Origin of the sequence: Alkalibacterium subtropicum (assembly GCF_900112455.1) — a bacterium.
In the GTDB taxonomy this organism is placed as follows: domain Bacteria; phylum Bacillota; class Bacilli; order Lactobacillales; family Carnobacteriaceae_A; genus Alkalibacterium; species Alkalibacterium subtropicum.
On record NZ_FOLT01000001.1, the window covers coordinates 115,344 to 230,686 of the forward strand.

Annotated in this window: 108 protein-coding genes, 1 tRNA gene, 1 other RNA gene, 1 pseudogene, 1 riboswitch and 4 other annotated features (2 of these 116 cut by a window edge); of the genes and pseudogenes, 101 read left to right on the top strand and 10 right to left on the bottom strand. The window is 41.9% G+C overall.

Annotation, left to right across the window (positions count from 1 at the left end):
* The 21 genes from BM049_RS00590 to BM049_RS00690 form a co-directional block, all read left to right on the top strand.
* Positions 1-71, top strand: partial view of a septation ring formation regulator EzrA gene (locus BM049_RS00590; RefSeq protein WP_091527819.1) — the end only. Its footprint begins 1,651 nt before the window's first position; 71 of the gene's 1,722 nt are visible here — the last part of the coding sequence; its start codon lies beyond the left edge, outside the window; the stop codon is at positions 69-71.
* Between the two features lie 158 nt (positions 72-229).
* Entirely contained in the window at positions 230-1,366 is a 1,137-nt protein-coding gene (locus BM049_RS00595) for a cysteine desulfurase family protein (protein ID WP_091527821.1), read from the top strand.
* A gap of 12 nt (positions 1,367-1,378) precedes the next feature.
* Positions 1,379-2,596 carry a tRNA uracil 4-sulfurtransferase ThiI gene (gene thiI, locus BM049_RS00600; RefSeq protein WP_091527822.1) on the top strand — a complete coding sequence of 406 codons (1,218 nt, stop codon included), beginning with the start codon at positions 1,379-1,381 and terminating at the stop codon, positions 2,594-2,596.
* Between the two features lie 69 nt (positions 2,597-2,665).
* Complete coding sequence (gene tpx / locus BM049_RS00605) at positions 2,666-3,169, top strand: thiol peroxidase (RefSeq protein ID WP_091527824.1); 504 nt, start codon at positions 2,666-2,668, stop codon at positions 3,167-3,169.
* A gap of 13 nt (positions 3,170-3,182) precedes the next feature.
* Positions 3,183-3,405 (top strand) — a binding site (T-box leader).
* 44 nt (positions 3,406-3,449) lie between these two features.
* Positions 3,450-6,098, top strand: a complete 2,649-nt coding sequence (locus BM049_RS00610; RefSeq protein ID WP_177188552.1) for a valine--tRNA ligase — start codon at positions 3,450-3,452, stop codon at positions 6,096-6,098.
* A 2-nt stretch (positions 6,099-6,100) separates the two neighbouring features.
* Positions 6,101-6,757, top strand: a complete 657-nt coding sequence (locus tag BM049_RS00615) for an HAD family hydrolase (protein WP_091527827.1) — start codon at positions 6,101-6,103, stop codon at positions 6,755-6,757.
* A 62-nt stretch (positions 6,758-6,819) separates the two neighbouring features.
* Complete coding sequence (gene radC, locus BM049_RS00620; RefSeq protein WP_091527829.1) at positions 6,820-7,503, top strand: RadC family protein; 684 nt, start codon at positions 6,820-6,822, stop codon at positions 7,501-7,503.
* Positions 7,504-7,706: 203 nt separating this feature from the next.
* Positions 7,707-7,907 (top strand): cold-shock protein, encoded by a 201-nt coding sequence (locus BM049_RS00625; protein WP_034302391.1) that lies wholly within the window; start codon positions 7,707-7,709, stop codon positions 7,905-7,907.
* Positions 7,908-8,122: 215 nt separating this feature from the next.
* Positions 8,123-9,133: a rod shape-determining protein gene (locus BM049_RS00630; protein WP_091527830.1), complete on the top strand. Its 1,011-nt coding sequence runs from the start codon at positions 8,123-8,125 to the stop codon at positions 9,131-9,133.
* Between the two features lie 167 nt (positions 9,134-9,300).
* Complete coding sequence (gene mreC, locus BM049_RS00635) at positions 9,301-10,155, top strand: rod shape-determining protein MreC (protein ID WP_091527832.1); 855 nt, start codon at positions 9,301-9,303, stop codon at positions 10,153-10,155.
* A complete protein-coding gene (mreD, locus tag BM049_RS00640; RefSeq protein ID WP_091527834.1) occupies positions 10,155-10,721 on the top strand; it encodes a rod shape-determining protein MreD in 567 nt (188 codons plus the stop codon). The genes mreC and mreD overlap by 1 nt, the downstream gene beginning before the upstream one ends.
* Positions 10,722-10,739: 18 nt before the next feature.
* Complete coding sequence (locus BM049_RS00645) at positions 10,740-11,426, top strand: septum site-determining protein MinC (protein WP_091527836.1); 687 nt, start codon at positions 10,740-10,742, stop codon at positions 11,424-11,426.
* A complete protein-coding gene (minD, locus tag BM049_RS00650) occupies positions 11,419-12,213 on the top strand; it encodes a septum site-determining protein MinD (protein ID WP_091527837.1) in 795 nt (264 codons plus the stop codon). Before BM049_RS00645 ends, minD begins: the two co-directional genes overlap by 8 nt.
* Positions 12,214-12,236: 23 nt before the next feature.
* Positions 12,237-12,474, top strand: a binding site (T-box leader).
* Positions 12,475-12,589: 115 nt separating this feature from the next.
* Positions 12,590-13,378: an amino acid ABC transporter substrate-binding protein gene (locus tag BM049_RS00655; RefSeq protein ID WP_091527839.1), complete on the top strand. Its 789-nt coding sequence runs from the start codon at positions 12,590-12,592 to the stop codon at positions 13,376-13,378.
* A gap of 18 nt (positions 13,379-13,396) precedes the next feature.
* Positions 13,397-14,026: an amino acid ABC transporter permease gene (locus BM049_RS00660; protein ID WP_091527840.1), complete on the top strand. Its 630-nt coding sequence runs from the start codon at positions 13,397-13,399 to the stop codon at positions 14,024-14,026.
* A gap of 13 nt (positions 14,027-14,039) precedes the next feature.
* The gene (locus tag BM049_RS00665) at positions 14,040-14,690 is read left to right on the top strand and encodes an amino acid ABC transporter ATP-binding protein (RefSeq protein WP_091527842.1); all 651 of its coding nucleotides are present in this window, start codon (positions 14,040-14,042) and stop codon (positions 14,688-14,690) included.
* Positions 14,691-14,789: 99 nt separating this feature from the next.
* Positions 14,790-14,864, top strand: a sequence feature (ribosomal protein L21 leader region).
* Between the two features lie 48 nt (positions 14,865-14,912).
* Positions 14,913-15,224, top strand: a complete 312-nt coding sequence (gene rplU / locus BM049_RS00670) for a 50S ribosomal protein L21 (RefSeq protein WP_091486106.1) — start codon at positions 14,913-14,915, stop codon at positions 15,222-15,224.
* Positions 15,225-15,246: 22 nt separating this feature from the next.
* Positions 15,247-15,588: a ribosomal-processing cysteine protease Prp gene (locus tag BM049_RS00675; protein WP_091527844.1), complete on the top strand. Its 342-nt coding sequence runs from the start codon at positions 15,247-15,249 to the stop codon at positions 15,586-15,588.
* A 16-nt stretch (positions 15,589-15,604) separates the two neighbouring features.
* Positions 15,605-15,889: a 50S ribosomal protein L27 gene (gene rpmA, locus BM049_RS00680; protein WP_091527845.1), complete on the top strand. Its 285-nt coding sequence runs from the start codon at positions 15,605-15,607 to the stop codon at positions 15,887-15,889.
* Positions 15,890-16,108: 219 nt separating this feature from the next.
* Entirely contained in the window at positions 16,109-17,116 is a 1,008-nt protein-coding gene (locus BM049_RS00685) for a class I SAM-dependent methyltransferase (protein ID WP_177188539.1), read from the top strand.
* A 17-nt stretch (positions 17,117-17,133) separates the two neighbouring features.
* The gene (locus BM049_RS00690) at positions 17,134-18,324 is read left to right on the top strand and encodes an acetate/propionate family kinase (RefSeq protein ID WP_091528229.1); all 1,191 of its coding nucleotides are present in this window, start codon (positions 17,134-17,136) and stop codon (positions 18,322-18,324) included.
* 64 nt (positions 18,325-18,388) lie between these two features.
* Here the strand turns inward: BM049_RS00690 and BM049_RS00695 are convergent, their stop codons facing one another.
* From BM049_RS00695 to BM049_RS00705, 3 genes are all read right to left on the bottom strand, one after another.
* The gene (locus tag BM049_RS00695; protein WP_091527849.1) at positions 18,389-18,853 is read right to left on the bottom strand and encodes a universal stress protein; all 465 of its coding nucleotides are present in this window, start codon (positions 18,851-18,853) and stop codon (positions 18,389-18,391) included.
* A gap of 118 nt (positions 18,854-18,971) precedes the next feature.
* Positions 18,972-19,160: non-coding RNA, 6S RNA (ssrS, locus tag BM049_RS00700), on the bottom strand.
* 61 nt (positions 19,161-19,221) lie between these two features.
* Positions 19,222-20,487, bottom strand: a complete 1,266-nt coding sequence (locus BM049_RS00705) for a replication-associated recombination protein A (protein WP_091527850.1) — start codon at positions 20,485-20,487, stop codon at positions 19,222-19,224.
* Positions 20,488-20,670: 183 nt separating this feature from the next.
* On the opposite strand from BM049_RS00705, the gene gshAB reads away from it, so the two are divergent.
* The 6 genes from gshAB to recD2 all read left to right on the top strand — a co-directional run bounded on the left by gshAB (position 20,671) and on the right by recD2 (position 29,178).
* Positions 20,671-22,938 (top strand): bifunctional glutamate--cysteine ligase GshA/glutathione synthetase GshB, encoded by a 2,268-nt coding sequence (gene gshAB, locus BM049_RS00710; protein ID WP_091527852.1) that lies wholly within the window; start codon positions 20,671-20,673, stop codon positions 22,936-22,938.
* A 17-nt stretch (positions 22,939-22,955) separates the two neighbouring features.
* Positions 22,956-24,110 (top strand): cysteine desulfurase family protein, encoded by a 1,155-nt coding sequence (locus BM049_RS00715; protein WP_091527853.1) that lies wholly within the window; start codon positions 22,956-22,958, stop codon positions 24,108-24,110.
* 42 nt (positions 24,111-24,152) lie between these two features.
* Complete coding sequence (locus BM049_RS00720) at positions 24,153-24,494, top strand: hypothetical protein (RefSeq protein ID WP_091527855.1); 342 nt, start codon at positions 24,153-24,155, stop codon at positions 24,492-24,494.
* Between the two features lie 190 nt (positions 24,495-24,684).
* On the top strand, positions 24,685-25,806 hold the full coding sequence (gene mnmA / locus BM049_RS00725; RefSeq protein WP_091527857.1) for a tRNA 2-thiouridine(34) synthase MnmA: 1,122 nt from the start codon (positions 24,685-24,687) through the stop codon (positions 25,804-25,806).
* A 141-nt stretch (positions 25,807-25,947) separates the two neighbouring features.
* Positions 25,948-26,724, top strand: coding sequence for an AraC family transcriptional regulator (locus tag BM049_RS00730; protein WP_091527858.1), 777 nt, complete (start codon positions 25,948-25,950; stop codon positions 26,722-26,724).
* A 48-nt stretch (positions 26,725-26,772) separates the two neighbouring features.
* Positions 26,773-29,178 (top strand): SF1B family DNA helicase RecD2, encoded by a 2,406-nt coding sequence (gene recD2, locus BM049_RS00735; RefSeq protein WP_091527860.1) that lies wholly within the window; start codon positions 26,773-26,775, stop codon positions 29,176-29,178.
* A 37-nt stretch (positions 29,179-29,215) separates the two neighbouring features.
* Here recD2 and BM049_RS00740 read toward each other — a convergent pair whose 3' ends face one another.
* Positions 29,216-30,124, bottom strand: a complete 909-nt coding sequence (locus BM049_RS00740; RefSeq protein ID WP_177188540.1) for a diacylglycerol/lipid kinase family protein — start codon at positions 30,122-30,124, stop codon at positions 29,216-29,218.
* Between the two features lie 163 nt (positions 30,125-30,287).
* Here BM049_RS00740 and BM049_RS00745 point away from each other — a divergent pair, with 163 nt between their 5' ends.
* The 11 genes from BM049_RS00745 (at position 30,288) to BM049_RS00795 (ending at position 40,574) form a co-directional block, all read left to right on the top strand.
* Positions 30,288-31,181: a YitT family protein gene (locus tag BM049_RS00745; protein ID WP_091527863.1), complete on the top strand. Its 894-nt coding sequence runs from the start codon at positions 30,288-30,290 to the stop codon at positions 31,179-31,181.
* Between the two features lie 344 nt (positions 31,182-31,525).
* Positions 31,526-34,171, top strand: a complete 2,646-nt coding sequence (alaS, locus tag BM049_RS00750) for an alanine--tRNA ligase (RefSeq protein ID WP_091527865.1) — start codon at positions 31,526-31,528, stop codon at positions 34,169-34,171.
* Positions 34,172-34,332: 161 nt separating this feature from the next.
* Positions 34,333-34,590, top strand: a complete 258-nt coding sequence (locus tag BM049_RS00755; RefSeq protein ID WP_091527866.1) for an IreB family regulatory phosphoprotein — start codon at positions 34,333-34,335, stop codon at positions 34,588-34,590.
* Between the two features lies 1 nt (position 34,591).
* The gene (ruvX, locus tag BM049_RS00760) at positions 34,592-35,017 is read left to right on the top strand and encodes a Holliday junction resolvase RuvX (RefSeq protein WP_091527867.1); all 426 of its coding nucleotides are present in this window, start codon (positions 34,592-34,594) and stop codon (positions 35,015-35,017) included.
* A 14-nt stretch (positions 35,018-35,031) separates the two neighbouring features.
* Positions 35,032-35,334, top strand: a complete 303-nt coding sequence (locus BM049_RS00765) for a DUF1292 domain-containing protein (RefSeq protein ID WP_091527868.1) — start codon at positions 35,032-35,034, stop codon at positions 35,332-35,334.
* Between the two features lie 235 nt (positions 35,335-35,569).
* Positions 35,570-36,655, top strand: coding sequence for an endolytic transglycosylase MltG (gene mltG / locus BM049_RS00770; RefSeq protein ID WP_091527870.1), 1,086 nt, complete (start codon positions 35,570-35,572; stop codon positions 36,653-36,655).
* 81 nt (positions 36,656-36,736) lie between these two features.
* On the top strand, positions 36,737-37,381 hold the full coding sequence (gene udk, locus BM049_RS00775; RefSeq protein WP_091527871.1) for a uridine kinase: 645 nt from the start codon (positions 36,737-36,739) through the stop codon (positions 37,379-37,381).
* 143 nt (positions 37,382-37,524) lie between these two features.
* On the top strand, positions 37,525-37,998 hold the full coding sequence (gene greA, locus BM049_RS00780; protein ID WP_091528230.1) for a transcription elongation factor GreA: 474 nt from the start codon (positions 37,525-37,527) through the stop codon (positions 37,996-37,998).
* A 146-nt stretch (positions 37,999-38,144) separates the two neighbouring features.
* On the top strand, positions 38,145-38,882 hold the full coding sequence (gene liaF / locus BM049_RS00785; RefSeq protein ID WP_091527872.1) for a cell wall-active antibiotics response protein LiaF: 738 nt from the start codon (positions 38,145-38,147) through the stop codon (positions 38,880-38,882).
* Positions 38,879-39,931, top strand: coding sequence for a sensor histidine kinase (locus BM049_RS00790; protein WP_091527874.1), 1,053 nt, complete (start codon positions 38,879-38,881; stop codon positions 39,929-39,931). Before liaF ends, BM049_RS00790 begins: the two co-directional genes overlap by 4 nt.
* A gap of 4 nt (positions 39,932-39,935) precedes the next feature.
* Complete coding sequence (locus BM049_RS00795) at positions 39,936-40,574, top strand: response regulator transcription factor (RefSeq protein ID WP_091527875.1); 639 nt, start codon at positions 39,936-39,938, stop codon at positions 40,572-40,574.
* Between the two features lie 41 nt (positions 40,575-40,615).
* Here the strand turns inward: BM049_RS00795 and rnjA are convergent, their stop codons facing one another.
* Complete coding sequence (gene rnjA / locus BM049_RS00800; protein WP_091527877.1) at positions 40,616-42,286, bottom strand: ribonuclease J1; 1,671 nt, start codon at positions 42,284-42,286, stop codon at positions 40,616-40,618.
* A 275-nt stretch (positions 42,287-42,561) separates the two neighbouring features.
* On the opposite strand from rnjA, the gene BM049_RS00805 reads away from it, so the two are divergent.
* The 4 genes from BM049_RS00805 to BM049_RS00815 all read left to right on the top strand — a co-directional run bounded on the left by BM049_RS00805 (position 42,562) and on the right by BM049_RS00815 (position 45,710).
* Positions 42,562-43,341, top strand: coding sequence for a Cof-type HAD-IIB family hydrolase (locus BM049_RS00805; RefSeq protein ID WP_091527879.1), 780 nt, complete (start codon positions 42,562-42,564; stop codon positions 43,339-43,341).
* A gap of 113 nt (positions 43,342-43,454) precedes the next feature.
* A tRNA-Ala gene (locus tag BM049_RS00810) sits at positions 43,455-43,527 on the top strand.
* A gap of 257 nt (positions 43,528-43,784) precedes the next feature.
* Positions 43,785-43,931, top strand: coding sequence for a hypothetical protein (locus BM049_RS11770; protein WP_177188541.1), 147 nt, complete (start codon positions 43,785-43,787; stop codon positions 43,929-43,931).
* 444 nt (positions 43,932-44,375) lie between these two features.
* Entirely contained in the window at positions 44,376-45,710 is a 1,335-nt protein-coding gene (locus tag BM049_RS00815) for a DUF1576 domain-containing protein (RefSeq protein WP_091527881.1), read from the top strand.
* Positions 45,711-45,758: 48 nt separating this feature from the next.
* On the opposite strand, the gene def is transcribed toward BM049_RS00815, so the two are convergent.
* A complete protein-coding gene (gene def, locus BM049_RS00820) occupies positions 45,759-46,334 on the bottom strand; it encodes a peptide deformylase (protein ID WP_091527882.1) in 576 nt (191 codons plus the stop codon).
* A gap of 444 nt (positions 46,335-46,778) precedes the next feature.
* Between def and pdhA the strand changes: the two genes are divergently transcribed.
* The 19 genes from pdhA (at position 46,779) to BM049_RS00915 (ending at position 68,183) form a co-directional block, all read left to right on the top strand.
* Positions 46,779-47,885, top strand: a complete 1,107-nt coding sequence (gene pdhA / locus BM049_RS00825) for a pyruvate dehydrogenase (acetyl-transferring) E1 component subunit alpha (RefSeq protein ID WP_091527884.1) — start codon at positions 46,779-46,781, stop codon at positions 47,883-47,885.
* A gap of 2 nt (positions 47,886-47,887) precedes the next feature.
* The gene (locus BM049_RS00830; protein WP_091527885.1) at positions 47,888-48,865 is read left to right on the top strand and encodes an alpha-ketoacid dehydrogenase subunit beta; all 978 of its coding nucleotides are present in this window, start codon (positions 47,888-47,890) and stop codon (positions 48,863-48,865) included.
* A gap of 129 nt (positions 48,866-48,994) precedes the next feature.
* Positions 48,995-50,350, top strand: coding sequence for a dihydrolipoamide acetyltransferase family protein (locus tag BM049_RS00835; RefSeq protein WP_091527887.1), 1,356 nt, complete (start codon positions 48,995-48,997; stop codon positions 50,348-50,350).
* A gap of 12 nt (positions 50,351-50,362) precedes the next feature.
* Complete coding sequence (gene lpdA / locus BM049_RS00840; RefSeq protein ID WP_091527888.1) at positions 50,363-51,769, top strand: dihydrolipoyl dehydrogenase; 1,407 nt, start codon at positions 50,363-50,365, stop codon at positions 51,767-51,769.
* Between the two features lie 120 nt (positions 51,770-51,889).
* Entirely contained in the window at positions 51,890-52,669 is a 780-nt protein-coding gene (locus BM049_RS00845) for an inositol monophosphatase family protein (protein WP_091527890.1), read from the top strand.
* Between the two features lie 199 nt (positions 52,670-52,868).
* Complete coding sequence (typA, locus tag BM049_RS00850; RefSeq protein ID WP_091527891.1) at positions 52,869-54,698, top strand: translational GTPase TypA; 1,830 nt, start codon at positions 52,869-52,871, stop codon at positions 54,696-54,698.
* 114 nt (positions 54,699-54,812) lie between these two features.
* A complete protein-coding gene (locus tag BM049_RS00855) occupies positions 54,813-55,079 on the top strand; it encodes a DUF1507 family protein (RefSeq protein ID WP_091527893.1) in 267 nt (88 codons plus the stop codon).
* A gap of 82 nt (positions 55,080-55,161) precedes the next feature.
* Positions 55,162-55,470 (top strand): YlbG family protein, encoded by a 309-nt coding sequence (locus BM049_RS00860; protein WP_177188542.1) that lies wholly within the window; start codon positions 55,162-55,164, stop codon positions 55,468-55,470.
* 19 nt (positions 55,471-55,489) lie between these two features.
* Entirely contained in the window at positions 55,490-56,050 is a 561-nt protein-coding gene (gene rsmD / locus BM049_RS00865) for a 16S rRNA (guanine(966)-N(2))-methyltransferase RsmD (RefSeq protein WP_091527896.1), read from the top strand.
* Positions 56,047-56,547 (top strand): pantetheine-phosphate adenylyltransferase, encoded by a 501-nt coding sequence (gene coaD / locus BM049_RS00870; RefSeq protein WP_091527898.1) that lies wholly within the window; start codon positions 56,047-56,049, stop codon positions 56,545-56,547. Before rsmD ends, coaD begins: the two co-directional genes overlap by 4 nt.
* Complete coding sequence (locus BM049_RS00875; protein WP_091527899.1) at positions 56,544-57,578, top strand: SepM family pheromone-processing serine protease; 1,035 nt, start codon at positions 56,544-56,546, stop codon at positions 57,576-57,578. The genes coaD and BM049_RS00875 overlap by 4 nt, the downstream gene beginning before the upstream one ends.
* Before the next feature lie 441 nt (positions 57,579-58,019).
* Positions 58,020-58,682 carry a helix-hairpin-helix domain-containing protein gene (locus tag BM049_RS00880; RefSeq protein WP_091527901.1) on the top strand — a complete coding sequence of 221 codons (663 nt, stop codon included), beginning with the start codon at positions 58,020-58,022 and terminating at the stop codon, positions 58,680-58,682.
* 117 nt (positions 58,683-58,799) lie between these two features.
* Positions 58,800-61,148: a DNA internalization-related competence protein ComEC/Rec2 gene (locus BM049_RS00885; RefSeq protein WP_091527902.1), complete on the top strand. Its 2,349-nt coding sequence runs from the start codon at positions 58,800-58,802 to the stop codon at positions 61,146-61,148.
* Positions 61,149-61,158: 10 nt separating this feature from the next.
* On the top strand, positions 61,159-62,190 hold the full coding sequence (gene holA / locus BM049_RS00890) for a DNA polymerase III subunit delta (RefSeq protein WP_091527904.1): 1,032 nt from the start codon (positions 61,159-61,161) through the stop codon (positions 62,188-62,190).
* Between the two features lie 157 nt (positions 62,191-62,347).
* Positions 62,348-62,602 carry a 30S ribosomal protein S20 gene (gene rpsT, locus BM049_RS00895; RefSeq protein WP_091527905.1) on the top strand — a complete coding sequence of 85 codons (255 nt, stop codon included), beginning with the start codon at positions 62,348-62,350 and terminating at the stop codon, positions 62,600-62,602.
* 91 nt (positions 62,603-62,693) lie between these two features.
* Positions 62,694-64,682 (top strand): excinuclease ABC subunit UvrB, encoded by a 1,989-nt coding sequence (uvrB, locus tag BM049_RS00900; RefSeq protein WP_091527907.1) that lies wholly within the window; start codon positions 62,694-62,696, stop codon positions 64,680-64,682.
* A 160-nt stretch (positions 64,683-64,842) separates the two neighbouring features.
* On the top strand, positions 64,843-65,112 hold the full coding sequence (rpsO, locus tag BM049_RS00905; RefSeq protein ID WP_091527908.1) for a 30S ribosomal protein S15: 270 nt from the start codon (positions 64,843-64,845) through the stop codon (positions 65,110-65,112).
* A 216-nt stretch (positions 65,113-65,328) separates the two neighbouring features.
* The gene (gene pnp / locus BM049_RS00910; RefSeq protein WP_091527910.1) at positions 65,329-67,449 is read left to right on the top strand and encodes a polyribonucleotide nucleotidyltransferase; all 2,121 of its coding nucleotides are present in this window, start codon (positions 65,329-65,331) and stop codon (positions 67,447-67,449) included.
* Positions 67,450-67,562: 113 nt separating this feature from the next.
* Positions 67,563-68,183 carry a TraX family protein gene (locus tag BM049_RS00915; protein ID WP_091527911.1) on the top strand — a complete coding sequence of 207 codons (621 nt, stop codon included), beginning with the start codon at positions 67,563-67,565 and terminating at the stop codon, positions 68,181-68,183.
* A gap of 50 nt (positions 68,184-68,233) precedes the next feature.
* On the opposite strand, the gene BM049_RS00920 is transcribed toward BM049_RS00915, so the two are convergent.
* The gene (locus BM049_RS00920; protein WP_177188543.1) at positions 68,234-69,214 is read right to left on the bottom strand and encodes a biotin--[acetyl-CoA-carboxylase] ligase; all 981 of its coding nucleotides are present in this window, start codon (positions 69,212-69,214) and stop codon (positions 68,234-68,236) included.
* 308 nt (positions 69,215-69,522) lie between these two features.
* On the opposite strand from BM049_RS00920, the gene BM049_RS00925 reads away from it, so the two are divergent.
* From BM049_RS00925 to cls, 3 genes are all read left to right on the top strand, one after another.
* The gene (locus BM049_RS00925; protein WP_091527915.1) at positions 69,523-71,205 is read left to right on the top strand and encodes a ribonuclease J; all 1,683 of its coding nucleotides are present in this window, start codon (positions 69,523-69,525) and stop codon (positions 71,203-71,205) included.
* A gap of 17 nt (positions 71,206-71,222) precedes the next feature.
* A riboswitch (TPP riboswitch) is annotated at positions 71,223-71,329 on the top strand.
* An 80-nt stretch (positions 71,330-71,409) separates the two neighbouring features.
* Entirely contained in the window at positions 71,410-71,973 is a 564-nt protein-coding gene (gene thiT / locus BM049_RS00930) for an energy-coupled thiamine transporter ThiT (protein WP_091527916.1), read from the top strand.
* An 88-nt stretch (positions 71,974-72,061) separates the two neighbouring features.
* Positions 72,062-73,516, top strand: coding sequence for a cardiolipin synthase (cls, locus tag BM049_RS00935; RefSeq protein WP_091527918.1), 1,455 nt, complete (start codon positions 72,062-72,064; stop codon positions 73,514-73,516).
* 195 nt (positions 73,517-73,711) lie between these two features.
* Here the strand turns inward: cls and BM049_RS00940 are convergent, their stop codons facing one another.
* Positions 73,712-74,041 (bottom strand): hypothetical protein, encoded by a 330-nt coding sequence (locus BM049_RS00940; protein ID WP_091527919.1) that lies wholly within the window; start codon positions 74,039-74,041, stop codon positions 73,712-73,714.
* A 151-nt stretch (positions 74,042-74,192) separates the two neighbouring features.
* Between BM049_RS00940 and BM049_RS00945 the strand changes: the two genes are divergently transcribed.
* The 22 genes from BM049_RS00945 (at position 74,193) to BM049_RS01050 (ending at position 97,507) form a co-directional block, all read left to right on the top strand.
* Positions 74,193-75,065, top strand: a complete 873-nt coding sequence (locus tag BM049_RS00945) for a DegV family protein (RefSeq protein ID WP_091527921.1) — start codon at positions 74,193-74,195, stop codon at positions 75,063-75,065.
* A 119-nt stretch (positions 75,066-75,184) separates the two neighbouring features.
* Positions 75,185-75,231, top strand: a sequence feature (sodium ion sensor (DUF1646 type); this cis-regulatory element may regulate processes involved in with the transportation of sodium ions).
* A gap of 42 nt (positions 75,232-75,273) precedes the next feature.
* Complete coding sequence (locus BM049_RS00950; protein ID WP_091527922.1) at positions 75,274-75,600, top strand: hypothetical protein; 327 nt, start codon at positions 75,274-75,276, stop codon at positions 75,598-75,600.
* Positions 75,587-77,542: a V-type ATP synthase subunit I gene (locus BM049_RS00955; RefSeq protein ID WP_091527924.1), complete on the top strand. Its 1,956-nt coding sequence runs from the start codon at positions 75,587-75,589 to the stop codon at positions 77,540-77,542. The genes BM049_RS00950 and BM049_RS00955 overlap by 14 nt, the downstream gene beginning before the upstream one ends.
* A gap of 48 nt (positions 77,543-77,590) precedes the next feature.
* Positions 77,591-78,067, top strand: a complete 477-nt coding sequence (locus BM049_RS00960) for a V-type ATP synthase subunit K (RefSeq protein ID WP_091527925.1) — start codon at positions 77,591-77,593, stop codon at positions 78,065-78,067.
* A gap of 112 nt (positions 78,068-78,179) precedes the next feature.
* The gene (locus BM049_RS00965) at positions 78,180-78,758 is read left to right on the top strand and encodes a V-type ATP synthase subunit E (RefSeq protein ID WP_091527927.1); all 579 of its coding nucleotides are present in this window, start codon (positions 78,180-78,182) and stop codon (positions 78,756-78,758) included.
* A 14-nt stretch (positions 78,759-78,772) separates the two neighbouring features.
* Positions 78,773-79,774 carry a V-type ATPase subunit gene (locus tag BM049_RS00970; protein WP_091527928.1) on the top strand — a complete coding sequence of 334 codons (1,002 nt, stop codon included), beginning with the start codon at positions 78,773-78,775 and terminating at the stop codon, positions 79,772-79,774.
* The gene (locus BM049_RS00975; protein WP_091527930.1) at positions 79,767-80,078 is read left to right on the top strand and encodes a V-type ATP synthase subunit F; all 312 of its coding nucleotides are present in this window, start codon (positions 79,767-79,769) and stop codon (positions 80,076-80,078) included. The genes BM049_RS00970 and BM049_RS00975 overlap by 8 nt, the downstream gene beginning before the upstream one ends.
* Positions 80,079-80,090: 12 nt before the next feature.
* Entirely contained in the window at positions 80,091-81,875 is a 1,785-nt protein-coding gene (locus tag BM049_RS00980; protein WP_091527931.1) for a V-type ATP synthase subunit A, read from the top strand.
* The gene (locus BM049_RS00985; protein WP_091527933.1) at positions 81,868-83,244 is read left to right on the top strand and encodes a V-type ATP synthase subunit B; all 1,377 of its coding nucleotides are present in this window, start codon (positions 81,868-81,870) and stop codon (positions 83,242-83,244) included. The genes BM049_RS00980 and BM049_RS00985 overlap by 8 nt, the downstream gene beginning before the upstream one ends.
* Before the next feature lie 5 nt (positions 83,245-83,249).
* Complete coding sequence (locus tag BM049_RS00990) at positions 83,250-83,879, top strand: V-type ATP synthase subunit D (protein ID WP_091527935.1); 630 nt, start codon at positions 83,250-83,252, stop codon at positions 83,877-83,879.
* 189 nt (positions 83,880-84,068) lie between these two features.
* Positions 84,069-85,409 (top strand): patatin-like phospholipase family protein, encoded by a 1,341-nt coding sequence (locus BM049_RS00995; RefSeq protein ID WP_143079439.1) that lies wholly within the window; start codon positions 84,069-84,071, stop codon positions 85,407-85,409.
* A gap of 82 nt (positions 85,410-85,491) precedes the next feature.
* Positions 85,492-86,109, top strand: a complete 618-nt coding sequence (gmk, locus tag BM049_RS01000) for a guanylate kinase (protein WP_091527939.1) — start codon at positions 85,492-85,494, stop codon at positions 86,107-86,109.
* The gene (gene rpoZ / locus BM049_RS01005) at positions 86,110-86,322 is read left to right on the top strand and encodes a DNA-directed RNA polymerase subunit omega (RefSeq protein ID WP_091527941.1); all 213 of its coding nucleotides are present in this window, start codon (positions 86,110-86,112) and stop codon (positions 86,320-86,322) included. It abuts the gene before it with no gap.
* 156 nt (positions 86,323-86,478) lie between these two features.
* Positions 86,479-87,678 (top strand): bifunctional phosphopantothenoylcysteine decarboxylase/phosphopantothenate--cysteine ligase CoaBC, encoded by a 1,200-nt coding sequence (gene coaBC, locus BM049_RS01010; RefSeq protein ID WP_091527942.1) that lies wholly within the window; start codon positions 86,479-86,481, stop codon positions 87,676-87,678.
* 13 nt (positions 87,679-87,691) lie between these two features.
* Entirely contained in the window at positions 87,692-90,106 is a 2,415-nt protein-coding gene (gene priA / locus BM049_RS01015) for a primosomal protein N' (RefSeq protein ID WP_091527944.1), read from the top strand.
* A gap of 15 nt (positions 90,107-90,121) precedes the next feature.
* Positions 90,122-91,072 carry a methionyl-tRNA formyltransferase gene (fmt, locus tag BM049_RS01020; protein ID WP_091527946.1) on the top strand — a complete coding sequence of 317 codons (951 nt, stop codon included), beginning with the start codon at positions 90,122-90,124 and terminating at the stop codon, positions 91,070-91,072.
* Positions 91,059-92,408, top strand: coding sequence for a 16S rRNA (cytosine(967)-C(5))-methyltransferase RsmB (gene rsmB / locus BM049_RS01025; RefSeq protein ID WP_091527947.1), 1,350 nt, complete (start codon positions 91,059-91,061; stop codon positions 92,406-92,408). Before fmt ends, rsmB begins: the two co-directional genes overlap by 14 nt.
* A 116-nt stretch (positions 92,409-92,524) precedes the next feature.
* Positions 92,525-93,259: a Stp1/IreP family PP2C-type Ser/Thr phosphatase gene (locus BM049_RS01030; RefSeq protein ID WP_281242174.1), complete on the top strand. Its 735-nt coding sequence runs from the start codon at positions 92,525-92,527 to the stop codon at positions 93,257-93,259.
* Positions 93,260-95,278 carry a Stk1 family PASTA domain-containing Ser/Thr kinase gene (gene pknB, locus BM049_RS01035; protein ID WP_091527950.1) on the top strand — a complete coding sequence of 673 codons (2,019 nt, stop codon included), beginning with the start codon at positions 93,260-93,262 and terminating at the stop codon, positions 95,276-95,278.
* A gap of 15 nt (positions 95,279-95,293) precedes the next feature.
* Positions 95,294-96,208, top strand: coding sequence for a ribosome small subunit-dependent GTPase A (gene rsgA, locus BM049_RS01040; RefSeq protein ID WP_091527952.1), 915 nt, complete (start codon positions 95,294-95,296; stop codon positions 96,206-96,208).
* Positions 96,208-96,867 carry a ribulose-phosphate 3-epimerase gene (gene rpe, locus BM049_RS01045; RefSeq protein WP_091527954.1) on the top strand — a complete coding sequence of 220 codons (660 nt, stop codon included), beginning with the start codon at positions 96,208-96,210 and terminating at the stop codon, positions 96,865-96,867. The genes rsgA and rpe overlap by 1 nt, the downstream gene beginning before the upstream one ends.
* Positions 96,860-97,507, top strand: coding sequence for a thiamine diphosphokinase (locus tag BM049_RS01050; protein WP_091527956.1), 648 nt, complete (start codon positions 96,860-96,862; stop codon positions 97,505-97,507). The genes rpe and BM049_RS01050 overlap by 8 nt, the downstream gene beginning before the upstream one ends.
* Before the next feature lie 55 nt (positions 97,508-97,562).
* Here the strand turns inward: BM049_RS01050 and rpmB are convergent, their stop codons facing one another.
* The gene (gene rpmB / locus BM049_RS01055; RefSeq protein WP_091485920.1) at positions 97,563-97,751 is read right to left on the bottom strand and encodes a 50S ribosomal protein L28; all 189 of its coding nucleotides are present in this window, start codon (positions 97,749-97,751) and stop codon (positions 97,563-97,565) included.
* Positions 97,752-98,123: 372 nt separating this feature from the next.
* On the opposite strand from rpmB, the gene BM049_RS01060 reads away from it, so the two are divergent.
* The 13 genes and pseudogenes from BM049_RS01060 (at position 98,124) to BM049_RS01120 (ending at position 113,291) form a co-directional block, all read left to right on the top strand.
* Complete coding sequence (locus tag BM049_RS01060; RefSeq protein WP_091527958.1) at positions 98,124-98,489, top strand: Asp23/Gls24 family envelope stress response protein; 366 nt, start codon at positions 98,124-98,126, stop codon at positions 98,487-98,489.
* Positions 98,490-98,533: 44 nt separating this feature from the next.
* Positions 98,534-100,195, top strand: a complete 1,662-nt coding sequence (locus BM049_RS01065; RefSeq protein ID WP_091527959.1) for a DAK2 domain-containing protein — start codon at positions 98,534-98,536, stop codon at positions 100,193-100,195.
* A gap of 83 nt (positions 100,196-100,278) precedes the next feature.
* The gene (gene recG, locus BM049_RS01070; protein ID WP_091527961.1) at positions 100,279-102,318 is read left to right on the top strand and encodes an ATP-dependent DNA helicase RecG; all 2,040 of its coding nucleotides are present in this window, start codon (positions 100,279-100,281) and stop codon (positions 102,316-102,318) included.
* A 25-nt stretch (positions 102,319-102,343) separates the two neighbouring features.
* Complete coding sequence (plsX, locus tag BM049_RS01075; RefSeq protein WP_091527962.1) at positions 102,344-103,348, top strand: phosphate acyltransferase PlsX; 1,005 nt, start codon at positions 102,344-102,346, stop codon at positions 103,346-103,348.
* Between the two features lie 172 nt (positions 103,349-103,520).
* On the top strand, positions 103,521-103,760 hold the full coding sequence (acpP, locus tag BM049_RS01080) for an acyl carrier protein (protein ID WP_091527964.1): 240 nt from the start codon (positions 103,521-103,523) through the stop codon (positions 103,758-103,760).
* A 238-nt stretch (positions 103,761-103,998) separates the two neighbouring features.
* Positions 103,999-105,003 (top strand): ABC transporter ATP-binding protein, encoded by a 1,005-nt coding sequence (locus BM049_RS01085; protein WP_091527965.1) that lies wholly within the window; start codon positions 103,999-104,001, stop codon positions 105,001-105,003.
* A 1-nt stretch (position 105,004) separates the two neighbouring features.
* Positions 105,005-105,997 (top strand): ATP-binding cassette domain-containing protein, encoded by a 993-nt coding sequence (locus BM049_RS01090; protein ID WP_091527967.1) that lies wholly within the window; start codon positions 105,005-105,007, stop codon positions 105,995-105,997.
* Positions 105,998-105,999: 2 nt separating this feature from the next.
* A complete protein-coding gene (locus BM049_RS01095) occupies positions 106,000-106,959 on the top strand; it encodes an ABC transporter permease (protein ID WP_091527969.1) in 960 nt (319 codons plus the stop codon).
* 35 nt (positions 106,960-106,994) lie between these two features.
* Positions 106,995-107,941, top strand: a pseudogene (locus BM049_RS01100) (ABC transporter permease).
* A gap of 18 nt (positions 107,942-107,959) precedes the next feature.
* Positions 107,960-109,846, top strand: a complete 1,887-nt coding sequence (locus tag BM049_RS01105) for an oligopeptide ABC transporter substrate-binding protein (RefSeq protein WP_091527971.1) — start codon at positions 107,960-107,962, stop codon at positions 109,844-109,846.
* 166 nt (positions 109,847-110,012) lie between these two features.
* Positions 110,013-111,104, top strand: a complete 1,092-nt coding sequence (locus BM049_RS01110; RefSeq protein WP_091527973.1) for an ABC transporter permease — start codon at positions 110,013-110,015, stop codon at positions 111,102-111,104.
* Positions 111,105-111,113: 9 nt separating this feature from the next.
* Entirely contained in the window at positions 111,114-111,791 is a 678-nt protein-coding gene (locus BM049_RS01115; protein WP_091527974.1) for an ABC transporter ATP-binding protein, read from the top strand.
* Between the two features lie 9 nt (positions 111,792-111,800).
* Complete coding sequence (locus BM049_RS01120; RefSeq protein WP_091527976.1) at positions 111,801-113,291, top strand: phytoene desaturase family protein; 1,491 nt, start codon at positions 111,801-111,803, stop codon at positions 113,289-113,291.
* Positions 113,292-113,662: 371 nt separating this feature from the next.
* Here BM049_RS01120 and BM049_RS01125 read toward each other — a convergent pair whose 3' ends face one another.
* On the bottom strand, positions 113,663-114,475 hold the full coding sequence (locus tag BM049_RS01125; RefSeq protein WP_091527977.1) for a Cof-type HAD-IIB family hydrolase: 813 nt from the start codon (positions 114,473-114,475) through the stop codon (positions 113,663-113,665).
* Between the two features lie 182 nt (positions 114,476-114,657).
* On the opposite strand from BM049_RS01125, the gene BM049_RS01130 reads away from it, so the two are divergent.
* Both BM049_RS01130 and dnaE read left to right on the top strand, forming a co-directional pair.
* Positions 114,658-114,999: a metal-sulfur cluster assembly factor gene (locus BM049_RS01130; RefSeq protein WP_091527979.1), complete on the top strand. Its 342-nt coding sequence runs from the start codon at positions 114,658-114,660 to the stop codon at positions 114,997-114,999.
* A 123-nt stretch (positions 115,000-115,122) separates the two neighbouring features.
* On the top strand, positions 115,123-115,343 hold the start of the coding sequence (dnaE, locus tag BM049_RS01135; RefSeq protein ID WP_091527980.1) for a DNA polymerase III subunit alpha. Its footprint extends 3,088 nt past the window's final position; the window shows 221 of its 3,309 coding nt (coding positions 1-221); it begins with the start codon at positions 115,123-115,125; the stop codon falls past the right edge of the window.

Here is a 115,343-nt window from a genome sequence, read left to right on the forward strand (position 1 = left end):
AATCCATAGAACCAGGTGCCTTTGAAGAAGTAAAGGCGCTGTATAAGAAAGAAATGTCAAACGCTCAGTAGTGAAAGACAGAGACTCTCAGACCGCAGAATGTATACGGCTGAGAGTCTTTTTATGGTAAGGCATCTTTTGAGAAGCGTCGATTATGACTTGAAGCCTGGAAGAATTTTGTTATAATATATAGAGTTTGATGAAAACCAGAATTTAGAAGAGGTGCAAGATGATTTATTTTGATAATTCTGCAACGACTAAAATCGATGCATCTGTGTTAGAGACCTATCATTCTGTCAGCGATCACTACTACGGTAACCCGTCAAGTCTACATCAGATGGGGGAACAGTCAAGGCAGCTTTTAACTCAGTCAAGAAATCAGATTGCCGAGTTGCTAAAAGTCAGCAAAGAAGAAATTTATTTTACCAGCGGCGGAACTGAAGGAGATAATCTGGCTATTAAAGGTACTGCGCTTGCGAAGAAGGAATACGGGCGTCATATTATTACGTCAACCATTGAACATCCGGCAGTTATTGAGAGTATGGAGCAGCTGGAAACATTGGGGTGGGAAGTGACCTACCTCTCCGTTGACGAGAAAGGCCAAATAGATCTCGATGAATTTGAACGGTCATTAAGAAAAGATACGGTACTCGTTTCTTTGATGGCTGTCAATAATGAAACTGGGAGCCTTCAGCCTCTGAAAGAAGTGGGAGAACTGCTTGAACATTATCCTTCTGTCCATTTTCATGTGGATGCAGTTCAGGCTCTCGGAAAAATCGACCTTGACCTCAATCACTCAAGGATCGATATTGCCGTTTTTTCAGGCCACAAATTTCACGCACCAAAAGGGACTGGCTTTGTTTATGTGAAAAGCGGAAGGAAACTGGCCCCTCTACTGAGCGGTGGCGGACAGGAAACTGGGGTGAGAAATGGCACTGAGAATGTTCCCGGCAATGTTGCGCTGGCAAAAGCCTTAAGATTACTGATGGGAAACAAAAAAGAAGTTAACCAGCGATTCATAGATATGAAACGGTCTTTATTGAATTATTTTTCAAGGCTGGACAAAGTGACTGTTTTTACACCGGAAGAAAGTGCACCTCATATCATCTGTTTTGGGATTAAGAATATCAAAGGCGAAGTGTTAGTACATGCGCTTGAAAAACAGGGTATTTACATTTCAACGACCAGTGCCTGTTCCAGCAGAAAAAAAGATAAAACTTACTCTGTAAAAGAAATGGGTTATTCAATAAAAGAAGCAGAATCTGCTGTCCGCATAAGCTGGAGTCATATAAATACTCAGAAAGAGATCGATACATTCAAGAATGTATTTGATGCTATATATTTACAGTTGAAATCAATCGAGTAGAGGAGAACCAATTTGGAAATCACAGAATTAATGATACGTTACGGTGAATTATCCACCAAAGGAAAAAATAAGAAAGCATTTATTAAAATACTGAATAGAAACGTAAGAAAAAAACTGGCCGGCTACCAGAATTTGAAGATCACTTATAATCATGACCGCATGCACGTCAAGCTAAATGGAGAAGATTCTGAAGAGGTCATTAAAGAATTAAAGGAAGTTTCGGGCATACAGTCCTTTTCGCCTATCATAAGAGTCGAGAAATCGATTGAAAAGGCTAAAAAGGCGGTCGTTCAATTGATCAGAAATAATTATCGTCCAGGGATGACGTTCAAGATTAATACACGTCGAGCAGACCATTCTTTTGAATATGATACAAATGAGATGAATCGCCTCCTCGGCTCGGCTGTGGAAGAAGCCATCGAGGATATCCATGTTAAAATGAAAAATCCCACCGCGACATTGAGAGTTGAAGTCAGAACAAGAGGGATCTTTATTTCGGTCGATACGATTCAGGGGATGGGTGGACTGCCGATCGGTTCCTCAGGCAAAGGCATGCTGATGCTATCCGGAGGTATCGATTCTCCTGTAGCAGGGTACCTTTCGTTGCGAAGAGGTATGGAAATTGAAGCTGTTCATTTTCATAGCCCGCCGTACACGAGTCCACAGGCGTTAAAAAAAGCAAAAGATCTGACGGCTAAGTTATCTCGATTCGCTGGTGAGATCACATTTATAGATGTTCCATTCACTGAAATTCAGGAACAGATAAAAAAAGTGGTACCTGAATATTATTCTATGACAGTCACCAGAAGGATGATGCTTAGGTTAACTGACGAAATAAGAAGAAAACGTAATGGCGCAGCTATTGTTAACGGGGAATCACTCGGTCAGGTAGCTTCACAGACACTTGAGAGTATGCAGGCAATAAATGAGGTGACGAGCACGCCGGTCTTGCGCCCGTTGATTTCTATGGATAAAATGGATATAATCAGCATTGCTGAACAAATCGATACATTCGAACTGGCAGTTCAGCCCTTTGAGGATTGCTGTACGATTTTTGCACCCGCTAACCCGAAAACGAGACCGAAACTGAAAAAAGTACAGGCTTTTGAAAGTGCGCTGGATGTGTCGGGGTTGATCACTAGGGCACTTGAAGGTATAAAAATCGAGCAAATCAGTAAAAAGACGAACGAGAATAAAAAAATGGAAAAAGTCTTTGCTGAGCTATTATGATGTTTTAGTTGCCAAACCCCTGCCGAAACAGGTAAACTAGAGGTATACTATAGGAAAGAAGGGGAAACAATGGACGTAACAATGAAAGGTGAAAAATTTCAGACTAACGGACCCGTTCCAGAAGTAGGAGAGAATGCTCCTTCCTTCAACCTTAAGAACCTGCATAATGAAGACGTTAAACTTTCCGATTATGAAGGAGAAGTCGTTATTTTAAGTACTTTCCCAGATATAACGACGAGTACCTGTGCAAGACAGACGGATACCTTTAATACAGAAGGTAAAGAGTTGACCAATACCACAGTCCTCTCGATCTCAGCAAATACTGTTGAAGAGCAGGAAAAGTGGGCACAAGCAAAAGAAGTGGATACTGTCTTGCTGCATGACAGAGACCGGACCTTCGCCAAGGAATACGGTCTGTATATTGAAGATATGGATAAAATCGCACGTGCCGTATTCGTATTGAACAGACAAGGACAGATCGTTTATAGAGAGATCGTTAAAGAAATGTCCGGTGATCCGAATTACGAAGAGGCTTTATCAGCTGCCCGACATGAAGAGGCTGAGCTGAGTTAATATAAATGAATAAATAAAGGCAATGATCATGAGTAGTATCAATAAAGACGGTCTTAGAGAATGGGTGTCTGGTGGAAATCCCTGATCGATCTTATTGAGAAGTAGCATGTGAGCTATGCAGTGAACAGGGAAGTAGCTGTAAATGGACTGACAGCCCATTAAAACTGTTGTTAAGAGATCACTGTAGTGCATGACAGTGGTAATTTAGGTGGTACCGCGAAGCATTCGTCCTATGTCCATAGGATGAATGCTTTTTTTATGAAAAAGAGGAGTGATCATGTTGGAAAAACCGTTAGATATGTCAAAGAAATACGAACCATCAAAAGTAGAAGAAGGCCGCTATGAGAAATGGCTCAAGGAAGATTTGTTCAGACCGAATGATGAAGGAGCAGAACCTTATTCTGTCGTAATTCCCCCTCCCAATGTGACAGGAAAACTGCATTTGGGTCACGCCTGGGATACAACACTGCAGGATATCATTATCCGTCAGAAAAGAATGCAGGGATACGATGCCCTGTGGCTGCCCGGGATGGATCACGCCGGGATCGCTACCCAAGCAAAAGTAGAAGAAAAACTAGCTCAGGATTCCATTTCAAGGTACGATTTGGGAAGAGAAAAATTCCTGGAAAAAGTATGGGAATGGAAAGAAGAGTATGCTGAAAACATCCGCAGTCAGTGGTCGAAAGTAGGCATCTCCGTAGATTATTCGAGGGAACGCTTTACTTTAGATCAAGGTCTTAATGATGCAGTGAATAAAGTTTTTGTCGACTTATATAATAAAGGACTTATCTACCGCGGCGAATACATTATCAATTGGGATCCCAAGGCGCAGACAGCTTTGTCAGATATCGAAGTCGACCATAAAGATGTCAACGGTGCCTTCTACCACATCACGTATCCTATTGTGAATGGTGAAGGTGAAGTGGAAATCGCAACGACACGACCGGAAACGATGCTCGGCGATACAGCGGTGGCCGTACACCCTGAAGACGAAAGATACCAGCATCTCATAGGTAAAAAAGTCCTGCTTCCAGTGGTCGAAAGAGAACTGACTGTCGTCGCAGATGATTATGTGGACAGGGAGTTCGGAACAGGGGTGGTCAAAATCACTCCTGCCCATGACCCTAATGACTTCGAAATAGGCAAGCGTCATGACCTGGAACAAGTAAATGTCATGAACAATGACGGGTCGATGAACGAACTGGCTGGAAAATATGCAGGCATGGATCGTTTTGACGCACGAAAGGCCCTTGTTAAAGATTTGAAAGATTCCGGATACCTCATCAAAGTAGAAGAGATGACACATAGCGTTGGTCACTCAGAACGTACAGGTGTGATCGTTGAACCCAGACTGTCTACGCAATGGTTTGTTAAAATGCAGCCGCTGGCTGAACAGGCCCTGAAAAATCAGCAGACCGAAGACAAGGTCAATTTCGTGCCAGAACGGTTTGAAAAAACATTCAATAACTGGATGGAAAACGTTCATGACTGGGTCATTTCCAGACAATTATGGTGGGGGCACCGTATTCCGGCCTGGTATCACAAAGAGACCGGCGAACTGTATGTTGGAGAAACTGCTCCGCAGGACAGTGAAAACTGGGAACAGGACAGCGATGTACTGGATACATGGTTCAGTTCAGCCTTATGGCCGTTTTCGACTATGGGATGGCCGGACACAGAGTCAGAAGATTTCAAAAAATATTTCCCGACCAGCACACTGGTTACGGGTTATGATATCATCTTTTTCTGGGTCAGCCGCATGATTTTCCAGAGTCTGGAATTTACCGGAAAGGCGCCATTTAAAAACGTTCTGATCCACGGTCTTATTAGAGATGAGCAAGGCAGAAAAATGAGCAAATCGTTAGGTAACGGTATCGATCCGATGGATGTGATCGATCAGTATGGCGCCGATGCTTTAAGATGGTTCTTATCTAATGGCTCGGCTCCGGGGCAGGATGTTCGGTTCAGCTACGAAAAAATGGATGCCTCCTGGAACTTCATTAACAAGATCTGGAATGCCAGCCGATACGTTATTATGAACCTGGAAGATTTTTCTGTGTCAGACATCGATTTGTCAGGAGATAAATCGATTGCTGATAAGTGGATACTCGCTCGTTTGAACCAGACTATCAAACAGGTCACTGAACTTTTTGAGAAGTTTGAATTCGGTGAAGCAGGAAGACGACTCTATACCTTTATTTGGGATGATTACTGTGACTGGTACATCGAAATGAGTAAAGAGCTGCTTATTCAGGGTACAGAGGAACAGAAAGTCACGACAAAATCTGTCCTGGTCCATGTATTGGACCAGACGCTGCGTCTGCTGCATCCGATCATGCCGTTTGTGACAGAGGAAATCTGGGAGCATATCCCGCATGAAGGTCATTCTCTTGTCGTGGCAGAATATCCTGAAACGGTAAGTGAGTTTAACGATCAGGAAGCGATCAACAACATGGAGATGCTGATCGAACTGATCCGATCCGTCCGCTCGATCCGTCTTGATGCCAATCGCCCATTATCGAAAGAAATCGATATACTGATAAAAACGAAAGGTGAAAAAGAAAAGGCATTTCTAGTGGAAAACCAGTCCTTTATCGAGCGTTTCTGTAATCCTAATGAACTGGTGATCGATACGGAAGTGGATATGCCGGGTGAAGTGAAATCTGCAGTCATTTCCGGAGCTGAAGTCTATCTGCCGTTAGCCGGGCTGGTCGATATACAGGAAGAAATCGAACGTCTGGAACAGGAAAAAATCAAATGGCAGCAGGAGATAGACAGAGTAGAGAAAAAACTGGCGAATGAGAAGTTTGTACAGAATGCACCAGAAAAAATCGTGCACGCTGAAAAAGAGAAAGGCAGAGATTATAGAGAGAAATATGATGCGGTAACTAATCAGATCGAAAAATTAAAGCAAGTCAAAGAAGGCTGACTATGAATAAAGTTGTTGTTTTTGATATGGATGGCTTGATGTTCGACACGGAGCCGCTTTACTATAAAGCGAATCAGAAAACAGCTGATGCATTGAGCATTCCGTTTGACTACTCTTTTTACGAGAAGTATATCGGAGCGAGTGAGAGTGATTTTTTTGATGCAATGTTCGATCAGTTTCCTCAAAGCAATGTCCAGCAGTTCATTATCGACAGTAAAAAAGATGTTGAAAAACTCCTGCTTTCTGAACCGCCGAAAATGAAGAAAGGTCTAGTCGAGCTGCTCGATTATTTAAAAGGCAAGGGATATAAAACTGTGGTTGCTTCCAGTTCAACACGGAAATTAGTGGAGAACCTTCTTGATCTAACTGATATCAGAGATTATTTCGATGCTTATATCGGAGGAGACGAAGTTGCTGAATCCAAACCACATCCTGAAATATTCCAGAAAGCAGTAGAGCGTGCTGGGAATCCGCAGTCTGATGTCCTGGTGCTGGAAGATTCACTTAATGGTATCCGGGCAGCCTATGCAGCCGGATATAAAGTGATCATGGTCCCTGATCTAGTGGAACCGACGGAAGAAGCGAAAGCGAAAACATTAGAAATTTGTGAGGATTTGGAAGAAATTCTTATCAAAATAAAAAGTGAGAATTTTTTTTAAAAGACAGTATATTAAACAGAGAAGATAAAAATCTTCTCTGTTTTTTTATTGGAGGGAATTCTATGCTTAATCAGAAATTTGTTGATGTTCCAAAAGAGTCAAGACCCAGAGAAAGAATGAAGGAATATGGTCCTGAAGCATTGGCCAATCATGAACTGCTGGCCATACTGCTTCGCACAGGAACAAAAGATCATAATGTCATTCAATTGAGCATGCAGGTTTTTTCATACTTTGATGATCTATATATGTTTAAGAATGCATCACTTGAAGAACTGTTATCGATACCCGGTATTGGCAAAGCGAAAGCTTTTGAAATGCTTGCCTCTATCGAATTGGGCAAGCGCCTTGCTAAAACAACCGTTCTGAAAGAAGGGGCTGTGACGTCGAGTCAGTTTGTCGGGAAATTATTGATGGAGGAACTGAAGGGGCTGCAGCAGGAATTGGTAGTAGGGCTGTTTTTAAACACGAAAAATGAAATAATAAAAAAAGAGACGATATTTAAAGGAAGTTTAAATTCGAGCGTAGCTCACCCGAGAGAAATTTTCAAAGCTGCTATAAAATATTCTTCCGCGCGCATAATCATTGCGCATAATCATCCTTCCGGTAATCCTGAACCTTCAGAAGCTGATTTGAGATTCACAGAGAGAATGAGTGAAGTGGGTAAAATCGTAGGTATCGAACTCCTGGATCATTTTATTATTGGAGAGGATCAGTATATCAGTCTGAAAGAGTATGGAGCCATGTGAATACTGCTTTTTTTCACAAAGTATGAACAAGATAATTTGACAAAAAAGTGCTAAATACTTGCACAAAAGAATATAGCGTGGTACTATGAGTTTAGCATTTTGTTAGGGAAAGAAAAAAGTAATGTGTAACAACATTCCGATTCGTACCTATAGCAATAATGTGAAATAATTTGTGCTTTAAGGCACGAGGAGGAACAGTAAACATGGAAAACGGTACAGTAAAATGGTTTAACGCAGAAAAAGGATTTGGATTTATCGAGCGCGAAGGTGCAGACGATGTATTCGTACACTTCTCAGCTATCAACGAAGAAGGATTCAAATCATTAGAAGAAGGTCAAGCAGTTACTTTCGATATCGAAGAAGGCGCACGCGGACCTCAAGCAGCAAACGTAGAAAAAGCTTAATACTAAACTATTATAATTTTTTTAACCGAGTAGGATATTTATCCTACTCGGTTTTTTAGTACACTGAAAAAAATAAATGTGACATTTCAAATATTAAATTTAAAAGAAAGTGCCCGTAAGCTAGTGCATATTCGCAAAGAAAAAGGTACAATTACATAATGTAAGTTTATGATCTATAATGTTAGTACGTGAAAGTGTTGAAAGGAGATTTTTTAGTGTTCTGGTTCAGAAAAAAAGGGGTCGGTATCGATTTGGGTACCGCTAATACGAATGTTTATATAGAAGGAAAAGGTATCGTCCTAGGCGAACCTTCAGTTGTAGCAAAAGATAAAACAAATGATGAAGTGGTATCTGTTGGTGAAAATGCTCAGAAAATGATTGGTCGTACCCCGGGAAGTATCGTCGCTCTACGTCCCATGAAAGACGGTGTGATCGCAGATTTTGATACAACAGCCGCCATGCTTGAATATTTTATAACTAAAGCTGTTGGAAAACGTGGATCTAAGCCTGAAGTTGTTGTCTGTGTGCCTGGTGGAGGGACAGAAGTCGAAAAGAGAGCGATCATTGATGCGGCTAAAATGGCTGGAGCAAGAGATGCCTATCTGATAGAAGAGCCGTTTGCTGCTGCGATCGGTGCAGGGTTACCTGTCAACGAACCTACAGGCAGTATGGTCGTGGATATCGGGGGTGGAACCACAGATGTCGCAACGATATCTTTAGGTGGTATCGTCAGCAGCCGTACGATAAAAATGGCAGGGGACCAGATGGATCAGTCCATTATTCAGTATATTAGAAACAAATATAATCTGCTTATTGGCGAAAGAACGGCTGAAGCTGTGAAAATAGAATTAGGAAGTGCTTCGATCGAAGAGGCTAAAGACATGGGATCAATGGATATTCGTGGAAGAGATCTGTTGACAGGTTTACCTAAAACGATATCGATTCCGGCTATTGATGTAGCAGAAGCAATCAAAGAAGTGATCGAAGGCATTCTTATAGCTGTTAAGGGAACACTCGAGGATACTTCTCCGGAAATCTCAGCTGATGTTATTGATCGTGGTATCGTCTTGACCGGTGGCGGAGCTTTGCTGAAGCATCTGAGCGATGTGATTGCAGAAGAAACTGATGTCCCTGTTTTTGTAGCCAGCAATCCTTTAGATTGTGTAGCGATAGGAACCGGAGAAGCATTGAATCACATGCACATCTACAGAAAGCAATCAAGATAAATATTTAAACTAGCGGGAAGATATTCTTCCCGCTAGTTTAATGAGCGCCAATGTATGCGTGTTCTATAAGAGAATACGCATACCAGCCGCGCATTTCAAACTGCCTCTACGAACTGACTATAATCTATGGTAAAATAAGCGAAGTTAAATTATAAGAGGTGTCACAATTGAACCAGTTTTTTACAAATAAAAAATTAATCGTCCTGCTTGTGAGTGTGATTTTGTTTGTTTCACTCATTTCATTATCGATGAGAAATGCTGAAAATATTCCATTCGTTCAACAGGCGACCAATGATATTACTGCGGTGCTTGGAAGAGTCTATTCAAAACCTGCGAATGCTATTATCAGCGTGTTTGATTCGATAGATGATTTACAGGATACGTATGCGGAAAACCAGAGGTTGAAAATAGAAATCGATCGCATCTATGAACGTCAGGCAGAATTGAATACATTAAAAGAGGAGAACACTCGTCTTGAAGAAGAACTGGATTTACAGCAGTCACTAACCGATTACCGAACGATCTCTGGGACCGTTATTTCCCGCAATCCGGATAACTGGGTCGACCAGGTGGTGATTGACCGCGGAAGTCAGGATGGTGTTGAGGTAGGGATGCCGGTCATGTCAGGCAACGGTCTGGTTGGACGTATCTCTGAAACGAATCCGACAAGTTCGAAAGTTGTTCTGCTTACTAATATCGAACAGACGTCTAATCAGGTTTCTTCAGAGATCGTCATGGAAGATGAGACAGTATATGGTATCATCAGCGACTATGACGAGGAGAGAAATCAGCTCCTGATGTCTCAGATAACGTCAACATTAGAAATAAGCGAAGGAGAACTAGTGACCACTTCCGGTTTAGGCGGATCCATACCTCGCGGACTGGTTATTGGTGAAGTGGAAGAAGTTTCTATGGATGCTCACGGACTTGCTCAGCAGGTATATGTGAAGCCTTCTGCTGATTTTAACAATATACGATTCGTGACCATTATTCACCGTCTGGCTGAAAGTGGTGAAGATTGATGGGTAACTGGAAAAAAGTGACCATTCCCATTTTTCTTTTGTTTTTTACTTTGCTTATTGATGGCGGCCTGACTTATCTGTTTCGCGATCAGCTGAGTACATCTTTTGGCTTAATGATCCCCCGACTGGTCGTTATTACATTGATCATGCTCTCTTTCTACCTGGAACCAAGGCAGCTGTATATTCTTGCCTTTGCATTCGGATTTGTTTATGACAGTTACTACAGTGGTGTTTTGGGCATTTATATTGCAGCATTCATATTGATCCCGTATCTGATCATACAAATCCGTCAGATAATCAATCCATATTTCTATGCAATACTGCTGATCAATATTGTCGTCCTGACACTGATGGAATTATTTGTCTTTAGTGTGTACCGGGTCATCGGTTTGTCCGATATGACGCTGCAACTGTTCTTAGTCAGTCGTCTGAATGGTACGCTGATATTTAATACTGTTGCTTTTTTAGTCATCGGCTATCCGCTGAAGGAATGGATCAAGGTGCTTGTCAGTATGGAAGATAAAAAGACAGGATCGAGCAGAAAAAACAATGTATCAATAAGATAAAACTAGAGGTGAAACGGAATGAAGAGTGCGGTATCGCTAAAAGGAACACAAGAAGGTTATCAGCTTATTATTCAGTCTTCAGCTTCTCTCCAGGACGTGTATGATGAACTGGAATCGCTGACTTTACAGATGAAAAAAGACTCTCATGCTGGAAGAGAAATCATCTTTCATGTCAAGACTGGCCAGAGAGAACTTACGGACGCGGAAAAAGACAAGATTTCAGAAATCGTCGAAGATGACTATTTTAAGATTTCTTCCTTCGAATCAGAAGTCATGTCACTGGAAAAGTGTTTACAGTGGCATAAAGAAGCAAGCCCCACGCTGGAAGTCAGAACTGTTCGAAGCGGACAGATCGTCGAAGCGGAGGGGGATATGCTGCTCATCGGGGTCGTCCATCCTGGAGGGACCGTACGGGCAACAGGGAGCATTTATATCATAGGTGAACTAAAAGGAATTGCCCACGCAGGGGTCAGCGGCAAAGAAAGTGCTGTAGTGGTTGCCAATTTCCGGTATAATGCTCAAGTAAGGATAGGCGACAACGTACATGTTATTGAGAAAAAAGATCAGCCTAAAGATGAAAATGCTGACACAACTGAATTTGTATATGTTAATGATTTACATATCATTGAAATTTCCAGTTTGGAAAATTTAAAAACGATTCGACCAGAATTAGGTAAACATGCAGGAGGTATTTATAATGGGTAAAGCCATAGTAATAACATCAGGTAAAGGTGGAGTAGGTAAGACCACGTCCACAGCAAATATTGGAACAGCTCTAGCACTTCAAGGGAAAAAAGTCTGTCTTGTCGATATGGACATCGGATTGAGAAACCTTGATGTTATTTTAGGTCTGGAAAACAGAATAATTTATGACATTATCGATGTAGTAGAAGGTAGAGCCAAACTGCATCAAGCCCTGATAAAAGATAAACGGTTCAATGACCAGTTGTTCCTTCTTCCAGCGGCCCAGCATGCAGATAAAAATGCGATAAATGAGATACAGATGGTGGATATGGTCGAAGAACTGAAAAAAGACTTCGACTACATCCTCATCGATTGTCCAGCGGGTATTGAACAAGGATTTAAAAATTCTATTGCTGCCGCAGATGACGCCATATTAGTCACTACACCAGAAATTTCTGCCATCAGAGATGCTGACAGAATCATCGGGCTGATCGAACAAACGCCTATTCAGGCGCCTCAGCTTGTTATCAATCGTATCCGTAAAGGAATGATGGAAGCTGGAGACGTAATGGACGTAGAAGAAATCACACGTCATTTGTCTATTAAATTATTAGGCATTATTTTCGAGGATGATGAAGTCGTTCGGGCGTCCAATAAAGGAAATCCCGTCGTATTAGATCCTGACCACCCTTCGTCGCAAGGATATCGTAATATCGCGAGAAGAATACTCGGTGATACTGTACCTTTGATGACGCTGAAAGAAGAAAAAGTCAGTTTCTGGAAAAAAATATTTGGCTTTGGAAAATAAATATGCTATGATGTAAAAAATAATAAATGGCTATGATGAGAAAAAGTAAAAGATATACCTTTTCAGAGAGGTTACGGTCGGTGAGAGTAACTATAGGTGGTCTTTGAAAACACATCTCTAAGCTAAAAGCTGAACTCGAGTAAGCTTATCGGCTGCACCCGTTATCGTGCCAGCGTTTAGTCGTTTTGAACGTGTTGAGGTGATGATTACTTTATATCGTCACGAATAAAGGTGGGACCACGATATTTGATCGTCCTTTAATTCTCTTTTTAAGAGGATTAAAGGACGTTTTTTTTGTTTATACAGGAACTGCAGTCCTGCGTGAACACTTGAATTGGAAATTGAAAAAGTATAAATAACTCTAGGAGGAACACTCATGAAAAATTCAAAATTATTATTAACAGGATTAATTGTTTCGGGAATCGTTTTAACAGGATGCCAGACCGATGAGTCAGAAAGCAGTACAGGTGAAAATGCATATGTTGTCGGATTAGATGACACCTTTGCGCCTATGGGATTCAGAGATGATGATGGCAATCTAGTTGGTTTTGATATCGATCTGGCCGAAGCTGTGGCTGCTGATCTGGATTATTCGATCAGCTTTCAGCCGATCGACTGGGCGATGAAAGAGACAGAATTAAATGCCGGTAATATCGATATGATATGGAATGGTTACACCATCACGAATGAGCGTGCCGAAAAAGTCGACTTTGGAACCCCATATCTGGAAAACAGTCAGCTGATCGTAACTCTGGAAGGAAACGGGATAGACACCAAATCTGACTTGGCAGGCAAAAAAGTTGCAGCCCAGCAATCCTCGAGTGCAGTCAGCGCCATCGAAAGCGATCCTTCAGATATATTGAGCCAATTTGATAATGGCGAAGTGATACAGTTCCCATCAAATAATGATGTGTTCAATGACTTGATCTCCGGGCGAAGCGACGCCATAGTCGTTGATGAAACATTGGGACGGTTCTACATGTCACAGAATGCATCACCTGATTACAAGGTGCTGGAGGATAATTTCGGTAATGAAGAGTATGCGGTAGGTTTCAGGCAAGATGATGATGAATTGAGAGAAGAATTTAATGCATCATTAGAAAGACTCATGGAAGATGGAACATATGACGATATCTATCAGACATGGTTCAGCGAACAGGAATAATTTATAGGAGTGAAAGTCATGTTATGGTCAGCCTTGCCTTCAATTATTGGAGGCTTAGAGTTAACGTTGAAGTTGTTCGGTTTAGTACTGGTAGTGTCACTGCCGCTTGGGTTGGTTGTGGCAGTAGTAAAAGTGTATGGACCTAAATTTCTACAAAGGCTCATTACGCTTTATATATATGTGATGCGGGGAACGCCGCTGCTGCTTCAATTAATGTTTGTATTCTTCGGCTTGCCTTACATTGGAGTGACACTTGATCGCTTCCCGGCTGCAGTTTTTGCTTTTGTCCTGAACTATGCTGCTTATTTCGCAGAGATTTTCAGAGGTGGGATGGTAGGTGTACCGACTGGCCAGTTTGAAGCACTGAAAGTGCTTGGAATCAGCCACTTTAAAGGTTACCGGAAAGTCATCTTTCCTCAGGTGCTGAAAACGACGCTACCCAGCATAGGTAATGAAGTACTGGCGCTGGTAAAAGATACATCACTTGTCTATATTCTGGGTTTAGGTGAAGTGTTGAGAGCTGGTCAAATTGCAGCCAACCGGTATGCCTCACTTATTCCATTTATATTCGTTGGTGCCCTTTACCTTATCGTGACAGGTGTAATTTCATATCTGCTCAATAAAATCGAAAAGCAGTATCAAATATAAAGGAGGTATTCAGATGCTTGAAATAGATCATTTAGGTAAGAAGATGAATGGGATCGATTTGATCAAAGACTTTTCTTTAACAGTCAGAAAGCGAGAGATCGTTTCGATTGTAGGTGAATCCGGTTCAGGCAAGACAACATTTATCCGGGTGCTGAATCAACTGGATGTTCCGGACGAAGGTCAGATCAGACTGGATAATGATGTTTTGTTTACCAGCCATGAGAGCGACAAAAAAGCAAATAAAAAAATCGGACTGGTTTTTCAGGATTTTCAGCTGTTTCCTAACCTCACCGTTAAAGAAAACTGTACGCTCAGTCCGATCCTTAATAAGGATCTCAGTAAAAAAGAAGCCGAACTCAAAGCCGATGAATTACTTAAAAAATTAGCTATTGACGATAAACAGGCTGTCTACCCTAAAGAACTATCGGGAGGCCAGAAACAGCGTGTGGCCATAGCCCGGGCACTCATGCTGGAACCTCAGATATTATGTCTGGATGAACCGACTTCCGCACTTGATCATGAGACAGCTAACCGGTTCGGTGAGCTGCTCATTTCCATCATCAAAAATGATGTCGGCGTAATTATGATCACCCACGACTTGAGATTTGCCGAGACATTCAGTGATCGTATCGTATCTTCACGCCAGTTTTTGAACAAAAGCTGAACGCATAAGCAGCTGACTGTTTTCTTTACTGCTTCCTGAATTAATGATTGACTCTGGTGCGGTGATTTGGTATGCTAGTAACGTTGTAAATGTGTAGCACCACAACTACAACCGCTCGTATATAAGTCAAAAAGCAGGAAACTGCTACTTATAGCGGCGAGTCTAAGTGCTTAAGAATAAAACGGAATGTTTTATTCATTAATTAAAGGAGGTGCAGCAAACATGTACGCAATTATCAAAACAGGTGGAAAACAGTTTAAAGTTGAAGAAGGCCAAGATATCTTCGTAGAAAAATTAGACGGAGAAGCTGGTGATTCAGTAACTTTTGACGAAGTTTTGTTTGTTGGAGGAGATAATACTGTAGTAGGTAATCCCTTCATCGAAGGCGCGTCTGTAGAAGGTAAGATCGAAAAGCAAGGTCGTGCTAAAAAAGTAACGACTTACAAATACCGTCGCAGAAAAGATTCCCATAACAAAAAGGGACATCGTCAGCCATATACAAAAGTTTCTATCACATCAATCAAATCAAACTAATCATTGAGAAAGAGAGACTGAAATGATAGCTATTCAATTTCGCCGTGAAGGTTCAAATCTGATGTCAGTTCAAATGTCTGGACATGCTGAGGCCGGCCCATACGGTTATGATATTGTCTGCGCTGCCGTTTCAGCCTTAAGTATCGGTACAGTAAATAGTCTGACTGAGATAGCTGGGATACCCTTAAAGGTTGTTTCTGCTGAAGATTCTGGAGGCTATCTGGAATTCACTATTCCTGCTGGTATTTCTCAAAAACAAATGGAAACAGGCCAGATACTCCTGAAAAGCCTTCATCTGTCTTTAAAAAGCATAGAAGAAGAATACAGCGAGTATGTAAAAATTAATTCTCTACAAGAGAAATAATGGAGGTGCATTGAATATGTTGAAAATGAATTTACAATTTTTCGCTCATAAAAAAGGTGGCGGTTCAACAACCAACGGTCGTGACTCACAATCAAAACGTTTAGGAGCTAAACGCGGAGATGGACAAGTTGTCTCTGGCGGATCTATTTTATACCGTCAACGAGGAACTAAGATTTATCCAGGTGAAAACGTAGGCCGAGGTGGAGACGACACGCTATTCGCTAAAATCGATGGTGTTGTCCGCTTTGAACGTAAAGGAAAAAACAAAAAGCAAGTTTCTGTTTATCCTGTAGCAAACTAATTATCAAATAAATTGGAATCATAATCTAATCGATTTTGGTTCCTTTTTTTCTATCATAAAAACTGACACCATGTCATAATGTGATTTTCAGTACGGTATAGATGTAGCTTAAATCTTGTACATGACAATCGAATGAGTTAAAATAACAGTAGAGCTTTAATGGATTTTTATTCACTTCCGAATGACTGGATAAGGAATAAAAGCGAAAGGATTGTTGCTGTGGATACATCTAAAGTGGAAAAATTTTATACTGTTTTACTGGAATCAACAAGAAATATAAAGGAAGATTTGGATTCAACCTTTGTCGAAGCTTTTATTGAAACGGGTGAAAACATTCTGGATAACGGAAAAGTACACGTCGAAGACGGGCTTCCTCATCCGGAAACAAGAGATAAGTTAATAGCTTTATACAATTCTGTATCGATCGAAGAATTGTCTCTGGAGGAGAAGAAAAAAGCTATCCAGATGATGCTGATCAGTATAGTGAAAGAGGATCAGCTACAAGTGAACCATCAACCTACGCCAGACGGGATCGGCGTCATCTTATCCTATTTCATAGATCTTTTCTTTGAAACAGATGAACCACTCCATCTCGCAGATTTATCCGTTGGTAGCGGCAATTTGCTTTATACCTTGTTTACGACACTATTTTCAGAAAATAAAGAAGTGAAATTAACGGGTGTAGACAATGATGAACTGCTTATTTCTTTGGCTTCTACGATCTCGGCTATACTCCACATACCTGTTCATTTGATGCATCAGGATGCACTGCAGCCACTGTTGCTGGATCCTGTGGACCTGATGATTTCTGATTTGCCGGTAGGTTTCTACCCCATAGATGTTAAAAAGGATGACTTCAAGACACGTTTTGAAGAGGGGCATTCCTACAGTCATTATTTACTCATAGAACAGGGAATGAAGTATTTGAAAGAAAGCGGGTACGCTTTCTATATACTCCCGACGAATGTATTTGAAACAGAGGAAGTAAAAAGCTTGCTGAAGTATGTTCATTCGGTCGGTCATGTTCAGGCGATCATCCACATGCCACTGGAATGGTTCAGTTCAGTCAAGTCTAGAAAGTCATTATTCATTATTCAGAAGAAGGGTGAAGGCAGCAAACAGGTGTCTGAGGTACTCGTCTCTGATGTGCCTAACATTAAAGACCAAAAGACCTTCAATGAGTTCATTTTAAGTATAAAAAAATGGAAAAAAGAGCAGCAAATATAAAAAAGGGAGCGAACAATATGTCAAAAACAATTGCAATCAATGCAGGAAGCTCAAGTCTGAAATGGAAATTATTCACAATGCCACAGGAAGAAGAACTGGCATCCGGCGTGGTCGAACGTATCGGTTTAAATGATTCTATTTTCACTATTAAATATAATGATGGAGAAAAGTACAAGCAAGTTGTCGATATTGCTGATCACGAAGTAGCGGTCGAGATGCTTCTGAAACAATTAATTGAATTGAATATCATCGAGGACTTCAATGAAATTACAGGTGTAGGACACCGTGTGGTTGCCGGTGGAGAAATATTCAAAGACTCTGCTGTGGTTACAGATGAAGTCATCGAGCAAATCGAAAGTCTAGCTGAATTTGCACCTTTACACAATCCAGCCAATGCTACCGGTATTAAAGCCTTCAAGAAAATCCTGCCGGATATTACAAGTGTTGCCGTGTTTGATACCTCTTTCCATCAAACCATGCCTAAAGTGAACTATCTATACAGTATTCCTTATGAATATTATGAAAAACACAATGCACGTAAATATGGTGCACACGGAACAAGCCATAAATATGTTGCACAGCAGGCAGCAGAGATGCTGGAGAAACCGATCGAAGACCTGAAGATCATTACGTGTCATTTAGGTAACGGTGCTTCCATTACGGCTGTCGACGGGGGTAAATCTGTCGATACATCTATGGGATTCACACCATTAGCAGGGGTCACCATGGGGACACGTTCCGGGGATATCGATGCGTCATTACTACCATTCTTAATGGAAAAAGAAGGCATTGAATCGATCGAGGACATGATTTATATTCTCAACAATGAGTCTGGACTAAAAGGACTTTCAGGTGTTTCAAGTGATATGAGAGATTTGGAAGACGTTGAAGACACGAATGAACGTGCAGCATTGGCTCTACGTATATTTGAAGACAGAGTTAAAAAGTACATTGGTTCATATGTTGCGACGATGAATGGTGTCGACGCCATCGTATTTACTGCAGGGATCGGTGAAAATGGACCGGAAACGCGTGAGAATATCATTAATGGCATCTCATATTTCGGTGCTGAAATCGACAGTGAAAGAAATAATGTCCGTGGCAAGCAAAGAGTTATTTCAACAGATGATTCTAAAGTAAAAGTACTACTCATCCCGACCGATGAAGAAGTCATGATTGCCCGCGATGTAGAAAAATTAAGCAATTAAGTTGATTAAAAATTAAAAGACGTCTCTTTTCCAAAACGGAAAAGAGACGTCTTTTAATGCTTATTTATTCTTCAATAAACTCATTGTTTAAGTCAGTACGGACGATCAATACGTCGCATTTAGCCTGGCGGATAACATACTCAGACACTGAACCAACAAATATACGTTCCACAGCGTTCAAGCCGGTTGCGCCGAGCATGATCAAATCGATACTTTCAGCTTCCGGTATCTGTTTGGCGATCATTATTTTCGGTGAACCATACTCTAAAACTGTTTTGACTTTAGAAAGTCCCTCTTTTTCAGCATATTCCTTGTAGTCATTCAGGGTGTTTTTCGCTTCTTCACGTGCGTTATCAGCAATAGATCCGTCAAATGTGCTAAATGACTGATAGGCACGCGTATCGATAACATGAGCAAGAACAAGAACTGCATCGTTTCTCTTGGCCACTTCAACAGCTTTTTTAAATGCTCTTTCTGCCTGTGAAGACCCATCGATGGCTACCAAAATTTTCTTATACTCTTGTAACATATGACACACAACCCTTCTTATATTCTTACCTACATTATACTAAAAAAGAAATTAAATACCTAATAAAAGGAAAAAAGAGCCAGGACATAAAGTCCTGGCTCTGTGTATGACTAAGTATAAGAAATCCGATGGTGCCGGTTGAATGCCATGTTAGGTTGAACCCGCTATTGGCAGGTGGGCTTCTCCAGAAAAATATTTGACTTCCAAGTGATAAGGCGTGTCAGCAATTCTTCCTTTAGAATCCCAATGTTTGAATAAAACGTTCGGTCAACACAGTTTGTAGGCATCGCGTACACCTCAGAATTCTTATCCTTATATTAGCACAGAGGTTATATTTAGTCAATACAGAGTGCTCGCTAATAGAAAACTTATTTATTCTCATATTTAGACAACTGCTTCTCGAGGGCACTTTCGAATTTAGATGTAACTGCAGGGTAGTAGTATCTTTTATTTTTGATACTGTCAGGCAGATATTGCTGTTTCACCCAGTGACTTTCGTGATTATGAGGATACTGATAACCGACACCGCTGCCCAGTTTTTCTGCGCCGGAATAGTGGGCGTCTTTCAGATGGGCCGGAACATCTCCTGAAAAGCCGTTTCTGACATCACCTAAGGCTGCATCGACAGCGGAAATCGCACTGTTTGATTTTGGTGAGAGACACATCTCGATCACTGCATTGGCTAAAGGGATGCGTGCTTCAGGAAAGCCGATTTTTTCTGCCGCTTCTGCTGCTGTGACAACGCGGGCAACCCCGGCAGGGTTGGCTAATCCGATATCCTCATAAGCGGTAACGATCAGGCGTCTTATAATGATCTTTAACTCTCCAGCTTCGATCAGACGGGCCAGATAATGAAGAGCGGCATGAACATCACTTCCTCTAATCGACTTCTGGAAGGCTGAGATGGCATTATAGTGAGCATCGCCATCTTTATCGTGATTCAAAGCCTTCCTTTGCAGACATTCCTCTGCGGTTTCTTTCGTGATGATAATGGATCCGGCACCGTCTGGTTCAGTTGACTTTGCAGCCAGCTCCAGTGCATTTAAAGCACTCCGCAAGTCACCTTGGGTCGACCGGGCAAAGTAGTCTAAAACATTATCTGCAATAGTAATAGGATAGGTGCCGAGGCCATTTTCTTTGTCAGTCAAAGCTCTGTTTAACGCGGCGATAATATGGTCTGCTGTCAATGGTTTCAGTTCAAAAATCTGTGCCCGACTTCTGATCGCAGGATGGATAGATATATATGGATTTTCTGTGGTCGCCCCAATCAAAACGATCCGTCCGTTCTCAAGATGAGGGAGTAAAAAATCCTGTTTCGGTTTATCCAGACGGTGTACCTCATCGAGAAGCAAAACGACTGTACCGCTCATTTTTGCTTCTTCGACAACGATCTCCAGATCCTTTTTCTTGTCAGTCGCTGCGTTAAGCATGCGAAAGGCGTATTGGGTGGATCCGGCTATGGCACTGGCTATACTTGTTTTTCCTATACCGGGGGGACCGTATAAAATCATTGAGGAAAGCTGTTTGGCTTTAACCATTCTCCATATGATCTTACCTTCTCCCACGAGATGTGTTTGTCCTACGATGTTGTCAATGGTTTTTGGCCGCATACGATAGGCTAATGGTTTATTCAATATGATTCTCCTTAATTGATAGCATGGTTTCAGGTGATACAAGTATAGCATTCTTTCTTGATCAATGAAATAAAGTGAACAGTTGTTTGCCAGCAAAAAGACTATTTTTTATGTTCAGTGACAGCTTTTGTGATATGATATAATTTGACATTAAACGCACATTATAATAAGAGGAAGTATAAAATGAATCTAAAGAAAATAGTACAGAACAATCAGCTTGAGCCATATTTTGTTAAAGGATCCTTTGGCATTGAAAAGGAAGGGCTCAGGACCGATGCATCAGGGCATCTGGCACGAACAGATCATCCTTTAGAATTTGGCAGCCGCAACCATCACCCCTATGTGCAGACAGATTTCAGCGAGTCTCAGCTTGAGTTGGTCACGCCGCCTCAGGATACATTGAAGGAGCAGTATCAGTGGTTGAAGGCACTGCATGACGTAGTCAACCGAACTATCCCAAAAGACGAATTCGTCTGGCCGTTCAGTATGCCCAATATCCTGCCAGCAGAAGCGGATATCCCTTTAATAAAAGTAGATGATTACAGGGAAGTCCGCTACCGTGAAAAATTGTCTGAAAAATATGGGAAGAAAAAGCAGATGATCAGTGGCGTACACTACAACTTTTCTTTTACACCCGAATTCCTGGATAAAATCAATGAATATGTACAGACTGAAGATAATCTGGATGAGTGGTGTAATGATCTTTATCTGAAAATGTCGCGTAACTATTTGAGGTATCAGTGGGTGCTGACCTATTTATTCGGGGCTTCCCCGGTCAGTCATCCTTCACTGCTGGACAGTGAGACGATCGGTCCTGTAAGAAGTCTGAGAAACAGCGAATATGGATACCATAATACGTTCAGCGACACAGTATCTTATGAGTCTATAGAGAATTATATTCGTGATATTGAAGAATTAGTAAAAAACAATATTCTATATGAAGAAAGAGAATACTACGGTTCATCACGACTGCGAGGAGCCGGGAAATACGTCTGTCAGCTAGTCAATAATGGTACGCGCTATGTGGAATTCCGGTCATTTGACCTTAATCCGTTTGACCCTCTTGGTTTTTCATATGAGCAATCTGTGTTTCTTCACTTGTACGTGTTAACGATGGTGTGGATGGACAAAGATAACAGAGATGAAGATATCAAAGAGGGAATAGAGAAGAATGCACGGACATCTCTTGAAAACCCCTATGCCTATTCGCAATATAAAGAAGAGGGGCTATCACTTTTAAATCTGATGAAAGACACCAGCCGGGAATTGAACTTGAGCGATGAGTACACAACGGTCGTCGATAAAGCTATTCATCAGTTCCATCATCCAGAAGAGACCTTATCCGCTGTCATCATGGATAAACTGAAAGACAGAACGTCTTTCATTGACTTTGGCAACACGCTCGGCAAGAGTTACAAACAGTTGTCCATGCAGAAACCATTCCTGCTCAACGGATTTGAAACTCTTGAAATGAGTACGCAGCTGCTTCTGTTCGATGCTCTGCAGTTGGGAGTGAAAACGACTATCTTGGATGAGAATGATCAGTTTCTCGCCTTCAGTTATAAAGGAGACAAAGAATATGTTCGAAATGGGAACATGACATCCAAAGATACGTATATTTCACACTGGCTCATGGCTAATAAAACAGTAACTAAAAAAGTACTGAAAGAAAATGGTTTCGCAGTGCCTGCCGGAGAAGAGTTCTCTTCTTTGGAAGAAGCTAAAAACTATTACGCCATCGCATCCCAAAAAGCGGTGGTGATCAAACCCAAGTCTACAAATTACGGCATCGGGATCACGATATTCAAACAGACCCCCAAAAGGACAGATTATGAAGAAGCTTTGTCTTTTGCCTTTAAAGAAGATGACAGTATCCTTGTGGAAGAATACATTGAAGGAACAGAGTACCGATTTTTTGTTCTGAACGGAAAAGTTGAAGCTGTTTTGCTTCGAGAACCGGCGAATGTAACAGGCGACGGCGAACATTCTGTAAAAGAATTGATTGCTGAAAAAAACAGACACCCTTATAGGGGAGAGAATCATCGGGCTCCGCTTGAAAAAATAAAAATGGGTGAAATCGAAGCGATGATGCTTAAAGAACAGGGCTACACATTTGAAAGTGTCCTTCCAGAAAACGAAAAAGTGTATCTACGGGAAAATTCAAATATTTCGACCGGTGGAGATTCCATCGATGTGACAGATGACATGCACGAAAGCTATAAGTCTGTTGCGGAAGATATCGCCCGCGCCTTAGACGTCAAAGTTACAGGTCTGGATCTGATCGTGCCGGATATTCATATGCCTAGCACCAAAGCAAACAACGGATACACCGTGATCGAAGCCAATTTTAATCCGGCTATGAATATGCATGCCTTTGTACAAAAAGGGAAAGGCAGGCGATTATCAAGAAAAGTGCTGGACATGTTGTATCCCCATATCGAACTCTCCTAGTTCAGAAAGGATAAATAATGAGTGAAACAGTCTATTTAGATCATGCAGCAACAACACCGATGCATCCTGAAGTGATCGAAGTCATGACAGAAACGATGAAAAGAAATTTCGGCAATGCTTCGAGCATTCATCAGATCGGACGCGAAAGCAGAGGGCTGGTGGAAGAAGCACGTCGTACATTTGCAGAAAGTATCCATGCCAAGCCTCAAGAAATCGTCATTACCAGCGGAGGCACAGAAAGTGATAATATGGCTATTTTGAAGACTGCTGAGAAGTATAGAGACAGGGGCAGACATATTATTACGACAGCCGTTGAACATCCGGCTGTCTTAAAGCCCGTGGAGTATCTCGCTGAAGCGGGGTTTGAGATCACGTATCTTCCTGTCAATGAAGACGGGGAAATAACACTGGAACAAGTTCAGGCAGCCTTAAGGGAAGATACCATCCTTGTTTCGATAATGTATGGCAATAATGAAATCGGCAGTCTGATGCCCATAGGAGACATTGGCCGTTACCTGAAGGAGTCAGCCCCGGGGGTCGTCTTTCACACAGATGCTGTCCAGGCTTATGGGACAGAAGATATTGATGTGAAGGATGAAAAAATCGACCTATTATCAGTTTCGGCACACAAGATCAATGGACCCAAAGGAATAGGGTTTCTGTATATAAACGACGATCTTTCGATACCTCGTCTGATCATGGGCGGAGAACAGGAAAACAATAGAAGAGGAGGGACGGAGAACGTCCCTGCGATTGCCGGTTTTAAAAAAGCAGTGGAACTTAGAATGGTAAACAAGTCAGAATTGAGAGAGTCATACAGCTACTTCAAGAAACTCTTTATTAATAAACTGGAGGAAACGGAGATAGACTTTAGTGTGAATGGATCAATAGAAAAAGGTCTGCCTCATATACTCAGTCTGCACTTGAAAGGTATACCGGCTTATAAGCTGCTGATTCACCTTGATCTGGCACGAATCGCTGTCTCTATAGGCTCTGCCTGTTCAGCGGGGAATGTGGATCCCAGCCATGTGCTGATCGCTTTGTATAATGACAATCATCCGGCTATAGAAGAAACGGTCAGGATCAGCTTTGGTCAGGGTGTAACAGAAGAGGGCATTATAAAAACAGTAAATAAAATTCAGAATACCTGTGCTTCTTTAAAGGTAAATTGATGTATAATAAAGACAGTGAAACGTAAAGGGAGGAATTAGTGGATGGCAACGTATAAGCAAGATCATTTATTAGGCAGTGAGGCGCACTACGCTGTGCATGAAGATGCCAAACGGTACACACTCAGAGATAACGGGTTCCTTGAAAGTAAGAACGGGTCGTTTCAGTACGAAAGAGTTCTGTCTCTGCACAGTCAGGATAAAAAAGTTCCCAAACTGAAACTTGTTATTTCCAAGGATATCGATGAGCTGAAGTTATCTGCCGTGACTTCGAATGGTTTAAAAAAGGTCGATCTGTATAAATCCGATCAGCTGGAAGAGGAAAGGAAATTTGCTGAAGGGATCATTGAATCTCTGGTGAATGCAAAGGTACTGAAAAAGGTTTAGCCAGACTAGCTCGTCACGGTGTACACCTTGTCAGATCAAAGACACACAAGGCCATTGTGTGTCTTTTCTTTTAATTATCCCTGCTATCCCTTGATTTATTCATGATAGACAGTATAATAGTACAGACTGGAAACATACGAACCTTCAATTCGTGCAAGTACAGAATCTTTACAGAAATGATGGTGAACACATGTCAAATGCAGATACAAGAGTAGTCGTAGGCATGAGTGGTGGAGTCGACTCGTCAGTTACGGCTTTACTGCTTAAAGAGCAGGGGTATGATGTTATTGGCGTTTTTATGAAAAACTGGGACGATACAGACGAGAATGGTTTCTGTACCGCTACAGAAGACTATAAAGATGTGGCTCTCGTAGCCAACAAAATAGGCATCCCTTATTATTCGATCAATTTCGAGAAGGAGTATTGGGACAAAGTCTTCCAGTATTTCCTGGATGAATACAAAAAAGGACGCACACCGAACCCGGATGTCATGTGCAACAAAGAAATTAAATTTAAAGCCTTCCTTGATTATGCTATGAGTCTTGGCGCTGAATATGTGGCTACAGGGCATTATGCACGGGTAAGCAGAGACGAAGACGGAAGAACTCACATGCTGCGTGGCGTAGATAACAACAAGGATCAGACTTATTTCCTGAACCAGCTGTCTCAGGCACAGCTGTCTAAAGTCATGTTCCCGCTAGGTGAAATGGACAAGAGTGAAGTCAGGAAGATCGCTGAAGAAGCCGGACTGGCGACAGCCAAGAAAAAAGATTCCACCGGTATCTGTTTTATCGGAGAAAAAGATTTCAAGGAATTCCTCATGAACTATCTGCCGGCTCAACCAGGTAATATGGTAACTGAAGAGGGAGAAGTCATGGGCCGTCATGACGGGCTGATGTATTATACCATCGGGCAGAGAAAAGGTTTGGGTATCGGTGGAACAGGTCAGTCTAATGAACCGTGGTTCGTTATCGGCAAAAATCTGAAGAACAACGAACTGATCGTCGGCCAGGGATTCACACATCCCCATCTTTATGCGACGCATCTGGAAGCCAGTGATTTCTCCTTCACGACGGACAAAGAGTACCCTGAAACGTTCAGATGCTCTGCTAAATTCAGATACAGACAAAAAGACGTCGATGTGACCGTTCACTACAATAAAGAAGAAGACAAGGCAGTGGTAGAATTCGACGAACCTGCCCGTGCAATCACTCCTGGTCAGGCCATCGTTTTTTATGACGGCGAAGAATGTCTGGGCGGTGGTACGATAGATCGTGCCTATAAGGAAACTGAATTACTGCAATACATTTAAGTGAGATGATTAAAAAAGAGCTGCTCTGTTGATCAGACAGCTCTTTTTTGCATTAGGGATGAACCCTTTAAAAAGAATGTATTTTCATTACAGGTGTAGTATACTGATAGACAATATTAGTGATAAAAGGAGCGGTGTAGTATGTACTTATTCGAGCAGTATGGTATGGAAGGAGAAGAACAATTCAACTTTTCTTCATTGAAAGACTTGAATTTTCCTCTACATTTTCATCGGGCCTATGAAATAATCATTGTTGAGAAAGGCGAGATGAGCATAACCATTGAAGAAAGAAACTACCATCTAACAGCTAATGAAGCGGTCTTTATTTTTCCGAACCAGTTGCATAAACTGTTTACGCCGGAACAGTCAGTCTGTAGAGTGCTCATTTTTTCGCCGGAATTGATCGGACATTTTTTTTCATCATACAAAGGTTCTGCACCAGAAGATAACCGCTTTACCGTGACAGAAATACCGGAAAAACAGGCGCTGTCATCTGTTTATGCCCAGAAAGCCGTCTTATACAGGTATTGTGACAAACTGATCCGATCGACAACTTTTGAGACAATAAAAGTGTCTTCAAAACGAAAAATCATCCAGAACGTCCTGCTTTACATCGATAATCATTATCAGGATGACTGTACATTAAAAGATGTCACCAAAGCCATACAGTATGATTATGCTTATGTCTCCAAAGTTTTTTACATCTATACCAACCTAACATTTACAACTTATATAAACAGATACCGATTAACTCAGGCAACTTATCTACTTTTAAATACAGAAAAGTCGGTCAGTGATATTGCTCAAACATGTGGATACAAAACATTACGCACGTTCAACCGCAACTTCAAGGAATTGAAGAATGTATCACCATCTGTTTTCAGAGAAGAAAATAAAGATTATGGGAAAAAGACCTAGATTAATAGCCAAGTATTAGATAAACTATTCAAGGAAGGAGGACGTCTCGTGCAGCAGCTTGATTTTTCAAATGAAAGGGAATCAGAAGATTATATCAGTGGTGAAATAGCTGCTATATATTTTTCCAGTCCTTCTAATTACTATAAAGTAATGCTTATAAAAATCGATTCGACGAATACCGAAGTGGATGAGCCACAGACAGTGGTCACAGGGAATTTTGGTCAGATCCAGGAAGGAGACAGCTATAAATTCATTGGGAAATGGACCGATCATCCTAAATACGGACTGCAGTTTCAGTCCTCTAAGTACGTCAAAGAAAAGCCCTCTACAGAAGAAGCGATCATAACGTATCTTTCCAGTCCCCGATTTAGAGGGATCGGGAAGAAATCAGCCCAAAAGATAGTAGATACTTTAGGTCTTGACAGTATTGATAAGATCCTTGAAGATGAACGTGTTTTGGATAATGTACCTGGATTGAATGAATCAAAGAAAGAAATGATTCTTTCTGTTCTGGAAAAAGAACAGGGTATGCAGAAAGTTATTATTGCCTTAAACAATTACGGAATATCCAATAAACTGGCTTATAAGATTTATCAGCGTTTTGAAGGCGACACACTTTCGGTCATTCAATCCAATCCATATCGGCTGATCGAAGAAATCGAGGGTATCGGATTCAGCCGGGCAGATGCAGTTGCTGAGGAAATCGGTATCGTCAGCGATGCACCGGAACGGGTGAAAGCCGGGATCGTTTATACACTTGAAGAACAGACCATGAAATCCGGCGATACTTATGTAGAAGCGGAATTCCTAGTGAAAAACAGTATTGAAGTACTGGAAAAAAGTCGGCCGTTTATCATCGCCCCCGATCTGATTGCTGATAATATCATTGAACTTGTGGACTCTCAAAGCATCATCCAGGAAGAAAATGCCTTTTATCTGCCTTCTCTGTATGCTTCAGAGTGGGGCATAGCGAATGCACTAGAGCGATTAAGAATAAATGCGGAAAAAGAAACAGCCAAAGTCGCTGCTATCAATAAAAAAATAAAAGAGTTCGAAAAACGCCGGGGCATAACCTTCGGCTCCTCTCAAAAAGAAGCCATAAAAAAAGCTTTGACCTCACCGGTATTCCTGCTGACAGGAGGGCCGGGTACAGGTAAGACAACCGTCCTTGAGGTCATCGTATCTATTTATGCTGAACTTGAAGATATCAGCCTGGATCCGGCAGACTATCCCAACGAACCTTTTCCTGTCCTGCTGGCAGCTCCGACCGGACGTGCAGCTAAACGTATGAAAGAAACGACGGGGCTGCCATCAAGCACCATTCACCGGTTACTCGGTTTGACGGGCTCTGATGATGATCCGCTGCAGGAATCCGATCGGATGCTGAAAGGAACCTTGCTGATCATTGATGAGATGTCGATGGTCGATACTTGGTTAGCTTATCAGCTCCTGAAAGCTGTACCCGATAATATGAAAGTGATCCTGGTCGGAGATAAAGACCAGCTGCCTTCAGTTGGTCCTGGTCAGGTCCTCAGAGACTTGATCGCGAGTGAAGAAATAGAAAAAAAAGAACTCACTGAAATTTATCGTCAGAATGATGGGTCATCGATCGTCTCGCTGGCACATGAAATCAAACGAGGGGACATACCCGATGATTTCACTGCAAAGAAAAATGACCGGAATTTCTTCCCGTGCGGTACGAATCAGGTCGTTGATATCGTGTCACTATTGGTCTCAAAAGCTATCGAAAAAGGGTACACAGCTCAGGACATCCAGGTGCTGGCCCCGATATATAAAGGCAATGCAGGGATCGACCGGTTGAATAAACACCTTCAGGATCTCTTCAATCCCAAAAAAGAGAAAACAAAAGAAGTAGAATTTATGGATAAAACCTACCGGATCGGTGATAAAGTTCTACAGCTCATCAATGAACCTGAACGAAACGTCTTTAACGGAGATATGGGGATCATCACAGGAATCCTCTCTTCTAAAGAGTCGGAAAATAATTCCGAAGAACTGGTCATCGACTTTGACGGCAACGAAGTCAATTATCTGAGAAATGAATGGAATAAGATCACGCTCTCATACTGCTGCTCTATTCATAAGTCTCAAGGCAGTGAGTATCCGATGGTCATTCTGCCCATCGTTTTCGGTTATGGGCGTATGCTGAAAAAAGACATCATTTATACAGCAATCACCCGCGCCAGCCAGACACTGCTTTTATGTGGCGAGCAGAATGCTTTCCTCAAAAGTGTTTCTGAGAATACAACTGAACGACTGACGTCCTTAGCCAGTCGAATCCGTTTTAATTCGAAAGAAGAAAATACAGGGTTGGAAATCAAGAGGAAAAAAGTAGAAACATCCCCCTCGAGAACTGACTATGTTCTAACGCCTTCGGCTGTTGAATCCGATGCAGTTGATCCGATGATCGGTATGAAAGGGATTAAACCATAAAGAAGCGACCTCATAAAGTGAGATCGCTTCTTGCGTTTTATATCCAGAAGGGGTGTTTGACTGTTCTCACAGACATGTTCTGTAAGCTCTTGTTTATAAGCTCGCCGTCACGCTGTCCATACTGGGGAGTATAGAGCATGAAACTGCAGGAAGCCACACGGTGACTATGCAGCTTGGGGTGTTTCAGGTGATTCTGTGTAGTCAAAATGGAAAACAAAATGCTGAGCAATTCCTTAAAACTCACTTTTTCAGCAATAACCAGATCTATCCGGCTATCCGTAGCCACGGCTTTTGGATGAATCGGGATGCCTCCTCCAAAGAACTTATTGTTTGTACATACGATGAGCAGTGTTTCGCCATATATATAGCTCTGTTCATCGGTCGTGAGCTTCAGTGGGAAAGCTTTCTGGGAAAAATAGGCGGATAGAACAGAGGCCAGATAGGAAAACTTGCCGATAGTTTGCTTGTTTTTAGTTTGGTCGATCTTGTTGATTACCATGCCGTCCAACCCGAATCCTATACTGTTTACTGCTACAATATCTGAATAGTCAGATGTTCCGATCAATACATCAAGCAAAGTCGGGGAGTCCGTCTTCAGTATATTACTGATCGAGGCTTCGATCGTTAAAGGCAGATCGAGTGAACGGGCAAAATCATTCCCGGAGCCTGTCGGAATATACGCTAAGGGCAAGGGCGATTCAGCATTCAGTAATCCCTGTACGGCTTCATTCAGAGTGCCATCACCGCCGACAGCTACAATAAGTGAATCTTCATCGACCTTTGCTGATAAATGCTCAGCCAGTGCAGTGGCATGCTGAGGATACTGGGTAATATGTATGTCATACGTATTGCCGTAATGCTTCATGCACTGTCTGATCTGATGTGTGGTTTTCTTGCCTTTTCTGGAAAATTCGTTAACGATAAAAATCAAATGTTTATTATTCACGTTATCACCGATTCTTGTTTTATAACCATAGTATACGTGAAATCCATATAAAAGAAAGATAATCTTAGTAAATACACATAAATGGAACTTGTCCTTGTCATACTGACACTTAAAGTGTTAGAATGTTTCGAGTTGACGAATAGCTAAATAAGGAGGATATTAAATGTTACGAGTAGCAAAAAAATATACATTAAGCGCGGTGGATTATGTCTATATCATCTTTGGATCATTTTTAGCGGCTGTGTCCTTTCAGGTTTTTTTATTACCCAACAATATCGTTTCAGGCGGGGTCTCAGGATTATCTATTGCCGCAAATGCTTCATTCGGATGGGACCCGGCACTGTTTCAGTATGCACTTAATATCCCTTTACTGCTCCTGTGTTTTTTACTGCTTGGTAAAGAAGCGGGTTATAAAACGATTTTAGGCAGCTTGCTTATTCCATTCTTTCTGATGTTTATCGGAGACTGGGATCCGGTCACCCGTGAACCGCTCCTGGCGGCTCTGTTTGGTGGAGGGATCACCGGGTTAGGTCTGGGGATCGTCTTCCGGGCGAAATCTTCGACAGGCGGGACGAGTATTATTGTGCAGATCCTTTATCAATATCTGCATCTCCAGCTGGGGTTGAGCACCATACTAGTGGATGGTGTTGTTATCCTCATCGCTTTGTTAGTCTTTGACGTTGAGACGGTCATGTTTTCACTGATAGCCTTGTACATCGTTTCTCGAACGATCGATATGGTTCAGCTCGGATTCAACAGGAACAAAAATGTCTTCATCATCTCAGACAATCCGGATGACATCAGACAGGAGATCCTCCACACGATGGAAAGAGGAGTTACGAATCTCGGTATTCGCGGAGGTTATGGAAATACAGACAAAGATATGCTGATGGCCGTTATTCAGGAAAGAGAATTTACATTACTGAAAGAAGCGGTCCTGAAAGCTGATTCGGATGCTTTTGTCGTTGCAATGCCTGCGAGTGAAGTGTTGGGACGGGGCTTTTCAATGCACAAATATTTCCCTGCTCATGAAACAGAGTGGACAGATGAAGCGTAACCAGGTCAACTGTTTTCTTAAGAAGCGCACATTTTTTCAAGTATCCGCAGTATATTGACTAATCGGTCGATCTGCGCTATACTTTTATCATTCACAGAAGGACATGCTGGAGTGTAAACAAAGAGAGATATTCGACCGCTGAAAGAATATCACACACTTGAGTGCCACCTTCAAATCTTTTATACGAAAGTATAACGTTACTTGGCGTTAACAAGTCTCAAGAGGTAATGGCTGACTGAATAAGTTATTACAAACAAGGTGGTACCGCGAAAACTCGTCCTTGTCTGTAGTAGTTTATTCAGTCTTTTTGTTTATATAGATTGTTTATAAAAGGAGAAGTGAAAATGAAAGATTTATCAAGCTCAGAGTTAAGACAACTCTTTTTAGACTTTTTCAAAGAAAAAGGACATCAAGTAGAGAAAAGTGCTTCACTGGTTCCGGTAGAAGATCCGACACTGCTCTGGATCAATTCCGGGGTCGCTACAATGAAGAAATATTTTGATGGCACAGTCCGGCCGGATAATCCGAGGATCGCCAGTTCACAAAAGAGTATTCGCACAAATGACATCGAGAATGTCGGTGTGACGGCTAGACACCACACGCTGTTTGAAATGCTGGGCAATTTCTCTATCGGCGACTACTTTAAGGAAGAAGCCATCGAGTGGGCTTGGGAATTTTTAACAGGTGAAAAGTGGCTGGCGCTTGATCCGTCGAAACTTTATATCACGGTCTATCCTCAGGATGAAGAGACCTATAGTATATGGAAGGATAAGATCGGGATAGACGAGTCTCATCTTATTCTGGAGGAAGGTAACTTCTGGGATATCGGAGAAGGACCGTGCGGACCGGATTCTGAGATATTCTATGACAGGGGAGAATCTTTCAACGATCTCCCTGCAGGACATGAAGAAAATTATCCTGGTGGGGAAAATGAACGCTGGCTGGAGATATGGAATCTGGTATTCTCTGAATTCAACCACAAATCTGATGGGACCTACGCCCCGTTACCTAATAAAAATATTGATACCGGGATGGGACTTGAGCGTATCGTATCGGTCATCCAAAACGCACCGACAAATTTCGAAACTGATTTGTTTATGCCTATCATCAATAAAGTAGAATGGATATCAGGTCATGATTACAATGAGAATGAAAAGAATAAAATCAGTTTCAAAGTGATCGCGGATCATATCCGAACACTAGTGTTCGCCATCAGTGATGGAGCTCTGCCTTCCAATGAGGGACGGGGTTACGTGTTAAGACGACTGCTGAGAAGAAGTGTCATGCATGGAAGAAAATTGTCTATTGAAAAGCCATTCCTGACACAGCTGATCCCAGTCGTGGCAGAAATCATGCATGATCACTATCCGGAAGTCAGTGAAAATACTGAATTTATCGAAAAGGTTATTTTAAATGAAGAAGAAAGGTTCCTTGAAACACTTGCTGCGGGTCTGGACAGGGTGAAAGAAATCGTTGAAGAATTGAAAGCAGAAGGGCAGACTGTCATTTCAGGGAAAGATGTCTTTCAGTTATATGACACATACGGTTTCCCTCTGGAACTAACTGAAGAAGTAGTTGAAGAAGAAGAGATCGCGATCAATTATGAGGAATTTGAAGTGGAAATGGAAAAACAGCGGGAACGGGCTCGATCAGCTCGTCAGGCTGAAGGATCTATGGCCGTTCAATCCTCTCTTTTGAATGATGTGTCTGTGGAAAGTGATTTTATAGGTTATAGCGAAGACGAAACGTCAAGTGAACTTGTTAAGATCATTAAAGAAGATAGCTTTGTTCAGGAAGCAGAGCCGGGGGAATCAGTCAGACTTATATTCAGCGAAAGTCCATTTTATGCCGAAAAAGGCGGACAAGTGGGTGACAGCGGCTTGATCATGGATGACGAACAAACCGTGATGGCAGAGGTGACAAATGTCAAATCGGGTCCAGACGGGCAGCCGATTCACGAAGTAGAAGTCAGACATAAGCTGAATGTCAATGATACCTACCATCTGATCATAGACAGGAAACGCAGAAGACTGATCGAACGCAATCACACTGCCACGCACCTGCTGCATCAGGCCTTAAAAGACGTTTTGGGTGAGCATGCCAATCAGGCCGGATCTTTAGTGGAAGACAGCCAACTGAGATTTGACTTTACTCATTTTGGACAAGTAACCGAAGAAGAACTGAAGCAAATGGAAGCACAGGTCAATCAGAAGATTCAGGAAAACATTAGGGTGGAAACGGTGGAAACAGATATCGATACAGCCAAAGACATGGGGGCCATGGCCTTGTTTGGTGAAAAATATGGGAAACATGTCCGAGTCGTATTGATCGATGATTATTCGAAAGAGTTATGTGGAGGAACACACGTCACATCTACTTCAGAAATCGGATTATTCAAAATCCTGTCAGAAACGGGGATCGGTGCCGGGACACGACGTATCATTGCTCGAACAAGTGAAGGTGCATATCGCTGGATGGAAGAACAGCTGACTATCTTAAAACAGGTTTCAAAATTGATGAAACTGCAGTCACTTCACGACTTGCCTGTTAGAGTGGAAGGTCTTCAAAAAGAAATCAAAGAAATCAGCCAGGCGAATGAATCTTTACACGCCAAGCTGGCTAATGCTCAGGCAGAAGATATCTTCACAAAGGTAGATACGGTCGGGGACCTTACTGTAATCGCAGAAGAGATCAAGGCAAAAGACATGAACCAGCTGAGACAGCTGGCAGATAAGTGGAAACAGAACAACTACTCGGATATCCTGGTCCTTGGATTGAGAAACGAGGGCAAAGTCAATCTTATCGCTTCCCTGAATGAGAAAGCAAGAGACAAGGAGCTCAAGGCCGGACATCTTATCAAAACGATCTCTCCTTATGTCAAAGGCGGCGGCGGTGGCCGTGATGACTTTGCTCAGGCAGGCGGGAAAAATCCTGATGGTCTGCCGGAGGCGCTGAAGGCAGTTTCTGATTGGATAAAAGACAACAGCTGATCTGCCTGGTTTATGAATAAGTATATTCATATTTTAGTCCAGCCTCATAGAATGCATTGTACTTTGATTTGATTTCTAGTAAAATGAACATACTAGAAACTTTCAGAAAGAATATGATTGACAAATCATATTCTTTAATGAAAAGACGGAGGGAACATTAGATGACTTCAAATGATCATACTGTTCGATTTAGTGTAGACAATGTAGATGAACACAGTGTTGAAGAAACATTGAAACTGGTATATACAGCATTGGAAGAAAAAGGATATAACCCGATCAATCAGATCGTCGGCTATCTGTTGTCCGGAGATCCGGCTTATATACCTCGTCATAAGGATGCCAGAAACCTGATCAAGCGGCATGAGAGAGACGAAGTCCTGGAAGAACTCGTTACACGCTATATAGAGACTAAAAAATAACATGCGGATAATGGGATTGGATGTCGGATCGAAAACGGTCGGGGTGGCTGTCAGTGATTATTTCGGCTGGACAGCACAAGGTATCGAAACGATAAAAATAAATGAATCCAAAGAAGAATTTGGACTTGACCGTCTAAAAGAACTCATCGATGAGTATGAAATAGAGTCTTTCGTTGTCGGACTACCCAAGAATATGGATGGTTCGATTGGCGAGCGTGCTGAGATCTCTATGGAATATGGAGATAAGATCAAAGAACGTTTCGGATTACCGGTAACGTATGTCGATGAACGTCTGACTACGATGCAGGCAACGAGAATGCTGATAGAAGAAGGGAATACTTCCCGTAAAAAACGAAAAAAAGTAATCGATAAACTTGCGGCTGTAATGATCTTACAAAATTATTTAGATCAGCAGTCAAAAAGCTGAAGGAGGAAACTGTTATGTCAAATGACCACAACCACGACCATGATCACGATCATGAACATATAACGATTATAGATGAAGAGGGCAATGAAGAATTATACGAGATCCTTTTCACTTTTGAATCAGAAGACTTCGATAAATCTTATGTCCTGGTCTACCCGGCTGGAACAAGTGAAGGGGATGAAGTCGAACTGTCTGCATTTTCATATAAAGAATCAGAAGGCGGACTTGAAGGAACATTAAGTTCGATCGATTCAGATGAAGAATGGGAAATGATCGAAGAAGTGTTGAATACATTCATCAGCGAAGAAGAAGATTAAGGAAACAAAGTGAATAAAAGGACGGATATCTACAGTGAGTCGCTTTCATCAGGCAGCATACATGAAAGCCTCACGGTTATCCGTCTTTTTTTTGGGGCCAGACATATAAGGTTATCTCATATATGTAATCGATAAGAGTGAAATTTAAATGAAGCGTAGAATTATCTTTTCTATGCTCAGGATATTGTGTATAATGATTAAGATAACTATCTTAATAAAAAAGGATGGACAGTTCATGCCTGATAGAAAATCGACCAAGACGGTTAGAAAAATAGTATTGAGTATCGTTTCAATTTTGATCATATTAATTATTGTGCTCGTTGTATCGGGCTACCAGTACTACACATCATCACTGGAACCGCTGGAACCGGAAAGTAATACAGATGTTCCGATAGAAATCCCTATTGGCTCGTCACGTACCGATATTGCCCGGATTCTTGAAGAAAATAATATTATACGGAGTGCCTTTGTTTTTAATTACCATCTCAGGTTCACTGGGGAAGAGGGTTTCCAGGCAGGCTACTATCTGTTTTCGCCTTCTATGTCTACAGAAGAAATCGTGACCCAGCTTCAAGAAGGAGGCACCCCTATCCTGGAAGAATCAGCCGGGAGCATAACGATTCCGGAAGGTTTTACAGTAGAACAGGTGGCCATCGTCATTGAACAGCAGACGGACTATTCAGTCGAGGAATTCTTTGAACTGATCGAAAGCGACGTCTTCCTCGAGGAAAAACTAGAAGAATATCCAGATCTCTTGACTGGGGCAATGGAGGTCAAGGAAGAAACACTGTATACGCTGGAAGGGTATCTCTTTCCCGCTACATACGAATTTCTTGATGATACGACCCTGGAACATTTAGTTACTCAGATGATCAGCCAAATGGATCAGGTGTTCCAGGAACACTATACTGAAATCGAAGCACAGGAGACATCTGTTCACGATATTCTGACGCTGGCTTCATTTGTTGAACGAGAAGGTATCACGTATGAAGACCGCGAACTGATCGCTGGAGTCTTTTACAATCGTCTTGATGTAGGTATGGCCCTGCAGACAGACGTGAGTGTCACCTATGCGCTGGGAGAGCATCAGGAGAGGATCACCTATGATGATCTGGAAGTGGATTCTCCTTATAATCTCTATCAAAATACTGGACTTGGACCTGGACCGGTAAATAATCCGTCCGAAGAAGCCGTTCAAGCGACGCTTTATCCTGCTGAAACAGATTACATGTATTTCCTGGCAGATTTAGCAACAAGAGAGGTATATTTCTCAGAGACTTATGAACAGCATCTGGATTACAGAGATGAATATTTACGATAATAAATAAAAGCATTGAGTCTTTATTGACTCAGTGCTTTTGTTAAGATGACTATACTGTTAGTTTAAGAAAGGAAATGTGTGATGAATAAGAATCAAAAAGACAAACCGATTGTCATTGGAGTAACTGGAGGTTCTGGCAGTGGGAAGACAAGCGTCAGTCAGGCAATCTATAACTATTTTCCCGGGAAATCGATCATGATGCTTGAACAGGACTCATATTATAAAAATCAGGATCATCTGAGTTTTGAAGAACGTTTGAAAACAAATTATGATCATCCTTTTGCTTTTGATACAGATTTACTTATTTCTCACCTACACGATTTATTAAACTATAAAAGTATCAATAAACCGGTTTATGATTACACCAGACATACAAGAAGTGACGAAACGATCTTGCAGGAACCAAAAGAAGTCATCATTCTTGAAGGGATACTGATACTGGAAGATGCACGATTGAGAGATTTAATGGATATCAAAGTCTATGTAGATACAGATGATGACATAAGGATCATTCGTCGCATTAAAAGAGATATCGAAGAGCGGGGGAGAACACTCGATAATGTCATTGAACAATATCTATCCGTTGTCAAACCGATGCACTCTCAATTTATAGAACCGACAAAAAAATATGCAGATATTATTATACCCGAAGGTGGAAGAAATCAAGTGGCTATTGATCTGATGACGACGAAGATACATACTATCTTTCAGGAGCGTTCCTTGTAAAAGGGGATGTCTAATTTTATAAAAACGCTTTACATCGACATACGTTCATGGTATCTTAATTCCATTGAGAATTTAGTTGACATTAAATTTTTTGATATATAGCTTTAATATGACTAAAGTATTTTATGAGGTGAATGATAATGATGACAGAAAAAGTATATCCAATGACAGCTCAGGGAAAAGAAAAGCTGGAAAATGAATTAAATGAACTAAAGTCAGTGAAGAGAAAAGAAGTAGTCGAACGTATCAAGATAGCAAGAGGTTTCGGAGATTTATCCGAGAACTCCGAGTACGAATCAGCAAAAGATGAACAGGCATTTATCGAAGGCAGAATAAGTACGCTGGAAAATATGCTTCAAAATGCAGAAATCATCGACAGTTCAAATTCCAAAGAAGGCGAAGTGACATTAGGCCGTTCCGTTATCTTTAAAGAACTGCCAGATGGTATTGAAGAAGAATATACCATTGTCGGTAAAGCTGAAGCCGATCCTTTCTCAGGTAAGATTTCAAATGAATCGCCTATAGCACAAGCCTTGTTGGGTAAAAAAGTTGGAGATAAAGTTGAGATCCAAACACCTGGCGGAACAATGTCAGTGGAAATCACAAAAGTTGTTTAACTAAAAATATAAGCTAAAGACTTATCTGAAAAGGATAAGCCTTTAGCTTTTTTTATCAGACTTAAGACCTATCTTTGAAAGAAAGTAATGCTATTTAAGAATATTTTCGCTATACTTGCTATAGATCAAGTAAAGGGGGAGAGACTATGAGTAACTATGCCTATAAAGCCACGCTGGTCGTCTTATTCGTCTGGCTTTTGTATCAGATCGTTCATAATTTTGTGTTTCTTTTATCTTTTGTATTAGCATTAGGGTTCCTTATTTTGTATAAATCCTCTCCTAAAGAAACACAGCGGCATACCAATTTTTTATGGACAAGTATTGCTTTTTTCTTGGCTTCGTTCATATTCACAAGTGCCTTCTGGGTACTGTTGGTGCTATTCCTTCTTTTTCAACTGAGTTCGGATGAGAAACTGCTCAATACGATGCGTGATCCTTTCTTTAGAAAGAAACAGTATTGGCGCGATAAAGAGTTTATTTCAGTTCAATGGAATGACTTGGAGTCTAATGAACTGAAACTTTACCGAAACAAGTGGATCGGCGATGACTTTGTAGGAAAAGATATATTTGAATGGGAAGACCATAATCATCAGAAAATCATGGGAGATACCTTCTTTGATCTGGGCAATACTGTCTTACCGATAAGAGAAAATGTACTGATGCTTAGAAAAGGCTTCGGTGATACAAAACTATTCATACCAAAGGATGTTGCGGTGTCTTTGGATGTCAGCCTAATTCTCGGTAAGCTCATTGTCGATGATGACGTCTTTGATTTGAAAAACGAAACAGTAAAATGGCAGTCAGAGAATTATGGAACAGCTCTACGAAAAATCAAAGTGGTATCCAGCACCATTATAGGTGAAGTTGAGGTCGTTTACTTATGAAAAAGACCTTTTCTCACTTATTCAAGTATTTTCTGCTGTTCTTTTTTATCCTGCTGTTTATAACTGTATTCATTTTCTTGTCCTTGTCTGAATACCAGTGGGTCACTGCACTATATCGTGCAAACATTGTTGGTGTTTCTCTGATTTTCTACCTGATCCTGTTTTCATTTATCCTGGCAGGTGTAACCCTTTCTTATTTGAGAGCATTTGAGAAAAAGAAACTGAGAAAAGTGGAAGAAGGTTTGAGGATGATGAGTCAGGGGCATTATTCGGCTTCTATTTTTCTCAACATGTATTCCTTGGATACGCCGCTGCAGATAAATGAAGATATTGACCGACAATTTTTGAAATTGCATGAAAAGTTGATGTTCATGGCTGATGAAGCGCTCAAAAATGCTCAGGAATCTAAAACACTGGATAATGAAACAAAAAATGATATCCTTGAGAACGAACGGAAACGTATAGCAAGAGAACTGCATGACTCTGTATCCCAGCAGTTATTTGCGGCTTCCATGATGCTTTCTGCCGTCAATCAGCAGGTCAGTGACTGTCCGGAACCTGTGATCAGACAGTTGAAAATGGTCGAACAGACGATCAATGCCTCCCAGACAGAAATGCGTGCACTGCTGTTACATCTCAGACCCGTACAGTTAGACGGAAAATCTTTAAAACAGGGGATAGAGCAGCTGTTGAAGGAACTCTCATCCAAAATCGAAGTAGAGATTCATTATCAGATAGAAAAAATCACTATGCCTGCTGTCATGGAAGATCATTTTTTCAGGATACTGCAGGAACTCTTGTCTAATGTACTGAGACATGCCAAGGCGAAGGTGCTGGAGGTCTATTTAACTCAGAACAGCAGTGGAATCCAGCTAAAAGTAAATGATGACGGTGTGGGCTTTAATGTCGATAATAAAAAGGCGGGCAGTTATGGGTTACATAACATTAAAGAACGGATAGAGGGCATGGGAGGAAGCGTTAAAATCGTTTCTCTTCCAAACTTTGGAACACGTATTGAAATAAATGTACCTTTAGTATTAGGAGAGTGATAGTGTGATACGATTAATGCTGGTAGATGATCATGAAATGGTCCGATTAGGCTTGTCCTCTTTTTTCTCTATTCAGGAGGATTTTGAAATCGTAGCAGAAGCGTCAGACGGAGAGGAAAGTGTAGAACGGGCTTTAGAAGAAAAACCGGATATCATTTTAATGGACTTGGTCATGGAGAACATGGATGGAACAGAAGCTACTATTGAAATTATGAAAAGGTGGCCTGAAGCCAAAATCATCATTCTGACAAGTTTCATAGATGATGAAAAGGTATATCCGGCGATGGAAGCCGGGGCATGCGGTTATATTCTGAAAACATCTTCTGCAACAGAGATAGCTCGGGCAATCAGAGAAACGTATAATGGACATAATTACATTGAAGATGAAGTGACGAGCATTCTGGAAGAGAAAAGATTTGAAGAGAATGAAGACCACTTGCATGATCGGCTTACAAGCCGGGAAAACGAAGTCGTTCAACTTATATCCAAGGGATACACCAATCAGGATATTGCTGACGAACTGTTTATTACCTTGAAGACTGTGAAAACACATGTCTCGAACATATTATCAAAACTGGAAGTAGAGGATCGCACGCAGGTAGCGATTTATGCATTCAGACATGATCTTGTTGAAAATGAATAGCAAAAGGCCTCAGTCATATGACTGAGGCCTTTGTCTTTAAATTAGTTTGTTAAAATGACAGGTAAAATAATGGGGCGACGTTCTGTTTCCGTAAAGAGGAAAGCTTTGATATCATCGATCAATTCATTCCTCATTTTATATTCATTCAGCTGTTTGTGCTTGAATGAACGCTGGATACTGTCGTAAGCAACTTTTTGTGCTTTCTGGATCAATTCTTCAGATTCCCTCATGTATATGAATCCTCTGGAAATAATATCGGGACCGGCAAGAACCTGTTTCTTCTTCGCGTCGATCGTAGCTACAACAACGACAAGTCCGTTATCAGATAGGATTTTACGGTCTCTGAGGACAACGTTGCCGATATCTCCAATCCCGCTGCCGTCTACATAAATATCTCTTGCTTCGATTTCGCCCGCCCGTCTCGCGGTGTCTTCGGTAAAAGCAAGGATATCGCCATTATCCAATATGAAGCAGTTGTCTTTTGGCACGCCAGTTTGCTGAGCAAGCTGGGCATGGATGCGCTGCATACGATGTTCTCCGTGGATAGGTACAAAGTATTTAGGTTTCATAAGTTGCAGCATTAATTTCTGTTCCTGCTGACCACCGTGACCGGAAGTGTGAATGTTATTTATTTTTCCATGAATGACGTTTGCGCCAGCTTCAAGCAACTGGTTGATGACACGGTTAACACTCATTGTATTGCCTGGAATAGGTGAACTTGAAAAGATGACATTGTCTCCGGGCTGAATCGATATTTGTCTGTGTGTCCCATTGGCGATCCTGCTCAAGGCTGCCATTGGTTCGCCCTGGGATCCAGTACATAAAATCAGGACTTCATTTGCTTTGTAATTTTTTATTTCATTCGGATGGATAAATGTTCCTTCATCTGCCTGAATATAACCTAACTCTTTACCTGTTTCCAGATTGTTGACCATGCTGCGTCCAAACACGGCGATTTTACGACCGGTTCTGTTCGCTGCTTCGATAGCTTGCTGGACTCTGGAAATATTAGAGGCGAAAGTAGCAAATATGATACGGCCATTGATTTTTTTGAACAAGCTTCTGATCGAGTCACCGACCATCTTTTCAGATTGTGTAAAGTTGGGGATCTCGGCATTTGTACTGTCTGAAAGTAAAGCGAGTACGCCTTCTTCACCGATACGAGCCATTTTATGCAGGTTCGCAGGTTCTCCTACAGGTGTGAAATCAAATTTGAAATCTCCCGTTTCCACAATGTTCCCGTTTGGTGTTTTAACGACGATTCCGTATGCTTCAGGCACACTATGTGTGGTTCTGAAGAAAGACACCTGGGTCTTTCTGAATTTGATGACAGAGTCTTCATTTATTTCATGCAAGGTCGCTGAACGCAGCAGATGATGTTCGCTCAGTTTATTTCTGATCAAAGCAAGCGCAAGTTTTCCAGCATAGATAGGAATATTGAGTTCTCTCAATAGATAAGGCGTTCCGCCAACATGGTCTTCATGGCCATGGGTTATGAAGAGCCCCTGGATTTTATCTTTATTTTCCACAAGATAAGAGTAATCGGGTATCACATAATCGATCCCCAGTAAATCATCTTCCGGAAACTTGATCCCGGCATCGATCAGGATGATTTCGTCTTGAAATTGTATAGCATAGGTATTTTTACCTATCTCATTTAAACCGCCTAATGCAAATATGGCCGTTTCGTTGTTTTTTATATTTGGTTTCATTGTATAACTCCCTTGTCATAATTATTGATCAATTTAAAATCTTACTTTGCATAACTGTGATATTTATAAAAATTAAAAAGGTTGATCTATTTTGATAATCTCCGCTCGGTGCGTGGTGTAAGAAACCACTGTTATAATTATTCTACCATACTAAAAATAATAAGTATAGAATAAGGAAACCAGTCTGAGGAAGAACAAATCAGAAAAACCGGATTGTAGTTTCATGGTATTTTATATATAGTAGAAGTGTATGTACAGTGAAGGAGTGTCTGGAAGTGGAAAATAAAAAACTTTTTATATTTGATATCGACGGAACGGTATTAGACAACAGCAAATCAATCCCGCTGGAAACAAAGCAGGCGATCAAAGAGTTGAGTGAATCACATGAAGTGGCAATTGCGACCGGAAGAAATCGTACGATGGCGAGAGAAGTCATTGAGGAACTGGGGATTTCCAGTTATATCGTATGTAATGGTGCGGCGGCATACTATAAAGATGAAGCCATTTACACAAATTTCCTGAATGAAGAGGATTTGGACAAATTGATTGACATCGCCGATGAACACGACCACCAGCTGGTCTATGAAACGATAGATGATTTAAGACGCAGGAATGAAGTGCCCGGTAAACGCATGAAAAACGGGATGACATTTGTAGGCTTTGATGTCCCGGCTTACGACAGAACATTCTACAAAAAAAATCCGCTTGTTCAGTGTCTGCTGTTTATTGCTGAAGAAGAAATGGCTATCTACGCTGATCAGTTCAGGCATTTCAGATTTGTACGCTGGTATAAAGAAGGGATAGACGTGTTGCCTGCAGATGGATCGAAATATCTGACTATCAAGATATTAGCTAACCATATGGGGATAAATCTGAATGACGTCATAGCTTTCGGTGATGGCATGAATGACATTGAAATGATCAGACATGCAGGTACAGGAATTGCAATGGGGAATGCAGAAAAAGAAGTGAAAGATGTTGCCGACAGGGTCACAGAATCTAACGAGAATAATGGCATCGCCAATGCTTTACGCAAACTGAATTACATTAAATAATTCATATGACTGATATTTAAAATTTCAGCAAAATCAAAAAAAGATGTCCAAAATAAAATTTACTCTGGACAAATAGTCTAAAATAAGTAATAATATAAAAGGACATTCTTTTTGGGGGTATAGCTCAGTTGGGAGAGCGCTTCGCTGGCAGCGAAGAGGTCAGCGGTTCGAGCCCGCTTATCTCCATACTTTTTATAACCTGCAAAACCTTTCGCACTTTTTGTGAGAGGTTTTGCAGGTTTTTTATTATAATTATCTGCTGATCTACGATGATCAGCGGTTCCCTCCATGTATTAAATCACCCATATGTAAATGAGCAGATGCAATGGTAGTGCAATCCCCTTAGCTGATTTTGAATTTCGTGAACCGCTATTGAAACGCTTACATTTTTGTAGTATAATCAATTTCTGAAAGTATCACCCTATAAGGATGGAGGCGGAAAGATGTTGACAGAAGATCAAATCAAGGAGCTTGAACACTTGCTGAATGAACATAAAAACAATGATCAGTCGCTTCGAATCGCCGATGTGACTAATCTGATCTATCCGATTGATCCGGATAAAAAAGAAAAGCAAAGCTGTATGAAGTGACCGGAACAAATCAGTGAAACTGTTATGAAGAAGACTTGGAAGGATATACAGAGACGTGAAGGTCTTTATAAGAAAGTTTTGTGACTGATTGGAAACGGATATTTATCCTAAGGGATTCTGCTTTTTTATAAAGCTAGTGCCACGAAGAGGCTTTAAACATGACCAAAATATGTAGTTCAGTGTATATCGCTGATTTTGTTTATAACAAAGAGTTTATTTAATTATCAGACTGTGGTAAAATATATATGCTTTTTGACAATATTTATTTAAGGAAAGATTCGGAATGTCATTTGGAGTGCTTCGAATCCTTCCCAAAACCGATTCACATGTGTAATTTGATCTGATAAAGTGGAATGGCTGTGTCAAGGACTTTGCCGACCTCCACTTTTTTATATTGTACCGAAACATTGTACGTAACATTAAAACTTGAAAAGAGGATAATCAATGGTTAATGATAATAAATTATATTTCTCCGATTACACCACGATATCACAGAAGGTGAAATACAGATTTTTATGGAGCATCGCGATTTTCTTTGCACTCTTGGCATTTCTGTTCAATAGTCCTGCTGAAATCATAGATGGACAACTCAAGATCTTGTTTTCACCAGCCAACTTGACAACTGACTACTTTGCTTTAGCTAATGTCGGAGCAACGTTACTTAATTCAGCTATCATGACTGCTCATGCGATCATGCTCATAAAAATGACACGGGCAAAAGTGAACGGTCCTGTTATTGCAGCTGTGCTTACAGTTGCTGCTTTTTCTTTTTTTGGTAAGAATCTTTATAATTCTACACCGATAGTGGTAGGGGCATTTGCCTATGCAAAAATTACAGAGGTACCTACAGAACGTTCTTTGCTTGCTGCACTGTTTGGAACAGCCTTGGGACCTTTGGTAAGCGAAATTTCGTTCAACATTGGTCTTTCCTTACCAGAAGGGATTTTCTTCGGTTATATCGCCGGACTGATTGCCGGGTTTGTCATTCCCTCGCTGGCGAAACATTTTGTCGGCTTTACCAAAGGTTTCAGTGTCTATAACATCGGCTTTACCTGCGGGGTGGTCGGTACTATTTTCACTTCGCTGCTTCGGAGTACCGGAAGATCGATCGAGCCCGTTTCGGTTCTTTCATCTGGTAACAACCAGCCCTTTACTATAATCTTTTTGACTTTATTTGCTTTTATGTTGATTGCGGGTTTATATTTTAATGACTGGACATTGAATGGTTATGCGTCTTTGCTAAAACATACCGGACAGTTGTCTACAGATTATTTAGAAACAAACGGTTTTAGTGTAACATTGATCAATATGGCTCTGCTTGGTTTCATAACAGTCTTCTATGCTCTTTTCCACGGCGGAGAGATCAATGGTCCTGTAATAGGCGGAATTCTGACCGTCGTTGGATTCGGTGCTTTTGGTAAGCATATAAGAAATGTTCTGCCTATCCTGATCGGTGTATCTTTAATGGGCTATCTTAATGATTATGACATGAGCGCCACAGGCGTAGTTATCGCCGGCTTGTTTGGTACCACGATTGCTCCCATAGCCGGGAGATACGGAACACTGATAGGCATCTTGGCTGGAGCCTTCCATCTGAGTGTAGTCAGCAATACCGGATATCTACATGGCGGCATCAACCTTTACAACAATGGATTTGCGGGCGGATTCGTAGCGGCAATAATGATCCCTTTATTAGAAGCTGTAGAATATCAGAAGGGCAAGAAGCTTGCAATGAGAGAACCTGTAGATCCACAAGAAGAAATCGAAGTGGAAATATAAAAAAATATCCGGACCGTTCACTGATCGAACGGACCGGATATTTTTTTGTTATTGCGTATCGCTGCCAAGTATATCTACATCGTCTGGTAAAGCTAAAGGATTCTCTGGATCTATGCGATCGAAAAACATCACACCGTTAAGATGATCGATTTCGTGCTGAACAACGATAGCGGGAAAATCTTTCAGGCGTTTGTTGTGTTCATTTCCTTCAATATCGAAATACTTAATTCTAATGCGTTTATGTCTTGGGACATACCCTGGAACTTCACGGTCCACTGACAGGCAACCTTCGCCTTCTGAAAGGCAAGTCTGCTGAACTGAGTGACTGATGATTTTAGGATTGATCAGAATCCCGCTGAATTCCGGGTCAGTTTCTTCCGGGTCCTCTGAGGGGACATGTACAGCAATCATACGCTTGGATACATTCACTTGTGGCGCAGCGATCCCCACACCTGGTCTTAATTCATATTTTTCTGCCAATTCAGGATCCTGACTATTGATTAAAAACTCAAGCATTTTGTCCGCCAGTTCTTTTTCTTCATTAGTTAAAGGCAAAGTCATTTCATCTGCTACTTTACGTAATGTAGGGTGACCTTCACGGATAACATCTTCCATAGTTAACATCTTATTTCCTCCTTGTGCAAGCTCATTAGTATTTTAACAGTTTTTCCTCCTTTCTGCATCAATATTAGTAAAATAGGATAGGTGTAAATGAAAAAATTCTTATTTTTATGAGTGATTCATTTCACATGCTGTCAGTACAGGGATATTTAACTAGTACACTAAAAAAAAGTCAGCTCTTTTATATAACAGTTTTTTTGCCTGTATTACTTTATATAATAAATTTTTCAAAATATACACATGAAGTGAGTATAACAGCTGAGTTGTGTTTTGCATCACAATAAGCTGCCAATCCTTTTATACCGGCGCTTAAACCCGCCTGTTCAAGACGCTATCGCTTGCATTTTTAAAAAAATAGTGATACATTGGAAAAGGAATAGAGAAAAATGTAACAGTCAAAAACTGCTGTTACACTTAATTATACAAAGAGAGAGGAATGGGTAATCTATGGCAAAGCAACCAGTTGATTACGAAGCATTACTAAGTTCACTTGAAGCTTCGTTTCCGATGGTTCAAATTTTAGATAAAGATGGGAACGTTGTTAACAACGACATCATGCCGGATTTATCTGATGATGAATTAGTAGAATTAATGACAAGAATGGTGTGGTCGCGTGTTCTTCACGATCGCTCAATGGCGTTAGCTCGTCAAGGAAGATTAGGTTTCTACGCTCCTACTATGGGACAGGAAGCATCGCAGTTAGCTAGTCATTTCGCATTCAAAAAACAAGACTGGTTATATCCGGGATACCGTGATATCCCGCAGTTGATCCAGCACGGTCTATCAGTATCACAAGCTTTCCTATGGTCTAGAGGACACGTAGAAGGTAACAACTATCCAGAAGACCTGCACGCTATGGCACCTCAAATCATTATCGGTGCACAGTATATCCAAGCCATGGGTAATGCAGTTGGACAGAAACTAGCTGGAAAAGAAGATGAAGTAACCTTCACTTACACTGGTGACGGCGGATCTTCGCAGGGTGACGTATATGAAGGTATGAACTTTGCCGGACGTTACAAAGCACCTATCGTCTTCTTCATTCAAAACAATGGCTATGCTATTTCCACTCCTCGTGAGAAACAGTCAGCTGCCAATACGCTTGCTCAAAAAGCTGCCGCTGCTGGTATCCCAGGAATTCAGGTCGACGGTATGGATCCATTAGCAGTCTATGCAGTAACTAAACAAGCACGTGAATGGGCTGCATCAGGAAATGGTCCTGTACTGATCGAAACGATCACATCACGTTTCGGACCTCACTCAACATCTGGTGATGATCCAACACGTTACCGTGAACAAGAATCATTCGATTACTGGGAACAAAGAGATCCGCTTATTCGTTTCCGTAACTTCCTGAAAGAAAAAGGTTTATGGTCTGACGAAAAAGAAGAAGAATTGATCGGAAAAACTAAAGAAGAAATCAAACAAGCTGCTAAAGAAGCAGATCAAGCTCCTAAAATGAAAGTTTCAGAATTCCTGAAAAACATGCACGGCGAGCCTGGTCAGAACATCCTTGAGCAGATCGAGAAATATGAAGCAAAGGAGAGTAAATAATCATGGCGAATCTTACAATGATTCAAGCGATCACAGAAGCCTTAGATCAAGAAATGGCTCGTGATGAAAAAGTCTTGGTATTCGGTGAAGACGTAGGTAAAAACGGCGGTGTTTTCCGTGCGACTCAAGGTCTTTTTGACAAATACGGTGAAGACCGTGTCAATGACACTCCACTTGCTGAATCTGGAATCGGTGGTATGGCATTTGGCTTAGCTGTACAAGGTTTTCGTCCAGTAATGGAGATCCAGTTCTTCGGCTTTGTCTTCGAAGTTATGGACTCGATCGTTGGTCAAATGGCTCGTACACGTTACCGTACAGGCGGAAAGTTGAACTTGCCGGCGGTTGTTCGTTCACCATTCGGCGGCGGCGTACACACACCAGAAATGCACGCAGACAGTTTAGAGGGATTGATGGCTCAGTCACCAGGACTTAAAGTTGTTATTCCTTCAAACCCTTACGATGCTAAAGGACTATTAACATCAGCTATCCGTGATGAAGATCCTGTTGTCTTCCTTGAGCACATGAAATTATATCGTTCATTCCGTGATGAAGTGCCTGAAGAACAGTATACTGTTCCACTAGGTAAAGCGGCTGTTGCTAAAGAAGGTTCTGACGTAACTATCGTAGCTTATGGTTATATGGTACGTGAAGCCCTTAAAGCTGCTGAACAACTGGAAAAAGACAATGTATCTGCTGAAGTTATCGACTTGCGTACAGTGTCACCAGTTGATTATGAAACGATCGTAAAATCTGTTGAGAAGACTGGCCGCATGGTTATGGTTCAGGAAGCTCAGCGTCAAGCAGGCGTTGGTAACACAGTTATTTCTGAAGTCTCTCAGCGTGCTATCCTATCGTTAGAAGCACCTATCGGCTTTGTTGCAGCACCGGACACTGTCTATCCATTTGGTCAGATCGAGAACACTTGGTTACCAAATGCTAAAGATATCACCGCAGCTGTTAAAGAAGCAGCAGAGTTTTAATTTAAATTAATTGAACAGACAGTAATGAACAATCTCTATTTGGTCTATACCGACTAGAGTTTGTTCATTATTAAATAATGACTAAACACGTCAAAAGTGAAATCACTTATAGAAGGGAAGAAAATTACAATGGCTTTTACATTTAAACTCCCTGATGTTGGGGAAGGCATGGCTGAAGGAGAAATCGTCAGCTGGTTAGTTTCTGAAGGAGATACCATTGAAGAAGGCGATTCGATTGCTGAAATCCAAAACGACAAGTCAGTTGAGGAACTAGCTTCTCCAGTAGATGGAACGATCAAAAAATTCTTGGTAGAACCAGGTACCGTAGCTTCTGTTGGCGATCCTATCGTTGAGATCGATGCTGAAGGACACGAAGGGGACAGTGAGGATTCAGCAGAAGAAGCAGTAGAAGAAACGGCTGCTGCCTCTGAAGTATCTTCTGAAGAAGCAAAAGCTGGGGCAGAAAAAGCAGACCCGGCTCAATCAGAAGAAAAGGTCTCTGACAATGTCGTCAAGACTTCTGACCCGAATAAACGCGTTCTTGCGATGCCGTCTGTCAGACAATACGCACGTGAAAAAGACGTTGACATCAGTCTGGTAGAAGCATCAGGCAAAGGCGGACGTACGACCCGTGAAGATATCGACAACTTCCTAGCAGGCGGCGGAGAAAAAGCAGCCACTGCCACAGAAGAAAAAGCTGAGGGAACAACTGCATCAGAGCCAAGCAAACATGTACAAAGAGTTTCTTCTGAAGCTAAACCATTTAAGTCAGGACGTCCAGACGAAGAAACCAGAGAAAAAATGTCAACGACACGTAAAGCTATTTCAAAAGCAATGGTCAACAGCACACTGACGATTCCGTCTGTTTCCTTGTTTGACGAAGTAGATGTCACTAAATTAATGGCTCACCGTACGAAATTCAAGACGATTGCTGCTGAACAAGACGTCAAGTTAACTTTCTTACCGTATATTGTTAAAGCGATCATCGCTGTTATGAAGAAATTCCCGGCTCTTAACTCATCGATCGATGACACGACTGATGAAGTCGTTTATAAAAACTACTTCAATATCGGTATCGCTGCTGATACAGAACAAGGATTATATGTTCCTGTCATTGCAGATGCAGATAAAAAATCAATGTTTGATATCGCTTCTGAAATTTCAGAGTTAGGTGCTAAAGCACATGAAGGTAAATTAAAATCTAGTGATATGGCTGATGGATCGATTTCAGTGTCTAACATTGGTTCTGTAGGAGGCGGTTGGTTTACACCAATCATCAACCACCCTGAAGTCGCTATTTTAGGTGTGGGACGTATCGCTAAAAAAGCAATCGTAAATGACGAGGGAGAAGTCGTGGCTGCTCCAATGCTGGCGTTGTCGTTAGTATTCGATCATCGTGTCATTGACGGCGCAACAGGCCAAAAAGCAATGAACGAATTAAAACGTCTGTTAGCAGATCCTGAGTTATTATTAATGGAAGGATAAGGTGAATCATAAATGGTAGTAGGAGATTTCGCAATTGAATTAGATACAGTCGTTGTTGGTGCTGGACCCGGTGGGTATGTGGCAGCTATTCGTGCCGCCCAAATGGGACAGAAAGTCGCTATTGTGGAAAAAGAATTTATAGGTGGCGTATGTTTGAATGTTGGATGCATTCCTTCTAAGGCATTGATTTCTGCTGGTCATAAGTATCAGGACTCACTTAACTCAGAGACTTTTGGAGTAACATCTGAAAATGTAAAAATCGATTTTTCAAAAACGCAAGAGTGGAAACAAACACAAGTCGTTGATAAACTGACTAAAGGTGTTGAAGGTCTGCTGAAGAAGAATAAAGTAGAAATCTTACGTGGCGAGGCATTCTTTAATGACGAGAACACTATGCGCGTGATGGGTGAAGACAGTGCTCAAACATATTCATTCAACAATGCGATCATTGCAACAGGAAGCCGTCCGATCGAGATTCCAGGATTCAAATTCAGTGACCGTGTTTTAGACTCTACCGGTGCATTGAACTTAACTGAAATTCCTAAGAAAATGGCCATCGTAGGTGGCGGGTACATCGGTTCTGAGTTAGCCGGTGTCTATGCTAATTTAGGTACTGAAGTCACTATTTTAGAAGGACTTCCTTCAATCTTGAACGGTTTCGATAAGGACATGGTCAAGCTTGTAGAGAGAAACTTCAAAAAACGCGGTGTCGAAATCATAACTGAAGCAATGGCTAAAGAGTCAACTGTTACAGATAATGGTGTCTCAGTTAAATATGAAGCAAATGGAGAAGAAAAAACTCTGGATGTGGATTATGTCTTAGTTACTGTCGGACGTAAACCAAATACTGATGAACTAGGTCTTGAGCAAGCGGGTGTCAAAGTCAGTGACCGCGGCTTGATCGAAGTCAATGAACAAGGTCGAACAAGTGTGGACAGTATCTATGCTATCGGGGACGTCGTTCCAGGACCTGCTTTAGCACACAAAGCAAGTTATGAAGCGAAAATCGCTGCTGAAGCTATTTCTGGTAAAAAAGTAGCGGTGGATTATCGCGCACTGCCTGCTGTAGCCTTTACAGATCCGGAAATCGCTTCTGTGGGATACACTGAAAGTGAAGCAAAAGAAAAAGGTCTGGATATTAAAATCACTAAATTCCCTCTGGGTGGTAACGGTCGTGCATTATCTCTTAATGCTACTGAAGGTTTCGTGCGTTTAGTAACAACGAAAGAAGACAATGTTATTGTTGGCGCTCAAGTAGCGGGGATCAGTGCATCAGATCTCATAGCTGAACTTGGTTTAGCTATCGAAAGTGGCATGAATGCTGAAGATATCGCTTTAACGATCCACGGACATCCTTCGTTAGGTGAAGTCGTCATGGATGCGGCTGAAGCAGCTTTAGGCCTGCCTATCCACATGTAATAAATGAATGATTGAAAATACAAGAGATTCCAGGCTTGATGCCTGGAATCTCTTTGTTTTTGCAATTTTCAGTCCACTCATTTAAACTTAAAATAAAGACGTGTGAAATGAGGAATAGTTATGCCGGAGAATATAATGCACAGAGATAGAACTGTCACAAAATGGATCGAGGAAATAAGTCGTGTGATCGTTCAGGAAAAAGATGCTCAGCTGGACATCGAACAGAAGACCGCAGCCAATGATCTAGTAACGAACATGGACAAGTGGGTAGAGAAAGAGCTGGTTAAAAGAATCCGTACGGCTTATCCGAAAGACCGGATCGTAGGAGAAGAAGGCTTCGGCGATTCCATTAAAGACATGAGTGGTACCGTGTGGTTTGTTGATCCTATTGACGGTACTTTAAATTTTGTTCTGCAGAACGAAAACTTTGCCTTGATGTTGGCTATCTTCGAAGACGGGGTCCCGGTACAGAGTTACATTTATGACATCACACTGAATAAGTTGTACTCAGCAATCAAAGGTGAAGGAGTCAGTTGCAACGGACAACAAATGTCTAAACCTAAGGATGTTTCTTTATGTGACGGCATGTTAGCTACCAACTCAAGTATAATGATAGAAGATAAGTATGATAAAGTCAGAAAAATAGCCAGAAAGAGTTTAGGCTTAAGACTCGTTGGTTCCGCGGGACTCGAAACAGTTGAAGTGGCGAAAGGCAGTATTGCCGCGTATATCGCTACCAACCTAAAGCCCTGGGATGTTGCTCCCGGTATTTTATTTATGGAAGAACTTGGTTTGAAAGCTACTCAATTTAATAATGAACCCTTAGATTTACTGAAGAATAATAATATTGTTTTTGCTGCTCCAAAAGCTCACGAAGAAATAATGCGGCTTATAAATTAATAATGCAGTAATAGCTTGTAATTTGGTTTGCTTTACTGGTATAATATTTGGGGCAACAATATAGGATATTTGGGGAGCATTTATTCTTGAGTATGAATCTATCAAGAATAAGTGCTTTTTATAATGAATAGAAAAGAAAGCTCTATGAAAACGACAACAGATAAATTAGATTCTAAGGTAATGAATTTGGAGGAATAAAATGAACAGAAGAGATGATATAAGAAATATTGCAATTATAGCTCACGTTGACCATGGTAAAACGACGCTGGTCGATGAGTTACTGAAGCAGTCTGACACATTGGATGCTCACGGCGAATTAGGTGAGAGAGCCATGGACTCTAACGATTTGGAAAAAGAACGTGGCATTACGATCTTGGCTAAGAACACAGCTGTTAGATATAAGGACCACAACATCAACATCCTGGATACACCAGGACACGCAGACTTCGGTGGTGAAGTTGAACGTATCATGAAAATGGTGGACGGTGTCATTCTTGTCGTAGATGCCTACGAAGGAACCATGCCTCAAACACGTTTTGTTTTGAAAAAAGCACTTGAAATGAAATTGAGACCGATCGTGGTTGTCAATAAAATCGATAAAGATACAGCCAGACCGGCAGAAGTGGTTGACGAAGTCGTTGATCTGCTTATTGAATTAGACGCTGATGAAGATCAGCTGGAATTCCCGGTCATCTATGCTTCAGCTATTAACGGAACGAGCAGTCTTTCTGATGAGCTTGCAGATCAGCAGGACACGATGGAACCTGTTTTCGAAAGTATTTTGAAAGAAGTTCCTGCTCCAGTGGATAACAGTGATGAACCTTTACAATTCCAAGTATCCTTGCTGGATTACAATGATTACGTTGGAAGAATCGGTATCGGCCGAGTATTTAGAGGGAAGATCAAGGTAGGAGACAATGTTACATTAAGTAAATTGGACGGCTCCACTAAGAATTTCCGTGTCACTAAGCTTTTTGGTTTCTTTGGACTGGATCGTGTAGAGATACAGGAAGCCAAAGCAGGCGATCTGATCGCTGTTTCAGGATTTGAAGACATCTTCGTTGGAGAAACGGTTACACCGGCTGACCATGTAGATCCGTTACCTATCCTGCATATCGATGAGCCAACTTTACAGATGACTTTCCTGGTCAACAACTCACCTTTTGCAGGTCGAGAAGGTAAATGGGTCACATCAAGAAAGATCGAAGAACGTCTGATGATGCAGCTGCAGACCGATGTATCGCTGCGCGTAGAACAGACTGAGTCTCCTGATGCCTGGATCGTATCTGGACGAGGTGAACTTCACCTATCTATCCTGATCGAAAACTTGCGTCGTGAGGGCTATGAGCTACAGGTATCTAAACCGGAAGTTATCATCAAAGAGATAGACGGTGTCAAATGTGAACCGTTTGAACGTGTTCAAATCGATACGCCTGAAGAATATATGGGCTCGATCATTGAGAACTTGAGTCAGCGAAAAGGCGAAATGCAGGATATGATCCATACTGGTAACGGCCAAGTTCGTCTGATCTTCCTTGCTCCTGCTCGTGGTTTGATCGGTTTCACCAATGAATTCTTATCTTTAACACGTGGCTATGGAATCATGAACCATACGTTTGATCAATACCTGCCGTTGATCCAAGGAAAAACAGGTGAACGTCGTCATGGTGCTTTGGTATCTATGGAAAATGGTGTAGCTACAACTTATAGCATCATGAATCTTGAAGATCGGGGCGTTATCTTTGTAGAGCCTGGTACAGAGGTCTATGAAGGAATGATCGTGGGTCAGCATAACAGAGATAATGATATTGCAGTGAACGTGACTAAAGAAAAGCAGAAAACCAATGTCCGTTCAGCGAATAAAGATCAGACTAACGTAATCAAGCGTCCGCGTATCATGACACTTGAAGAATCACTGGAGTTCCTGGCTGAGGATGAATATTGTGAAGTAACACCTGAGTCTATTCGATTAAGAAAGAAAATTTTAAATAAAAATGAACGTGAGAAAGCAGCAAAACGTTCACTTTAAATTCTTAAGTTTGGACAGAATCGTAACTCATTTCTTTTATATTTCCAATTCAGTACAGTTATGATATACTTGTAAAAAGAAAGCTATGGGAATAGTTTGAGGAAGGATATGCTTATGGATCAATTACAGATCGCTCTTGCTAAAGACGTTTTAAATGAAGATGCTAAAAAAATAGCTTCTTTGATTGAAAATCAGCAGCATCTATGTGTATCTTGCCCGGCTTTTGAAGAAGTCATTGACACTCAAATGTTTGGTTTCTCAAAAAAGGTTGAGTTTGCAATCGCTATGGGCATGATGGATGAAGAAGAAGGCCATTTGATGTTGAGTTCTTTAGAAAAACATTTAAATGATTTATACACAGACGCTTTTAATTCCAACTAAAAAGATTTAAGCACTTTAAAAGTCCCTCTCGTGTAGAGGGACTTTTTTGTTATAATGAAAAAAACAGAAGAAGGTGAAGTATTTGGAACAGGAAAAAAGCTCCAGAGCCGGATTAGTCGTCTGGCTATATACAACAAAATATGTCAATAAATTAAAACGTTACGGTCTGGTCCACTACGTTTCTAAAAATATGAATTATGCGATCATTTATGTGGACCGCAAGGATATGGATTCGATCGCCGGCACGATCGCCAAGCAGCACTTTGTCAGAAAAGTTGAAGAGTCTTATCGCTGTGACATCCCTAATACATTTGACGGCATCCTGGATGAAGTCGCAGCCTTGTCAAAAACAGATGAGAAAGATAACATGATGAACAGTATGTATAAATAATGGTGAAGGATGATCGTGCATGAGAATTATTTCAGGAGAATACGGTGGCAGAAGACTTAAAGCTGTTCCCGGTCAAAATACCCGTCCTACAACGGATAAAGTCAAAGAGTCCTTATTCCATATGATCGGCCCGTACTTCGATGGTGGCAGGGCTTTAGACCTGTATGCCGGGAGTGGGGCGCTTGGAATAGAAGCTGTTTCAAGAGGAATAAACAAAGCTTATCTTGTTGATCATAACCATCAGGCGATCAAGACGATCAACGAGAATATTGCTGTAACAAAAGAGCCGGATAAATTTATTATCTGGAAGAAAAAAGATACTCAAGCTCTGGAGAGTTTAAGGCAGCTGGATGTGACGTTCGATCTTGTCCTTCTCGACCCTCCGTATGGCAGTCAAGAACTGGAACAGATAGTGAAGAAGCTCGTTGATTATCAGTTGTTGAATGATCAGGCCATTATAGTGTGTGAAACAGACAAAGATGTGTCACTCACTATCGATGATCCGTCACTAAGCTTCATAAAAGATAAAACGTATGGAACGACACGACTTTCTCTCTATGAGAAGGTGACGAATGCATGAAAAGAGCACTATATGTAGGAAGTTTTGATCCATTGACTTATGGACATCTAAATATACTTGAAAGAGCTGCACGATTAGTGGACGAGTTGATTGTCGTAGTGAGCGCAAGTACGGCAAAAAATTATTTGTTCTCTGAAGAAGAAAGACTCTCAATGGTTAGAGAGAGTTTGCAGGACAGAAAGATTGAAAACTGCCGGGTCATTGCCCACGATGGACTGACTGTTAAACTGGCAAGAGAAAAAAATGCCAGACTTCTTATTCGGGGGATCCGTTCAGTGAAAGATTTTGAGTATGAGCGTGACATAGCTGACCTTAACTCACTGCAGGATCAAGGAGTTGAAACAGTTTGTCTTATTTCTGACCCAAAATATCAGTCCATCAGTTCAACTATGGTGAAAGAGATCGCTTATTATGAGGGAGATGTGCAGCATCTCGTTCCCGGCGGTGTAGCGAAACAATTGAAAAAAGTTATGGCAAAGGCGGGTAAAGAGGAGTGAACAAGAAAAGCTTAGTATTAAAAACGTTACTGTTGGGGCTGGCGGTTTATCTGTTGTTTTTTCTGCCTGTTCCATACTTTATCGAACGGCCGGGCAGTGCTGTAGTTATCAACGATAAAGTTGAGGTGAATGGGCAAACGGATGATTCAGAGAGCGAGTATATGCTCACCACTATTGAGGTCTTTAGGGCCACTCCATTCTCAGCATTATTTCAGTTTTTACCTTATCATTCCGTGGTGAGTGAAGCCGATTTACTTGGAAGTTACGAAAATTATGATGACTATCGGATGCTGCAGCAGTATTACATGGATTATTCCATTGACACAGCTAAAGCAGCGGCATTCAATGCCGCTGATCTGCCTTATGAAATAGAGTATGAAGGGGTTTACGTCATGTCGGTGTCTCCTGAATCCAACTTCTATGGAAAGCTGGAGATGGGAGACAGTATTTCTGAAATCAATGGTGAATCTTTTGAAAATACAGACGAATTTATAAACAAAGTGAGCCGGCAGTCGGTGGGGGATCAGATGACTCTCACAGTTGTCAGCGACGGAGAGACAAGCGAAGTCAGCGGGGATCTGATTCTTATTGAGGAAACTGGAAATCCTGGAATCGGCATAACACTCGTGACGCAATCTTCTGTCACGACTTCTCCAGAGGTTTCAATAGATGCCGGAAATATCGGTGGACCATCAGCTGGACTCATGTTTTCGCTGCAGGTGTATAAAATGCTTGTTGAGGATTTTGACAGTGATCTGGTTGTTGCTGGGACAGGCACCATTGCTGAAAATGGTGACGTTGGCCGCATCGGTGGTGTTGATAAGAAAGTCGTAGCTGCTCATGAAGAAGGTGCGGAAATTTTCTTTGCTCCTGAAGATGAAATAGACAGTCAGATACTGGAAGACTTCCCTGACCTGCAGTCGAATTATGAAACAGCACTTGAAGCGGCGGAAGACATCAATACAGATATGCAAATCGTCCCCGTTGACCATATCAGCGATGCTATTGATTATCTGAATAATATTGATTAAACAAAAGGAAGAAGCAGGGATAATTTGATCCTGCTTCTTCCTTTTGTTTTACAATCCTTTTTGTGCAAGTAATCAAGCTGAAGTATTTGTATCGGTGTTTATTTAACTCAACAACAGCCTGATATGCTTATGAAGTACGCAGTCTTTAGATGGGGTAGTCCACGGGATTTAGCTCCTGGCTTGCCGATATAGGCCTCGCATTAATTACTTCGCAGAAAATATAATCAGTATATGTCGATATAATCGCTGTGACAGTTAGTTCGAAAATCTACTTCGCTCAGTTTACCGCTGTATGCAATGTCTAGAGATCAAATAGATATAGTATTCCTAAGCAATCAGTCAATCACTCTGTAAAAATATAAAATGGAGAAAATTGTTTAGTGAGTTTTTATTTCTTTGGACAATATAATAGGTGAGGAGTTGGAGGAGGGATTGGAAAAAATGGACCAGATCAGATATTTGAAGGAAATAAGTATAGGGATTCTCGTTATGGGGATTTTTTTCATTGGTTATTTCGGTATGTCAAGAGACCCTGATGAAGGGGAGAATATGGAAGATACTGTCACATTGGAGACATTGATCGACGATCCTTCTCAAACGACTGAGGATGAGGAAGGAGGGGATGATGCCAAACTTCTGCATCAGGAGGAAAATTCACAGGAAGGAGGAATTTTGACTGTAGTCGTTGACGTTAAAGGTGCTGTTAAGTATCCGGGAGTTTTTTCTCTCGATTCAGACCAACGAGTTATCGATGCAGTAGAGGCTGCAGGAGGTCTGACAGAAGATGCTGATTCGAAGGGGATTAATTTTGCGCAGTTGCTGGAAGATGAGATGTATATCTATATACCGGAAACGGGCGAGGATACCACGCAATTATCCGATATTATTGAAAGGAATCTATCCAAAGAGACCGTTATCGACCTCAATTCAGCAGATGAAACAGAGCTGCTTCAGTTAGATGGCATTGGTCCAAGCAGAGCGGCTGATATTATAAAATATAGAGAGACGAACGGTCCATTCAAGTCAGTAGAAGAACTGAAGAATGTGACAGGAATAGGAGATAAAACGTTCGAACGAATCAAGGAAGAGATAAAAGCCAATTAAATGGCATGATTTTGATATTTTGATAAGACTGGTGGCTTAAACTATGAACAGCGGAAAAATGAGCAGTAGAAAAATTCAGGTATTCAAAAATAACAGTATAAGTAACAAGTCATCTAGATGTTTACAGGAAAACTGATTTTTATTGCTCTGTCTCTATTACCTGTTGCAGCAGGCCTAAGTAATGGATATACACTGCCGGTGTTTGTAGTATCGGCTTTTCTCTGGCAGAGAGTGCTCAGTCAAAAGAACCGTCTCCTTCTGATCGTCTCGATTTTAGTAACTCTATTGTTCGGTCTGAGATTCACTTACTTCTATCCGACAGGAGTTTCCTTAACATTGTCTGAAAATGAATGGATAAATGTGGCCGTTAAAGAAACCACCTGGAAAGTTGACGGAGATAAATTAGAATTTGAAGGCCTGATCCGGCAGGACAGCGTTCGGGAAAAAGTCAGAGTGACCTATTACATTAAGAGCGAACGTGAAAAAAAGAGACTAGCTGCGTCGATTCCTCATAATGCCGTCATCAAAGGGGTTCTGTCGGTAGCTGAGGAACCTTCAAACTTTAACCAGTTTAACTACCAGACGTACCTGAAAAGTAAAAATATTTTTAGTATACTAAGAGCTTCTGAGCTTTTTATACGAGAAAACGATCAGAAAGAGCCGAGAAATGTGTATGTATTCGATTCGTTCAGACAAGTCATACTATCGCATCTTGACCGTACACTGACACCGAAGACGAGCGCTTATACCAAGACCCTCCTGTTTGCAGATAAACGCTCATTCTCTAATGACATAATGGATTCCTTTAAAGAATTAGGGATCGTTCATCTGCTGAGTATTTCTGGGCTGCATGTCGTTTTCCTGATTGATATGATACGCTATACGCTTTTGAGCATGAAAGTAACCAAAGAGGACACAGATTCAAGTCTTTTAATGATCCTGCCGTTTTATGGCATAGCGACAGGTTTCGGCGTGAGCGTCTTCAGAGCTGTAGGTCAGGCATGGATAAAACTGTTAGGTGATAAACTCAATCTGACAGTGACGGCATTAGACAGCTGGTCAATGATGCTGATCCTGACTCTTTTTATTCAGCCGTACAGTCTGTATATGATCGGTTTTCAACTAAGCTATCTCATAAGTTTTATTATCATCATACTGACACATCAGTCTTTCTTTAAACACTTGGCTAAAATGCAGAGGTACATCGTCATGAATCTGCTTCTGCTTATCTCTTCCATACCAGTATTAACTTATCATTTCTACGAATTTTCCTGGGGTGTTCTGGTTTTGAACAGTTTATTCATTCCTTTAGTGGGTAGTCTGCTATTGCCGCTGCTTGTAGTCAGTCTATTGCTCTCATTTTTGATTCCCCGTTCAATTATATTTGAATCTATTTTATTTATACTGGATAGGCTGATAGCCGCCTTGGAAAATATTGTCAGTCAGGCTACATCGGAACTGACTTTTACTTTCATTACGGGAAGACTCTCACAGCCAGCCTATTTTCTGCTGGCTTTATTCATTATAGTCTTACTAATAATGATCGAAAGAAAAAAGCAAAAACGATTTCTTGCTTTTCCAGTCATCGGTATAATCATGTGTATACTCTCTGTCAGGTTTTCCCCTGCAGGACAGGTATTAATGATCGATGTGGGTCAGGGTGAAGCTATCTTGATAAAAGAACCTTGGGGGCGAGGGAATTATCTCATTGATACCGGAGGACAAGCAGAGTTTCCGATCGAAGAATGGCAAAAAAGGGAAAAAATGTTTAATGTGGGTGAAAACATCATCCTTCCTGTGCTAAAATCAGAAGGAGTACATAAACTGGAGTCCATTATCATTACTCATCCGGATATAGACCATTATGGCGCGATGATGGATATTATCAGTCAAATGCACACAGAACAAGTGGTGTCCGCTAAGGCTACCTTCCTGGAGGAAAACTTTCAGCGTCTGCTTCCTTCTATCACCAAATATGGTGCTGCAATAAAAAAAGCAGTTGAGGGAAGCGGCGCCTATCTTCCTGAAAACACATTCTCGGTCTTGTCTAATGAAGAAGTGGCAGGGACTTCAAAAAATGACAGTTCTTTGGTTTTATATGGTTTGATCGGCAGGAAAACGTGGCTCTTAACGGGCGACTTGGAGACTGAAGGCGAAAAAGTCCTGCTGGAAAAATATCCAAATATGACTGTAGATGTTTTGAAAGTGGCCCATCATGGAAGTCAGACGTCCACGCATGATGCCTTATTAAATCAGCTTAGACCAGATACAGCTTGGATATCCGCAGGTAAAACAAACCGATACGGGCATCCGCATACTAGTGTAGTTGAAAAGCTTACTGACAGGAATATCCGCATACATCGGACGGATATGGATGGAGCAGTAAGATATAGATTCACTGACGAGTACCCCATTACAAATATGAACAGTTATCTGTTTTCTTTTGAACATAAAAGAGGACAATGAGGAGAATGAGATGAAAACAGTATTGAAACAGATCGATAAAATTAAAAAAGGTCAGCTGAAACCTGTATACGCTGTTACAGGTACAGAAAGGATGCTGATAGAAGAAGTGACAACTTCTTTAACCGATACGATCCGGTCCGGTCAGGAAGACGACATGAATATTATGCATTTTGACCTCAACGAAACCAGTATAGATGATGTGATATATGAGGCCGAAAGTTTTCCTTTTTTTGGGGGGCAGAAGCTCATCTTCATCCATTCAAGTTATATATTTACAGGGAAGAAAGTTTCGTCGGCTGTTAAACACACGCCGTCACTGGTGGAGAACTACTTGAAGGATCCGTCGGACTTCTCCATACTTGTCTTCATTGCGCCATATGATAAGCTGGATAAACGAAAGAAAGTGACTAAATCCCTGTTAAAATCTGCCGAAGTCATCGATGTGACTCCGGCATCTGACAAGGATACAGCTGATTATTTAAAAAATTACTGCGAAAAAAGCGGATACCATATGTCCAGAGAATCTTTGGAGCGACTGATGCAGTTAACTGATAGAAATTTGTCAAAAGCTAAAAACGAACTGGACAAGCTGATGGTATATCATATAGAAGATAAGGAAATCAGCATGGAGTCGATCGACAAACTGGTATCGAAATCGCTGGAGCAGAATATCTTTGAGTTGAATGAAAGGGTATTGAGGAAGAACATCAAACAGTCCATAGAGCTTTATCAGGATCTTTTGCATCAGAAGGAAGATCCCATTAAGATCCTGGCCTTGATGATCAGTCAGTTCAGGTTACTTCTTCAGGTAAAGATTCTGAGAACAAAGGGTTATCAGCAGGCGGATATTGCAGGAATCCTGAAGATCCACCCTTATCGTGTCAAGCTGGCGCTGCAGACTGAGAAAAGATTCAAACAGACGACCCTGTCGCAAGCGCATCGGTATCTGATCAGTGCAGATTACGAGATCAAAAGTGGGAAAGTGGATCCAGAGATGCAGATCGAACTCTTTATATGGAAATTTTCCACAATGACAGAGTAAACCTGAAATGAGAAAAAGTTTTCATTGAAAAAATAAGCCATGTGATGTAAAATGGAGAATGTTGAACTAATCAACTCACATGGTCTAGATAGTACTGTTTAATGACAGTAACCATTTAATTCCAACTATATGTTTACTAAATAAGGAGTGTTTTACAATGCCAAACATGGATCAAACGATTAAGCGTCAGAGACAAGATGTGAAAAAAAGAGAAAATAATCAAAGCCAAGTCACATCAATGAGATCAGCTAAGAAAAAATTCTTGAGTGCTGTTAATAACGATGCTGACAATGCAAAAGAATTATATGAAGATGCTGTTAAAGCAATCGATAAAGCTGCAACAAAAGGCTTGATTCACGAAAACAAAGCGGCACGCGACAAATCACGTTTAAGCAAAAAATTAGCTAAATAAGTATTGAAAGTATTCTCATGAGACGAAAAGTCTTCGGGAATACTTTTTTTATGATAAAATGATAGCGACTAGTTTACTAAGGAGTGTTAGAATGGCTGAGCAGGGGTTTAATTTAAAATCGCTATATAAACCAAGCGGCGACCAGCCCGAAGCAATCAGACAGCTTGTACAGGGCATCAAGGATGATCAGAAAGAACAGGTACTTCTTGGAGCCACAGGAACAGGCAAGACTTTTACAATGTCCAATGTTATCCAGCAGGTCAATAAACCAACGCTTGTGATGGCTCACAACAAGACGCTGGCCGGACAGTTGTATACCGAATTCAAAGAATTTTTCCCCGACAATGCGGTGGAATATTTCGTCAGTTATTATGACTACTATCAACCCGAAGCTTATGTTCCTTCAACAGACACCTTTATTGAGAAAGACGCCAGTATCAATGATGAGATAGACAAGCTGCGTCATTCTGCCACCAGCTCTCTGCTTGAAAGACGGGACGTCATCGTGGTGTCTTCTGTTTCGTGTATCTATGGGTTAGTTAACCCGAAAGATTATGAGGAACACGTTCTTTCTCTGCGATCAGGAATGGAAATCAGCAGAGAAGACTTATTGCGTCGACTGGTGGATATGCAGTTCGAACGGAATGATATCGACTTTCAGCGCGGACGATTTAGAGTGCGTGGCGATATCGTCGAAATATTCTTGGCATCAAGAGAGAGCGAAGCGATACGTGTCGAGTTTTTTGGAGATGAAATCGACAGGATCAGAGAAGTGGATGTTTTGACAGGAGAAGTCAAAGCAGACCTTGCTCATGCCGCGATTTTCCCGGCGACCCACTTCGTTTCAAATGATGAACAGACCCGATCGGCTATTGAATCGATCCAGGCTGAATTAAAGGGCAGACTGGAAGAGCTGCATAAAGAAAATAAACTGCTGGAAGCCCAGCGGCTTGAACAGCGCACCAATTATGATATTGAAATGCTGATGGAAATGGGTTACTGTTCCGGGATCGAAAACTATTCCAGACATCTCGATGGGCGTAAACCAGGGGAGGCACCATACACACTGCTGGACTTCTTTCCGAAAGACTCGCTTTTCATCATCGACGAGTCCCATATGACGATGCCGCAGATACGAGGGATGTATAATGGAGATAGAGCCAGAAAACAGCAGCTTATCGACCATGGATTCCGACTGCCGAGCGCCCTGGATAACCGCCCGCTGCGACTGGAAGAATTTGAAGAACGAGTCCCTCAGATCACTTACGTTTCAGCTACGCCGGCCGAATACGAAATAAGCCGCTCGAGCCAGGTCGTTGAACAGATCATCCGTCCGACAGGCCTCTTGGATCCAATCGTTGAAGTCAGACCGATCAAGGGACAGATCGATGATATCATTGAAGAAATAAACAAGCGTATCGAGAAGAACGAGCGGGTGTTCATCACGACCCTGACCAAAAAGATGTCAGAAGACTTGACCGATTATTTGAAAGAAGTGGGGATAAAGGTCCAGTATCTGCATAGTGATGTCAAGACGCTCGAACGGACTCAGATCATCCGTGATCTAAGAGTAGGGAAGTTCGATGTACTGATCGGGATCAATCTGCTGCGGGAAGGACTGGACGTGCCTGAAGTGTCTCTAGTCACCATCCTGGATGCAGACAAAGAGGGGTTCCTTAGAAGTTCTCGCGCACTGATACAGACTATAGGACGTGCGGCCCGTAACGAGAACGGAAAGGTCATCATGTACGCTGACCACATAACCGATTCCATGCGCAATGCGATTGACGAGACAGAAAGACGGCGTGCCATTCAGGAAGAATATAATGAAAAGCATGGCATTACGCCGACGACGATCAAGAAAGAAGTCAGGGACCTTATCAAGATCACGACGGCTGTGGATGAAGAGGAAAAAGATCTGTCAGAAGAAACGATCAAAAACTTGTCCAGAAGAGAAAGAATGGAACTCATTGAAACGATCGAACTTGAGATGAAAGAGGCAGCCAAGGATCTGAACTTTGAGAAGGCAGCTGATTTAAGGGATGTCGTCATGGAGCTGAAAACGAAATATATGAAATAAACTGTAGCTTCTTCTAAGTTTTAAAGGTATAATCCCTTGATTTTTCATCGATACTAGTGTACTCTTTAGAGTGTGCTGACGCACAGACCGTTACTTGGTTTGCCGCATCACCAGCGCTTACTCAGTAACAGGATTCATATTATGGAAAGAGGTGGAAAAAATGGCAGTTTCAAAAGAAAGAAAAACAGAAATCATTAATGAATATGCCCGTCACGAAGGAGACACTGGTTCTCCGGAGGTACAGATCGCAGTTTTAACTGCTGAAATTAATGAATTGAATGAACATGCAAAAACACACAAAAAAGATTTTCATTCAATGCGTGGACTAATGAAAAAAATTGGTCACCGTCGTAACCTGTTGGCTTATTTACGTAACAAAGACATCACGCGTTACCGTGAATTGATCCAAAGACTTGGTTTACGTCGTTAATTTATATCTTAAGCAGGGCTGCTTATTCATATAAGCGAAGTCATGTTTAATATTTATGATAAATACAGAGCGGGATTCTTTGGAATCTCGCTTTATTTATAAAAAAGATCAGGTTGCCTGTCATACTACTAACCAAACGTGATGAGTCTGAATCGTCAGAAATATGACGTTTGTTTAGTAGGTACGGCTTCCTGTCAAAATGAAGGAGAGAAATGAATGACTGAAAAAAAAGTTTTCACCACTGAGATCGGTGGACGAAAGTTAACTGTTGAAATCGGCCAGATGGCAAAACAGGCCAATGGGGCCGTTCTTGTCCGCTATGAAGACACTGTGGTTTTAACTGCTGCAGTAGCGAGCAAGAAAGCCAGCACCCTCCCGTTCTTCCCGCTGATGGTGAATTACGAAGAAAAAATGTATTCTGTCGGAAAGATACCTGGTGGATTCATTAAACGTGAGGGAAGACCATCTGAGAATGCCACATTGACTGCGCGTCTGATCGACAGACCGATCCGTCCAATGTTCGCCGAGGGTTTCCGTAACGAAGTGCAGGTCATGAATACCGTCCTGTCTGTCGACCCGGATAATTCTCCTGAAATGACAGCTATGTTCGGTTCATCACTGGCATTATGTGTATCTAATATCCCCTTCAATGGTCCTATTGCAGGCGTGAATGTCGGACGTATCGATGGCGAATTCATTATCAACCCGTCAGAAGAGCAAATGACAGAGTCGGATATCCAGCTTACTGTTGCCGGAACAAGAGATGCCATCAACATGGTTGAAAGTGGTGCGGACCAGGTAGCTGAAGAAGACATGCTGGAAGCTTTGCTGTTCGGACATGAAGCAATCAAAAAACTGGTTGCCTTTCAGGAAGAAGTCGTTGAAGCTGCAGGAAAAGAGAAGATGGACGTTACTTTACTGCTTCCCGATCAGGAATTAAAAAATGAAATCGTCAATGAATATAATGACAAGATGAAAGAAGCGATTCAGACGTTTGATAAGCAGGAACGTGCGGAAAAAACAGAAGCGCTTAAAAATGAAATCGTAGAGAAGTACGAAAGCGAATATATGGATGCCCCAGATTATGAAGCGGTCATCAAAGATGTTAAAACGATCATCAATGGCATGGAAAAAGATGAAGTGCGTCGTTTGATCACTGAAGAAAACACACGTCCGGACGGCCGTAAAGTGGATGAAATCAGACCGCTTGATTCTGAAGTAACGATACTGCCGCGTGTTCATGGTTCAGGTCTCTTTACCCGAGGTCAGACACAGGCATTGTCTGTTGCAACGCTTGCACCGCTGACGGAACATCAGCACATCGACGGCTTGAGCAGCGAAGACAGCAAACATTTCATGCATCACTATAACTTCCCGAACTACTCTGTCGGAGAAACCGGACCAGTCAGAGGTCCGGGTCGTCGAGAAATCGGTCACGGTGCTTTAGGCGAACGTGCCCTGCTTCCGATCATCCCAAGTGAAGAAGACTTCCCGTACACTATCCGTCTGGTTGCAGAAGTACTTGAATCCAATGGGTCGTCTTCTCAGGCAAGTATCTGTGCAGGTACGCTGGCTCTGATGGATGCAGGTGTACCGATCAAAGCCCCTGTTGGTGGTATTGCTATGGGACTTGTGATGGAGGGAGACAATTATACTGTCTTGACCGACATTCAGGGACTGGAGGACCACTTAGGCGACATGGACTTTAAAGTGGCTGGTACCCGTCAAGGGATCACTGCTCTGCAGATGGACATCAAAATCGAAGGGATCACGAAAGAGATCCTTGAAGAAGCATTGGTTCAAGCCAAAAAAGCCAGACTTGAGATCCTTGATAACCTGGAAGCCACTATCGACGCACCGCGTTCTGAGCTAAGCCAGTATGCGCCTAAGATCGAATCGATCAAGATCAAGCCTTCTCAAATCAAAGTCGTCATTGGCAAAGGTGGAGAAACCATCAATGGTATCATCGATGAAACGGGTGTTAAAATCGACATCGATGAAGAAGGGAACGTCTCGATCTACGGTCAGGATGCCGAAGCGATCAAACGTGCCATTACGATCATTGAGGAATTGACAGAAGAAGTCGAAGTCGGCAAAGTGTATTCTGGTACGGTCAAACGTATCGAGAACTTTGGTGCTTTCGTTGAAATCATTAAAGGAACAGACGGCTTAGTCCACGTATCTGAATTGTCAGACAAGTATATCAAAAATGTTTCTGACGTCATTTCTGTTGGAGACAAACTGGATGTTAAAGTAACAGAAATCGATAATCGCGGTCGAGTCAACTTATCGCGTAAAGCTGTATTAGCTGAACAAGGCGAAAAAGAAGAGAAGTAACTTTTGAAGCAGCCTGAAAAAGCATGTCTCCCGATAATACGGGGACATGCTTTTTGTTTTTACGGTTCTCTTACTATAAAGTATGATATAGAATAGAAAGTGAAGGCGGTAGTTTGAAATATGAAACAAAAGGAGCAGAGAGTGTGGATAAAACGTTCAGTCACAAGTTGAATACGATCAAATGGGTAGGGATAGTAACGATGACCATCGATCATATTGGGTACTTTTTACTACCAGAGCTGCTGTTATTACGTATCATCGGGCGTGTGGCTTTTCCCTGCTTTCTCTACAGTACGATAGAAGGAACAAAACGGACCCATCACTATGGCCGATACATATTACGGCTGGTCCTGCTTGGGATCTTATCTATGCCAGTCACTCCCAATACGGTCAACGTGCTTTTTTTACTAGCCTTATTTTCTTTATCGTTGAAGTTTAAAAAATATGCTCTGATTTTTAGTTTATTAAGTATATTTGCTGAATACAGCATTTATGGATTTTTATTCGGATGGAGTATATACTGGCTTAAAGAACACAACTGGCCGCAAGGGACCGGTCTTGCAGTAATGACACAGTATTTCGTAGGACTGTCGATTCAGATCTTTTCTCTTCTGGCACTGCCTCTGTTTATCATTGATAAAGGTCTTGAACTCCCCAAACTTCCAAGATATTTTTTCTATGCTTATTATCCGCTGCACCAGCTGGTATTGATACTTATCGTTTCAAGCCTTTAAAAATAAGGAGAGATAACCGCGAGGGGGCTGGCCGTGGTTTTTCTTTTCACTTAGACGTAATGATCATCTCCCCGAATGGATAAATCAGTAGAGGTGATGACTTCTGTTTTATTTGTATCGAGATAGGTCACGACGAGCCCGCCTGTTGAATCGATCGTTTTGATATAGGCTTTTCTTTTACGGTCCGTGTCTATGATCCAGTAATTTTTACCTATCAGGATAGACTGCTCCCGGCATACAGACAAAAAGGGCGCGGGACGCTGAGAGTTCAGAAAATCTACATAATATTTCTCAAAAAAAGTCAGGAAGCTGGCTACAAGCGTATTCGGATCGATCTCTCTGTTCGTTCCTTCTTTTAATGACGTTGCCTTACTCTGCAGTTCCTGTGGGATATTTTCCTGATCTACGTTTGTATTGATACCGATACCTATAATGATGCCTTCCAGAGAACTCCCGGAGAATTCAGTTTCTATTAAGATGCCGGCTATTTTCCTGCTGTTTAAAATAATGTCATTCGGCCATTTTATTTTCACATCACCCCAGTCATTCAGTGCTTTTATGAGAGCCGCAGCCGTCAGCTGGGTGAGCAGAGAGAGCCTTTCGAAAGGGCTGGCCGGTTTAAGTACGAGAGACATAGAAATGCTGGCACCTGCAGGAGATGTCCAGTTCCGGCCCAGCCGTCCTTTGCCGGCCGTCTGTTCGTGTGCAAGAATGACATCACCGTTTTTGAGATCACTCAGGTTTGCTTTTGCATAGGTGTTCGTTGAGTCCAGCCTGGCATGCAGCTGCACAGGTTTGCCTATGAAATCAGTATCCAGCAGTTTTGAAATGGCCGGAACTGAGAGGAGGGGATAAGCTAAATGAATAACATTGCCTTGTGCGCTGATCGGAAAATTTTTCTGCTGCAGTTCGTTGACAGCCTGCACCACGTGCGCCTGGTCCACCATTAACGCACGGGCCAGGTTCTCAAATGTAAGTGTTTTAGGATAGGCTATAGTCAGTGCATCGATAATATTCTGTTTAAAAGTCATATCTTTCAGTCTCCTTGGTTTTAACATCTAAAAAAAACAGTTTCAGTGATGATGGGGGATCATCTCTATTCTATCAGAATTATAAAGTCATTTGGAGAGAGCCGGATAAGACAAGGAGAGTTTCACGTGGTTATACTGACGTGGTTTTATATATTTGAAGAAGTGAAGAACTGAAATTGCCTCGGAGTATGAAAATGACCCTATCTATGCTATACTTTAAATACGAGTGTGAACGAACGGGCAATACATAGGTGAAAAAAACTATAAATAAAATAAGCTGAAAAAGCTTTTTAGAGGTGGAAAAAATAGTGAGTAATATAAAAATTATTCCTCTTGGAGGAGTAAGAGAAAATGGTAAAAACTTATACGTTGTGGAATCGGGAGAGGATATCTTCGTCCTTGACTGCGGACTGATTTATCCGGAAGACGAACTTTTCGGTATCGACGCCGTCATTCCTGATTTTAGTTATTTAGAAGAAAATAAAGACAGAATAGCCGGGGTGTTTCTGACACATGGCCACGAAGATGCTATCGGCGCACTGCCTTACTTCCTGGACTTATTTGAAGTTCCCGTATTCGGTTCAGAACTGACGATCGAACTGGCCAAGTTGTTTGTCAATGAGTCGAGTCTGAAACCTTCATTCAACGACTATCATGTTATTGATGAGAAAACGGAGATCGACTTTCATGGTACGCTGGTCAAGTTCTTCCGTACGACACACACCATTCCCGATTCCATGGGGATTGCCGTACAGACAGAAGAAGGTAATATCGTCTATACCGGGAACTTTAAGTTTGATCAGAGTGCCCAGGACATGTACAGCAGCGATCTGTCTCAAATTGCCGACTTGGGCAAGGAAGGTGTGCTGGCCCTGTTGAGTGACTCGGGCGAGGCAGAGAGTCCATATGAGAATGTTTCCGAGAAAAAGGTCCAGGAAGAAGTACTGGATACGTTCCAGAATGCCGAAGGCAGGATCATTGTAGCCGCTGTAGCCAGTAATATTCTGCGTATCCAGCAGGTGTTGAACGCGGCACATCGTTCTGATCGGAAAGTGTTCATCACCGGTAAGAACCTTGAAGCTATACTGGAAACAGCGATGAAACTGAATAAGTTGACATTGCCGGATGAGGACTTGATTGTTCCGGTCGAACAGATCGATAAATATGATGATGATCGTGTGCTTGTGCTTGAAACAGGAGCAGCGGGCGAACCGATCAAAACGCTTAACCGTATGGCGACAGGCAGTCACCCTCAAGTCAACATTAAAGAAGGCGACCTGATTTTTATTGCAACAAGCCCCTCCATTGCGATGGAAGTAATGGTGGCGGAAACTGAAAACCGAATCTACCGTGCGGGAGCTACCGTCAAGCAGATTTCAGATAACATGAAAGCATCCGGTCACGCCACACCCAATGACTTGCAGCTGATGATCAATCTGCTGAAACCGACCTATTTCATCCCTATTCAAGGTGAGTATAGAATGCTGGCCGCGCATGCCGATTTAGCGCATGAAACGGGGATCCCTTATCAGAACATCTTTATCCTGAGTAACGGAGATGTCGTCAGCTATAAAAAAAATAAAATGACTCAAAGTGGTCAGGTATCTGCTGATAATACACTGATCGATGGTATCGGCATCGGAGATATCGGTAATATCGTCCTGCGTGACAGACGTTTGTTGTCTGAAGATGGTATTTTTGTAGCTGTCGTGACGATCGACCGCAAAAAACAGAAGATCGTTTCTGATCCGCATATTGTTACCAGAGGCTTTGTCTTCGTGAAAGAAAGCCAGGATCTGATCGATGAGTCTTCAGATATCGTCAAAAACATCGTGAAGAAGAACCTTAAACACAATGACTTTGACTGGGGATCGATCAAGCATGATATTAGAGAAGCCCTGAATAGTCATTTATTCAAGAAAACCAAGAGACGTCCGATCATCCTTCCGGTCATCATGGAAGTCAATCAGAACAGACGCTTCAAACGGTAATCAAAAACTAAATAATCATACTGTACTAGGGGAGTCAATGACATTGGCTGAGAGTAAACTGCAAGTTTAGACCCTTTGAACCTGTACGTTAATGCGTGCGCAGGAAGAGTACTTGTTGTGAGAATAAAAGCTTCTGAGTATATATGCTCTATTATGCCTAAAGTCTCCTCCTAGTTCAGTTATAGACTATGGAGGAGATTTTTTATGCAAAACAGAAAACTGCGTATTTATTTGGAAGGTACTTTATTTGCGGCAATAGCTATGGTTCTATCATTTATTCCAACAGGTATCGGTTCATCATTCAGTGTATCCCTGGGTATGATCCCGCTGACGTTTTATGCTATCAGACGGGGCCTCGTGCCGGGCCTCTATGCCGGATTTCTGTGGGGGCTTCTGCATTTTGTCACCGGTTCAGTATACATGCTGAATATTTATCAGGTCATGATCGAATACACGCTGGCCTATGCTTTTGTGGGTCTGGCCGGCTTCTACAGTAGCGAGATATTGAAGAATATTTCTCTAAATAATCACAAAACAGTTCAGTTTTACATTTTAGTCGCTGTTTTTTTCGGAGCTTTGGGCCGCTATTTCTGGCATTTTGTCGCCGGCTGGATTTTTTGGGGCGATTATGCATTATGGGGAATGAGCGCCGTATTGTTTTCGCTCGTTATGAATGGTTTAAGTATGTTAGTGACGGCATTTGTGACGATGGTCGTCATGCTCATACTTTATAGAAATTCCCCTGTCCTCTTTCATCCCAAGAAATAAAAGTCCAAGTGTCTCTCTTTATTTCTAGACAGAGCGTGTAGAGCTAATGTACACTTAAAGAAATGAAGACTTTTAGAAGGAGTCAAGTATGGACATTATTTCTACACTATTTTGGATAGCTATCATATTAAATTCAGCATTAGCCATATTTACCGTCTTTCGTGAGAAAGAAAGAGATATTGCGGCGATTTGGGCCTGGCTGCTGGTGATCATCATGCTGCCTGGCTTTGGGTTCGTTATTTACTTGTTTTTAGGGCGAAAGATTTCAAAAGAAAAAATATTTGATATTCGATCTCAGGAACGTATCGGGATGGCGCAGTTGGTCGAGTCTCAGAAAAAGTTGATAGAGACAGAAAATCTTGATGTTCCGGAATCCAAATATCAGGACAAGACTTTCGAACTTATTCAGTTATTCCTGAATGGGAATGAGTCAGTGTTGACAAAAGGGAATGAAGTGAAACTGATAAATGACGGCCATGATAAGTTCGATCAGATGCTGGAAGATATCAGCAAAGCGAAAGATCATATTCACGTGACCTACTATATATTCCGAGGCGACGGCATCGGAAAGAAAGTGCTTAAAGCACTGGAAGACCGGGCTCAACAAGGTGTAAAGGTAAGAGTCCTTTATGACCCGGTCGGAGCAAGAGTGCTGGGCAAGCATTTCTTTGATAAGCTGCGTCGATACGGTGGGCAGGCAGAGCCTTTTTTTGGTTCGCGCTTTTTCCTGATCAATTTAAGACTGAATTATAGAAACCATAGAAAAATCGTGGTTATCGATGGGAAAATAGCTTATACTGGAGGATTCAATGTCGGGGATGATTATCTCGGGCTGTATGAAGAAATGGGATACTGGCGTGATACTCATTTAAGAATTGAGGGAAACGGAGTGCTTTCTCTGCAGACACGCTTTTTGATGGACTGGAATGCTTCCACAAAACAAAAAACGATCGAATATGAGGAAAGTTATTTTCCGTTTTCCGGCTTAAAAGGAGATACGGATTTGCAGATGGTTTCAAGTGGACCGGACAATGAGATGCATGCCATCAAAAAAGGATTCATAAAAATGATCAGTATGGCCAAAGAATCCGTCTACATTCAAACCCCTTATTTCATACCTGATGAAGCGTTGATGGAAACAATAAAAATAGCGATTCTGTCCGGTATCGATGTCAAGGTCATGCTTCCCAACAAGCCTGATCATCCTTTTATTTACCGTGCAACACTGAGTTATGCTTCGGAGCTTGTCAAGTATGGTGGAGAAGTTTACATCTATGATAAGGGTTTCCTGCATGCCAAGACGATCGTCATCGATAAGGAAATTCTGTCAGTAGGGACAGCTAATTTTGATATTAGAAGTTTTAAACTTAATTTCGAAGTCAATGCTTTCATATATGACAGGGAACTGGCACACAGTCAGGTTCAGCTCTTTAAAGAGGATGCCGCTCATTCATTTTTACTGACCGAAGAAATCGTCGATGACTACTCGAAGTGGGAACTGTTCAAACAGCAGTTCAGTCGTTTATTTTCACCCATACTATAACCAAATGAAATGACCAGTTTACCCTGCTGGTCGTTTTTTAATTCCACAGACCGGTCAGAAAATGACAAGTGATCTGAAACGACTGGGCAGAACATCCCCTCAAAGGGAAAAAATGCGGCTGGGGAAGACTGACAGGAAAAATGCTGGAGAAAGCAAACATAAGGACGATACCTTAGTTCAGCTTTCTCCAGCAATTTATTTGCGTTTATATAACCGTCTTATATATCTGATATCCCGTGCACTGATCAAGTAAGTGATCGATTGCAGATCGGATTTTATAATAACTTGGGTGGATTTAGGTGATAAATAGGCTATGCCTGTAAACTCGCTGATGCTATCTGACTGTGAAGTGGGATTGACCTGTATCACAATAGGATAGCGGTTCTTAACTGCTTGTTTTAAGAAAGTCGCGATCTGTTCTTTAGGCATCTGGGGATGCACGTTTGTAATGGACGGGAACAAAGAACCGTACCCTTTTTTTAAGTAATGGACGATCGAATGTCTGTTCTCAGCTATTCTGCTCATATTTATCCTCTCCCGAACGTATGTTACCCATATTATATCTAACGAACATACATTCGTCAATTAATTTTATATTATTTAGTGGATAATGTTTCTATTTATTGACGGAATACGTATAATATAAAGTGTAGTAAAGAAGGGGGGAAATTAAATAATGAACTACCAGATTATTACTGATTCGTGCAGTGATTTGCCTTTAGAGCTGGTCGACCAGTACAACTTGGATATTGTCCATTTCACCATTAGGATCGGTGATGAAGACATAGTGGACGATATGGGAGAAAACTTTGATAAAGAGGCTTTTTTCCAGCGCCTAAAAGAAGGAGAAACGGCTTCAACTTCTCAAGTCAATGTGCATTCATACTTAGAGAAATTTAAATATTATATCGAGAAGGAGATACCGGTTCTTTACTTAGCTTTTTCTTCAGCGTTGTCAGGATCTTTTAATTCAGCTGTTCAGGCGAAGAAAATGCTTGAAGAAGAGTATGGCGAGGTGGATATAGATATTATAGACACCAAAGGCGCAAGCCTGGGTCAGGGCATTTTGGTCTACGAGGCGAGTCAGAAGCAGAAAGAAGGCTTTACGAAAGAAGAACTAATGGATTGGGTGGAAAAAAACAAACTTCATTATCATTCATGGGTGACAGTCGACGATATCAAACACCTTCAACGCGGGGGAAGGATATCATCTACGGCTGCAACAGTCGGTTCACTGCTTCATGTCAAACCGATCCTGATAATGAATACGGAAGGCAAACTCGTTCCGGCCGCTAAAGTGAGAGGCAGAAAAAAATCGATCAACTATCTTATCGATCAGACGGTCAGTCATTTGACTGACCCTGAAGACCACTCGATCTTTATCGGTCATGTTGGCGTACCTGATGAAGCAAAAGCAATCAGAGATAAAATCCTGGAGCGAGTCAGTCCTAAAGAAGTGGTCGTTTCCAGCTATGGCCCTACAGTAGCCGCTCATACAGGCTTTGGTTCGATTGCTGTTTTCAGTTATGGAGATACTCGTTCTGACTGATCCACTGACGTCTCGTTTTAAAGCTTAGCCTAACTCGGAATACTGATATATTAGTTGACAAGGTATATCAAGTATGGTAACATAAGTCCGTTGTAAAACATTAATAATAATTTTTATACGGTTGGGCGTTAGCTTTCAAGGAAAATTTCTTCTGGGGTGAGAAGAAGCTTGTTAGCTGCGCCCACCTTTTTTTGAAAGGGGGAAGAAAATGAACCGGGAAGCTATAAATTATGTTAAAGAAGCCGAAGCAAGAGTAGATGAGTTGCGTGCGAATGCCAAGGCAGAAATCAGAGAAATAGAAGCAAAGAAAGAAGAGGAAGTCACACGTCAACAGGCGATCACAAATCAGGAAGTGGATGCCTATCAGAAAGAACAGTATGCTGATATGGAACAGGCTTTGGAAAGAGATGAGCAGGAAATGAATGAAGCTGTTCAGGCAGAGACTGTGAAATTCGATGTTGCATATAAAGAAAAGCAAGATGTGTTAGCCAATCGAATAGCAGAGGAGGTATTGCGTCGATATGGCAATAGCTAAAATGAAAAAATTGACTTTATTAGCGGAGCATGCTCATAAAGAGAATGTTTTAAAAAGTGTACAGGAGATGCAGAGTCTCGAAATCATTTCACTTGCTGATAAAGACGATGAAGAACTATTAAGAGGATTTACGAGAGAAACGTCAGAGACTGACACCCAGGATCTGCAGGGCAGGCTTCAGGATATCGAGTATGCTATCGATTACCTCGATGACTATGTTGCCCAGCCAGGTCTGATCGAAAAACTGAAATCTAAAAGAGAAGTATACACTCTGGCCGAACTTGAAACGCATGTTGAAGCGGCCAATATAGAGGCAACACTCGATCAGGTTTCAATAAAGGAACAGGAAATCAATAAGCTTGGTGAACAACTGAAAAGTTTGAGGCAGGAAGAACAGTTCCTTAGAAAATGGCGCAGCCTTAACTTCATGCCCAATGAAGTCGATCAGTTCAATCTCATGCATGTCATGATTGGTACTGTAGACAAAGAACACGCCGCCCCTCTTATCGATTCTATAAAGGAAAATGGGAAAGTATATTACGACGAAGTATACAGACGAAGCGATGAGGTTGCTTATCTCTTTATTCTTCCAAAAGATGATGTTAAAACGGTGACAGATAATATCAGTCAGTACAGTTATAGAGAGTTGAAGTATGAGTACGACATGCTTCCTGAAGATGCCCTATATAGAAACCTTTTGGAACAGAAAGAAAAAAGAGAATCCCTTGAAAATATCAAAAAAGAAATGAATGGCTGGCAGTCAGTATACAAAGACTTGCAGTTAGCTGAAGAGTACTACCACAACCTGTCAGAGAGGAACAAAGCAAAGAACATCCTTCTGGACAGCCCTCATTTGTTCTTACTGTCCGGATGGATCGAGGAAGAGAAGGTCGAAAATCTTAAATCTAACATCAATCAGGAAATCGGGGAAAGTGAAGTCGTTCTTTTGACTGATGAAATCAAGATGGAAGAATACAGAGATGTACCGATCGTGCTCAAGAATAATAAGCTCGTCGAGCCGTTCGAGATGATCACAGAGATGTTCAGCTATCCTCAATATAATGAAGTCGACCCTACACCGCTTATGATGCCGTTCTTCATGATTTTCTTCGGTATGATGGCTGCGGATCTGGGGTATGGCCTGCTTCTGTTTGGTGTGACACTGTTCGCAATGAAAGCATTTAATATAGAAGGATCGACAGGGAATTTTGTAAAATTCCTGTATGTCTTATCCTATCCGACAATGGCCTTCGGATTGTTTTTCGGAAGTTTCTTCGGTATCGAACTGCCTTTCCAAGTGCTGTCCCTGCAGGATGACGTTCTTGTCATCATGATATTATCGGTCGTTATAGGACTGGTCCAGTTACTATACGGACTGATTCTGAACGGTATAGTCAAGAGCCGTCAAGGTCAAAGAGCATCCTCGTACATTGATGGTTATGCCTGGGCTATGATGCTGGTCGGCTTTATTCTGTGGGTCGGCGGATCGCTGGTATTGTCAAATACATTAATGACACAGATCGGGATCGGCATTGTCGTTCTTAATGCTGTAGGTATTCTTGTAATCAGCGCCATATCGACACCAAACACTGCGCTTGGTATTGGATTAGGTGCTTATAACCTGTACGGTATCTCAGGGTACGTCGGAGACATTGTGTCGTATACTCGACTAATGGCTCTGGGTGTAGCGAGTGCAAATATCGGGATGGCATTTAATATGATCATTGGTTTCTTACCGGTATATGCAAGATTTACTGTAGGTGTACTGATCATCATTGCCTTACACACACTTAATATAGCGTTGACGTTCTTGAGTGCTTATGTGCATTCGTCCCGTCTGCAGTATGTTGAGTTCTTCGGTAAATTTTTCGAAGGCGGCGGACGTCCACTCACCCCGTTGAAAACGTTAGAGAAACATATCTGGCTTGACCAGAAAAATTAAAGGTTAAAAATTTAAACAAACTAATTTCGTAAATGGAGGAAAAGTATAATGGATAATTTCACAATGTTTTTTGGAGAAAATTTAGGTTTTGTATTTGGAGCGATTGGTGTTGCTTTGGCAGTCATTTTGTCAGGTATGGGTTCTTCTAGAGGTGTTGGATCTGCCGGTGAAGCAGCTGCAGCTTTGACAAAAGAACAGCCGGAAAAATTTGGTCGTGCATTGGTTCTTCAAATGCTGCCAGCTACGCAGGGTCTTTACGGCTTCGTTATCGGCCTGTTGATCATCATCAACTTGACAACTGACTTAGATCCATCACAAGGCTGGTACTACCTGATGGCAGGGTTACCTGTTGGATTTACCGGCTTGACTTCAGGTACTTTGCAGGGACGCGTTTCTGTTGCTGCTATGCAGATCCTGGCTCAAAAACCTGAACATACAACAAAAGGTATTATTTATTCAGCGATGGTTGAAACATACGCTATCTTAGGTTTCGTTATTTCCTTAATGATGATAATCTTTATCTAATAAAACGAATGAAGGGATTTGAGACGGTTCAGTGAAAGAAGTCAATACTTTTACTATTGACTCGATTCCTTTCTTTCTTTAATTGTATTTGAATAGGAGGGAAACCCAGAAGATGGCTGACTTGAAATTATTAACAGAACGTGTTGTAGAAAAAGAAAAAGCAGCACTTCGTCAGAAAGTTGAACAGACTCAAGTTGAAGCAGAAGATGAGATCCAAGCTTCTCAAGCAGCTGAAGCAGCGAATAGACAGCAGCTTAAAGACGATGTTAAAGCGAAAGTTGAAAGAGAATATGCAATCAAGAAAAACACACTTGAAATTCAGAAACGTAATGCGATTCTTTCAGCTAAACAAAATGTATTGAGCAAAGTGATCGCTGATGCAAAAGAAAAAATGAATACAATTGATGCTAAAACCTTTCAGGTTTTTGTAGTCAGTGTGTTGCAGCAATTCAAAAATGAAGAAAAAGTAACGCTTACTTTTGGCGAAAAATCAGCGCATTTAGTTGATGAAAACTGGATAAGAACAAATGGTCCAAAGGAATTGACTGTGCATGTTGCTAGTGAAACAATTCCGGATAAATCCGGTTTTATCGTTGAAAAAGCGGGTATCGATTATAATTTCATTTTCGATACTTTAGTAGATGAAGTTAAAAGCGACATTTTATCTGATATATCAAATGAATTATTTTAGAGAGGGGAATAACTTTGGAAGATACCGTTTATGGATCAAGTAATGTTCTCATACGTGTCTACGAGAACAACCTCCTCACTCGCGCTCATTTTGAAAGAATGCTGACAGCAGATTCATTTGAAGAGGCTGTCAATGTGCTTCGTGAATCGCCTTACCGTAATGATGTCGACAGGATAAAAGAAGATAAAAATTATGATTCCATGTTCATGAATGAACTGCATCAGACGTATAATGAGATGTTTGACATTGTTCCAAACAAGGAATTGATCGAACTGTTTAGTCTGCGCTATGCGTATCACAACCTGAAAGTCCTCTTCAAAGAAGAAATAACTGATCAGGATTTAGATCATCTGTTTATTCCGATCGGACGATACCCTATCGCTGAATTACGACAGGCCGTTCGAACAGGAGAGTCAGACGTTCTGCCGAAAGCATATATGGACAGTATAAATGAAGTGAAAACCGATTATGAGGAATACCACAATGTACAGGCAGTAGATATTATACTGGATAGACGCTTTTTTACCCATTCACGCCTCTTGGCTGATGAAACCGGGGAACCTGGCATACCTGCATTGATTGAACGCTACATTGACTACAATAATCTTTCCACGCTTGTTAGAGGGATGAAACAGAATCGCACGCGAAACTTTATGCTGACGATTTTGTCCAGTTCCGGCTCTATCCCTAAAGAAGATTTATTGGAGCTGATGGAAAAGGATTTAAATGCAGTGGCTCAATACTTTAGAAAAACAGATTACCGTAAGCTCATTGATAAAGCGATCGATAAAGAGACGGGCGAACTGTCAACAGTCAATGTCGACTTTGAAACGGATAATGCGTATATGGAAAAAATGCGTGAAGCAAGGCTGGAATCATTCGGGCCGATGCCTGTTATTGCCTATTTGTTCGCCAAAGAAACAGAAGTGATGAATCTGCGCTTGATTCTTTCAGGTAAAGAAAATGGCTTAACGGCGGATGAAATTAGAGAAAGGATGCGATTGAACTATGCCTAACAAAATTGGTGTTGTTGGAGATAAAGAATCAGTCTTAGCTTTTAAAATGCTGGGCTTTTCAGTATCTTTCGCATCCGAGGCCAAAGAAGCCCGTCGGATCATCGACAGTATGGCGGATAAGAACTTTGGCGTAATATATTTAACGGAACAATTGGCAGAGATGATTCCCGATACAATTAGACGCTATGATGCAAAAATGAAACCTGCCATCATTTTGATCCCGAATCATGCCGGGTCACGAGGAATAGGTAAAAAACGTGTCCAGGATAATGTGGAAAAAGCAGTGGGTCAAAATATCTTATAGGAGGGTACGAATTTGAGTAAAGGAACGATTGTGAGTGTTTCCGGACCGCTGGTTACAGCTAGTGGAATGGAGACAGCAAATATACAAGATATCTGCCGAGTTGGTGAATTAGGACTGATCGGCGAAATTATAGAAATGAGAGGCGACGTTGCCTCAATTCAGGTTTATGAAGAAACATCAATGGTCGGACCGGGTGAAACTGTAGAAACAACGGGAGAAGCTTTATCAGTAGAATTAGCACCCGGTATGATTTCACAGATGTTTGACGGGATCCAGAGACCGCTTGATGAATTTATGGAAAAAACGCAAAGTAATTACCTTGAGCGAGGCATGACTATTGCCCCCTTGAACCGCGATAAAAAATGGGAATTTGTCCCTTCTGTAGAAGTAGGAACAGATTTGACCGAAGGCGATATCGTAGGGACCGTCCAGGAAACTAACGTTATCGAACACCGCATCATGGTTCCATACGGTGTCAAAGGTAAATTGAAATCGATCGAAACAGGGTCTTTCACCGTTACGGATACGATTTATGTATTGGAAACTGAAACAGGCGATAAAGAATTTACGATGATGCAGAAATGGCCTGTACGTCAGGGAAGACCGATCGCTGAAAAACTGAATCCGGTCGAACCATTGATCACTGGTCAGCGTGTTATCGATACCTTGTTCCCTGTAGCAAAAGGCGGAGCAGCTGCTGTACCAGGTCCTTTTGGAGCGGGCAAAACAGTTGTTCAGCACCAGATCGCTAAATGGGCAGACGTTGATTTGGTTGTCTATGTAGGTTGTGGTGAACGCGGAAACGAAATGACTGATGTTATCAATGAATTCCCTGAACTGATCGACCCGAATACCGGTGAATCGATCATGGCTAGAACTGTACTGATCGCTAACACGTCTAATATGCCGGTGGCAGCCCGTGAGGCTTCTATCTATACTGGTATCACGATCGCAGAATATTTCCGTGACATGGGTTATTCTGTAGCGATCATGGCCGATTCCACATCCCGTTGGGCTGAGGCTCTGCGTGAGATGTCAGGTCGTCTTGAAGAGATGCCTGGTGATGAAGGTTATCCTGCTTACTTGGGTAGTCGTATCGCCGAATATTATGAACGTGCCGGAAAGGTCATTTCTTTAGGAAGTACCGGTAGAGAAGGAAGCATTACAGCTATCGGAGCCGTTTCACCTCCAGGGGGAGATACATCTGAGCCCGTTACTCAAAACACCTTGCGTGTGGCGAAAGTGTTCTGGGGGCTGGACAGTTCACTGGCCCAGCGTCGTCACTTCCCATCTATCAACTGGCTGAATTCATATTCTTTATATTCTAACGATATGAACTCTTTTGTAGGTGAAAAACTGGACGTTGATTGGAGTGGTATGGTCACCCATACTAAATCACTGCTTCAGGATGAATCAGAGCTGCAGGAGATCGTCCGTCTTGTCGGTGTGGAATCACTTTCTGAGAAAGACCGTCTGAAGCTGGTTACGGCACGAATGGTTCGTGAAGACTATCTGCAGCAGAACGCGTTTGACGATGTCGATACCTACACTTCAAGAAATAAACAGTATGAAATGCTGAATACTATCCTGAAATATCAGCAGGAAGCCGAAAAGGCAATGGGGCTTGGCGCATACTACGATGAAATCATCAAAGGGACGGAAGATGTCCGTGAAAGAATCGGACGTATGAAATTCGTTCCTGAAGAAGAATTGTCACGTATTAAAGAAATCAATGCACAGATCGAAAAAGATATGAAAGTAGTACTAGAGAAAGGTGGTGTAGAATCAGATGCTTAAAGAGTATAAAACAGTATCAGAAATCGTCGGCCCGTTAATGACCGTTCAGGGTGTCGAAGGTGTGAAATTCGATGAGTTAGTAGATATCGAACTCCAGACAGGTGAACGCCGTCGCGGGCAAGTGCTTGAAATCAACGGCGACAAAGCTGTGGTTCAGTTGTTCGAAGGGTCATCCGGCATCAACTTGGATGAGACGAAAGTTCGCTTTCTTGGAAAACCTTTATCTCTTGATGTCTCAGAAGACATGATCGGACGTACGTTTGACGGCATGGGTCGTGTGAACGACGGCGGCCCGGATCTTATTCCGGAAAAAAGTCTGGACATCAATGGACAGGCGATCAATCCGATTGCACGTGAGTATCCAGATGAATTTATTCAAACGGGTATTTCAACTATCGACCATTTAAATACCTTGGTACGTGGTCAAAAACTACCGGTATTCTCTGGTTCTGGACTGCCCCATAAAGAACTGGCTGCTCAAATAGCGAGACAGGCCAGCGTTACAAATAAAGATGAGAAATTTGCGGTTGTTTTTGCAGCGATCGGGATCACGTTCGAGGAAGCTGAATTCTTCATGAACGACTTTAAAGAAACTGGAGCGATCGACCGTTCAGTGCTGTTTATTAACCTTGCGAATGACCCAGCGATCGAGCGTATCGCGACCCCGCGTATGGCTTTGACTGCAGCTGAATATCTAGCTTTCGAAAAAGACATGCACGTCCTTGTTATCATGACAGATATGACGAACTACGCCGAGGCGCTGCGTGAGATCTCAGCAGCCCGTCGTGAAGTTCCTGGCCGTCGTGGTTACCCGGGTTACCTATATACTAACCTGGCGACCTTGTATGAACGTGCCGGAAGACTGGAAGGAACGAAAGGATCAGTGACGCAGATTCCGATCTTAACGATGCCGGAAGATGACATCACGCACCCGATCCCTGACTTGACCGGTTATATTACTGAGGGGCAAATCATCTTGTCTCGTGAACTTTATAACCAGGGTTACCAGCCTCCAATCGATGTCCTGCCATCCTTGTCCCGTCTGAAAGACAAAGGGACCGGTGAAGGCAAAACCCGTGAAGACCATGCGCCGACCATGAACCAGATGTTCTCTGCTTATGCGCAGGGTAAAGAAGCCAAAGAATTGTCTGCCGTGCTTGGTGAAGCGGCCTTGTCTGATTCAGATAAGAAATACGTTGAATTTACAAATAAATTTGAGAAAGAATATGTTAACCAGGGTAACTATACGGACAGATCGATCGAAGAAACTCTGGATTTAGGCTGGGACTTGCTGAGAGTCCTACCAAGACCTGAATTGAAACGTATTAAAGACGATATGTTAGACAAATATATGCCAAAAGGAGAGTGAGGTAAATGGCCAAGTTAGACGTCAACCCCACTCGCATGGAACTTGCTAAGCTAAAGAAACGTTTAGGTGTGGCAAGTCGTGGTCATAAATTGTTGAAAGATAAGCAGGATGAGCTCATGCGTCAGTTTATTGAGCTCATCAGAAAAAATAATGAATTGAGAAACCAGGTGGAAGAAAAACTGGAGAAAGCCATGCAGTCGTTTGCGATGGCCAAATCATTACTGCACGAGAATTATATCGAAGAATTGATGGCTGTTCCTACACGAAGTGTCTCTTTAAATATGGGGCGGCGAAACATTATGAGTGTAAGGGTGCCTCAAATGAACTTTCAATATGATGAAAGTGTCGAGGATTCGACAGAGTTAACTTACGGCTATTTAAATTCGAATGGTGAGCTCGATCTGACCTTCGAACATCTTGTAGAAGTCATGCCGCAGATGCTTGAACTGGCAGAAATAGAAAAAACATGTCAGTTGATGGCGGATGAAATAGAAAAAACAAGACGTCGTGTTAACGCATTGGAATATATGACGATACCTCAACTTGAAGAAACCATCTACTTCATTCAAATGAAACTGGATGAAAGTGAACGTGCAGCAATTACCCGTCTGATGAAAGTCAAGGATATGGGCTAATCGATTACAGCAGGATCTAAACCACTGAAAGAAGGGGGTCAACTTCTTTCAGTGGTTTTTTTGTACCTCCATAGTGTATTTCAGTTATAATATAGATAGATAAAGTAGACTGCTTATTTCCGGCAGCACAGCGATGGATGCGAAGGGAGGCGATTCTTGTTGGAGCCTGCATTTTTTGAGAAGGAAAATATGAAACGGGCGATTGTTTTTGGGGGTGGCGGTGCCAGAGGAGCTTTTGAGATAGGTGTGTGGAAAGCGCTGGATGAACTCGGTTACCATGCGGACATCGTCACAGGGACATCAGTTGGGGCATTGAACGGCGCTTTATATATATTAGGCAATCAAAAAGAAGCAGAGAAAATGTGGAAAGAAATTGAAACGAATGATATTCTTGGCTTTGAATCTCCGGCCCAAGGTGCCGGTTTTGGTGATTATGGAAAAACAGTATCAGAGTTCATCGTAAAAGTCATCAAAGAGAAAGGGTTGAGTACGAAACCCCTTGAAGATATGGTCATGAAGTATATTGACGACGAGCAGAAAATCAGAAGCAGACCTGTCATATTTGGTCTCTCCACAGTGAATTTCAGAACAATGAAAGTTGAAAATTACTACCTTGAAGATATCAAAAAAGGGGAGCTGACCGATTATCTGCTTGCGAGCTCTGCACTCTATCCGGCTATGGAAAAGCATTACATCAACGATACGCCATATATAGACGGCGGATACGGGAACAATATTCCGATCGATATGGCTTTGGATAAAAAGCCGGATCAGCTTGTTATTGTGGATGTTCATGGTCCCCATCTGTTCAAGCGGGATCCACGGATCGGAAATTGTGAATATATATGGATCAGAACAAACTGGCCGCTGGGAGATATGCTGCTTTTCGATAAGCAGAGAACGGAACTGAACATCAAATTGGGTTATCTGGAAACAATGAAACGGGCACATGCCAATGATTACATGGGATACTGGTATACCTTCGATCCGGAAAATCAGGATGCAGAAAAAGACGCCTTTTATGTTGCTCTGCATCAATTGCTCCAGGGTCATCGTTCCAGTCATTTATTCAAGCAGATCGACAAGGAGACCTATCAGAAAACGTTATTGAAGGAACTGTCGAGAAAGTGGGGGAAAGTCGTAAATGAACACACGCTCATGCTGGCGGTTCTCGAAATGGCAGGTCGGACGTTTAAAATTTCCCCTGATAATAGATATAAATTATATGACTTTCAAGATATGATAAAAAACAGGCTGGAGCGACTACTTGAAGCTGAAAAAGAACAGCCGATCCATGCTTTCGAACCGTCTTATATCCTCAGCGGAAAAGAATGGAGTAAAGAATTCTTCGAGCAGCTTCCTCTCGTATCTAATCGAAGAATGACCGTGCAGATATTCAAGTGGATAACAGACGATAGGATCTCATCTGATCATCCGCTTTTTAGTATTATCATGAAAGTAAAGCCATATCCTCTGATACTTGCTCTATACTGCAAATACTTATTTTCCAAAGAAAATGAGAATTTTTAAAAATCAGTTCATTTTATTCTTGAAATATGGTAGAATTGAGGATAAGTTTTTAATGATAGTATGTGTTAGGAAGGAAGTTCAAATGGAAGATCGTGGTTTACTCATCGTATTATCTGGACCCTCAGGTGTCGGTAAAGGGACAGTACGGAAAGCTATTTTCGAAAATCATTCCAATAACTTTGATTACTCTATTTCCATGACCACACGTAAAAAACGTGAAGGGGAAGTAGAGGGTGTGGATTACTTCTTTAGGACTAAAGAGGAGTTCGAAAAGCTTATCGAAGAAGATGGTCTGTTGGAATACGCTAACTATGTTGGTAATTATTACGGCACACCGATGAAATATGTCAATCAGACTTTAGATCAGGGAAGAGATGTCTTTTTAGAGATCGAAGTCCAGGGGGCACTGAAAGTAAGAGAAAAAATGCCGGAAGCCATTTTTATTTTTCTATCCCCTCCTAACCTGGAAGAATTGAATTCTCGCATAGTGAATCGCGGCACAGACAGTGATGAAATGATTAAAAAAAGAATGAAAAAAGCAGTAGAAGAATTAAAACTCATTCAGTATTATGATTATGTTGTTGAAAACGATACCGTTGAGAATGCTGCGCGGAAAATTCGTAACATCATTGAAAGTGAGCATTTAAAAGTGACAAGAAATCTGAAAGAGTACGCACATATAATCGAGGAGATGGAATAAATGTTATTATACCCTTCACAGGATGATTTACTGAATAAAATCAATTCTAAATATTCATTGGTGATTTTAGCTGCTAAACGAGCTAAACAATTACATAATGAAGATGACACGCAAATGCTGGAAGAATATAAGAGTGTGAAAAACGTTGGTAAATCTCTCGAGGAAATTATTGCAGGAGATTTAGTGATCGATCCGGACAGCATCGAAAAATAAATAATCAGTAACCTCTGTTTTAGGTCTTTTATAAGAGTTTCTCTTTTAAAGGACTAAGTGCAGAGGTTTTTTCTAGTATGCAAAATAAACAGGCTGGTTAAAGACAGCGAAGTATTTTACTGATAAAATAAGGAAAAGACCTGTGAGGTGTTAAAGATGTTAAAAGGGAAAAAAATAGCATTGTATGTTACTGGCGGCATAGCGGTATATAAAGTCGTTGATTTGATGCGGTCACTGATCAAAGCCGGTGCAGAAGTTCAAGTCGCCATGACAGAATCTGCTACACAGTTCGTTTCTCCATTGACCTTTCAAGTCTTGAGTAAACGGAACGTCTATAGAAATATATTTGCAGAAGACGATCCAGCAAAAGTCAATCATATCCACTTTGCTGACTGGCCCGATTTAGCGATCGTTGCCCCGTTGTCAGCGAACACGTTGGCTAAGCTGGCTAACGGCATTGCTGATAATTTTGTGAGTTCAGCCTTATTAGCTACGACATGTCCCATTTTTACTATCCCTGCAATGAATGAGCATATGTATGAAAATCCGGCAACACAGACCAATATCGAAACACTTCGAGGCAGAGAACTTTACGTGATGAATCCAGATGAAGGGTTTTTAGCTGAAGGGTATTCAGGAAAAGGTCGTTTTCCGACGCAGGAACGCATCCTGGATGAATTGCGTCTGTTTATACGTGAAAAAGGAAGAGCGCTGCCCCTTAAAGGGAAATCCGTCATAGTGACAGCTGGTGGAACGAAAGAACGCATCGACCCTGTCAGGTTCATATCTAATGATTCTTCAGGTAAGATGGGGCATGCTGTAGCGGAAGCTGCCTGGGAAAAGGGAGCTGAAGTGACCTTGATAACGGCAAGTCCATTAGCCGTATCTGGAAACATTACAGTTATACGGGTAGAATCCGCAGATGAAATGCATGAAGCCGTATCCAGTCGTTTTGATTCAAGCGATGCACTGATCATGGCAGCGGCTGTATCAGATTATTCTCCTGAAACGACCCATACACGTAAAATGAAAAAGCGGGATAAACTGACCCTGACGTTAAAGAAGAACCCTGATATACTGAAAGAGATGGGGAAACGTAAGCAGACTAGGCAATGTCTGGTCGGTTTTGCTGCCGAAACAGACAAGATAGAGGAATATGCTAAAAAGAAACTTGAAGAAAAGAATGCCGATCTGATCGTGGCAAATGATGTTGGAAAGAAAGACCGTGGTTTTAATGTGGATAAAAATGAAGTGATCTTTTTCAGTCATCATGAGGAACCACAAACTATAAATCTTAAAGCAAAAAAAGACATTGCAGAAGATATTGTCGACTGGATCAGTAACTTTATAAATTAAGAGGAGATGTCACATGTCTCTAGTAGCGAATATAATAGTAGATGTCCCGACGCTTCAGACCAACAGGGCTTATACCTACAGCATACCCGACGCCTTCACCGGAGTGATCGAACCGGGCATGCGTGTGGTCGTTCCTTTTGGCAATGGATCGAGAAAAATACAGGGGTTTGTTGTTGAAGTCAAAGAAGATAAGACGACGGAACTGGAATTGAAGGCTGTCGAGTCTTTGATGGACAGCTATCCTGTCCTGACGGAAGAGCTCCTTCGACTGGGTGATTTTCTGGCCTATCAGACATTCAGCTTTCAGGTGAAATGCTATCAGACCATGCTGCCGGCAGTGATGCGTGCCAAATACAGTAAAAAAATAAAAATCATTGACGAAATACCTGAATCTTTATTATGGGATGTCTTTAAAGGCAAAGCTGAAGTGAGCTGGGAAGAAGCAGAAAAAGAGAATGCTTTGACTCAAATCATTCAGCTGGAAAAAGAAGATAAGGTCGAAATAGACTACGATGTACAAGATAAAGCAGCAGTGAAAAAAGTGAAAAAAGTCAAGCCGTCACTCAGTTTTGAAACCTACGAAGAAATCAAGGCCGGCATCCGGTCCAACGCAAAGAAACAGAAGCTGTTCCTGGATATTTTGCAATCTCTGGCCCAAGACGCAGCTTTGACTTATGCAGAACTGAAAGAGTGGGGGGTCACATCTTCGACTATCCAGTCTGGCGTAAAAAAAGGCTGGTGTGAGGTTTTTCAGGAGGAAGTGTACCGGGATCCTTATGCTGCAAGCACTTTTGAACGAACGACGCCCTTGTCCTTATCGGAAGATCAGGCACATGCTTTTCAAGAGATCCATCAGACGATCAGAGATGAGCAGCATAAGGTTTTTCTTTTAAAAGGGGTCACAGGAAGCGGGAAAACAGAAGTCTATCTGCAGACGATTTCTGAAGTGATCGAGAAAGGCAAAGGGGCGCTGATGCTCGTGCCTGAAATTGCTCTGACACCGCAGATGGTCCAGCGTTTCAAAGGACGCTTTGGTGATGAGGTGGCTGTTCTTCACAGCGGGCTGTCCAATGGCGAAAAGTATGATGAGTGGCGTAAAATCGAAAAAGAAGAAGCTAAAGTTGTCGTCGGTGCCCGTTCCAGTATCTTTGCACCGTTAAAGAACATCGGGATCATCATCATTGACGAAGAACATGAAACAAGTTACAAGCAGGAAGAGTTCCCTAAATACCATGCAAGAGATGTAGCTATATGGCGAGGAGAGTACCATAACTGCCCAGTTGTTCTGGGCAGTGCAACACCGTCTCTGGAATCCCGTGCCCGTGCGACAAAAGAAGTTTATACCCTGCTGGAACTGAAAAGTCGTGTCAATGACTATCCGATGCCCGAAGTCGATGTGATCGATATGAGAGAAGAAGCCAAACGCGGCAACCATTCGATTTTTTCTGAAGCATTGCTTGATGGGCTCAAAAAGCGGATCAAACAGAATGAACAGTCTGTCCTCCTTTTGAACAGACGCGGCTTTTCCTCATTCGTCATGTGCCGTGACTGCGGGTATGTACTCGAATGCCCGAACTGTGATATCTCTCAGACGCTGCATATGGATACGAAGACCATGAAATGTCATTACTGCGGCCATGAAGAGGGCATTCCCAATATATGCCCTAAATGTCAAAGCCGGTCCATCCGCTATTATGGAACGGGTACACAGAAAGTAGAAAAAGAACTGAAAGAATTGCTCCCGGAAGCGGGGATCATACGTATGGATGTGGATACGACCCGTAAGAAAGGCGCTCATGAGAAACTTTTCAATCAGTTTGAGAGAAAAGAGGCCAGCATCCTGCTGGGTACACAAATGATCGCCAAAGGTCTGGATTTTCCCGATGTCACGCTGGTCGGTGTGATCAATGCAGATACAGCACTCGGTTTGCCTGATTTTCGCTCTGCGGAAAAAACATTTCAACTGCTTACTCAAGTGAGCGGACGTTCCGGTCGTGGTGAAAAAGAAGGCAAGGTCATCATCCAGTCTTATAATCCTGATCATTACGCCATCCAGTATGCTAAACAGCATGATTATGATTCTTTCTACAAACGAGAAATGCATCTGCGCCATTTAAGTGAATACAGTCCATACTACTTTCTTTTAAAGGTTTCTGTGAGTCATGAGAACGAGATGACAGCGGCTAAAAAGATCAGACAATATACAGACTTTATTCGGCCGGCATTATCCAACCAAGCAATCGTTTTGGGTCCTACCCCCAAGTCGATTGCCCGGACGCACAATCGCTATCATTTTCAAGTTCTGATCAAGTATAAGCATGAAGCTGGATTGACAGAAAAAATACATCAGTTACTGCAGGAAACTCAGAAAGAACAGGCTAAAGGCGTATTCATTTCAATCGATTATCAGCCTTTAGACTTTATTTAGAAAAGAGGCTTACCAATGTATAAAATAATATTTATGGGGACACCGGACTTTTCAGTCCCGATTCTGGAAGCTTTAGCAGAGAGCTCTCTGTGCGAGGTTGTCGGTGTTGTGACACAGCCGGACAGAAAAGTCGGCAGGAAAAAAAAGCTGACCGCTCCCCCAGTCAAGAATAAAGCTGTGGAATATGAAATTCCAATCTTCCAGCCTGAGAAACTGTCTGGAAGCAAAGAATTGAAGGAAGTATTAAACCTGAGTCCCGATCTTGTGATCACTGCTGCTTACGGTCAGTATGTCCCGACCGTTTTGCTCCATACGCCTCCCTTCAAAGCGATTAATGTCCATGCTTCTCTTCTGCCTAAATACAGGGGGGCTGCCCCGATCCATTACGCACTGATCAACGGGGAATCAGAAACAGGCGTAACGATCATGTATATGGAAAAAGAAATGGATGCGGGAGATATCTTGTCACAGCGAAGTCTTTCGATCGAAAAGACAGACACGGTCGGAAGTTTGTTTGACAAGCTCAGCCTGCTCGGCAGGGATCTGCTGATGGACACGCTGCCTGATCTGTTCAGCGGTGAGATCACTCCAGAAAAACAAAAAGAATCGGAGATCACTTATGCTCCGATGATCAAACCAGCGGAAGAAAGAATCGACTGGCAAGAATCAGCCGAAACGATCAATAACAAAATACGCGGAATGAATCCTTTTCCGGGTGCGTTTACTTTATTGAGCGGTCAGCGATTCAAATTATGGAAAGCTGAACCGATTCAGAGGAAGAGCGATGAGGCGCCGGGAACGATCATCGTATTGAATAAAAATGAATGCATCGTGGCCTGTGGGGACGATACAGCTCTGTCACTTCATGAAGTTCAGCCTTTCGGCAAACCTAAAATGCCGATCAGAGATTTTCTGGCTGGCGCTTTAAATTATTTAAAAGAGGGAATGCACTTTGACAACGAATAATCTTAAACACAGCAGCCGGTACATTGCTGTTACGATACTGGGAAAAATCGAAAAGAACCAGTCTTTCAGTAATTTACTGCTCACTGAAGCTGTCAAAAAAAATCAGTTGTCAGACAAGGATAGAGGACTGCTGACGGAACTCGTTTATGGCGTGATCCAGAACAAGCTGCTGCTGGACTATCAGCTCGAGCCATTCATCAAGCATCCGGAGAAAGTTGAAAACTGGGTCAGACAGCTGCTCAGACTGTCCTTGTATCAGATGACCCAGCTGGATAAAGTGCCTGCCCATGCGAGCGTGAATGAAGCGGTGCGTATTGCTAAAGCCATGGGACATAAAGGAACAGCCGGGTTCGTCAATGGCGTTCTTCGAAGTATCGACCGTCAGGGGGTGCGTTTTCCGGAAGAAATAACGGATTCTGTCGAGTATCTATCGATCAGATACAGCTTCCCGATCTGGATGATCGAACTCCTTATAGAAGAAGTCGGTATCGTGGAGACAGAAAAAATCATTCAGTCTTTATCTAAACGAGCGAAAGTGAGTCTGCGCGTCAATACTCAGATGAAGCCAATGAAAGAGGTCATCAGTCAACTGAATGATGAAGGTTATGAGGTCAGACCTAGCCAGATCGCCAGAGATGGTCTGATCTGTGAGAACGGTCTGCCGGTAAGCACGGAACTGTTTAAAAAAGGCATCATTACGATTCAGGATGAAAGCTCCATGCTCGTTGCAGAAGCGATGCAGATAGATGAAGGGGATGAGATCCTGGACGCATGTGCTGCACCGGGAGGCAAGACAACACATATGGCCTCGTATCTCACTGGATCTGAGGGAACCGTCACAGCTTTGGATTTAAACAAAAACAAGCTGAAAAAAGTCGAGGAAAATGCGGAGCGTCTGGGGATGTCGTCGCTGATCCAGACACGTCCGATGGACGCAAGGAAAGTCAGCGATGCATTTGGCAGTCAGACCTTCGATAAAATCCTTGTGGATGCTCCTTGCTCCGGTTTGGGCCTGATGAAACGCAAGCCCGATATCAGATATCAGAAAACGCTGGAAGATATCTATGCTTTACAGAAAGTACAGGGAGACATTCTTGATAGTGTTGCACCGCTTCTTAAGAAAGGTGGACGCCTGATTTACAGTACCTGTACCATAACGCTGAAAGAAAACAATGACGTGATCAATGCCTTTTTGAGAGAGCATGCTGATTTCAAAATCGAACCAGTCTTTACTCATAAAAAGGCTGTTCACCATTCAAAAGAAGGCTTTATTAATTTATATCCGCATTATTTTGATACAGACGGATTCTTTATAGCTAGTTTAGTTAAATACTGATCATCACAGAATCGGAAGTTCCTGAAAAAATCTCAGGGACTTTCCAACGTACATAGCATTTATGAAATTATGTTAAGCAGGAGTGAGAGAAACTGAAAATTTTCAAGAACACACACATCGGCAAACGTTCGATCAATCAGGATTATGTAGAGACGTTTTTAAATAAAGACAATCAGCTCTTAGCTGTCCTGTGTGACGGGATGGGTGGACATAAAGCCGGAGATATAGCGAGTGAAATGGCCGTGCTTCAGATTGGCAATCACTGGAAAGACACGACCTTCAGCAGTGCAAAAGAGGCGAGTGAGTGGCTCGACCAGCATATCAATCTCGAAAACCAGAGGATCTACAGAGTGGCTAAAACATACAGTGATTTGGATGGGATGGGCACAACCATCGTCACCGCGGCCTTTATAAATGATGAAATCATCATCGGAAATGTCGGAGACAGCCGGGCCTATTTTTTGAATCAGGAGGGGCTGGAACTGATAACGGAAGACCACTCCTTTGCCAATGAACTGAGGCTCAAAGGAGAAATATCTGAAGAAGAAGCAAAGAACCATCGTCAACGCCATACACTGACTCGTTCACTAGGCGTGTTTGATAAAGTGGCTGTCGATTTTTTCTTTTTAGACCAGAGGGCTGATTCGCTGCTCATGCTTTGTTCAGACGGCCTTTCAAATGGTATCGATACACCGTTAATGAATAAAGTTCTGACAGCACAGCGTTCTTTAAGTGACAGAGCGAATATTATGATGGAGTCTGCTTTGCAGAACGGATCCACAGACAACATAACCATCTGTCTTATCGAAAACAGACAGGATGCAGCGGATAAGGGGAAGGAGGGTAAATAAATGAAGGTAGGAGAAAGAATAAATGATCGTTATAAACTGATCAGAGAAATAGGTTCAGGAGGGATGGCTAAAGTATTTTTAGCAGAAGATCTGATCCTGGAGCGTCAGGTTGCCGTGAAACTGATGGCCTACAATTTCCATGACGACGAAGCAAGTATCCGCCGCTTTAAAAGGGAAGCATTATCAACGACGGAATTGCTTCATTCCAATATCGTCAATGTAGTAGATGTAGGGGAAGATGAAACACCTTATATCGTTATGGAATATGTAGAAGGCTATGATTTAAAAGAATATATAAAAGCGCACCACCCTATCCCATATAAAAAAACAGTGACTTTCATGACGCAGATATTGAATGCAGTGGAGTATGCGCACAGACACAATATCATTCATAGAGATCTTAAGCCCCAGAATATACTTATCGCTCATGATGAGACTATTAAGATCACAGACTTCGGCATAGCCGTTGCCCTGTCGGAAAACTCGATAACTCAGACCAATTCGCTGCTTGGATCTGTGCACTATATTTCTCCAGAACAGGCACGAGGAAGTATGGCCACCAAGCAGTCAGATATCTACTCCCTTGGCATACTGCTTTACGAACTGCTGGCCGGGCACGTCCCTTTTGACGGGGAGTCGCCGGTTTCTGTCGCGCTGAAGCACTTTCAGAATGACATGCCTTCTCTCAGAAAAAAAGATGCGTCCTTACCACAGGCTCTTGAAAATGTGGTTTTGAAAGCAACAGCAAAAGAGCCGGAGAAACGATACCAGTCCGTCCATGCAATGAAAGAAGATCTCATGACGGCCCTTTCTCCAGAAAGGGCCAGAGAACCAAAATTTGTGCCGGAAGATACAGTGGACGACAGAACACGCATTCTTACACCTGTCACGCCGCCAAAAGTGGCCAAAGAAGCTGCTTCTACTGTGAAGGAAGAATCTGAGACATCGGCCAAGAAAAAGGCGTTAAATCGTTCCCAATCGATAAAAACAAATAAGCGAAAGAAAGCTTTGGTCCTGATCATCATCTTTCTGGTGATTGCTGTGATGAGCGTGCTGGCCTTTATCTTGACTCGGCCCAAAGAGGTCCAAGTTCCTGATTTAGCAGGGACGACGACAGAAGAGGCTGCGGCTGCACTGGAAACGCTGAACTTAAGTGTTGGAGAACTGGTCGAACAGAATCATGAAGAGATAGAAGAAGGTCAAATCATACGTACTAGCCCAGCAGCCGAATCAACATTAAGAGAAACCAGTGAGGTCGATTTATATGTCAGTCTCGGAAAAACACCGGTTACGGTCGGAGAGTATGAAGAAGAGGATTTTGAGGAGTCAAGGGCTGAGCTTGCAGAAATAGGGTTTACGGTGGAGAGAGAAAATGCTCATCATCCGTCCATACCTGAAGGACGGATCATTTCTCAGAGTATCGACTCAGGAGAAGAAGTGATCCCAAGTGAGTCAATAATGGTTCTGACTGTCAGTGAAGGCCCCGAAGGACATGACCTGATCAATCTTACAGGTTATTCTTTAGAAGGGGTTGAGAGGTATGCGGATGACTATAACCTTTCTGTTACGATCACGCGAGAACCGCATGATTCTATCCCTGAAGGACAGGTCGCGAGTCAGTCGCCCGAAGCTGGTTCACTCGTTTATAATGGATCCCGCATCTCTGTAGTCTTTTCAACAGGACCAGAGGAGCCGGAAATCATCTCTTTTGACAGAGGTATAACGATCGAGTACATCGAAACTCAGGAAGATGAAAATACGGAAGGCGATGAAACGGATTTCTCTGAAGAAAATGGAGGGCCGCAGCCGGAAGAGCCGGCTGATGAACCAAATCATATCGAAATTTATGTCAGTGATGCCGAAAATTCATATGATGAAATCTATCGGGAGTTTGATATATATGAAGATACAATGGAAATCATTTCCTTCAGTGTCCTGGAAGATGAAACAGCCAGTTACAGAGTTTTGAGAAATGACGAACTGATCATGGAAGAGACAGGGATCACACCGAATAATTAGAAAGGATGTGAGGGATTGAATAAAGGTCAGATCATAAAAGCGCTGAGTGGATTTTATTACATCAAAACAGCCGAGGGAACCATCTATCAGACACGTGCACGAGGTATTTTTCGAAAGAAAAAAATCACACCATTGGTGGGGGACTATGTAGAATTCAGTTACGGGACAGAACAGGAAGGCAGTCTGGAAAAGATACTTCAAAGAAAAAACGAATTGGACAGACCCTCAGTTTCCAATATCGACTTAGGCATCATTGTCATGTCTATTAGTCATCCGGTTTTCTCTACGTCTCTTCTGGACCGTTTTCTCGTTTCAGTTGAATATAAAAACATTCAACCACTTATTTACGTAACAAAAACAGATATCGCCAGTGAAAACGAGTATGGTCAGGTCAAGGCGATCTGTGAAGACTATAAAAAGATCGGATATACAGTCATCTTACCTGAACAGGGAAAAATAATGGCGTCAGATGCGATAAAAAATAGTCTGCAGCCTTACGTCGAAGGAAAAACCGTAGTATTCATAGGACAGTCTGGGGCAGGCAAATCAACTTTGCTGAATAAGATCGACCCGAACTTGAATATCAAAACCGGTGGGACATCGAAATCGCTGGGAAGAGGCAAGCATACGACCCGTCATGTGGAGCTTATTCCTGTTATGGGCAGCTTGGTTGCAGATACACCGGGCTTCAGCGCTATTCAGTTTGATGACATCACAGAACAGGAACTGAGCGAATGTTTTCCTGAAATCTGGGAAAAAGGCAGAGACTGTCGATTCAGCAGCTGTATTCATCAGAACGAACCGGACTGTGCGGTAAAAAAGGCCGTTGAAGATGGCACAATAACGCAATACAGGTATAAAAATTATTCGTCATTGCTTGAAGAAATACAAAACAGAAAACCACGTTATGGAAAGAAAGGGGAAAAATAATGAAAATCGCACCTTCGATATTAAGTGCTGACTTTGCAAATTTAAAAGATGATATTCTCACGGCTCAGGAAGGAGGAGCTGACTGGATCCATGTCGATTCTATGGATGGACATTTTGTTCCGAATCTTACCTTTGGTGCCAATGTAGTAAAGGCTATCCGCCCTTATACTAGCTTACCGATCGATTGCCATCTGATGGTGGAAAACCCGGAGAATTTTGTCGAGGATTTCGCTCAGGCAGGAGCAAATTATATATCGATCCAGTACGAAAGCACGGCCCATATCAATCTGGCGCTGCAGCTGATCAAGAGTTTCGATGTCAAAGCAGGTATCGTCATCAATCCTTCTACACCAGTCAGTTTGCTGGAAGATGTTCTTTCTATGGTAGATATGGTACTCGTCATGACCGTGAATCCAGGGTTCGGTGGCCAGTCATTTATTCCAGAAACACTGAACAAGATCAGGAAACTCGATCAGATGAGAACAGAGAATAACTATGACTTCCTTATTGAAGTCGACGGCGGGATCAATCCCGAGACTATAAAAGAATGTGCTGAAGCAGGCGCGAATGTTTTTGTGGCAGGTTCTTATGTATTCAATTCTGAAGATCCTGGAGAACGTATCGAAGCCTTGAAAAATGCGGTGAGGGCAAGTGACTAAGACTGCTCACATCGTTCTGGGAGCACCAGCAGAATATGCGGTGTTCCCAGAGCCAAGGCAGGAGGATAGTGTGATAGGGGTGGACAGAGGCGCGTTTGAGTGTCTGTCCAGAAATATATCGGTGAATGTAGCTGTTGGAGATTTTGATTCCGTTACACCTGAGGAGAAAGCGTATCTTCGCACGTCCGTTGAATCCTTCCGGGAATTTGATGCTGAGAAAGATGATACGGATGCAGAAATCGCCTTAGCAATGGCTGTGGATGATGAATCGGTGAATGAGATCATCATTTATAACTGGTCAGGGGGGAGACTGGATCATCTGCTGAGCGTCCTCTATATGGTCTACCAGCCTAGGTTCAATAAGGGGATCGACAGGATCACCTTATTGAACAAGATGAACACGATACGGTTTTACAGGCCTGGAAACTATGAGATCAAGAAAGAAGCAGCCAGGTACTATCTTTCTTTCATAGGCATGACGCCGATCGATGAGCTGACGCTTAGAGGCGTCAAATATCCTCTTGATAAAATGTCCTATTCCTATCCAAGAGCGCTGGTCAGTAATGAATTTCTGGCGGAAGATTGCCGGTTTTCGTTCAGCGATGGTTTGCTGGCAGTGATCCAGAGCAATGATAAGTAAAAAGAACGGATATCTAAAGGAGATTTGATCCCTTGATATCCGTTCTTTTTCGTTTTTAAACGCGTTCAACTTTACCTGATTTTAAAGCGCGAGCTGAAACCCAAACTTTTTGAGGTTTACCATCAACCATAATACGAACTTTTTGTAAGTTCGCACCGAAGGTACGTTTAGATTTGTTATTAGCGTGAGAGCGATTATTTCCGCTTCTAGCTTTACGTCCAGTTACAAAACATTCTTTAGCCATTCTTTTTCTCCTCCTTCGTGCCTAGCTCAAATAAATAAAGCTAACTCATACTTATATAAAGTATCATAATTAGGCGAATGAAGCAAGTAGTTTTTAAAAAAAGAATCAAGTGTTTTCCCTTTACAGGACACTCGTGTAAAGGAGTGAAAAATAACTTTTTATTCATTAAACTGGAATACTCCCTACAAAATCTATCGATTACAGTGTATACTAGGTAAAGTGTGAACTAAACGAAACGTTTGGCTGCACAGATAAAGCAGCATGAGAGACCCTGTCTTTTTTTATCAGGTGTAATATGCTAAAATATGTTTGAATATCAAAGGAAATTAACAATGTAAAAAATAATCTTGTAAAACGAAAGGAGTTTGCAACATGAGCGTTCAAATGAATACAAAGTACGGAAACATAGAAATGTCCAGTGATGTGATATCCACCGTGGTAGGTGGTGCCGCAACGGAAATTTTTGGGATCGTAGGAATGGCGAGTCGCAATCAGGTACGTGACGGTATCAATGAGATCCTGAACAGAGACAATTATTCGAAAGGTGTCGTTGTCAGACAGGAAGACACAGATATTGCCGTTGATGTCTATATTATTGTCAGCTACGGTACAAAGATAACTGAAGTGTCTAAAAACGTTCAGGAAAGAGTTGGGTATCAGCTGGAACACGACTTAGGCATCAAAGCCAGTTCTGTCAATGTGTTTGTCCAGGGTGTCAGAGTTCAAAACGATTTTTAAGCCAACGTCACATGTTTTAAGTGACAAAGGAGGATAATGAAAAAGTGGATGTAAATAGTTTAAAAGCAAATAAGTTTAAAGAAATGGTGGCTGTCGGAAGACAGCGACTGGACGAGCACACTGAATACGTCAATTCACTGAATGTGTTTCCTGTACCGGACGGTGACACAGGAACGAATATGAACCTCTCATTTACGAGTGGTGCGAATGCAGTCAAAGAATCTTCGAGTGAGAAAATCGGAGAAATTTCCCAGTCATTAGCTAAAGGTCTACTGATGGGGGCTAGAGGAAATTCCGGTGTTATTTTGTCACAGCTGTTCAGAGGCTTTTCCAAAGCTTTAGAAGGCAAAGAAGAAGTGGATGCGTCAGAGCTTGCCCAGGCTTTTCAGGCGGGGGTCGATACAGCCTATAATGCAGTCATGAAGCCTGTCGAGGGCACTATTTTGACGGTGGCAAGACAATCTGCCAAAGCTGGTGTTCAGAAAGCTGAAGAAACAGACGACGTGATCGTCCTGATGGAGACAGTTTTGGAAGCTGCAAAACGTTCATTGAAGAAAACGCCTGATTTATTACCGATCTTGAAAGAAGTGGGTGTTGTAGACAGTGGCGGTCAAGGTCTTGTCTATATTTACGAAGGATTCCTTTCATCACTGACTGGCGAAAAACCAGCCGAAGATGCAGAGCCGAATCTTGACGAGTTAGTGCGGGCAGAGCACCACAGAAGCGGCGTTCACGAACACGTGAATACTGAAGATATCACTTACGGCTACTGTACAGAAATCATGGTCCGCATCGGCGAAGGGGAAACGGTAGAAAAAGAATTTGATTATGAAGAATTCCGTAACTATCTGAATGAACTGGGTGATTCCCTTCTGGTCGTGGCCGATGAAGAAATCATTAAAGTCCACGTGCATACCGAACGTCCGGGCGAAGTCATGAATTATGGTCAGAAGTTCGGTTCGTTAATGAAAATCAAAGTCGATAACATGCGCGAACAGCACTCCGCTTTATCCGGAGATGAACTCGAGGAAACAGAAGAAAAAGAAGAAAAAGACTTTGCGGTCGTTGCTATCGCTCCAGGTGAAGGGCTTAAGGAACTGTTCGAAAGTCTGGGAGTCGATTACGTTTTACAGGGCGGACAGACGATGAACCCAAGTACTGAAGATATCGTTAAAGCGATGGAAAGCGTGCCTGCCAAGCAGTACATCGTCCTTCCCAACAATAAAAATATCTTTATGGCTGCTGAACAGGCCACCGAGGTCATTGAAGCTGATGCGGCTGTTGTCCCTACACGCACTATTCAGCAGGGGCTGACTGCCATGCTGGGTTATAATCCAAGGCAGGATCTTGAAAAGAATAAAGCATCCATGTCTGATGAAATCGATATGGTCAAATCCGGACAAGTAACATTTGCAGTCAGAGACACGGAAATAAATGGACTGACCATCAAAAAAGATGATTATATGGGGATTATTGACGGAGATATCAAAGTAACAGCGCCTGAACTTTTCGAGGTCACTTTAGAGACGATAAAAGCGATGCTGGACGACGAAAGTGAGATCGTGACAGTACTTATAGGCGAAGAAGGTTCTGAGGAAGAGGCGGACAAATTAGCCGGAATTCTGGAGGATGAATTTGCTGATATCGAAGTGGAAATCCACCAGGGTGGTCAGCCAGTATATCCTTATCTTATTTCGGTAGAATAAATAAAAGGAGACAAATAGAGAAACGACTTGAACTTCTGTTGTTTTCTCTATTTTTCTTTATTTAAGAAAGAAAGGTGGAACATATGACGTTGTCGATCGAAGACCCGATCGCTGGATTGAGCGGAGTGGGTGAAAAAAGAGCAGAAGCATTAAATGAACTGGGAATAAATACCATCAGTGACCTGCTGACCTATTTTCCTTTCCGGTTTGAAGATTTAACAGCTAAATCGATCGACGAGATCGAAGATAATGAAAAAGTCGTTCTGGAAGGGGTTGCGATTTCCGAAGGAACAGTTTCTTACTTTGGCAGAAAAAGAAATCGTCTGACTTTTCGGATGAACTGTGATCATGTCATCGTCTCTGTCACGTTCTTCAATCAGCCTTATTTAAAGAAACAGATCGAAACAGGTAAAGAAATAAAAGTATTCGGCAAATGGGATGGTATCAGAAAACAGCTGAGTGGCATCAAGATCCTCTCATCGGATTCGGCCAGCGATCAGGAAGCTATTTATCATTCTTCAAAAAAAATCAGACAGTCTACGATCTTTAAACTCATTGAAAAGGCCTGGGACCAATACAAGGACGTGATCCCGGAAGATGTGCCCGATCCCTTGCGCCGGAAGCATAACCTTCTGACCCGCAAAGAAATGATTTATCGCATGCATTTTCCTGCTGACAGTAGAGAGTTGGAAGAAGCGCGGTATTCTGTGATTTTCAGGGAGTTCTTCATTTATCAGTTGAGGATGGCCTGGATAAAGCGGCAGACGAAACTGGCTCAGAATGGGCTGACGATCGATTATGATGTCAGACAGTTGAAAATGTTTTTTGATTCGCTTCCATATGAACTGACCCAGGCTCAAAAACGGGTCGTGAATGAAGTATGTAAAGATTTGAAAATAAAAGGACAGATGTTCAGGCTGCTTCAGGGGGATGTAGGGAGTGGAAAAACCGTCGTTGCGGCTTCCGCGATACTGGCAGCTAAGACGGCCGGAAAACAGTCTGCCTTGATGGCACCGACAGAGATCCTGGCCACACAGCACAAACAGTCTTTGGATGAAATGTTTGATAAAACCGAGATCAATGTAGAATTGCTGACCGGATCGACCAGACGGAAAGAACGCGACAAGATACTGGCGAGATTAAGAACAGGAGATATCGACTGTCTCATCGGTACCCATGCGCTGATTCAGGAAGGTGTCGTTTTTGATTCGCTGGCCTTAGTGATCACGGATGAACAGCACCGGTTTGGGGTCGATCAGAGAAAAAATCTGAGAGAAAAGGGATTGAATCCCGACGTGCTGTTTATGACAGCCACACCTATTCCACGAACGCTTTCCATTACAGCATACGGAGAGATGGATGTCTCGGTCATTGATGAAATGCCTTTGGGAAGAAAGCCAATATCCACTTACTGGATCCGACCGAAGCATTTTGACCGGATGACCGGCTTTTTGAAGAAGGAACTGGAAAAAGGACACCAAGTCTATATCATCAGTCCGCTGATCGAAGAATCTGAAATGATGGATCTAGAAGATGTCACAGCACTTTATCACACTTATCAGGAAATCTTAGGAGACTCATTCACCGTCGGGCTTCTCCATGGAAAAATGTCTGCTTCAGAAAAAGAAGCGACTATGGAAGAGTTTCAGCGTAATGCTATACAGGTCCTTGTGTCCACTACAGTCATCGAAGTAGGTGTCAACGTTCCGAATGCCACGCTGATGATCATTCATGATGCAGACCGCTTCGGACTGGCTCAGCTTCATCAACTAAGAGGACGCGTCGGACGTGGGGAACAGGAATCCTACTGCATACTGATCGCCGATCCTAAAGGTGAAAAAGGTGCAGAACGGATGCAGATCATTACCGAGACCTCTGACGGGTTCGCCCTTAGTCAGCGGGATCTGGAAATGCGCGGACCGGGCAATATTTTCGGTAAAAAGCAATCAGGTCTTCCCGAATTTAAAGTGGCGGATATCGTTGAAGATTTCAGTATACTGGAAGAAGCAAGAATGGCTGCTCAGCAGTTGATACAGACAGAAGCGTTTTATAACAAAGAAGAATATAGTTCTTTAAGAAACAGTTTAGGAATAACTAAAGAGAATGAAATGATACTGGATTAGAGTTCAAATCGAGGAGGAAAAAATTATGAGAATTGCTGTAGATGCGATGGGTGGAGACAATGCTCCATCAGAAATCGTAAAGGGATGTGTAAAAGCTGCAAGAGAATTCAGTGATGTCACCCTGGTGCTATATGGGAAAGAAGACCTGATCCGCGAAGGGTTGGATGAGTCATTGACCAATATAGAAATCGTTCATACGGATGAAAAAATATTAAGTGAAGATGATCCTGTCCGTTCAATAAGAAGAAAGAAAGAAGCTTCGATGGTCAAAGCCGCTTTATCTGTAAAGAATGGAGAGAACCATGCCCTGTTCTCAGCAGGGAATACAGGGGCGCTTCTGGCCGCCGGTACGTTGCTGATCGGAAGAATGAAAGGCGTCGACCGTCCCGGACTGTTAGGTACGTTCCCGTCACTTTCTGACAAACGTTCGGTCTTTCATATGATAGATCTTGGAGCCAACGCTGATTCAAAACCGTTGAATATCAATCAGTATGCCACTTTAGGGACACAGTATGCCAGACATGTACATGGCATTGAATTTCCAACGGTCGGTCTGTTGAATAATGGTACAGAAGAAAACAAAGGCAGTCTACTCACAAAAGAAGCCTATCAGTTATTAAAAGACAATAAAGAAATCAGCTTTGTCGGGAATGTGGAAGCTAGAGAACTTCTGAATGGTGTGGCAGATGTCGTTGTAACGGATGGCTTTACCGGTAATGCCGTTTTGAAAACCATTGAAGGTACGGCTTTGTCGATGATGACTGTATTAAAAAATTCTATTTACAATAATGGGGTCAAAGCAAAAGTAGGGGGCCTGCTGCTCAAAGACAGCCTTAAAGGCATGAAAGATTTGCTGGACTACTCAAAATATGGTGGGGCCGTTCTCTTCGGCGTGAAAGCACCAGTTATAAAAACACATGGGTCAGCTACAGCAGAACCTGTTTATCACACCATACGTCAGATAAGAGAAATGCTGGACTCAAAATTGCTGGAAGAACTGATCACTTATTTCGAACACGCTGAAAACTAAACACAACTCAGGTAGTCAATAAGTTATGAAGAAAATTATATTTTTTCTGAAAATGATGGAAATTACAAAAAGAATGCGATACAATTACATTTGTGCATCAAATGATAATTTGGTAATAGGCTTATGAAAAAGCAATAACAGATCCCTATTACTGTTCAAAGGAGCGAAAAAAATGACAGAACAAGAAGTTTTTGAAAAAGTACAGGCGATCATCGTAGAACGACTAGGTGTAGACGAAGACAAGATTTCTCGAGATACGACGTTTAAAGATGATTTAGGTGCAGATTCACTCGATGTCGTTGAGCTTGTCATGGAGCTGGAAGATACTTTCGGCAGAGAGATTTCTGACGAAGATGCTGAACAAATCACAACAGTTGGGAAAGCAGTTGATTACATACATTCGAATTTATAGAAATAGTTGAACAAAATTTTACTATTATAATATAATGAGAAATAAATGATAGGAAAATGCTTGAAATTTTAACCAATTGTTATAAAATTAGAAATAAGCATTGATATGTTAATGAAAACAGTGTATAATTCGATTTATATTATTAAGCTTTTGATTAGAAAAAGATGAAAGTTTAGTGATTTTCTTTCGAGAAGTATAAAATTGTTTCTCGAAGAAGGAAAGCATAGGAGGTTAAGTAGTGGCCGTCGAACGTAGTTTGTTAGAGATTAACAACTTAGAGACAGGGTTTCGTTTTGGAGATATATATCATAATGCAGTTGATGGTGTTTCATTAACATTAGAGAACAATGAAATACTTGCCATTGTTGGTGAATCCGGATGTGGGAAATCTACACTGGCAACATCGATTATGGGGCTGCACGATCCAAAGAATACCGAGATCAAGGGAGAAGTTATTTATAAAGATTTAAACCTTCTTGATTTGAACGAAAAGTTGTATAACCGTATCAGAGGAAATGACATTGGCATGATTTTCCAGGATCCACTGGGGTCATTGAATCCATTAATGACCATATATAGACAGATTTCGGAAGCCTTGGAATATCATTCAGATTTAAATGAAGAGCAGAGAAAAGCTAGAGTATTAGAATTACTCAATCAAGTGGGGATTCCACGCCCAGAGCAAATCATGAAAAACTATCCGCATGAATTATCCGGAGGGATGAGACAAAGGGTCGTTATTGCCATAGCTCTGGCAAATAAACCCCCAGTAATCATTGCTGATGAGCCGACAACCGCACTGGATGTTACCATTCAAGCACAGATCCTTGACTTGATGGTCGACATTCAGGATGAAACGGGATCTGGGATCATCCTGATCACGCACGACTTAGGTGTTGTTGCCGAAACAGCGGACAGAGTAGCTGTCATGTATGCTGGCCAGATCGTGGAGGAAGCTCCGGTTGAAGAATTGTTTGCGAATCCGAAACACCCTTATACTCGGTCATTGCTGAACTCGATTCCGCATGAGCTTGAAGGGGAAGATGATGAGCTCCATGTTATTCACGGAACTGTACCATCTCTGCAGAAATTACCAAGAAAAGGGTGCCGATTTGCTCCGCGGATCCCGTGGATCCCTGAAGAAGCACATGAAGAAAATCCAGTTTTACATGAAGTCAGTCCCAACCACAAAGTGAGATGTACATGCTGGAAAGATTTCCACTTTGAAGGGGAGGATAAGTGATATGGCTTTTTTAGAAGTTAAAGATTTGAAAGTACATTACCCGATCCGCGGAGGTATTTTAAATACTGTCCAGGACCATGTAAAAGCTGTCGATGGTGTGAATCTGTCGATAGAAAGCGGAAAAACTTACGGATTAGTAGGAGAGTCAGGGTCAGGTAAAACAACGATCGGGAAAACGATCATTGGTTTGGAAAAAGCTACATCCGGCAAAATTTTTTATGAAGGCGAGAATGTGACGAATAAAGCCCGAAGCAGGAAAAAGAAATATGCAAATTATAATAAAGATGTGCAGATGATTTTTCAGGATGCCACGTCATCTATGAATCCAAAAAAGCGGATCATTGATGTTATGGCAGAACCCATGCATAATTATTTTGACTACACACCTGGTGAAACAAAAAGGCGTGTGGCTGAATTGCTTGAAATCGTCGGGATGAACGCAGAAGCCATGTATAAGTATCCTCATGAATTTTCAGGAGGACAGCGTCAAAGGATAGGTGTTGCACGAGCAGTAGCTAGTGACCCTAAACTGATTATTGCTGACGAACCGACATCTGCATTGGACTTATCTGTACAAGCTCAAGTGTTGAATTTTATGAGACGCATTCAAAAAGAATATGGGTTAAGCTATCTCTTTATTTCCCACGACTTGGGTGTTGTTCAGCATATGTCAGATGATATAGCGATCATGCACAGAGGAAGATTCGTAGAACAAGGTTCGAAAGAAGCTATCTACAAGAATCCGCAGCATATATATACGAAACGTTTGCTGTCCGCGATCCCTGACATGGATCCTACCACGCGAAAAGCGCATAAAGTTGAAAGGCAGCGTGTCGAAGCAGAATACGATGCTCAGGAAACGGAATACTACGATCCGAATGGCCGTGTTTATGACTTGCAGCGATACGATAACGATCATTTGGTTGCTCTAAAACCAGAAGAACCTAATGCATCATTACAAAATGAAAAAGTTAAGACTGGAGGGGAAAGTTAATCATGTGGAAAACAATTATCAGGCGTGTTCTATTGATGATTCCTCAAATTCTTATCTTAAGTATTCTTATTTTTATCATTGCAGACTTCATGCCGGGTGATCCGTTCACCGGTATGATCGATCCGAACCTGGATCCGGCTCAGCTGGATGCAATGAGAGAAGCTTATGGATTGAACGATCCTCTGCCAGTCAAGTATGTCAGATGGATGTCTAATGCCTTCCAGGGCGACTTCGGTAGAAGTTTCAATTATCAGCAGCCGGTTACGTCAGTTATTGCAGGAAGGATCGGTAATACGATCAGACTCTCTCTATTGTCTATAATATTTACCTACCTTATTGGCTTGCCTCTAGGTATATTAGCAGGACGATATAACGAATCGGTTTTAGATAAGACAGTCCTTGTTTATAACTTTGTAAGTTTCGCGGTGCCGATCTTCGTCTTAGCCTTGCTTATGGTCTGGGTGTTCGGTTACAACTTGAACTGGTTCCCTGCTCGAGGCAGTATCAGTATAAGTGCTGAAACGCAATGGGAAATCTGGACGAGTCAATTGTATCACCTGATTTTACCATCTATAACGACCGCAATACTTGGAACAACTGCGATCATTCAATATCTCAGAAGTGAAATTATCGATGCAAAAGTTTCAGACTATGTTAAAACAGCGCGTTCAAAGGGCGTGCCGATTCAAAAAGTGTATACCAAGCATATCTTAAGAAATGCATCCCTGCCGATTGCTTCAGGATTCGGCTTCACGATCGTCAGTTTATTCACAGGTTCTATTTTTATTGAACAAATCTTTGTATACCGCGGGATGGGATATTTATTCCTCCAATCAATCAACACGCGTGATTATAGTGTCATTTTCGTATTAGTCTTATTCTATGGTTTCATGGCTTTGGTCGGAACACTATTATCTGACTTGATACTTATGGCAGTAGATCCGCGGATCAGGATTGATTAGAATGAATCTTCTACAGAAAGGAATGAATAACTCTTATGGCAACAAATAAAGATGCAGAATCAGCCGTTTTATCTGATGATGAGGCTGTTTCCACCCCACCCATGGGATTCAAAGTAATTGTCCGTGAATTTGCTAAAGACAAACTGGCTATGTTCTCACTGGTTCTATTGATCCTTATTCTGGCAACTGTATTCATCTGGTCTTTTCTTATTGATCAGACAGCAGTTCAGCGTGTCAGTTTATGGGATTCTTATCTGCCACCGATGTCAATGAGTGAAGATCCGCTTTATGAGGGAACGAGATATATACTGGGTACAGACTCAGCAGGTCGTGATATTTTTGGTCTTCTGCTGATCGGTGCACGTAATTCACTTATTTTAGGCTGGACGGTTACTGTCATATCGAGTGGAATAGGAATCGTTGTCGGAATTTTAGCAGCCTACTATGCCGGTTTAGTTGATAATGTCATCATGCGTATTATTGATTTCATTATGATATTACCTCAACTGATGATCATTATTATCTTTGTTACGATCGTACCGGATTATAATGTGTTTTCATTCGCAGCTATACTGATTCTTTTCAGCTGGCACGGTCAGGCCCGTTTCATACGTGGACGAGCGCTGACAGTTGGACGATTAGATTTTATCAGTGCATCCAAAACGATGGGAACACCTTCATTTGTTATTATGCTTCGTGAGATGATGCCGAATATAAGTTCATTGATCATTGTTAATTTGACCTTGAACTTTGCAGGTAGTGTTGGCTTAGAAACAGGGTATCTTATCTTGGATTCGGTTTACCGACCGGAACACCAAGTTTAGGTACGTTAGTTTCCTACGCCACAAATCCAGATATTCTGGAAAATAAAGCTTGGGTTTGGTTACCAGCTTCAACCTTGATTTTAGTGTTGGTGCTGTGTATAAACTACGTCGGTCGCGCGCTTCAACGTTCGGCAGACGCAAAACAAAGATTAGGATAAGAGAAGGGGAGAAAGAATATGTCAAACAAGAAAAGATACAGAATGTTAGCAAGTACTGCTGCCGTAGCATTTCTACTAGCAGCTTGCGGTAACGGGGATACGGAAGACACATCAGAAGGTACCGATAATGGAACAGACACTTCTGAAGAAGTAGATGAAGAGGCTTCAGACGGAGAAACTGATGGTCCGGCACCGATCGAATTCGATCAGCGTGTTGAAAACGAGGGAGAAGCTATAGACGGTGGAACGCTCAGCATTGGTTTTGTATCTGATTCACCGTTTACGGGGATTTTTAACTGGGAATTATATTCAGGTAATCCAGATGCTATGGTTATGGCTTATACCATGGGAGATTTACTTGGATACGATGAAAACTATCAATACGACGACTCCGGTGCAGCGACATTTGAGTTGGATCAGGAAACGAACACGGTAACGATGACTGTGAAAGATGGCGTCATGTGGCATGACGGCACACCTGTTACCGCCGGAGATATTGCGTTCACACATGAAATCATTGGTCACCCAGACTACACCGGGGTCCGTTACAGTGGGGATATTGCTAATATCGTTGGGATGGAAGCTTACCACACTGGTGAAGCGGACAGCATCGAAGGAATCACTATCGTAGACGATAAAACGATTGAAATCGAATATCAGTCTGTCGGAGTTCAAATGCTTCAAGCAGGTGGGGGAGTATGGGCTTATGCTGCACCACGTCACTATTTAGAAGATATTCCGGTAGCAGAACTTGAGTCAGCACCTGAGATCCGCGAGAATCCATTAGGATTTGGACCGTTCAAGGTAGAAAATATCGTGCCGGGTGAATCTGTTTCATATACAGCATTTGAAGATTATTACCTTGGCGCACCTATGATCGACAGAATCGAATTAGAGACTGTCCCTACATCTTCTGCTGTAGCAGCTATGGAAAATGCTCAATATGACTTGTTCATCGATATGCCGACAGACCAATATGACACGTATAAAGATCTTCCAGGGTATACGATATTAGGTAGAGATGAAAATGCCTACACTTACATTGGTTTCAAATTAGGTGAATGGCAGGAAGCTGAAACAGATGAAGATGGAAACATCGTAGAACCAGCACAAAACGTTTATGATCCTAATTCAAAAATGGCCGATAAGGACTTGAGACAGGCAATGGCTTATGCCCTTGACAACGATGCCGTTGGTGCACGATTCTACCAAGGTTTACGTCGTCGTGCAAACTCACCGATCATCCCTAACTTCGCTGATTACTATAATGAAGAGTTAGAAGGATATCCGTACGATCCAGAACGTGCAAATGAAATCCTTGACGAAGCCGGGTATGAAGATGTCGATGGTGATGGCATGCGTGAAACGCCAGAAGGTGAAGAGTTAGTCATCAACTTTGCTTCAATGTCCGGTGGCGAAACCGCTGAACCTATTGTTGAATACTATATGCAATCTTGGGCTGGAATCGGGATTGACGTTCAATTGCTTGAAGGTCGCTTGCATGAGTTCAATTCATTCTATGACCGTGTAGGAGCTGACGATCCACAGATCGACATTTATCAAGGGGCTTGGGGAACAGGTACGGATCCAACTCCTGAAGGATTATATGGACGCGATGCGGCATTCAACTTTACGCGTTGGACTTCAGAAGAAAATGATGAGTTTATGGAGCAAATGACAAGTGCAGAAGGCTTTGACACTGAATGGCGTGCAGAAGTATTCAATGAATGGCAAGAATACTTCATGGAAGAACTCCCTGTTATTCCAACGCTCTTCCGTAAAGAAGTCTTCCCGGTCAATAACCGTGTCGGAGCTTACGATATTTCTATCGGAACTAACCCAGACACACCGGGTGTAGGCTTGCATACGCTATACTTGATCGATGAAGAACGCGCAGGACAATAAAGTTAAATAGCATAAATAAGCTAACGGAGAACACCCGGGAAACATTTCCGGGTGTTTTTTAGTGTTAAATAGTTGTAGTTATTTTATTCTTGAGGTATGATAAAAGATAGATTTCGATTTAATTAATTACTTCGAATTCAAAATAAAAAAACGATGAGGGTTACATATGTTTTTAGCATGGAGAGAAATCAAGTACTCGAAAACAAGATTTGCACTGATCATTGGTGTAGTTATTTTAATCGCTTATCTCGTTTTCTTTTTAACTGGACTGGCGTATGGTCTGTCTCAGGAAAATCGCATGAGCATTGATAAATGGGAAGCTGACGGTATTGTACTGGCAGACGAATCCAATTTAAATATAAATATGTCGATGTTTCCCAAGGGCCAAATCGATGAAATAGAAGCAACCGAGAAAGCCTCCCTGGGGGTTGCATCAAGCGTTGCGCAGCCTGCAGGACAGAATGACGAAGACAGTAAGGTGAATGTCACCTTTTTCGGCATCGACAAAGAAGAATTCATTTTTCCTGAAGTCGTTGAAGGAGAAGAATTTAGTGCTGACAGGGAAGTGATTGCAGATATAAGTCTCAAAGAAGAAGAAGGCATGGCGGTCGGTGACGATTTGTCATTAGCCGGAATGGATCTCACTGTGGAAATCGTTGGGTTTACTGAGAATGCAAAATTCAGTGTCGGGCCAGTTCTTTATACTAATCATTCGACATATCAGCAGATCCGAGCAAGCGGCTTTGGTGAAAGGGAAGAGGAAATAATCAGTGCCATTGTCGTACGCAGTGATTCAGAGGAACTTGCTGATGTCGAAACGAACAGGGATGATCTGAATGTCTACTCAACAAGTGAATTTATTTCAAATTTACCTGGCTATATGGCCCAAGTCCTGACTTTTGGACTGATGATCGGCTTTTTAGTTTTGATCGCAGCCATGATCATAGGAATTTTCATTTATGTCCTGACTTTACAGAAATCATCTATGCTTGGGGTAATGAAAGCACAGGGGATTTCGTCTGCATATATCGCAAGAGCTGTGATAGGCCAGACGTTCCTCCTTTCTTTTATAGGGGTATTTACAGGGTTAGGGTTGACCTTACTGACGGGCCTGTTGTTGCCAGCAGCCGTACCTTATCAGAATAACTTTATCTTTTTAGCTGCAATCACAGGGTTACTGATAATCGTAGCCGTAGCAGGCGCCTTTTTCTCTGTCAGGACCGTCGTCAATATAGATCCGTTAGAAGCGATAGATTAGGAGATTGTTATGAAATTGATTGAATTGAAAGATGTAAAGAAAACATTCCAGGACGGAAGAAAAATGATCGAGGCTTTAAAACCCACAAACTTTTCAGTAGAACAAGGTGAGTTTGTAGCAGTGATCGGACCCAGTGGATCGGGCAAGAGTACGTTTCTTACTATTATTGGAGGGCTTCAGACACCAACTGAAGGAAAAGTATTTATAAGAGAAGATAAATTCAGCGAGTTAGATGAGAAAGACCGCGCAAAGAAACGTTTCAATGAAATAGGGTTTATTCTTCAGGCGTCTAATCTCATTCCCTTCCTCACGGTTAAGGATCAGCTGAAGCTGGTAAATAAAATCGAAAAATCAAAACTCGATGAAGCGAAAGTAGAGAATTTACTGTCTGAACTTGGGATCGATCACTTGATGGATAAATATCCGAGCGATCTGTCTGGTGGGGAAAAACAGCGTGCGGCCATTGCCAGAGCCATGTATCATAATCCGACTGTGATACTTGCAGATGAACCGACTGCCAGTCTGGATACAGATCGTGCCTTTGAAGTGGTGGAGATACTTGCTCGGGAAACAAAAAAAGAAAAGAAAGCAACCATCATGGTCACGCATGATGAGCGTTTGACCGATTACTGCGATGCGGTTTATACTATGAAAGATGGCGTATTAACAAAAAATCATAAAAAGTAGGCGATATAAATGGCAAAAACAGTGAGTATTATAGGTGCCGGCGTAGCTGGTCTAGCAAGTGCTATCCGTTTACAGAATGAAGGTTATGAGGTGACGCTGTACGAGAAAGAAGCTTTGCCGGGCGGAAAAATGAATCAGATAAAAAAAGACGGTTTTACATTCGATGTGGGACCAAGCATCGTGATGATGCCGGAAATATATAATGAAGTATTTGAAGTGGCCGGACGCGATCCTAAGGATTACATACCGATGACACGGCTGGATCCTATGTATTCTGCTTATTTCGAAGACGAGCGTATCGATGTATCCAATGATCTGGTTAAATTGATCGATCATTTAGAAGGAATAAGTGATGAAGATGCGGTCGGCTTCCTTGCTTATCTGAAAGACATCTATGAACGGTTCATCATTGCCAAGAAATATTTTATTCAGCGTCCATTCAGGAATGCTAGTGATTTCTACAATCCGTTCATGATCCGGCAGGCAATGAAATTGAAGACCTTTGACAGTGCCAACCATTCTATTGGTAAATTTGTAAAAGATAAACGCCTGCAGCAGATATTAAGTTTCCAGACACTCTATATCGGTATATCGCCCTCAAATGGGCCCTCCCTGTATACTATCATTCCTATGATCGAATACCTGTACGGTATCTGGTTCATTAAAGGGGGGATGCATACGATGGCCAGTTCAATGGAACGCCTTTTCATAGAGCTGGGCGGTACAGTGAAATATAATACATTAGTGGATGAAATCGTTATTGAAAATAAGAGGGCCACAGGCATCAAAGTCAACGGTGAAAAAATCTTGTCTGACTATGTCATGTGTAATGCCGATTTTCCCTATGCAATGAAAAATCTGGTCAAAGATAAAAAGGCAAAGGGCAAGTATACAGATAAAAAAATAGACAGCATGAAGTATTCGTGTTCCTGTTTTGTGATGTATCTGGGGATGAACAAAAAATATAATGAAGTAGAGAATGTCCATAATTTTGTTTTCTCTCAGGAACTGGACCAGAATCTGGAAGATATCTTCGAAGGGAAACTTTTAGAAAATGCCTCATTTTATGTCTACATCGCTTCGAAGATGGACGAAGATTTAGCACCTGAGAACAAAGACGGCCTCTATATTTTACTGCCTGTTTCTGATTTGGCTACAGCGGATTATGAATGGACAGATGAAATAAAAGCTTATTACCGAAACCAAGTGCTGTCTAAACTTAAAACCATTGAAGGTTTCGAAACGGTCGAGGAAGATATCATATCTGAGAGTTATATGACTCCAGTAGATTTTGAGCAGAAATTCAATGCCTACAACGGAGCAACATTCGGTTTGAGGCCAACACTGACCCAAAGCAATCATTTTAGACCTCAGGCCAAAGCCAAGCATACGGAAAACCTGTATTTCACGGGAAGCAGTACTCATCCGGGGGCGGGGGTCCCCATTGTTCTGACGTCTGCTAAAATTGCGACTCAGGAATTAATAAAAGACGACAAATAGAAGGAACGAGGCTGGAAAAAAAACAGCCTCGTTCCTTTTTAATACCTATTAAAAAAAGATATTTTTATCATTGATTACATTGCATCAATTTCTTAAAGAATTATTGTTCGACTGGTTATTAAACCGCTATTGAGACGACTTCCAGAATGATCTCAGCGTGAACTGGTCGCTAAACCGCTATTGAGACGACTTCCTGAAAAATCAAAGCCTGAACTGGTCACTAAGCGGATATTGAGACTACTTTTAATAAATGGCCCTTTTCGAACTGGCCCCGATACCACTGGAAGACTACGTCATTATTCATAGTTTGGGATAAAGTATGCGTCAGTAAATGAGAACCTTTTGGGTTTGCCTCACATTTTCTTTAAAAGCTACAATTTGAAATAGTCTTCTAAATAGGCGGCAAGCCCGTCGTCGTGATTCGTGGATCGGGTGATGTCGTTGCTTATCCGTTTTAACCTTTCAGATCCGTTCGACATGACGACACCGTGGCCAGCATACTGTATCATTTCGTAATCATTTTCCTGGTCACCAAATGCCAGGATGTCTTCCCGACTGAAGTGATAATAATCAGCGATACGTTCAAGGCCCATGGCTTTCTGAACTCCTGCAGCTACGACTTCGAGACAGGGAGTATCGCCGCCCCACATACGCACTTCCACAGAATCCTTATACGTATCTATGATTTTTTGTTCGATTTCAGGCTGAAATTTTCGAGTAGTCGTGAATACTCCGACAGAAGTGGGATCCTCAAGGAGAATTTCAGGTCTCAATTGTTTACTCATATGGATCCCTTCAGGGAAGAAGTCCGGATAAGGAACATATTGGCCTTCAATATAAATGGCTGTCTGTGATTCCGCAGCTATCAGCTGTACTTCCGGATTATTCTTGAGAGAAAGCATGGATAAAGCAAGGTCTTTGCTTAATGTCTTATGATAACCGTGCGTCCAGAATCTCTGCGACGGGTTATGCAGCCAGGCACCATTAAAATTCACGATCGGTGTATCCAATTCAAGCTGTTTATAGTAATAATAACTGTTTCGATAAGGTCTGCCCGTGACGATTGAAACGATATGCCCATCTTTTCTCAGCCGCTGAATCGTCTGATGCGTCCTGCGGGAGAGTTCAGAGTGGTCATTAAGAGTCGTACCATCCAAATCCAGTGCAATCAATTTTCTTTGCATAATATATCATCCTTTTAGCTCTTAGCTGTTCAGTATCCTTATCAGTATAGCAAAGCTTCAGGTAAATGTATAATGGGAAATATGAGGTGAGAATTGTCAAGAATTGTTCAACTAAATAGGGGATATCTATGATTTCACAAGAGTGAGTATGGTAAAATGGAGAAGTGTAAGGAGGAGATTTCATGACTGAAAAGAAATCAGTATGGACTGAAGAGGAAATTGAAGATATAAAAAAACGTATAATGGAAGCAATGGAACAAGTTATCGATCCGGAATTAGGTATTGATATCGTCAATTTAGGCCTGGTTTACGAAGTTAATGTATTCAACGGCGGTTATTGCGAAATGAAAATCACACTGACGACGATGGGCTGTCCGCTGGCCGATGTCATAACCGAAGATATACTTAATGCTATGAAGACTATTCCGGAAGTGACAGAAACAGATGTCAAATTAGTATGGTATCCGGCTTGGGATACCTCCAGAATGAGCCGTTATGCCCGTATCGCTTTAGGGATCAGATAATTCATACTCTCAGTAAAGCTCAGGAATTGTTTTTATTCCTCATGCTTTAGTGAGAGTTTTTACTGTTATAATAGAAGATGAACCCTTCCTCAAACGGAAATAAGTAAAGAGGTGAATCCACTTATGAGTTACATACCATTGAATATAATAAGCGCTTATTCTCTGCTGGAAAGTACAGTAACTGTCAAACAGCTAGTGTCTAAGGCCAAAGAATTCGGCTACAGCAGCATGGCGCTGACAGATAATAATGTCATGCATGGTGCAGTCGAATTTTATCTTGAAGCAAAAAAGCAGGGAATCAAGCCCATCATCGGCATGACGGTCGAAATATACGAGGATGAGAC

Excerpts from the sequence above, each read along its gene's own strand:
- BM049_RS00595 (WP_091527821.1), top strand. The coding sequence starts at position 230 with ATGATTTATTTTGATAATTCTGCAACGACTAAAATCGATGCATCTGTG.
- tpx (WP_091527824.1), top strand. The coding sequence starts at position 2,666 with ATGGACGTAACAATGAAAGGTGAAAAATTTCAGACTAACGGACCCGTT.
- BM049_RS00615 (WP_091527827.1), top strand. The coding sequence starts at position 6,101 with ATGAATAAAGTTGTTGTTTTTGATATGGATGGCTTGATGTTCGACACG.
- radC (WP_091527829.1), top strand. The coding sequence starts at position 6,820 with ATGCTTAATCAGAAATTTGTTGATGTTCCAAAAGAGTCAAGACCCAGA.
- BM049_RS00625 (WP_034302391.1), top strand. The coding sequence starts at position 7,707 with ATGGAAAACGGTACAGTAAAATGGTTTAACGCAGAAAAAGGATTTGGA.
- mreD (WP_091527834.1), top strand. The coding sequence starts at position 10,155 with ATGGGTAACTGGAAAAAAGTGACCATTCCCATTTTTCTTTTGTTTTTT.
- BM049_RS00645 (WP_091527836.1), top strand. The coding sequence starts at position 10,740 with ATGAAGAGTGCGGTATCGCTAAAAGGAACACAAGAAGGTTATCAGCTT.
- minD (WP_091527837.1), top strand. The coding sequence starts at position 11,419 with ATGGGTAAAGCCATAGTAATAACATCAGGTAAAGGTGGAGTAGGTAAG.
- BM049_RS00655 (WP_091527839.1), top strand. The coding sequence starts at position 12,590 with ATGAAAAATTCAAAATTATTATTAACAGGATTAATTGTTTCGGGAATC.
- BM049_RS00660 (WP_091527840.1), top strand. The coding sequence starts at position 13,397 with ATGTTATGGTCAGCCTTGCCTTCAATTATTGGAGGCTTAGAGTTAACG.
- BM049_RS00665 (WP_091527842.1), top strand. The coding sequence starts at position 14,040 with ATGCTTGAAATAGATCATTTAGGTAAGAAGATGAATGGGATCGATTTG.
- rplU (WP_091486106.1), top strand. The coding sequence starts at position 14,913 with ATGTACGCAATTATCAAAACAGGTGGAAAACAGTTTAAAGTTGAAGAA.
- BM049_RS00675 (WP_091527844.1), top strand. The coding sequence starts at position 15,247 with ATGATAGCTATTCAATTTCGCCGTGAAGGTTCAAATCTGATGTCAGTT.
- rpmA (WP_091527845.1), top strand. The coding sequence starts at position 15,605 with ATGTTGAAAATGAATTTACAATTTTTCGCTCATAAAAAAGGTGGCGGT.
- BM049_RS00690 (WP_091528229.1), top strand. The coding sequence starts at position 17,134 with ATGTCAAAAACAATTGCAATCAATGCAGGAAGCTCAAGTCTGAAATGG.
- BM049_RS00695 (WP_091527849.1), bottom strand. The coding sequence starts at position 18,853 with ATGTTACAAGAGTATAAGAAAATTTTGGTAGCCATCGATGGGTCTTCA.
- gshAB (WP_091527852.1), top strand. The coding sequence starts at position 20,671 with ATGAATCTAAAGAAAATAGTACAGAACAATCAGCTTGAGCCATATTTT.
- BM049_RS00715 (WP_091527853.1), top strand. The coding sequence starts at position 22,956 with ATGAGTGAAACAGTCTATTTAGATCATGCAGCAACAACACCGATGCAT.
- BM049_RS00720 (WP_091527855.1), top strand. The coding sequence starts at position 24,153 with ATGGCAACGTATAAGCAAGATCATTTATTAGGCAGTGAGGCGCACTAC.
- mnmA (WP_091527857.1), top strand. The coding sequence starts at position 24,685 with ATGTCAAATGCAGATACAAGAGTAGTCGTAGGCATGAGTGGTGGAGTC.
- BM049_RS00730 (WP_091527858.1), top strand. The coding sequence starts at position 25,948 with ATGTACTTATTCGAGCAGTATGGTATGGAAGGAGAAGAACAATTCAAC.
- BM049_RS00745 (WP_091527863.1), top strand. The coding sequence starts at position 30,288 with ATGTTACGAGTAGCAAAAAAATATACATTAAGCGCGGTGGATTATGTC.
- alaS (WP_091527865.1), top strand. The coding sequence starts at position 31,526 with ATGAAAGATTTATCAAGCTCAGAGTTAAGACAACTCTTTTTAGACTTT.
- BM049_RS00755 (WP_091527866.1), top strand. The coding sequence starts at position 34,333 with ATGACTTCAAATGATCATACTGTTCGATTTAGTGTAGACAATGTAGAT.
- ruvX (WP_091527867.1), top strand. The coding sequence starts at position 34,592 with ATGCGGATAATGGGATTGGATGTCGGATCGAAAACGGTCGGGGTGGCT.
- BM049_RS00765 (WP_091527868.1), top strand. The coding sequence starts at position 35,032 with ATGTCAAATGACCACAACCACGACCATGATCACGATCATGAACATATA.
- mltG (WP_091527870.1), top strand. The coding sequence starts at position 35,570 with ATGCCTGATAGAAAATCGACCAAGACGGTTAGAAAAATAGTATTGAGT.
- udk (WP_091527871.1), top strand. The coding sequence starts at position 36,737 with ATGAATAAGAATCAAAAAGACAAACCGATTGTCATTGGAGTAACTGGA.
- greA (WP_091528230.1), top strand. The coding sequence starts at position 37,525 with ATGACAGAAAAAGTATATCCAATGACAGCTCAGGGAAAAGAAAAGCTG.
- liaF (WP_091527872.1), top strand. The coding sequence starts at position 38,145 with ATGAGTAACTATGCCTATAAAGCCACGCTGGTCGTCTTATTCGTCTGG.
- BM049_RS00790 (WP_091527874.1), top strand. The coding sequence starts at position 38,879 with ATGAAAAAGACCTTTTCTCACTTATTCAAGTATTTTCTGCTGTTCTTT.
- rnjA (WP_091527877.1), bottom strand. The coding sequence starts at position 42,286 with ATGAAACCAAATATAAAAAACAACGAAACGGCCATATTTGCATTAGGC.
- BM049_RS11770 (WP_177188541.1), top strand. The coding sequence starts at position 43,785 with ATGTTGACAGAAGATCAAATCAAGGAGCTTGAACACTTGCTGAATGAA.
- BM049_RS00815 (WP_091527881.1), top strand. The coding sequence starts at position 44,376 with ATGGTTAATGATAATAAATTATATTTCTCCGATTACACCACGATATCA.
- def (WP_091527882.1), bottom strand. The coding sequence starts at position 46,334 with ATGTTAACTATGGAAGATGTTATCCGTGAAGGTCACCCTACATTACGT.
- pdhA (WP_091527884.1), top strand. The coding sequence starts at position 46,779 with ATGGCAAAGCAACCAGTTGATTACGAAGCATTACTAAGTTCACTTGAA.
- BM049_RS00830 (WP_091527885.1), top strand. The coding sequence starts at position 47,888 with ATGGCGAATCTTACAATGATTCAAGCGATCACAGAAGCCTTAGATCAA.
- BM049_RS00835 (WP_091527887.1), top strand. The coding sequence starts at position 48,995 with ATGGCTTTTACATTTAAACTCCCTGATGTTGGGGAAGGCATGGCTGAA.
- lpdA (WP_091527888.1), top strand. The coding sequence starts at position 50,363 with ATGGTAGTAGGAGATTTCGCAATTGAATTAGATACAGTCGTTGTTGGT.
- BM049_RS00845 (WP_091527890.1), top strand. The coding sequence starts at position 51,890 with ATGCCGGAGAATATAATGCACAGAGATAGAACTGTCACAAAATGGATC.
- typA (WP_091527891.1), top strand. The coding sequence starts at position 52,869 with ATGAACAGAAGAGATGATATAAGAAATATTGCAATTATAGCTCACGTT.
- BM049_RS00855 (WP_091527893.1), top strand. The coding sequence starts at position 54,813 with ATGGATCAATTACAGATCGCTCTTGCTAAAGACGTTTTAAATGAAGAT.
- rsmD (WP_091527896.1), top strand. The coding sequence starts at position 55,490 with ATGAGAATTATTTCAGGAGAATACGGTGGCAGAAGACTTAAAGCTGTT.
- coaD (WP_091527898.1), top strand. The coding sequence starts at position 56,047 with ATGAAAAGAGCACTATATGTAGGAAGTTTTGATCCATTGACTTATGGA.
- BM049_RS00880 (WP_091527901.1), top strand. The coding sequence starts at position 58,020 with ATGGACCAGATCAGATATTTGAAGGAAATAAGTATAGGGATTCTCGTT.
- BM049_RS00885 (WP_091527902.1), top strand. The coding sequence starts at position 58,800 with ATGTTTACAGGAAAACTGATTTTTATTGCTCTGTCTCTATTACCTGTT.
- holA (WP_091527904.1), top strand. The coding sequence starts at position 61,159 with ATGAAAACAGTATTGAAACAGATCGATAAAATTAAAAAAGGTCAGCTG.
- rpsT (WP_091527905.1), top strand. The coding sequence starts at position 62,348 with ATGCCAAACATGGATCAAACGATTAAGCGTCAGAGACAAGATGTGAAA.
- uvrB (WP_091527907.1), top strand. The coding sequence starts at position 62,694 with ATGGCTGAGCAGGGGTTTAATTTAAAATCGCTATATAAACCAAGCGGC.
- rpsO (WP_091527908.1), top strand. The coding sequence starts at position 64,843 with ATGGCAGTTTCAAAAGAAAGAAAAACAGAAATCATTAATGAATATGCC.
- pnp (WP_091527910.1), top strand. The coding sequence starts at position 65,329 with ATGACTGAAAAAAAAGTTTTCACCACTGAGATCGGTGGACGAAAGTTA.
- BM049_RS00920 (WP_177188543.1), bottom strand. The coding sequence starts at position 69,214 with ATGACTTTTAAACAGAATATTATCGATGCACTGACTATAGCCTATCCT.
- thiT (WP_091527916.1), top strand. The coding sequence starts at position 71,410 with ATGCAAAACAGAAAACTGCGTATTTATTTGGAAGGTACTTTATTTGCG.
- cls (WP_091527918.1), top strand. The coding sequence starts at position 72,062 with ATGGACATTATTTCTACACTATTTTGGATAGCTATCATATTAAATTCA.
- BM049_RS00940 (WP_091527919.1), bottom strand. The coding sequence starts at position 74,041 with ATGAGCAGAATAGCTGAGAACAGACATTCGATCGTCCATTACTTAAAA.
- BM049_RS00945 (WP_091527921.1), top strand. The coding sequence starts at position 74,193 with ATGAACTACCAGATTATTACTGATTCGTGCAGTGATTTGCCTTTAGAG.
- BM049_RS00950 (WP_091527922.1), top strand. The coding sequence starts at position 75,274 with ATGAACCGGGAAGCTATAAATTATGTTAAAGAAGCCGAAGCAAGAGTA.
- BM049_RS00955 (WP_091527924.1), top strand. The coding sequence starts at position 75,587 with ATGGCAATAGCTAAAATGAAAAAATTGACTTTATTAGCGGAGCATGCT.
- BM049_RS00960 (WP_091527925.1), top strand. The coding sequence starts at position 77,591 with ATGGATAATTTCACAATGTTTTTTGGAGAAAATTTAGGTTTTGTATTT.
- BM049_RS00965 (WP_091527927.1), top strand. The coding sequence starts at position 78,180 with ATGGCTGACTTGAAATTATTAACAGAACGTGTTGTAGAAAAAGAAAAA.
- BM049_RS00975 (WP_091527930.1), top strand. The coding sequence starts at position 79,767 with ATGCCTAACAAAATTGGTGTTGTTGGAGATAAAGAATCAGTCTTAGCT.
- BM049_RS00985 (WP_091527933.1), top strand. The coding sequence starts at position 81,868 with ATGCTTAAAGAGTATAAAACAGTATCAGAAATCGTCGGCCCGTTAATG.
- BM049_RS00990 (WP_091527935.1), top strand. The coding sequence starts at position 83,250 with ATGGCCAAGTTAGACGTCAACCCCACTCGCATGGAACTTGCTAAGCTA.
- BM049_RS00995 (WP_143079439.1), top strand. The coding sequence starts at position 84,069 with ATGAAACGGGCGATTGTTTTTGGGGGTGGCGGTGCCAGAGGAGCTTTT.
- gmk (WP_091527939.1), top strand. The coding sequence starts at position 85,492 with ATGGAAGATCGTGGTTTACTCATCGTATTATCTGGACCCTCAGGTGTC.
- rpoZ (WP_091527941.1), top strand. The coding sequence starts at position 86,110 with ATGTTATTATACCCTTCACAGGATGATTTACTGAATAAAATCAATTCT.
- coaBC (WP_091527942.1), top strand. The coding sequence starts at position 86,479 with ATGTTAAAAGGGAAAAAAATAGCATTGTATGTTACTGGCGGCATAGCG.
- priA (WP_091527944.1), top strand. The coding sequence starts at position 87,692 with ATGTCTCTAGTAGCGAATATAATAGTAGATGTCCCGACGCTTCAGACC.
- fmt (WP_091527946.1), top strand. The coding sequence starts at position 90,122 with ATGTATAAAATAATATTTATGGGGACACCGGACTTTTCAGTCCCGATT.
- pknB (WP_091527950.1), top strand. The coding sequence starts at position 93,260 with ATGAAGGTAGGAGAAAGAATAAATGATCGTTATAAACTGATCAGAGAA.
- rpe (WP_091527954.1), top strand. The coding sequence starts at position 96,208 with ATGAAAATCGCACCTTCGATATTAAGTGCTGACTTTGCAAATTTAAAA.
- rpmB (WP_091485920.1), bottom strand. The coding sequence starts at position 97,751 with ATGGCTAAAGAATGTTTTGTAACTGGACGTAAAGCTAGAAGCGGAAAT.
- BM049_RS01060 (WP_091527958.1), top strand. The coding sequence starts at position 98,124 with ATGAGCGTTCAAATGAATACAAAGTACGGAAACATAGAAATGTCCAGT.
- recG (WP_091527961.1), top strand. The coding sequence starts at position 100,279 with ATGACGTTGTCGATCGAAGACCCGATCGCTGGATTGAGCGGAGTGGGT.
- plsX (WP_091527962.1), top strand. The coding sequence starts at position 102,344 with ATGAGAATTGCTGTAGATGCGATGGGTGGAGACAATGCTCCATCAGAA.
- acpP (WP_091527964.1), top strand. The coding sequence starts at position 103,521 with ATGACAGAACAAGAAGTTTTTGAAAAAGTACAGGCGATCATCGTAGAA.
- BM049_RS01090 (WP_091527967.1), top strand. The coding sequence starts at position 105,005 with ATGGCTTTTTTAGAAGTTAAAGATTTGAAAGTACATTACCCGATCCGC.
- BM049_RS01095 (WP_091527969.1), top strand. The coding sequence starts at position 106,000 with ATGTGGAAAACAATTATCAGGCGTGTTCTATTGATGATTCCTCAAATT.
- BM049_RS01105 (WP_091527971.1), top strand. The coding sequence starts at position 107,960 with ATGTCAAACAAGAAAAGATACAGAATGTTAGCAAGTACTGCTGCCGTA.
- BM049_RS01110 (WP_091527973.1), top strand. The coding sequence starts at position 110,013 with ATGTTTTTAGCATGGAGAGAAATCAAGTACTCGAAAACAAGATTTGCA.
- BM049_RS01115 (WP_091527974.1), top strand. The coding sequence starts at position 111,114 with ATGAAATTGATTGAATTGAAAGATGTAAAGAAAACATTCCAGGACGGA.
- BM049_RS01120 (WP_091527976.1), top strand. The coding sequence starts at position 111,801 with ATGGCAAAAACAGTGAGTATTATAGGTGCCGGCGTAGCTGGTCTAGCA.
- BM049_RS01125 (WP_091527977.1), bottom strand. The coding sequence starts at position 114,475 with ATGCAAAGAAAATTGATTGCACTGGATTTGGATGGTACGACTCTTAAT.
- BM049_RS01130 (WP_091527979.1), top strand. The coding sequence starts at position 114,658 with ATGACTGAAAAGAAATCAGTATGGACTGAAGAGGAAATTGAAGATATA.